This window comes from Vibrio sp. 1978 (assembly GCF_033344345.1).
Genome location: NZ_JAWPOP010000007.1, coordinates 57,088 through 172,430 on the forward strand (window position 1 = coordinate 57,088; position 115,343 = coordinate 172,430).

Sequence of the window (115,343 nt, forward strand, 5' to 3'; positions counted from 1 at the left end):
CAGTCTTTGCTCATTGGTGAGATCTTTGTCCTCGTAACGAGGAGGGAGATCAGAATGCTTGCGTTGTACTGCCATCACTTCCTCCCTGGTCGATGGGTACATTTTTATTAAGTATATACCCAAATAACCAAAAAGATGCGTTATAAGTGAAGCACATAGACGAAAAAACCACCCGAAGGTGGTTTTATGACGAGCAACAAATGAACGCTAGAAGTACTCACATAAATACGCAGTCGCTTCTTTCACTTGAAGCTCAAATGAAGAATTACCTTCCACTTCAAAAAACTCACCACTTTGATAAGTCGTCCAATCGCTCTCGCCAACACGCTTGACCACAAGCGCACCTTTTACAACCGTCATACGCTCTGGTGCTTGAGTACCAAACGTGTACTCACCAGGAAGCATCACACCAACGCTAACATCCTGATCTTTCTGGTTAAAGCCTAGTGATTTTACACTACCAGCAAAATAGCTATTTTCCTTAATATTCATTATTGGTTTCCTTATCAAAAGTCCGCTCTTTTTTACCTTGTTTCTTTCCGTTACTCAAGCTTTGAAAGCCATTAAACTCAACGTAATAACGCACATCCTTTGCTACTGAGCGAGAACCTCTTTTCGCGAGGATTAATCAGGCGACCTAAACCGAGCAAGAAAACCTGCGAAGTAATGAATGTGAGCAAACAACAAAACCATCAATAAGATGTGTATCTGAATGTAAAAGTGGACATTAGATCATAGTTTCGTCGTCTCAATGGCGGGATTGTTTGTTTTTAAAAAGGAAGGTTTCCACCATGTTAGAAAAGTGGAGAAAATTAGATCTATGACGGACTCGACTCGCCGAAGGCGAAAAGCACGACAAGAACCAAAACTTTCATTTTTGGCTCGCCACCAATCCAAAATCCTCAAGAGTACATTTGTCTGCTTCGGGATGGGTCTGTTGACGTTTTTTGGCTATCAAATCCACCTCTCCTATCAAGACCACATTGATCCGGAAAAGGTGTACGGCGAATGGATTGAGATTGGCGCGCCACCCTACCAAACAGAACGTCTCGTTTTCACTGAAGATGGGGTATACCGAAACCATCGACTTATTACGACGGAATTTGAATTCGATGGCAAGGTCATCACGTTGAATACCGGATTAGGAAAGACATCGTATCAGATCTCGGGCTCTCATCTTTCACCTCAAATACGCCGTATTGAGCCTCTTATTCCAGATCAGCGATTCATTCGTAAAGGATTTGAGCATACCGTTCAGGGCTCTGAAACCGGTGCAGCCTCTAAACGTCGCGCCGCGTTGAGTGAACACTTCAGCCGTGACTAATACGTCTTCACGGCTATTTTTCCTTTCAATTCTCTTTCTATATCAATGAAACAAAACCTTAATAAACAACAAAATAAGGCCTTCATCGCATTTAACTAACTCGTTACTGAGTAAACAATAATTTTAGTTTCTGCTGAGATTTTATAAATTATTGACTCAGTCTGACACTTTCTGTGTAACAGAGTGCGAGTTTTAGTTAAGTTCTCTCAAGTGCCTCGAAAACCGTCTTAATTTTTTTGACGAAAAAAAACTCTCTGAAATGCTGAGTGTGATGCTTTTGCACGTGGAGTAAATCCAATCATCTTATCTGGTGCAAGAGCAGCCTATGTTCTAGGTAGAACATGAATCCAAGGATTGAGAGAGAAGTTATGATTCGATTTAACCTATGTGCAGCTGGAGTTGCTTTAGCGCTATCAGGCGCTGCAGTTGCGGCTCCAACCGCACCAAGTATCGATATGTACGGTTCCAACAACCTTCAGTTTTCTAAAATTGAACTCGCGATGGAAACCACGTCAGGCTACTACGACATGGTGAAATACCATGAGCAAGCGAAGATTACTGTTAAATTTAACCAGTGGAGTGGCACACCTGGTGACACTTACAACGTCTATTTTGATGGTGTAAAAGTAGCAAGCGGCCCTATCACTGGTAGCCAAACGACAGCTTCGTTTGAATACGGCCAAGGTGGCTTATACCAAATGGAAATCGAAGCATGTGATGCGACAGGTTGTGCGAAAAGCGCACCAGCTGAAATCACAATTGCAGATACCGATGGTTCTCACCTGAAGCCACTAACGATGAATGTTGATCCAAACAACAAAACCTACAATACCGATCCAAGCGTCGTGATGGGTACGTATTTTGTTGAATGGGGCATCTATGGCCGTGACTACACAGTCGATAATATGCCGGTCGACAACTTGACTCACATCCTTTACGGTTTTATCCCAATTTGTGGCCCAAATGAGTCTGTGAAGTCTGTTGGCGGCAACAGTTTCAATGCGCTACAAACTGCTTGTACAGGTGTGCCTGATTATGAAGTCGTTATCCATGACCCTTGGGCTGCTTATCAGAAGAGCTTCCCACAAGCTGGTCATGAATACAGCACGCCTATCAAGGGTAACTACGCAATGCTAATGGCATTGAAACAACGTAACCCTGATCTAAAAATCATCCCATCGATCGGTGGTTGGACACTGTCTGACCCATTCTTCGATTTCGTGGACAAGAAAAACCGAGACACATTCGTCGCATCAGTTAAGAAGTTCCTGAAAACTTGGAAATTCTACGACGGTGTTGATATCGACTGGGAATTCCCTGGCGGCGGCGGTGCAGCAGCCGATAAGGGCGACCCTGTAAACGATGGCCCAGCATACATCGCACTGATGCGTGAACTGCGCGTAATGCTTGATGAATTAGAAGCTGAGACAGGCCGTACTTACGAGCTAACGTCCGCTATCGGTGTCGGTTACGACAAGATTGAAGACGTAGACTACGCAGATGCGGTGCAGTACATGGATTACATCTTCGCAATGACTTACGACTTCTACGGCGGTTGGAACAACGTTCCTGGTCACCAGACTGCGCTTTACTGTGGTTCATTCATGCGTCCTGGTCAGTGTGACGGTAGTGGCGTTGATGAAAGCGGCGAACCGTACAAAGGTCCTGCTTACACAGCAGATAACGGCATCCAACTTCTTCTTGCTCAAGGCGTTCCTGCGAACAAGCTAGTACTTGGTACAGCAATGTACGGTCGTGGCTGGGAAGGCGTAACTCCAGATACGCTAACCGATCCAAACGACCCAATGACAGGTACTGCTTCAGGTAAACTGAAGGGCAGCACAGCACAAGGTGTTTGGGAAGATGGCGTAATTGACTACAAAGGCATTAAGTCATTCATGTTAGGTGCAAACAACACTGGCATTAACGGCTTCGAGTACGGCTACGATGCACAAGCAGAAGCACCATGGGTATGGAACCGTACTACGGGCGAGTTGATCACATTTGATGACCACCGTTCAGTGCTAGCAAAAGGTAGCTACGCGAAGTCTCTTGGTCTTGCTGGTCTATTCTCTTGGGAAATTGACGCGGATAACGGTGACATTCTAAACGCGATGCACGAAGGTATGGCTGGTGGTGTGATACCTCAACCAAACCGTAAACCAACCGCAGCCGCTGGCGCAGATCAATCGGTAACAGGTCCTGCAAATGTGGTTCTAGATGGCAGCCTGTCAAACGACTCTGACGGCACCATCGCAAGCTACGCTTGGGAACAAGTATCTGGCACCGCAGTGGTACTAACAGGTGCAAACTCAGCGAAAGCAAGCTTTGATGCAGCAGAAGTTACTGTTGAAGAGCAATTAACTTTCAAGCTGACGGTGTCTGATAACGAAGGTGCAACGGCATCTGACCTCGTTGTAGTAACAGTGAAACCAGCAGGTGTTGTTGACCCAGTGAACAACGCACCAGTAGCGCAAGTTGTTGCTCCAGCAACAGCAAACGCTGGTGACGTTGTGGTTGTAGATGCATCTGCGTCTAGCGATGCAGACAACGATACCCTGACATTCAACTGGACTCTACCTCAAGGTCTGAATGCAACGGTTGAAGGCTCTAAAGTCACGTTCACTGCTGCGGAATACCCGCAAGACACAAGCTTAAGCTTCACTGTAAGTGTGAGCGACGGTAAAGCGTCTTCATCGGCAAGCGCGACAGTGGTTGTTGCACAGCACACAACCGATCCGAACCCTGGTACTTGTGACAACGCATGGGATGCGAGCGCAGTGTACACAGGTGGTAACCAAGTGACTCACGCAGGTAAAACGTGGGAAGCGAAATGGTGGACTCAGGGTGACGATCCTAGCCAATCTGGCGAATGGGGCGTTTGGAAAGAAGTTGGCGTAGCTAACTGTAACTAATTTCAGCCTTGCAGACTTTCTGCTAAATAAACAAAGGACAGCTTCGGCTGTCCTTTTTTTGGATTTAACCTCTTAACGAGGAGAGCAACACCAGAGACGAAAAAATCTGAGGTGTTACTTTCAAATCGAATTAGCGCAAAACGGAGCGAGTCAATCAGTAAAAGTAAGGGTTACCAAGCACTATCGAGCAAACGGTCAAAACTACTGAAGACTTGCTCACACTTCATCACTCGACCATGCCCCTGACCTTGTGTTGTCACTAACTCAACATTTTTAATCTCTTCAGCCGCTTTTGCCGAGACACTGTATTTGGTGAACTTGTCTTGCTCATCATGAATAATAATGGTGTGAGACGGACGCTCAGACAAACGCTTCATCGGATCAATGGACTGTAACGGATAACCAAATTGGTCTTCAACTTCTGAAACCACAGCGTTAAAAAGCTTCATCGAGTAACCGGAACGTGCAATGCTACCGAATAAGTTCTCTACGTAATTTAATACCGGAGCAATAAGCAGCAAAGGCTTGTTTTCTAACTTACTGTGCCTACACTCAAGAGCAGAAGCGGTGCCCATGCTGTGCCCAACTAGGCCAACAATATCCTCGACCGTATCCAACACATCTTCTAATCCTCTGACAAACCCCGGAATGTGCCCATACTGCCCCTCACTCTCACCATGTGCCGGATGATCGTACGCCAAAGCAGTAAACCCTTTCGACGCAATATGTTCCATCAGTGGATAAAACTGACTTGCCGTTCCAGACCAACCATGAGTTAGCACCCAAATAGGTCCAGATCCCAAAGTATAGGTTTTGATGATGCCTGCATGCCCTTTAATTTCACCTTTGATAAGCCCTTGAGGTTCAATATTTTTAGGTTGCGTACGAGCAGGTGTCAGAAGAAGCTTGCGCGCGGTCTTCTTTGCATGTGACGGGGCCAGTGTATGGTGTAACCGAGTACTAATGTTCACCAAACTGCGCTTAATACTGAAACGTTGCGATGTATTAAAGTAAATTTTTTCACTCATAATCATGTCCTTAACTATCAGCTTTGCACAAAATAGAACGGTCGTGCTTTTTACGCTAATAAGAAAGAGCGAACTCAGCCGCTCTTTGTGATTTTATGTCTACGAATCTGGGAAGCGAATAACCGATATTAGCCTTTCCAGCGAGAAAATAAGTTGTCGATCCCTTGCCAAAACAGACGCAAGCTTTCTTGCTCACCTTTAATTGAGTAAAAAACATGCGCACTCAAATAGAGACCGTACAAATCAAACGTTGCTTGGCGTGTATCTAAGTCTGCTGCAAATTCTTGCTTCTCTTTGCCTTTCGCTATTTGGATCTCCAAATAACTCAGCCAAGTGTCTATGGATTTACGCAGTCCGGCCTGAAGCGGGCAATCTTTATCTGCCGTATCATTCCAAGCGTCAAGAAACATACAACTTCCTTGGAATGCGTGATTCCAAGTCATCCAAGAGTCGAGCAACCCTCGAATTTTACGCTCGATATTGCCATCCCCGAGTTCTCGAGCAGGCTCAATAACCCGATCAGCGAACACTTTATTGGCGTGATCAAGCACCGATAGCTGTAAATTCAACTTCGAATTAAAGTGGGCAAACAGACCACTTTTCGACATACCGCATTGCTTGGCTAACTCTCCAATCGTAAGACTTTCTAATCCGTCTTCGCTGGCGATCTCAAAAGCCCGCTGCAGAATAAACTCTTTTGTCACTTTTCCTTTTTGCATAGTCTTATTTTTAGCACGATCGTTCTTTTTTGCAATCTCGAGTTAACTGGTCTAACCATTATTCAGTGCTATTTTCGACTCACGAATCAGGTATTGATTGCGTTAATAGGTTAATAATTAAGAAGTTTGAAGTAAGTCTTAATTTTCAAAACAGCTTCAATGTAAGCGCAAGTCTGTTGACTTTTTCACGTATTACTTCAGTAACAACCTGCTATTTTCACCTAAGTTTTTTATTTAGGTAAACAATGTAATGGCAAAGAAACAAAAAATAGCCAGCTTAGAGTTTGCACGTATCATTGCGATGCTTGCGATTGTGGGTTTGCATTGTCAGATGGCACTGACGTACTGGCAGTGGAATGGGATACCATGGGTTGGCTATATGCTCAACCAACTGGCTCGTTTTGCTGTTCCGCTGTTCTTTCTCATCTCGGGTTATCTAATCCAGCCGAAGTTGAGTCATTCACCTATCGATACTCTTAAGAACTACGCCAAACCGTTAATGAAGGTTTGGCTCATTTGGAGCATGATCAGTTTACTGATGCCATTCCAATGGCAGACGGTCGCTGAGGCTGGGTATCTCGCCGAAAGGCAAGGTTATTGGGGGTACCTAATGTCAACCCCGATCAATTCACTCATCGAAGGCGGACTCGTTCATCTGTGGTTTATTCCGGCTCTGGTCATTGCCGTAGCGTTAATTGCCTTTCTCGTGCATATCAATATGGCGCAACTGATACTGCCAACCGCAGTATTGCTATACATATACGGTGCCTTTGCTGGCAGTTACGCGACCATTACCGACCTGCCAGCGCCTTTCTTTACTCGTAACGGGCCTTTTTTCAGCACGTTGCTAGTTGCTCTAGGTTATTTCGCACGAGAAGTGCAGTGGCGGTGGTCGCGAAACAATACGGTTCGATGCATTATTCTTGGCATGGCACTGCATTTTGGTGAAGCTTACTGGCTGATGCAACATGACATCGCTTTCAACTCGCACGACTTCCTATTCGGTACCGTTATCTGGGCTGTAGGTGTCTTTATGTGGCTTTTGGCTCACCCTCATTTTGGCGACATGCCTTGGGTCTTCAAACTATCTCCTTGCGTGTTAGGAATATATGTTAGCCATCTGCTTATCATAATTGTCATGATGAATGTCGCTGAATTTATCGGGCTGCAACACCTCGCGAAAGATGTGTTTATTTATCCTGCAACGATTGTTGCAACCATACTGCTTGTGAAAGCAATTGACGCTTCACCGTTGAAAAAATGGCTCCTACGCTAAATGCATTCAGCTCTAGATATAGCTAGCTTTAACTCAAAAGGGTTAGAGCTAGCCAGTTAAAAATGAGATTTCTCTCTCACTGACCAATTTTTGACTTTCTAATCCTTCAGAATTTGCTTTCACTCACAAAAAACATTGTTCATTTCCTTTAAATTGGCTCGACTATTACAACATTGCTCATTAAACGGAGGCTGTATGTGGGCAGGTCAAGGACTCGTTCCTTTTTTAGAGATTAGTCACTGGTTAACTTACGGTTTATATGCCGCTGCGGTTTTATTCGGCGCAGCAAGCATTGCGTCACTCAGAAAATAGTGGCGCACACTATCATTTCCTAACTCCTACTGTTAATTCGAGCTCTCTCACAACTAACTCATTCATTTGTGGCTAATATTTCTCCAACCAGACAAAGGAGAAATGTCTATGCCAATCTATCCAATTGTGGCTTTCTGCTGTTTGTTGTTCTCTAGCGCCACCTTTGCTGCATCAACCAATGAACTGAACCTTGTTAATTCTGGTGTCGGTTACGCGGCTCTGATTATCTTTTCGATCGCTTACATACTGGTTATGTTGGAAGAGTATCTGAAAATGAGAAAATCCAAGCCAGTGCTGCTCGCTGCAGGATTAATTTGGATTCTGATTGGCTACACCTTTGCTCAACACAATCAGCCTGAAATCGCCAAATCCGCACTAGAACACAACTTGTTGGAATATGCCGAGTTGCTGCTGTTTTTGCTCGTGGCGATGACTTACATCAACGCAATGGAAGAACGCAAACTCTTCGATGCCTTACAGGCGTGGATGGTTGGTAAAGGTTTTGGATTCAAAAAGTTGTTCTGGCTGACGGGGTTTCTCGCTTTTGTCATTTCACCGATTGCCGATAACTTAACTACGGCCCTTTTGATGTGCGCTGTAGTGATGAAAGTCTCTGGTGATAATCCTAAGTTCGTCAATCTTGCTTGTATCAACATTGTTATCGCAGCCAACGCTGGCGGTGCATTCAGCCCATTTGGTGATATTACAACCCTGATGGTGTGGCAGGCCGGTCATGTCAGCTTTGCTGAGTTCATTCCGTTGTTTGTACCGTCATTGGTGAACTACTTGGTTCCCGCATTTTTGATGTCACTTTTTGTTCCAAACACAAAACCGAATACGATTCACCAACACGTTGAGCTAAAACGCGGGGCAAGGCGTATTGTCGCGTTGTTCATTTTGACGATTGCCACCGCAGTCTCTTTCCATGCTGTGCTGCACTTCCCACCCGTTATGGGCATGATGATGGGCTTGGCGTACTTACAGTTTTTCGGATATTTTTTGCGCCAAACTCTCAAACACTCACTCGCAAAAAAAGCAGCTATGGCAATTGCCAATGGCGATGATCAGGCATTGAAGCGCTTAGGCTCAGTGGTTCCGTTTGATGTGTTTCATCGTGTGTCTCGAGCCGAATGGGACACCTTGTTGTTCTTCTACGGTGTTGTAATGTGTGTTGGCGGTTTAAGTTTACTTGGCTACCTCGAACTGGTTTCAAACGTCATGTACACGCAATGGAACCCAGTCTGGGCAAACGTAATGGTTGGTGTCCTATCTGCAATCGTCGATAACATTCCGGTTATGTTTGCTGTACTGACCATGGAACCAAGCATGTCGATGGGCAACTGGCTACTGGTCACATTAACCGCAGGTGTCGGTGGCAGTTTGCTTTCCATTGGCTCCGCGGCAGGCGTCGCTTTAATGGGAGCCGCGCGTGGACAATACACCTTCTTTGGCCACCTAAAGTGGGCTCCCGTCATCGCCTTGGGTTATGCCGCCAGTATTGCGGTACACTTGTGGATGAATAGCGGTTTATTTACTTAAAAGCACCGACAATCAGGTGCTTAACTTGCAACACAACCTAGCGGTCGGATGGATGGTTAACGCCATCCATCACTTCAATCGCTCCCAACTCATATGGGTTGACGCCCTCTAAGCAGCCGACATTATAGCCATACTCACTCGGGTCAGAACGACGCTGATGGTGCGTATAAATACCGCACTCGCCACAGAAAAAGTGCTTCGCAGTGTGTGTATTAAATTGATACTGCTTCAAGACGTCTTCGCCTTGCATAATACGAATACCGTTCAAAGGTACAGATGCGACAATCGCGCCACGACGTCGACACATAGAACAGTCACACCGTCTCGGTTTCTCAATACCATTGGGTAACGCCAGTTCCAGCTCAACTTTTCCACAGTGGCAACTCAGTCGATGTAATGTGTTGATTTGGGTGTTGCCAACTTTCTTAATCATAACTTTTCCTTGTTGTTTTTCTATCTGTGTACATTATGTTAAACAGGTTAATATCATCATAATCTCGTCCAAAAACTCGACATCCATCACTTTTCGCGACATTTTATTGGCCGATTTGTTAGTTGCTATTTTGGCGACTGTCTATCGCGTCCGTGAGACGTGTTATCTCCGGCGCGGTTTTTAAACCAAGGAAATTAATTTATGGACAAAGATCATAGCCTAAGAGAGAACCTCTTGGCTCTGACGCTCGGCAGTGCGTTAGTGTCACTTGGGGTGATATTTTTTAGCAAAGTAGGATTGCTCACTGGCGGTACGGCTGGCTTGGCGATCTTCCTAACCAAAGTGAGTGACTTCAGTTTTGGTCAGATATTTTTCGCTCTTAACCTCCCTTTTTATATTTTATCTGTGATGCGCATGGGTTGGCGCTTCACTATCAATACCTTTATTGCGGTTTCGATTGTCTCTTTTGCGGTCGATCATCTGCATCATGTGATTGAGATTTCACGAATCGAACCTTTCTATGCGGCACTTTTGGGTGGTGGGCTGATTGGAATCGGTATGTTGGTAATTTTCCGTCACAAAATGAGTTTGGGTGGCTTTAACATTCTAGCGTTGTACCTTCAGGAACGTTTTGGAGTTCGAGCGGGTAAAGTTCAAATGGCGTTAGATTGTGCCATCGTGGTGATGTCACTGTTCATTGTAGATGTGCACCTTATCGCTCTATCTGTTCTAGGTGCCATCGCAACGAACTTGATTTTGGCGATGAACCATAAACCAGGACGATACCAAGCAAAAGCGCAAGCAGCATAATCATCGCTGCATAGTCAACAACCCTAAAGCCCCCAGCCAGTCGCTCGGGGCTTTTTTCATTCAACGCTAAGATCACGTCAACGAGCTCGTTTTGCAGTGCTGCTGCATCTCTTCATCCAATTTAGCTTTATATTTCTGACTAAGATGGAAGTGTACTTGCATCAACAAGTCATGTGCGTGGAACAGCTCAAACGCGTCGCTACCATTTTGCTGACAAATAACCTCACAGCGCTCAGCATGCACTTTGGCTTCTTGCGGTTTATCTGCTTTAAGCAAGCTCATCGCTAAGCGATACTCTGCGCGCTCTTCTTGCATCCAACCCCCTGCCACTTTCCAATAGTCTAGCGCGAGTGTCGCTGCTTCTAGCATCTTCGATTTTTCCATGCACGTGCGCTCAGCCAGCGCTTCGTACTGACATGCTAAGTTGTTCGCAGTGATCGCGATAGCGCGCGCTAATGGCCCTTCTGCATCGTTCGGCGTCATTCCTAACGCTGCCTTCACCAACCATTGACTCGCCAGTTCAAGCTGAACAAGTGCAGAAAGTTCATTCGAAATCAAAGCGTAAACTCGGCGTTGTTCTTGCTCTTCCAATAATTCCATATTGTCAGTGCCATCTACGAAATAGCGCGCAACGGCAATACTGCGTTGAAATGCCAAACTCTCGGCAACCTTGCGTTCATCAAAGTGCTCTAAACAAGTAAGAAACTTTTCTGGGCACTGGAGATGCCCAATAGCGGTATGCAGCATCAATGCGAATATTCGCTCGATTTGGGTAACGTCTTCCACCTAGCTCAGAGCCGTTTCTAGCTTAGCATAAACTTGTTCGGGATTTTCCTCGTGATGCTGCCAACACTCACTCATGAAGGCATCAAAATCCGTTTTGAAAGGCATGTCCTTATTGTCCTTCTTCTATTCGTATAACGATTATGAAACTCTACACTATCGTTACCCCTGTGTAGCACGCTTAATCCCAATACGAGAATCGCCTCACTTAAAGCGGTGTACCTTGCTCCAGCGCGAGCAAACGTTGCTTGCGCTCCACTCCACCTGCATACCCAGTCAGTTTTCCGCTTTTGCCAATAACGCGATGACAAGGTACCACGATAGAAATCGGATTCTTCCCGTTTGCTAACCCAACAGCACGCACAGCTTTAGGGTTACCTATCGCATTCGCGAGATCTTGATAGCTCCACGTTTCCCCATATGGAATGGTCGTTAGTGCCTGCCAAACTTGATTTTGAAAATCAGTGCCTGTCGCTGCAAGGGGTAAGTCGAATTCGTTGCGCAGACCAGCAAAGTATTCATCCAGTTGGGTGACAGCTTGGCGCAAAACCGGATGCTGCTCGTCTCGCACCCCCAGCTCACTCGGCTTAGTGGTGCATGTTTCAAACCAAATGCCAAGTAAGCCCTCAGCGTTCGATTGGATAGTCACCGTTCCTAGTGGACTCGGCATTTCGGTATAAAATGTTTTCATGATTGATTCCATAAGTGAAACGTCGCGTAGCTTCCCCAAGGGGCCGCAGTGTGCGTATTCAGTGATGGGTAACGCTGCATCGCCTTTTTCACCACTAAGTCTTTATCTAGAAAGCAATCGGGTTGAGATTGCCCTCGCAGTTGAGCATAACTGACGGTCCAAGGTCCAATGCCTTTCAAAGCTAGCCAGTGCTGGGGGTCAGCTTCTGAGTTGTCCTGCATAAACTGGGCGAAGCGCACTAGCGTCTCTTTACGGCTTTGCGGCATGCGCAAAAAGCTCACGTCGGCGTTCGCAATATCACTGGGAGTCGGGAAAAAACGTTTTTCTGACTCTCCACTAAGTGTGGCCACCAATAAGTTAAGTTGACCAATCGCAGCTTTAACCGACACCTGCTGGCCTAAAATCGCTCTAACCCCTGCTTCCCATGCATTCCATACACCAGGAATACGAATACCTTTACTCGACACGAGCCCAGGCGCGACATACTCCAAATGCTGCTCAACAGTACAAATATCAGCGTCAAGATCGAACATACGACGAATGTCAGACACCAAATTTTGCAGCTTCGTTACGTCTTCAATTTCAAACGCCAGTTCTAAGTATCCTTCACCTTTTGTCGCTTTAAACCAGGCTTTGCTGTTATCCAAAAAAACGTTGCGCTGATAACTCTCATCACTCACTAGCTCAACCCCCTCAACCGCTCGCAAACGATAGAAGTCCAACATGTGCGACCAATTCAACTCACCTCGATAAGGTAAGGCAATTCGATTGCAACCCGCACCATCAAACTCTTTACGGCGTACTTGAGAAGGCGTTAGTTTGAGAAACTTTTGAAAAGCATCGTTAAAGCGGCGCGTACTGTTAAAACCTGATGCAAACCCCACGTCGGTGACCGACATAGAGCTGGAGTGAAGCAACTGTTTGGCGAACATTAGTTGCTGATATTGCGCATACTGCTTGGGTGACATACCTAGATACTGCTCAAACAACATACGTAAGTAACGGTCAGAAATCCCAACACGCTCAGCCAACTCAGACACCGAATGGTGATGCAACTCCCCTCTATCAATTAACGAAATCGCTCGTTGAAAGGTCGTCTCGACACCTTTCCATGCCCAAGATCCAGGCGCGCTGTCAGGTCGACAACGTAAACACGGACGGTACCCTGCTTGAAGGGCTTGCGTCTTATCAGCGAAATACTCAACATTTTCTTCTTTAGGCAAATTTGCCGGGCAAATCGGACGACAAAAGATTCCCGTTGTTTTTACCGCCACATAAAATCGCCCATCAAAACGACTGTCTCGCGCGACTCGCGCCTTGTGACACTGCTCGAAGGTCAGTGAGGTATGGGGGTGAATAAACATAGTGCTTTCCTTGCTCATGCCTTTTGTCATTTATTGTTCATAGGCATCGTTCAATATAGTGTTATTGTAGCTTGCTTAAGCGCCCACAATTAGCCATTTTCGGAACTCAATATTGAGATTTATTGGCATTAGCGTTTTTGTACACTAAAGTTAGATCCAGAACATCACAACAACGTCGGCTAAAGGGAATTGGCATGGACTTACATACTTGCGTAATTGTATTAAGAAACCAAAAGGTTATTACCAGTAAATCCGTAGATCATTCTATTGGAATTATCGAACGAGACTCAGATAACGAGATCTCAGAAATTCAGATTAATGCGACGGATGGACGTAATATTCGAACTTATCACTACAACAATGTAGAGGAGTCATTAGAGAGCTTAATGAACCTCTGACGGTTTTCTTTAACGCACCTTTCTCCCTTGTTAAAAGCGAAAGCAATAGAGCACAGTACATGTGCTCTTTTTTTGTTTAACAGCAAAAATGTTTATCGAAAATAATGACAGACCTTGATTTAAAACAGACAATAATCGGCAAATAAACACTCGAATATAAAAATCAAGACATTGATTTAAATAAATAAAAACCAAATATTCAATTTTTTAGAACGAGTTTATCAAAATCCTCCCGTTATTTTTATATTCGCCTCTACCTAAACTGTTCTCAACAGCACGGGAGCACACGCTTCCCACTCATTGAAAAGAGTCAGAGGACAGAATCATGAAAGCACTATTACAGAAAATTACCACATCAAACGCAGGTTACAGCGCACTATCACTTCGCGTTCCAATCGGCATTATCTTTATGGCGCACGGCGCACAAAAACTATTTGGCTGGTTTGGTGGCTACGGGCTAGAAGGCACAGGTCAGTGGATGGCATCTATCGGTTTAGGTCCTGGCGTGCTCATGGCGTTACTTGCGGGCAGCGCAGAGTTCTTTGGCGGCTTGTTCATTTTACTTGGTCTGCTAACTCGACCAGCAGCGGTTGCTTTGGCGTTCACGATGGTGGTAGCGATATTCTCTGTCCACTTTGAAAATGGCCTGTTCATGGCAAACAACGGTTACGAGTTTGGCTTAGCATTACTGGCAGCAAGCGTTTCTCTGGCGTTCTCTGGCGCAGGTAAAGCAGCGTTAGATAACTTCTTAAACAAAAAGCTCTCTTAAGGAGGCCTTATGATTACGGTAAGACATGCGGCAGACCGAGGTCGAGCAAACTTTGGCTGGCTTGATAGCAAACATACGTTTTCTTTTGGTAGCTACTACGATCCTCAACATATGGGCTTTTCTGAGCTGAGAGTCATTAATGACGATGTAGTCAAGCCTGGCGCGGGTTTTGATACACATGGCCACCGTGATATGGAGATCATCAGCTATGTGTTGGAAGGTGTTATCGCACACAAAGACAGTGAAGGTAACGTCAAAACACTACCTGCAGGTGAATTCCAACTCATGTCGGCAGGGAAAGGGATTTACCACAGTGAGTACAATGCATCGAACCAAGATACGCTGCGGTTTCTACAGATTTGGATTCAACCGAACACATTTGGAACCAAACCAGGTTATCAGCAAAAAGATTTTGGTCGCAATCCTGGGTTAACGACTATCGCAACTCCAACTGGAGAAAACGGCACGCTACTTATTAAGCAAGATGCGACTTTGCATCAGTTAATTCTTGAGCCAAGTAGCGAACTAAACTTTGAGATTGAGTCGGGCCGAAATCTATTCATCCATCAAGTGACTGGGAGCCTTAGTGTCGACAATACCACTTTGACGGCTGGCGACGGCGCGAAGGTTGAACACCAGAGTAAGGTTGTTTTGCGCAATACATCAAACGAAAGCACAACAGCCCTGTTGTTTGACTTACCATAACTATCGATTCATCGAGATAAAAACAAAGCCGCCTTGATTTCTCAAGGCGGCTTTTTCGTTTTTCTGACTTTTCATTCAACGCTATTCGTCGGAAGTGCCAGAACCAATTTGCTGAAAACTGTAAGCGGTCAGTGGATCGATCTCTTTGACAATTTCTTCCACTTGCTTAATCGCGTCTACAGACGAGCTAGCTTTACGATAGCTCAAATAGATAGGGCGACACCAATCTTCTACTCCAGACACCTTGTGAAGCTGCCCATTAGCGATAAATGGCTCCACGAGAGAGATTGGTAAGTACGCGGCTCCACCCTTCTCTAAAATAAAGTCCAATGCGATACGCGCTGTTGAAGTGCGTAAATATGGAGCCGGAATCTTAGGGTGACGTTCAGAATGCTCTGAGGAGAAACGCGTCCCCCAGTCAACGTACACATATTTGTTTTCGAAAACGGTGTCTAAAGAATCTTTCTCAGTTGATACCAGAACGAGAACAACATCTGCCACTTTTTTACAGTTAAGCTCATCAGCTTTGATCTGATCGAACGCAAATGCCATATCTAACGTGCGCTCTAGCAAGCTACGACTGAGCATCTCACGTCCCATCACTTCTGCCATGAAGCCATAACCACCAAACGAATCTGTGACGACACTTAAACAATTCTGTAAATAAGCGTCCCAAATGTTTGGCGTGCCACCTAACGTTAGTTGCAGCGCTTTGCCATCTTCAAGCGATAATTCTAGCTTCGCTTGTTGCAATGTAGTGACCATTACCTCGGCATAGCTGATTAAGCGCTCACCTGCAGAGGTCAACTTTATGTTATTTCGATCACGAATAAACAATTGCGTATCGAAGTAACTTTCCAATTGTTTGATACGTGCGCTCACAGCGGCTTGGGTAATATAAAGGTTCTCAGCAGCACGTCCGAAGTGACGAACTCTTGCCAGCTCTAAAAATGTTCGAAAGACTTTTACATCCATAAACCATCTCCTGGTTAATATAAAACCAGATTAACAACTAATTAAAATCATGACGACAAAAAAGTTTTGTTTTTCTTTTGTTAGATTTAAGCCTAATTTTCGCCGTAAGTTCACTACATTCATCAATAACGGTTACAGAGGCTGTTGACATGTCTGACACTGAATTCCGTCATGGCAAAAAACGTTTTTACGATAACGTAAAATTCCCACGCGGCTTTGCAAAGTCTGGCGATTTTACTCTTTCAGAAGAGGAAATCCTAACAATTTATGGGGATACAATGCTTGGCTTAGAGTCAGGCGAATTAACACCTGAAAACAGCGAAGAGAAACACTTCATCAAGGTGTTAGAAAACCCGGGCAAAGCAAAAACAAAACTTGAGCGTACGTGGCTAAAGTACACCCAACTTGCTCGTGGTCGCAAGCGCTTCCATACGCTAAATGGTCGTAACAAGCCTGACGCCACAGAAGAATACATTGAAGAGAGTTTGGTTGAAGACGATTAATAACCAATAACCTAGTTCTCGCCTTTTTCTAGCAGTAGGCGAAAGCTCGTTTGACTTTACTGAGCGAGCAAGACAAGCTCATTTCTTCTCCTAAAGCCCAAGGGGGCATTCTCCCAAGGGCTTTTTTAATATTTGGGTGATGACCGTTTACTTGGCGAGCGTCGCAATCTTTTTCAGAAAGCTCTCTTTCAAATGCTCTTGGTCATATTCCAAGTGATAGGTGTTGTGGAAGCCAATTTTTAGCTCAACACCATTCCCTCTTAAGAAAACGTTGTACCCATCGTAGTCAGAAAACGCTTCTACACCTTCATACATTTTACCAAATTCGGTTGGCGTACCGTTGTTCATCACACATTCGTAAGCCTGTAGTACTTTGCTCGGATCTAACTCATTTTTCATACCGAATTCCTCACTGGTTTACACATTTCAATTATGGTTAAAGAATGAGCGCCATGCCATATCTAACCCATAATATTTGAAGTTCGTGTGCGATTTCGCACTCTGTAGGTTGTTAAAAAACAAGGTTAAGTGCGAAGGCAGAACTTAATTTAGATCATAAATTTTATCTATTGATTCGTCAGTTTCATAATGCAATTTCTTTGTAAAAAATCGTCTTATAAAAGCATTTAGATATAAAAATCGTCGACAAAACCAACATTGGTTAAAGAAAAAGCAAAATTTTGACCTAAAACAATAGCAGTTCGCCATTACTTATTTTATAATGCGAATTAATGTTTCAGTACATCGTCAATTCCAATAACTAGGGGCACAAAATGAGACTTATCCCGTTAACTCGAGCAGCACAAGTAGGTAAGTGGGCAGCTGCGCATATCGCTAAGCGTATCAACGACTTTAAACCTACTGCTGAGCGTCCATTCGTTCTGGGTCTACCAACTGGTGGCACTCCTCTAGCAACCTACAAAGCCCTAATCGAGCTTTACCAAGCCGGCGAAGTCAGCTTCAAAAACGTCGTGACTTTTAACATGGATGAGTACATTGGCATCCCTGCGGATCACCCAGAATCTTACCGTTCGTTCATGTACAACAACTTCTTTAATCACATTGATATTCAAGAAGAAAATATCAACCTACTGAACGGTAACACAGACGATCACGACGCAGAATGTAAGCGTTACGAAGACAAAATTAAGTCTTACGGCAAGATCAACCTGTTCATGGGCGGCGTGGGTAACGACGGTCACATCGCGTTCAACGAGCCAGCGTCATCTCTTTCTTCTCGTACTCGCATCAAGACCCTCACTGAAGACACTCGCATTGCGAACTCTCGCTTCTTTGACGGCGATATCAACCAAGTGCCTAAATACGCGCTGACTATCGGTGTTGGTACGCTTCTAGACTCAGAAGAAGTGATGATCTTGGTCACTGGTCATAACAAAGCTCAGGCACTTGAAGCAGCCGTGGAAGGTTGTGTAAACCACCTATGGACAGTTTCTGCTCTTCAACTTCACCCTAAAGCGGTGATCGTATGCGACGAACCAGCTCAACAAGAACTGAAAGTGAAGACAGTGAAGTACTTCTCTGAGCTAGAAGCAGAAAACATCAAAGGCTTTTAACCCATAGGATGGCAGCCTAGAAACACACTAAAAATACAAAACCCGTGTTGAACACGGGTTTTTTCTTATCTGAACAGCGGGCTTAAGTCGTCAATAAGCTTTAATACCAAACTGACGAAGACGCTTAGGAAGCACTTCATCCAACTTGTCTAGTTCACTCGGTTCGACTTCGATAAGATTGAAATGATGCTGCTCATAAACAGTACGAATGGTCTCACGGTCGGCCTGAGCCATCTCCCCATCGTCACTTCCCCAAAATTGCAAATAGACTTTGCCACCTGGCAAGTAAAAATCGCTAGTGACATCTTGGTCAATCGGCAACTGACGCTCATAAGCGTGCACAACACCAGCCAAGTACAGCCAGTTGTCGATGAGCAACTCCCCCTTAGAGCGCACGTAATGCCCATCTAATGTTCGGTGCTTGGCTTCAAATTTTTGGCGAAAGCTTGAGTACGATTTATCCGTAGAATGTGACTCCGCGTCTTGCCCTAAAAACTCAATGACAGACTGCTTAAGACGCTTGTTACGCAGCACCACATCGTGCCATACGACAAAGGTATTTTGTGTTTCTTTATCGGTTCTTTGCTGCCCACCAGCGCGCACACCAGCTTCTGTGACACTCCATCCCTCTTCGGATTTGGTCAACCAACCCAGTTCACTCAAAAGCTGGTTCATGCGCTTCGCATTCAATTTCAGCTTTTCACCCAGTTGTGTCGCGCTCAATGTTTTCCCTGAGCTGGGAGTCAGCTCAATATGTAAGTTGGTCGGCCAAACGATGAACTGGCCAAATTTAGGGTGATCCACATACTCACCGCCAAACTTTGCCCCTTCTTCGGTCAAAATCCACTTTTCATCTTGGCGAACGATGTAGCCTGCACGTTTGAGATCGGCAAACAGCAGCTTAGCTTCTACCTTGCGCATTTTCGCTAATGCCGACGTCGATATTTTTTCAGACATGTGGGTACCTCATGCTGCTGCAAAATTGAACACTATGTCGTCATAGTAACGCATTGATTTCACGGCTTGAAGTCAGGCAAACAAGATTTCGTGTTACAAATAGCAAAGCCAGCGTATAGGTGCTGGCTTTGTTATTTCGGTAAAAAAGCGAATGTTATTTAATAAAAGCGATGCATCCTTGCAAAATCACTAAATTCACAATGTCGATGAAGAATGCACCGACAATTGGAACCACCATAAATGCTTGTGGTGATGGACCATATCGACTCACGATGGAGCCCATATTCATGACCGCAGTCGGTGTAGCACCTAACCCAAAACCGCAGTGTCCGCTAGCGATCACCGCCGCATCGTAGTTGCCTCCCATCATGCGGAATGTTACGTAGTAAGTGAACATCGCCAACACTGCCGACTGAATAGCAAGAATAATAAGGAATGGGATCGCAAGATCGAAAATATTCCACAATTTCAAACTCATCAAGGCCATGGCAAGAAATAGAGATAGTGCAACCGTGCCAAGAATATCAACGGTTTCTAAATCAGCCTTGCGCGCCTTCGTCACTTCCATGATGTTAGTGATAACAACACCAATAAACAGCGCATAAACAAAATCGGGAATCATTAACCACTTGATGTCAAAACTGCTTACCCAACTCTCGAGATACTTCGCGCCTGTCACGCAAAGTAGAATGATGGACAAGCTTTCAACGACTCTTTTCGCTGTGACACGATCTTCCTCATGTTCGTTGTACGTCACCAGTTCAGGGAAACTCTGATGACTTTGATTGGTGCGTCCGTATTCCGATTCCAAGTTGTGTTTGTTTAGTAGCTTTTGTGCAACAGGGCTGCCAATAATCCCGCCCATCACCAAGCCAAATGTAGCAGAAGCCATTGCCACCTCTAGAACATTATGCAAACCATACATTTCTTGAAAAGTTTGCGACCACGCAGCTCCAGTTCCATGTCCGCCAGAAAGCGTAATGGATCCGGCGATCAACCCCATGAGTGGATCTAACCCCAACGCTGTTGCTAAGGACACGCCGACCGCATTTTGGATAAGAATGTAGACCGATGCCACAACTAGGAAGATGAAAACCTTCGCACCGCCTTTAATCAGTTGGGTGTAATTTGCCGCTAAGCCAACGGTTGCAAAAAACATCAGCATAAAGACGTTTTGCAGTGGTAAATCAAAGGAGACATCCACACCATTTAAGTGCATCGTCGTGATTACGCAAGCGACCACTAGACCACCAACAATTGGCTCTGGAATATTAAATTTTTTTAAGGTTGGTAACTTGGTATTGATGAACTGCCCTAAAAACAACACGCAAATTGCGACGAGGAACGACTCCTGTGGGCCGATAGATATTACCTGATTCATGAGACCTCTTTACTCTACTCTTTCTCATTCATTGAGCACGAGCTCAACGTGAGATAGGTGCCTAAGCCAGTCAGATTGCCTCTCGAAACTTTTGTTTTCTAGGCCTCTTTGACCATCAATTCTCATCAAGTAAGAAATAAGCAGACCTAAAATTATGTTAATTATCATTCAGTGAGAATATTCATTTAAAACAGGCGATAAGTGTATTGATGGGAAGAGAAAAACAACACTTCTCAACTTATGAGAAGCAATTAATTTCCATATAAAACAAAACCTCAAAACAACGACCACATAGGTGGATATTTAGAGCGAATGAGACAGGCGGATACACTAGGTTTTAAATTATTACTTTCTCTCTAATGCACTAGGTGTTATACATATATATAACACCATCTCAACCAAGAGATTCACTCATGACTAATTGGCATGATCGCCAACCGATATTTCGACAGTTGGCAGACCAGATCACACAGCAAATACTGCAAGGTGTCTGGCAAGAAGGCGATGCTCTGCCCTCCGTCCGTAGCATCTCTGCAGATATGAAAATTAACCACCTCACCGTTATGAAAGGCTATCAATTGCTTGTTGATGACGGGCTAGTGGAGAAAAAACGCGGTCAAGGTATGTTTGTCGCTTCAGGAGCAAAGCTCAAATTACTCACAGACGAGAAGGCACGTTTTCTTCAGCAACAAATTCCGCAGATAGCCGACACAATACAGCGTCTGGATATGTCACTCGACGAATTCATTCAACAACTAAAACCACACTTGAAAGGTGACCAATGAGCGCATTAGTCAGTGTAAACAACGTCTCCAAGCAATATCAGCAACAAGGAGAAGCACTGCATGAAGTGAGTTTCGACCTACATGCAGGACAAGTACTTGGCTTACTCGGCCATAATGGCGCAGGTAAATCAACGCTTATTAATGCCCTACTCGGTGCACATGAATATCAGGGCACTATTCGTATCAACGGATTTGAACCTATTATGCAACGCGACAAGATAATGCAGAGCTTATCCTACATCTCGGATGTCAACGTTCTGCCAGATTGGATGACCGTTGCTCAACTGCTTAACTATACCGAGGGCGTGCATCCAGGGTTCAATCGCGCCCAAGCAGATACGCTACTTCGTCAAACGGACATCAAACCTCGTGCGCGTATCAAATCTTTATCCAAAGGGATGAAGGTGCAATTACACCTCGCGATTGTGATCGCGACCAACACCCAAATCCTCATATTGGATGAACCGACACTCGGGTTAGATCTCGTGTATCGCGAGACGTTTTATCGTCACTTATTGGAATGGTTTCACGACGGCGAGCGCGTGTTGATCATCGCCAGTCATGAAGTATCAGAGATTGAGCACTTGCTGACAGATGTTCTGATTCTTAAGCATGGTCGCCCCGTTCTGCAAACCTCGATGGACAGTATCAGTGAAGACTATTTCATTCTTGAAGCCAACGACGAGCACCGCACACAAATTGAAGCGATGAACCCACTCTCGTCACAAAAAGGCCTCGGTTCAACGAAATGGTTACTCAAAGCCCAGTATGCCCAACAAGCAGAAACAATGGGCTCCATCCATGGGGTGAAGTTAGCGGATTTATTTTTAGCATTGCAGAAGGAGGCAGCGTAATGCGTTCAGTTGTCGCGATGTTGCAAAAAGAGTGGTTAGAAAACCCTCTTGTTTTACGTATTCCACTGTTTGTGTTGGCGTGTGGAGTTATTCTCTTTGTGAGTTTAATGAGTAACGACACTCTACAACACAATATGTTTTTCCAAATGAGCTTTGGTGGCGATGTCAGTGACATTCACAAAGAGCTTGGTGATGATGTCAATACGTTGATAACCGGAGGAGCAGGGCTGCTGTCTATCTTGTTAGCCGTTCAGTACTTCCCAAGAACGCTACGCAAAGAACGGGCGGAAGGCAGCATTATGTTTTGGCGCAGTATGCCTGTCAGTGACATAAAAACCCATTTAGTGAAGCTAGGATTTGGCTTATTGGTGATTCCGCTCGTCTGCTCGGTGCTCGTACTCGCTGCAAATTTAATGTTGTGGTTGCTGAACATCTCTACTGATCACCAATTGGCTTTATTGTACCGCCAAGTCTCGTTAGGTTACGTGCTGCTGCATTGGGGAGAGTTTTTAATCAGAATGTTTTTCGCCGGTATTCTGCTGTTACCGCTGGCATTAACTGCGATGGCTATTTCACAAAAAGTGAACTCACCACTGGTCATTTTGTTTATCGCCATTTATGCGCTGCGTTGGATGCCTATCGCACTTTTTGGTTTCTACGGGCTAGATCAGTTTTTCTCCGAAGTGCTTTACCTTCCGCTGCACGCCATTATTACACCAAACCCATTCAATGCCATTCCTCAAGCGGGTTGGTTAAACGTTGGCATTTACGCCTTCATTGGTATTCTTGGTTGGACAGCTAGCCTCAAGTTCAGCCGAACTATCCAATAATGCTTCGTTCAATAAACGACCAAACCAAGTCATAAAAAAACGGTCACAACCAGTGTTGTGACCGTTTTTATTTCGCCTCTAGGAGCTCATCCACTTAACTTTAACCAAGGAATGAAATGTAGCCTTGCAAGATAATTAAGTTGACGATGTCGATAAAGAAAGCGCCCACAATTGGCACCACCATAAATGCTTGTGGCGACGGGCCAAATCGGTTAACGATTGAACCCATGTTCATTACGGCTGTTGGGGTTGCACCCAAGCCAAAACCGCAGTGCCCCCCTGCAATAACCGCAGCATCGTAGTTGCTTCCCATCACTTTGAACGTAACATAGTACGTAAAGATAGCTAAGACGACAGACTGCACAGCTAAAATAACCAAGAATGGAATCGCTAGATCAAAGATATTCCATAACTTCAAGCTCATCAGAGCCATCGCTAGGAACAGAGATAGCGATACCGTACCTAACATATCGACCGTTTCGGCATCTAACTTACGAATCTTGGTCACTTCCAAGAAATTCGTAATGATCACACCAATGAATAGCGCATATACGAAGTCTGGAATCATCAGCCATGAGATTTCATACGTGCTTACCCATTGCTCGACATACTTGGCCCCAGTAACACAGATCAGTAGGAAGAAGAGTTTCTCCACAACTTTTTTCGCCGTTACTTTATCTTCTTCGTATTCATTGTAAGTCACCAACTCCGGGAATTTCTCGTGAGTTTTGGCATCTCGACCACCACGACCATACTCAGACTCTATGCTGTTCTTTTCCACCAGACGCTGCGCTACAGGGCTACCAATGATACCGCCGATGATCAAACCAAAAGTCGCTGATGCCATTGCAATTTCTAAGACGTTATCCAATCCATACACGTCTTGAAAGGTTTGTGACCACGCAGCACCTGTACCATGACCACCTGACAGAGTAATCGAGCCAGCAATTAACCCCATCAAAGGATCTAAACCGAGCGCCGCCGCAAGTGAAACGCCAACGCCGTTTTGTATGATGATGTAAAACGATGCGACAGCTAAGAAGATAAAAACCTTCGCACCTCCTTTCATCAACTGAGTGTAATTTGCGGCCAAACCAACTGTCGCAAAAAACATTAACATAAACGTATTTTGTAATGGCAAGTCGAACTCTAAATCGATGCCGTTGAAATGAAGAGCAGTAATCATGCAGGCTACAATAAGACCACCTACAATCGGCTCAGGTATGTTGAATTTCTTTAAAATCGGTAGCTTAGCATTAATAAAATGCCCCAGGAAAAGCACACTGATTGCGACCAAGAAGGACTCCAGTGCACCTACAGATATTAAATGATTCATATCGCCTCTTATTATTGTTCTCTTCATTCTCCGTAATGAATGAGTGTTAGTTTAACCTTCGTTCAATAGCAAATTTTCTCGCTTTATTGTTTCGAAAATACTCAAAAAGTTGGTGTAGATGCGCCTTAGGCTAGTTTAAGGGGCGCTCCTTAAGCGATGTGTCAGTTTTTACGCTGTTAGCAAGCCCTTAAATGTGAAAGGAGCTGATACAGCTCCTTCAAATGGCCCCTCGCAATACCTGTGCGTTATCGCTTGGGGTGTTGTGTTGTGAGTAAATTCTGGGTGACACTTTCTGAACCACTTCGGGCTCCCTTACTTAAACAGAATGTGTCAATTACTATCAAACAAAGTTCCTTCCCGTTGTAACCGCTAAACGCCGAGAGCGCGTTCAAAACAATTGGGTTTGCCTGTTCCTGTCGTAGCTTTTCAACTCTGGCTCATGGTGTATAAACGAGCCGAATCCAAGGAAACTCTCAGGCTGCAACAAACGTTTTCGTCACAACGGAGCAGGATTATAACATATCGCTGATAATTTTCTTCAATTCAGTGACATTCACCAACCCCATGGTTAAACATTGCAATGATTAACTGCCTATTATCATTTTCACAGATAAAGATCGAAGCACAGTTACTCAGTAAGCTTCTTAGAAAACGATGCATAGCTAATAACTTCACCGCCGTTCTTATCCAAGAGGTCTTGATAAACGCCCTAGAGAACCAAGCAGCCGAAATATGCGATGTTATCATGATTGCTTTTCGAGACCGACGTCCCGACTTTGGCTATGAGTACAACCCCAACTATGCATCAGACAAAAACATGTATAATTTTTTATACAAGTTATTCAATAACAAGAGTCCCACATGAACATTCATTCGCTTTGCCCTGCGCTATTACTCAGCGTCGTCTCATCAGCTACAGCATCTGAAAACATTCGTATTCAATATTCTCCCATAGAAACAACTCATGAAAAAATCGCCCAACAATCGATTCAAAGCAGCGATGTAAACACCATCTTTGTTGAGCTGTCTCAGGCCTACTTTCCATTTGATAAAGCTCTCACGCTGGTTTACGGCGGAGAAGATGGTCCAATGTATGATCCTGATACACACACAATATACGTTCCTTACACTTTTTATTTGGAGTCGCTCAATTACTTCTCCAATAATCAGTATGAAGAACGCTTCGGAAAATCCCCAAAAACAGGGGCGCTAGATACGTTATTGCACACTTTACTTCATGAAGCTGGACATGCTTACATCGAAGATCAAAGCATCCCTGTTCTCGGAAAAGAAGAAGATGCGGTCGATAATTTTGCCACTATTTTAATGATTGACTTCCTAGAAGATGGCGCAGATATGGCCATTAGCGCCGCCGACATGTTCGCATTCGAATCCGACGACAGACCGGACTACTACGATTTTGGCGAGTACATTGACGAACACAGCTTTGATTTGCAGCGTTACTTTTCAACGTTATGTCTGGTGTACGGTAGTGATCCTGAGCAATACAAAGCCTTACTCGATGAAGTAGAAAAAGACTACCTGCGTGATCGCAAAGAGTTCTGCCAATTCAATTACGGCAACATTCGCGACAATTGGCTGCATTACTTGCAAAACAATGAACCAAAAGAAAATTCGCCACGTAAAAGCGATTAGAAAATCTCAAATAAGAAAACCGCAATGACAAAACTCACCATATTTTATGACGGAACCTGCCCGCTTTGTGCCAAAGAGATGAAGGCGCTAAAACAACGCGATTCCAAGCAGCACATCAAAACCGTCGATATCTATAGTGATGCATTCGCAGATTATCCGCAGATCGATCCTGAACAAGCCAACACCATTTTGCACGCCCTCAACGAAAAGGGGGAGCTTCTGCTTGGGTTGGACGTGACTCATCGTGCGTGGCAATTAGTTGGTCGCGGTTGGCTCTACGCTCCACTGCGTTGGCGCCTCGTTAAACCTGTTGCTGACTGGCTTTACCTCAAATTCGCAAAGAATAGGTATCGCGTCTCATATTGGTTAACAGGGACTTCTCGTTGCAATAGTGGGTCGTGTTCACGTTAATTGTGATCCCGCTTAAAAATGCTACGACCTTCGTCTAGATTTACAAATTTCCAGTACTTCTGATTGAGTAACTCGGTTAATCTCTAAGCATTACAACAATAAGTATTAACACTTTTATCAGGCAAGCTTATTCAGCTTGTCACTTGTAACGCTGCGCCGAGAGAAGGACGTCTCTATGAATCTGACGATCAGAAAACGACTATATATCCTTTCAATAATTCCAATTCTAACTATGGCAATAGGCATGATGTGGTTCACCTACGTACAAACCACGGCCTACAACGAGCACGAGATTGAGCAAACTCGAAGTCGAATGATGGAGATGAAAAAAGCCGAACTCAAAAGCTACGTACAAATGGCGCGTTCCGCTGTCGAGCCGCTACTCGCACAAAATGCCCCACTGGAAGAGGCTCTGCCTATCTTGAAACAACTAGAGTTTGGTCAATCCGGCTACATCTTTGGTTATGATTCAAAAGGCGTTCGTGTCGTGGTGGGTAAAAACACCAAAGGCATCGGGGAAAACTTCTATAACTTGCAGGACAAGAAAGGCAATTACCTGATTCAGGATTTGATCAAAAATTCCAAAACTGGTGAGTTCACGACTTATTACTTCCCGAAACTCGGTCAGAACGAAGCACTACCGAAATTGAGCTACTCGGTCTTTATTCCTGAATGGGATTTAATGTTGGGTACAGGCTTCTACACTGATGATATCGACGCCATTGTGGCAAACATGGAAGAAGCCGCGCATCAGGCCCTCAACACCACACTGACGGCTATTGCTCTGTTCTGTGTTTCGATTGCAGCCATCGTAGCGGTCTTCGCGGTGTTTGTTAACCGCAGCATCATGAAGCCTATCGAGCAGTTTGATGCTTCAATTCACTCTTTCGCGCAAGGCGATGCAGACTTAACCGCGCGCATGGAAGAATCAAGCGTGCCGGAATTCACTCAGTTGAGCCGTAACTTCAATATCTTTGTTGAAAGCCTGCAAGGCATCATCAAGAGCGTGAGCCACGTAGGGCAAGAAGTGGTTTCAGAAACCAACGACATGTCACAGCGAGCATCGCAAGTGGACGAATTGGCTTCTGGTCAGCGTGAAGAGACCGAACAAGTCGCAGCGGCAATGACCGAGATGACAGCAACGGCGCACGAGATTTCCAGCAACGCTAACCAAGCGGCGCAATCCGCCAAAGACGCCGATGAAAATTCACAGCAAGCGAAACACATTGTTGATTCCGCAGCAAACTCTGTCGAAGCGCTCGCTCTAGAAGTATCGGAAGCCAGCACAGTGATTTCTCGTTTAGAGAGCGATGTACAAAACATCTCTTCTTCGCTAGAAGTGATTCAAGACATCGCCGAGCAAACCAACCTATTGGCACTAAACGCAGCCATTGAAGCAGCCCGTGCAGGCGAACAAGGTCGCGGCTTCGCAGTCGTTGCCGATGAGGTCCGTAAACTGGCGAGTCGCACTCAAGACAGCACAGGCGAAATTCACCAAATGATTGAGCAGTTGAAGTCTGGCTCGGATGCAGCAGTGAAAGCCATGGGTTCAAGCCAAGCGCGTGGTGAAGCAACCGTTGAGGAAGCACGAGCAGCCTCTGCCGCACTGCAAGAAATCCAAGCCGCGATTGCTAACATCATGGACATGAACACCCTGATCGCAACGGCAACTGAAGAGCAAAGCCAAGTTGGGCAAGAGATTTCACAACGCATCGAAGTCATCTCTCAACAAAGCAGCCAATCGGCGCACCTTGCCAACCAAAACCGAGCAGGCAGTGGCAACCTTAACCACAAAGCTAACGAGCTGTACGACTTGGTCGGCCGCTTTACGGTTTAAAGCTTTCCTCACCCATTCACCATGCAAACAGCGACGCCAAAACGTCGCTGTTTTTATTTCTGCTATCCTCATACGACTTAGCTATAATGCCGCCAACTTAGCACCTACAAGGGCAAAACCAGATGATTATTATGACCACCAATTTCGGTGACATCGAGATTGAACTGAACCTAGAACGAGCGCCAGTTAGCTCAAAGAACTTCAAAAAATACTGTGAAGATGGCTTCTACAACGGCACCATTTTCCACCGCGTTATCGATGGCTTTATGATTCAAGGTGGCGGTCACACCGAAGACATGGCAGAAAAGCCAACGCGCGCACCAATCGCGAACGAAGCAAACCGTGGTCTTAAGAACCTTGTTGGCACTATCGCAATGGCACGAACCGATGCACCGCACTCTGCAACAGCACAATTCTTCATTAACTTGGAAGACAATGATTTCCTAGACCACACCGCTACTACCAACCTAGGCTGGGGCTACGCCGTGTTTGGTAAAGTGACCGCGGGTATGGATGTCGTAAACCGCATCGCGAAAGTGAAAACGACCTCTAAACTTGGTCACGATGATGTGCCATGCGATCCAATCATTATTGAGAAAGTGACAGTCAGCGAATAAGCCCATTCGCCTCTTCGGAGAAACCGTCGCTATAAAACGAAGAAAGCGCCTAACGTCTGATGACTTAGGCGCTTTTTGTTTTTATGACTCAGCCGATTAGTTTGGCTTGTGCCAGAGTTATTGATAGAAAAGCTCGGCTTTTGCTCCGACTAAATCAAGCTCGGAGCCTTGAAAATCAGCCAGATATTCAACAACAAGGTTGTACCCAACCCAATACCCCATGTATTTCGGCCAGCGGCTTTCATCGCTGCCAAGAAAGTAAGCATCGAAGTTGTAATCTAGGCTGGTCAGCTTGTCTTTCATTTCAGCGTAGAAAGGGCGCCAATCTTGATCTTTGATTTGCTCAAACAAACTCGGAGTGACGCCGCCATTCACCTTACGTTCGAAGTGACAAGCTAACCCTTCCATAATTAGTACATCACCAAGTGCAACGCCACTTTCTCCCGCTCGCATACGGAACAGGTGATGCAACTCATGCGCTAACACCGCAGCTAGTTCTTTCTCAATAACGTTTTTAATATCAGTACGTTGAGTATCAAGCAGAATCTCTACACGATAGGCACTTAAGCAATAGCCACCAATCCCCGTCTGCGGTACGTCATTGCGATCAAACGGGCTAATGGTGAGGTCAATGTTACTCAAATCAAAGTAACTAGAAAGTTGTGAGCTCAGATCATCAAGTTTCTGATGCAAATACTCAGAGATTGGAGACAGTTCTCCCGTCGCATTTAACAGGGTTACGCGATAACTCATTTATCTTCCTTGATAATGTGGGTTAAGAGCAGCGAGTTTACAGTGTAAAGAGTGAGCAGTTCTAGCGATTACATCCCTTTGAACAAACTTTGAGATGCACGACTCACCGGAAGCTTAGTTTCTCCAACGTGAACAAACATTCTTCCAGCAAAGTCTTTGTTTACTTTGCTAATTTTGCACACTTGCACAACGCTTGAACGGTGTACTTGCCAGAACTGTTCTGGGTTAAGCTGCCCTATCAACTCTTTCAACGATGTGCGAATCAAATACTCCTGCACTTTGCCTTGTCCTTGTTGGGCATACACAGAAACGTATTTTTCTTCCGCTTTGAAATACAACACATCAGACGTGGCGATCAGATGAATGTCTTCCCCTTGCGTCGCTTTGATCCACTGAAGATATTGCGGCGTTTGTGGCGCGGATAATTGCTGCAACTGCTCTAACAGGCTGCTCATCTGCACATTACTGCTTTCTTGCTCTCGCTTAGCAAGGCGTGCTTTCACTCTTTCACACGTCGTCAGGAGGCGCTCATCCGAGATAGGCTTGAGCAAATAATCGGCGGCATTTTGCTCAAAAGCTTTGATGGCGTAATCATCGTACGCTGTGACAAACACAATCAAAGGTGGATTGGCGAGTTGATTGAGTTTTTGCGCTAATGTCATACCATCCAAAACTGGCATACGAATATCGAGAAACGCAATATCAGGTTGACTTTGCTCAATGGCTTGCAACGCTTGTTCACCATCGGCGACTTTGGCTATCACCTCTAGCTCTGGCCACACTTCAGCTAGGCTTTTATCAAGATGACGCCTCAATAACGGTTCATCATCAGCAATAATGGCAGTAAACCCTGTATTCATTCCTTTCTTCCTTGATTACGATTCCATTGGCCAGCGCAAGCGAACACAAACGCCACCCTGAGCAGACTCACTGATAGAAACCTCTCCTTGACCTGCGAACAAAGCTTCAACTCGCTGCTTGAGATTACTTAGACCCACGCCAGACCCCATGTGCCCACTCACGTGATTCAAGCCAACACCTGTGTCTCTGACTTCAATCTTCAAGTTCTGTTGTTCGCGCTTAATGAGTAAGCTGACTTCGCCACCTTCTCGCTTCGGTTCAATACCATGGATGATGGCGTTTTCGATTAAAGGTTGGAGCATCATCGGCGGTAACTCGGTTCTGCCTAGTCCCTCTTCAACCTCAATCTTGTAGCTGAGTCGGTCACCCAAACGGGTTTGTTGGATGCTTAAGTAAGCCTCAAGTAACGCCGTTTCATTGTCTATGGTGGTGTGTTCTTCGCGTGAGCTTTTTAGCGTTGCTCGCAGCAGCGCGGTCAACTGTTCTAGCATCAGCTTGGCTTTATCGACATCTTGCGACATGAGCGCGCTGATATTCGCCAAGGTATTGAATAGAAAATGCGGTTCAATCTGGCTTTGCATCTGCTTAAGCTGACTCAGCAAGAGCGCACGATCTTGCTCTGCTTTCTCGCGCTTGATGGCTTCCAACTCTCGTTGAGCAACCGCCTCTTTCTCACGCGAGTAAAAATAGAAATAACACATACCGCTAAACAGTAATCCCATTAAGCCAACAGGGATCATATCGGAGATACCAAAATACTCTCCGAGCCAAAATTGCGCATTAATCACCCCAAACAATAAACAGGCAACAAGCGAACACACCACTTCTATTATACGTGGGATGGTTGGAAATAAACGGTCAATCAACCATGAGAAGAAGATAGCCGAATAGCCAAATCCAAAGCTAACCGCCACATGAATGTAAAATGGACCGCCCCAAACCGAGAGCGTCATTGCTGCGATAAAGAGACAAAATGCCGTGGTCACTAATAAGCTACGCGGCCATCCACTTTTCACCACTGATTTTGCTGAACACATTTAGAATTTCCCTTTGATGTTAAATACAATCATATGCTTATCATTGATTTGTGCGTAAGCAGATTGGTCGTCTCCGGTTAAAAAGCGTGCGGCAACTTCCACTTCTACACTTTGATCACCATTATCAATCCATTGGTAGTTAAGCCACTGCGTGATAATCACACCACCATCTTGTGGCGACAACATCACATCCAACGTAGGGGTTACATCACTTAGCCAGCCCATATCCGCTTTACCGTTCCATGCAGCCCACGCTTCCACATCCCAACTCCAGTGCAGCATTACGTTATGCTGAACGATATTGGCATGCTGAAACCCTTGGGCATAGCTTGTCGCAAGTAGAGCGCTGCTAGCCAACAGAGAGTTGTTAGGTTCAGGGATCTGAGAGAGTAATTCGCCACGCTCTATTGCTTGTTGCCATTCGCTTTTCGACCATGCTCGGCTGTCGTACCAATATTCAGCAATCACGTTGTGTCCGGCTTGGTTTGCCCAGTTCACCCCAACTAAGGCTTGGAATGCGCAGCCCTGCTCCTCAACCGAAACAGGTTGGTAGAGATCATCCTGCTGAAACTGATAGCCGACACTTTGCTTTTGCCACAGCATTGCTCCGTGCATGGCGATGGATTCATCCCACACCGCAATGGCACTGGCGCCAAGCAAACCTCGGCGCACATCATCGTAATAACCAATCAGCTGATATTCTGTGTCACCCACCAGCGCATAACGACGAATACCAATACCTTGTTGCTCTGCGGCTTGATCAAGTGCACTTTGGTTTTGTTGCCCCCAGCTTGAATCGGTCGCAATGACGGTCCACTCGCCGGCCATATCATAGTGTGAAAGTGAAAACACACCCGCCCCCTCTTCTGCGACTAAGCCAACAGGGTTTTGTCGATAAGGCTTAAACAGATCCAAAGGTCGGTAGCCATAACCGACGCCCCAATCCACACGCAACTTACCTAAACTCACATCCAGAGTGGTATCACCGACTTGCCATTCCCCTAGCCAAGCCAGCTCTCTAATCAGCAACTGGTTATCAGCTTCACTCCACCAGTCACTCTCACCTTGTTGATTGAGGTACAAACCTTGGCTATACAGAGCGAACAAACCACTGAAGTTCTGATAATTCACCTGCACATCCAACAGTGCATTAAGTGAATCACGAGAACTGCTCTGCGCCTGCATAAATGCGCTATCACGCTGCTTGACCGTTTCGTAACTGACAGCCCAATCCCACTCAAAACTCAGTTCATCATTGGCAAAAGCAGGGGCTGACGCGCCCACACACAATGAGGCAGCAATCAACAAACTGGTGCTTTTGTTAAGGTTAGGCTGGTGCGATTTCATGTAACTTCCTTGCTCGTTTTCATGGTTCTATTTACGGAGTTCAGGCTAAAGCTGAGTCGTATTGGCTTTAGGCAGATAGCTTGGGTTGTAGAACTTGTTATCCAGTTGCCAAGGCACGATTTCTTGATACTCGATAACGGTCTTTTTGCTCGGCTGAATGCTATCGAGCAAGGTCATCTCACTGACGTAGTCTTCACCGTTGTCAGTTGCACGTCCGTATTGCGCTTGCTTGGCGAGTTTGCCAGAGCGCAAGTAAAGATCAGCTTTAATTGGAAACGCATCTTGCTCAGACAACCACAAGTCGATCTTCTGATAGCTCGCCCCTTTGGTTTTCGCGGTTAAAGCAAGGTGATAAGCCGCGACACTTTCCCCGTTTACCGAAACGGTTTCTGTCGCTTTCCATTCACCTTGATAATCTTGGCTCCACGTCAGCGTTGAGATGTCGCCGATAGACGCTTCACCAAGCAGCTTTTGCATTGGCGTAATGCGAATCGGACGGCGGCTCTTCGGCATTTGTAGCCAATAGTTGTCGCCCATCATCAACATCTTTTGCCCTGCTTCAACCGCCGATTTGAATACCACCAGCGATTCACGATTTGGACGCGTGTACACGTGGTAAAGGCGAGTTTTATCTAATTCTTGGTCTTGATATAAGCGCACCAGTGACACCACTTTGGAGGAATCATCTTGCAAGCGGTAGCTGTCGGCTTTTTCAATCAATTGCGCGACTTGCTGTGCATCTAACGCTGTTTCATTCGCACTGGCATTCATGCTTACAACGCCGCTTGCCGTCAGCAATGCAATTGGTAATAGTGATTTGAAATTAAACATAAATCAGTGCCTCCGTAATTGGCTTGTTCACCCCTTTGCGCGCCGAGAAAAACGCCGCAACCAAACAAATCATCAATACTGCGAATCCTGCGACAGCCACCAGCTCCCAAGAGAAGTAAATCGTTAATGGGTAACCTTCTGTGCGTCCTGGCGGTGGCGGCATTTGCACATCCACGACCATCAGTAAGACGGTAACTAACCCAGTAAACAAAGCGCCAATTAAGCTGCCAATAACCGCAAGCAACCCTGCTTCGCGCAAGAACCCAGCAATGATTTCGCGAGGGTAGCTACCAAGTGCTGACAAGGTGCCGATTTCACGGGTGCGTTCCGTGACCGACATGGTCATGGTGTTAAACAGCGCGACAAATACCACCAGTGCCATTACTGCGCCCATGATGCCGAAGATACGGTCGTACAAATCTTTCACTTTGAGATAGAAGAACGCACGTTCTTGCCAAGGCGTGATCTCAATATCTTGCTCGCCAAAGTTCTGCTTTTGCTTACTCAGAACCGAAGCCACTTGTTGCTCGACTTGGCTCGTTAAACTGGTGTCGAACAGGAAGACCGATAACGCGCTGACTTTGTCTGAGCCCAACAACGATTGTGCGCTGTTGATGTGCACGTAAAGCTGGCGTTTATCAAGCTCAGGCACGCCTGTTGAATAGATGCCACGAACTTTGAAGTCATACGCGTTCAATGCGCCGTCGGTAGTGGTCGCCAGCAAGGTAATCCAGTCGCCAACGTGCACGCTTAGGTTGTTCGCCAAATCAACACCGAGCATCACTTCTGGCTCCGCTGGGTCATAACGCGATGCATGAATGTTGGACAGCGTCTGCCCTTCGCGCACATCCAAAAACGGTCCTTTCATATCGAATTCACGTTCGTTCACGCCAATGCCAATAAAGATAGATGATTTGTTACCGTTGGAAATCAAACCACTGAACTCAACTCGTGGTTGCACACCTCGCACTTCATTCAACCCAATCAATTGCTTGGTAATGTCGTCTGCATGAGTTAAACCGTTACTCAGTGGCATCTCTTCTTCTTTGGCGAAGTAACCCGGTGTGGTTAACGTCAGATGCCCCGTGTCACGCGCTGTCGACTCTTTCAAACTGTCGTAGGTGTACAGACCAAAACCGCCCGCACTGGTTAACGCAAACACGGCAATGGCAATGATCAACATCGACAACAAACTGCGACGGCGATTGCGTTGCAGGTTCAACCAAGCAAGGCGAACCGAAACGGGAATTAGCTTGCCCATGAAACCTCCTCCACACTTGCGTGCGTTTGGGTGATTTTGCCATCCACCAACTCAATGGTTCGATCGCAGCGAGATGCCATACGAGGGTCGTGTGTGGCGACGATAAAAGTGGTGCCAAGCTCGTGTCCGAGCCCTTTCATGATATCGATGACCTTATTGGCAGTTTGGCTATCAAGGCTTGCAGTGGGTTCATCGGCAATCACCAACGCCGGTTTGTGTACTAACGCACGAGCAATTGCCACACGCTGCTGCTGACCTCCCGACAAGTTATCGGGCATGTGATGAATAAACTCGCCCAAGCCAACGTGTTCTAGCATTTGTGTGGCGAGCTCGGTTTGTTCTGCTTTTGAAAAGCCGTTGAGATGCAGCGGATACGCCACGTTCTCTAGCGCCGTCATCACGGGCACAAGATTGAATTTTTGGAACACAAAGCCAAGCTTTTCGCGGCGCATTTTCGCCGCTTGCATTTGTCCGGTTGGGTATGGGCTGCCTGCAAATGTCACCTGACCTTGGTATTGAGTATCCAGCATGCCAAGCACGTTAAGTAAGGTGCTTTTGCCTGAGCCAGACGGTCCGCATAATGCCACCATTTCGCCGGAAAACACTTCACCAGACACGTCTCGCAATGCACGTACCGTTTGGCTACCAAGGGCGTAATCACGGCTAAGTTGATTAAATACGATCATGGCGCCTCCCTAATATTTCGCTAACAACGCTTTTGCGGTTTGCGTTTCTAGATTGCTATCACCTAACTGCTCCATTTGCGCCAACCATGTTTTGGCTTGTTGAACATCTTCAGCTCTTAGTGCTGCTTCAATGGCGTAGCGATAAATCCAAGACGTTGCGGCGAAAGGTTGCTGACTAAAACTCGGTTCATCGAGCAGAGAAAGGTACAGCTCGTAGCCACGCTCAAAGTGATTGAACATGTCTGGCAGAGAGGTAAACGTAGTAGCTGCCATGGCGGTGGCTAATTGGTATTCCGGCAAGCCTTGTAAGCGCTGTTGCTCTTGCAGTGGAACTGGCTGATTCGCCATTAAATCCAAACCTTTTTGGATAGTGGCAAGACCGCGCTCGGTGAACTTCATCTTGTTCCAAGGCATAAACGCCTCACGACCTTGCAACGTCTCCGCACTGCCCAAGTAAACCAAGGTCACCGGCGTTGCGCCTTGCTCTTCGAGTTGTTTGGATAATTCGCCGTAAACGGTATCAACTAAGCCAGAGTCACCTTGCGCTGCTTGGTTGAATTGACTGAGTGTGCGCTCACTTGGATTAGCCAGAGCCAGATTGCTGCTAAGTGCAAATGCGGCGATAAACGTACTTGCCAGTTTAAGAGCTTTGATTGAGCGAGATTGAGAAACCATCATGTACTGTCCTTAGTTGAACGTGATTTGATGGTTTCAGATTAAGGGAGAAGGTCGCACGCTGCTTTTGCATGCGACCAATGGCAGTTATGCAGAGTGAATGGTATTGAGAGAGGATGAATGACATTCACTTAAACAGAAAATACAATTCCGCTCATTCGTAACGCTACATTTTTACGGCAGTCACAATAAAAACACTAGCTTAAAATCTGAGGCTAGTGTATTTATCCATCTCACAACTACCCATAACAGACAGTGTCGCACTCTCCTTTCTTACACACCTTTGCATGGTGTCTGTTGTTTCCGAATCGAGATTCTTAGCATCGGAATAGTTTGAACTCTTCGAGTTTTAGTTGTTTTCGCACTCAAAATAGGTGCGTTATTAGGTCGTTGAAAATGAATAAGCGTTATTTCCCAAGAGTTGATTTGCCACTGCTAATGGCGATCATTCCGATCATGCTGTTAAGTTCGCTCACTCTCTGGAGTGCCAGTAGCTTTAATGAGGCGATGCTCTTCAAACATTTGGCGCGCTGCGGACTGACATTAGTTTGTATCTTGGTCATGTCCTCGATTCCAGCGTCCAGCTATCAGCGCTCAGCTCCATATCTCTACATTATTGCGGTTGCTCTGCTACTTGCTGTCGCTTTATTTGGTGATAGCACCAATGGCTCTCAACGTTGGCTCGATATCGGCTTCTTCCGCTTTCAACCGTCTGAGCTAATCAAACTTTCCATTCCAATCATGATCGCCTGGATGCTGCATATTGAAGGAGGTCGACCAGACAGTCGGAAAATTGCGTTTTGCTTACTTATTACAATGATTCCTGCTGGGTTAATCGCGCTACAACCGGACTTAGACGGTGCAGTTTTTACCATCATTTATGCATTGTTCGTTTTGTTTTTGGCTGGCATGAGCTGGAAAATAATCTGCGGGTTTATTGCGAGCATTTTAACGTTAACACCTATTTTATGGTTCTTCGTTATGGAAACCTATCAAAAGAGCCGTGTAACACAGTTCTTGCACCCTGAGTCCGATCCACTGGGTTCGGGCTACCAAATCATCCAATCTTTGATTGCGATTGGCTCAGGCGGTATGAAAGGCAAAGGTTGGATGAATGCAACGCAGGGAACACTTGGCTTTATTCCAGAAAGTCATACGGACTTTATTTTTTCGACCTATGCGGAAGAATGGGGCTTTGTTGGCAGTTTAGTCTTACTCGCATTGTACTTGTTTATTACTGCACGCGTTATGTTGCTTGCATGTCAGTCTGACCACTTTTTTAGTCGGCTGGTAAGTGGCGCATTAGCGATGAGCTTTTTTCTGTATGCTTTTATCAATACGGGCATGGTGAGTGGCTTGTTGCCAGTAATGGGTAGCCCACTTCCCTTCTTTAGCTATGGCGGCACGGCGATGCTAACTCAAGGTATCTGTTTTGGTGTAATCATGTCGCTGTGTTATTCCAAATATCGTAACGCATAGCTCTGCTTGAGAAAAAGCGATCAAAAAAAGGCTTCCCTGAGGAAGCCTTTTTACAACGATATGAGCGAATTAATTACAGCTCTGCGTTGTGGTAAACCTGCTGAACATCATCACAGTCATCTAGAAGATCTAGGAATTTCTGGAACTTCTCAGCATCTTCACCCGATACAGGCGTATGAGTTTGCGGAACGAATGTGATTTCTTCAACATCGATCGTTAGATCTGGGAATGCACCGTTAAGCGCAGTTTTTGTTTTGAAGAATTCAGTGTGAGGTGCGAATACAGTGATAACACCGTCTTCTAGCTCAACGTCAGTAACGTCTACGTCTTCCATCATTAGCGTTTCTAGGATGATTTCATCATCGTCGCCTTTGAACTGGAATACCGCTTGGTGGTCGAACATGTGAGAAACCGAGCCCTCAACACCAATTTTCGCACCGACTTTCACAAAGCATTGGCGTACATCTTGGAAAGTACGGTTGCCGTTGTCTGTTAGACAGTCAACGATAACGCTAGTACCGCCAGGGCCGAAGCCTTCGTAACGTGCAGGAGTGTAGTCTTCACCACCGCCACCGTTCGCTTTGTCGATCGCTTTATCGATAACGTGCGCAGGAACTTGGTCTTTTTTCGCTTTTGCGATCAGGTGTTTCAAAGACAAGTTCATGTCTGGATCACCACCACCGTTTTTCGCGCACATGTAAATTTCTTTACCGTATTTGGAATAAACTTTAATTTTCGCGCCTGCAGTTTTCGCCATAGAGGCTTTGCGCACTTCAAAACTTCTTCCCATCGGGATGTCTCTCTAAATTCAAATTTAATGCGAAGGATTTTAGCAAAAAGCGAAACCTTTTCAATTTCGCTTAGCAAAGGAATAGGGAGGTTACCTCATTCGTCACATTGGATTGAACCATTGCCACGGTTCGCGTTAAGCGACACCCATTACTCGTTTGTACTTTTCGACCGATTGCTGAAAAAACGCCTTTTCATCAGCATCGTTAATCTTGGACAACTGTTCTTCTATTGCTTCAGGACCAGATTTGGCCTCTCTGAGCTTCCAAACCAAAAACGACGCCTGCTTATCCAGTTCGATTTTGTTTTTTTCGTCAGGCGGCAATAGGGATAGATTAAACGACATTCACAGCCTCAAGGTACTTTAAATACTAGCCGGGCACTATATCACACAGAGTTACAATTACAGAATAGAAACGCACTTAACTTGATCGATTTCAAGTTAACTATTTAGGCACAGCGCTGATTTTCAGTGCTTTTGGCAAATGCTGTTCGAATATTTGTTGTAATCGAGTCTTGGTAACGGGTTTAGCCACGAACTCGTTCATCCCAACATCGAAGCAATGTTGCTGATCCTCTTTAATGACATTGGCACTTAGCGCAATAATTGGAACGTGTTTCCCCCACTCTCCCATTTTTCGAATTCGCTCCGTAGCAATAAACCCATCCATCACAGGCATTTGGCAGTCCATAAAAATCAAATCGAAAGGCTGCTGATCACACAGCTGCAATGCTTCTTCGCCATGGTTGGCAACACTCACTCGCACACCCAGTTTTTCTAACATGATGCGAACTACCTTCTGATTGACGATGGTATCTTCAACAACCAATACCCAAGGTTTATCATTATCTTGAGGGCTGATTTCGTTGTCTTCCGCTTTCGGGAAATCTAATACATTAAGTTGGTCGGTATAGGTCGATTGCGCATTTATTACAGCAACAGGAATCGAAAATTCAAAACAGCTTCCCAGCCCAAGCTCACTTGTTAGTTGTATTTCCCCTCCCATCAAGTTAACCAACTGTGCAGCTATCGCCAAACCAAGCCCTGTCCCACCATACTTTCTGGTGGTACTACCATCAGCTTGTTGGAAGCGTTCGAAGATTGCTTGTTGGTGCTCTTTCGCAATACCAATACCAGAATCCACAACCCGAAACCGGATATGAGCGGTCTCTCCATCAAGTCGAGATAACGCTACAAGAAGCTTCACATGGCCGCGCTCGGTAAATTTAATCGCGTTGCTCAACAAATTGTTCAGAACTTGTTTCAATCGTGTGGCATCACCTTGCACTTCCATTGGCAAGTGAGGATCAATATCGCTGAGCAGCTGTAAGTTTTTCTGCTTGGCTTTGACACTATGTAAACTGATGACATCGTCAAGTAGCTCGCGAAGATCATAGCTCGTGTATTCCAGCTCTACTTTGCCAGCTTCAACTTTAGAGAAGTCCAAAATGTCGTCGATGATCGTCATTAGTGAGTGAGAAGAACTGTCAATGATCTCTACAAACTCTTTTTGCTGGGGATCGAGGTCGGTGTCATTGAGCAACGACGACACACCAATAATGCCATTCATCGGTGTGCGGATCTCATGACTCATAGTGGCAAGAAACTCACTTTTCTTACGATTAGCGACTTCTGCCCTATCGCGTTCAGCCTCTAACTCAGTCTGGTGCTCTTTCACTTTCTCAACACTTCGGTTGTATTTCTCTGCCAAAACACTCACTTCATCAAAGCACCATCGTTTAGGGAGAGTCACTTTACTCGGCACTGTACCGCCACGAAAATCGCTCACCGCACCAGACAGCAATTGTAACGGATTGACCAACAAGCGAAACGCCACCCAAAGAACACCAATGATGAGAACAAGAATTTTGATCGCTTCTGTCGTAAGTAGAAAAAAGAACTGCTGCCAAAGATCTTCATATATCGCGCTAAGATCCGATTGAACCGTTAATATCGCGAGATCATACGTTTTATCGCCGACCCGATACTGCATCGGCCAGCTTCTCTCGACAACATCCTCAGAAAGCGCCGAACCTAATTCAATGATAACTTCGTCTTCACTAGCAATACGTAAGTAGTCCACCGAGGGCATACGCATTGCACCTTGAGCTTGTGTCAGCAACAGCTCCCTATCCTCTACCCACAAACTCGCAGAAAAGCTCGATAAATAGCTAGACTCAACCTGCTTTAATTCAACATCTAAATGGGCTAAATCTTCGTGAAAAACTCGATATAAGCTCACTGTAGAAATGATGACCGTAAAGATTAAACTCAACGTTAATACCGCCAACATAAGTTGGTTGCCGATACTAAAACGACGTTGAGATCGCTCTTTTTCATCCATATGAAACCGCTCCGATAAACTTGCGCTACTCTAAATATAGCTACGCACAAATAATAATCGAGGATACGATGAAAAGACTTCTACTTAGATTGGCTTTTAGCTTAATTGTTGTAAGTTCTCATGTGACCGCAAATCAAGTGAACTATTACGTCATTGCTGAACAAGCTCGACCATTTCAAATTGAACAACAGGGACAAATGCACTCCGGAATTGTGACCGATATCGTCAGCGCTATCTTCGCGGAGTCGGATTACCAAGTGAATTATCACACTTATCCATTTAAGCGCATGATTTCCATATTGGAAGAAGGCGCTGAGCCAAACTGGTTAACTTATGGCAGCCCGAACTGGGGCAAGGTGCAATCGGAAAATTTATCTGAGGAGCCCATTTACACTGTAAAACATGTACTGGTGTCGAGTAGCGAGAAGCCTTTAGAATTCAAAAATATGGATACGATGCATGGTCGTTCTATTGTATTACTGCTGGGGTTTGATTATCCAAATTTAACACCGTTCTTTGAAAATGGCAGTGTCAATGAAATGCGTGTGAAAGACTACAACGCCGCATACCGAGTGATAAGCCGAACCCCTGGAGATACAGCTTTTGTCGAGATGGAATCCCGAGTCCTTTACAACTTAAAGCGACTCAATTTGCCGTTAGAGAATTTTCAGATACAGCCTTTCAGCTCGGTTATTCCTGACTACTCAATCTACCTGGCTTTTTCACCTCAAATGCAACCAGAAACTCAAAATTACATCAATACACGACTCGTTGAATTAAAAGCCTCAGGGGAAATTGATGAAATCATTCAAAAGTATCAATGAATCAACTCATTAACAAAAACGCCAACGATGATACGTTGGCGTTTTTGTTTCTGGGAAATCTGTAGCACTTACTTAGTGTGGTTAACAAACTTAGGATCAAACATGTGCCCCAATTTACTCGCCTTGGTTTGCAGGTAATGTTGATTACTTGGGTTATTCCCTTCTTGTAATGGCACTCGTTCAATGACGTTAATATCAACCGCTTTTAAGGCGGCGAGCTTGCGTGGGTTATTCGTCATTAGACGCACAGCGTCAATCCCCAAATGCTCTAGCATTCCTTTACAGAACGCGTAATCACGCATATCAGCGGCAAAACCTAAACGCTCATTTGCTTCCACGGTATCTGCGCCATCATCTTGTAGGTGATAGGCACGAATTTTATTAATCAAGCCGATTCCACGCCCTTCTTGACGTAAATAAAGCAGCACGCCACATCCCTCTTTGACGATGTTTTGTAGCGCTCTATTAAGCTGAAAACCACAGTCACAACGCGTGCTAAATAGAGCATCTCCGGTAAGACACTCCGAATGCAACCGAATAAGTGGTGCTGCACTTTTTGTTGGCTCGCCATAGACCAGAGCAAGATGCTCTTTATTTGTCGCGGCTTCAATAAAGCCGTACATCATAAATGTGCCCCACTGGGTGGGCAATTTGGCTTTATCGATAAACTTCACGAGATTGTAAGGCTCAACATGTCTCAGCTCTGCTCGAACATTCATCAGAATCTCTCCTAGATGATTTTCTCCTTTACCATCTCCCCCGTCTCCCCAAAAGGCATCTTTATGAGAATGCTCTGTTAGGCAAGCATTACCCGTTCTCATTAATTGCTGCGCTAATGGTGGATTTTGTAGAAACTTTTCCCTAACGATGAAAGCCATAACAGCCAACTTTATATCGTCCCAATCGCTTCTGACAAAGTGTTCGTATTTACGGCTTAAAGCAAACGCTTCATCAGGGGTGCTTGCGTGCTGAATTTTACTTTGCAACTGAGCATCGAGAAACTTTTGGGCTTGGTAATAATGTTCGCTGGTGGGCCAAGTTTGGGAGGAGATATTGACTGGGGCATGGCAAAAATTTGAGAGAAAACCGTGGGGTTCATCGGGCTCATAAAAAAGGATTTGATCAACCATACTTGCGCTCCTTGCTTTGTGGTTGCGATAATCAACAAAAAGCATATCGCTACTGATATATCTAGTAACACAAGGTCAGATTGTCAAACTTCTTCGGGACGGGACGTGAGTGTGAAACTCGTGCTTTTGAGGCGCAAGACAGATAAATGGAGGGTTTGAATAAGAGAGTAATAGAGTGAAAAAATAAAAAGGGCAGTCCGTCGACTACCCTATGGGTTGCTAAACCAACCTGAGGCGATCAGTGTATCAAGCCAAGCTCCCTTGCTTCTTCAATGGTCAACCCACTTTCACGGATCTCACGTAACGCTTCAATGCGTCTTCTGGCTTCTGCTGATTTCACTGTTTTCTCTGGCTTCACAACGGTTTCCTCATCAGGTAATTCCCATTTGTGAGCGATGTTGGTCATCTCGTCATGGTCGATAGAATTAATGGACATATTTCCTCCGAACACACCATGTTTTCGATGCGTAATCTATAGCAAAACCGGAACAAGGTGGTAAGAAAAACTGTAGGGAAATGTGACCCCTCCCGCCCTTTCGTTAACTCCTTAATAGATTCATCATTTAAGTTTTGCCAAGGGACAAATTTACGATTAAATTTGAGTAATTCCCCCTACGAAAAGTGTGCTGATCTAGCTCTCAATTCTGCTCTTCTTTAGTTTTATCAACGACGCATTACACCACTTCCTGTTTCACCTAACTTTCGAGTCACTTCACTGATTCATAGTTTGATACTTTCTAAAAACCGCCACACCTGATAATGATAATAATTATCTTTTAGATTGGTAAGGTGTTTATATGGATGGTATTAACTTAAGTCATGCATACCACAATGACCCGGTCATCCAGATCCGAGATTTGTGCGTCGATTACATCACTGATAATGGTGATTTTAATGCGGTAAAGTCCGTCAGCTTTGATATCGGCAAAGGCGAAGTATTTGGTCTTGCCGGTGAATCTGGATGTGGTAAAAGCACAATCGCATTCTCAATAAATCGTCTTCATAAGCCGCCAGCGTTCATTTCTGGCGGTAAAATATGGTTTGATGGCAAAGATATCCTTAGTATCTCAGACTCTGAACTGACCGCTCTAAGGTGGAGTGAAATCGCCATGGTGTTCCAGAGCGCGATGAACTCACTCAACCCTGTCTTAACGATACAAGAGCAATTTGCAGATGTGTTACGACACCATCAAGGCCTCACTAACGCTCAAGCAAAAGATAGAGCAGAAAAGTTGTTGGACTTGGTCAATATTCCTCGAGAACGCTTAGCAGAATATCCTCATCAATTTTCAGGAGGAATGCGTCAGCGGTTGGTGATAGCCATTGCTTTGTCTCTAAATCCAAAACTGATCATTATGGATGAACCCACAACAGCATTAGATGTAGTGGTACAGAGAGAAATTTTACAGCAAATTTATCAGCTTAGAGATGAGTTCGGTTTTTCAGTCCTCTTTATCACTCATGACCTGGCACTCATGAGCCAACTATGTGATCGAATTGCAATCATGCGTCACGGAGAAATCGTCGAAGTCAATCGAGCATACGATATACGCAATCAGCCTCAACACCCCTACACGCAAAAGCTATGGGCTTCTTTCCCAAACATCCATGACGTCCAAAAACAACCAGAGTTACAAGGAGCGTAACCATGAGCCAGCCTATCATCCAAATGAAAAATGTGATTAAAGAATTCAAAGTGGGCGGTGGTTTAGCGACAGAGGAAACCTTTCGTGCGCTTCAAGGAGTGACTTTTGATCTGTACGCAGGAAAAACCTTGGCTTTGGTTGGAGAGTCAGGCTGCGGTAAGAGTACTTGCGCTCGTTTAATAACCAAAGTCTATCCAGCAACGCAAGGCGAGATCCTTTTCAATGGCACTGACATAAATGAGATCACGTCACGATCGGCTCTACAAGAATATCGCAGTAAAGTACAAATGGTGTTTCAAGATCCGTTTGGCTCTCTCAATCCAACTCATACCATTCGCCATCACCTAACACGTCCTTTAAAAATTCATAAACAAGTCAAAAACGAGCGCGACATCCCAGCCCGCTTGGAAGAGCTTCTAAAGCTGGTGGAACTACCTGAAGAGACATTGAGTAAGTTCCCTCACGAACTCAGTGGTGGGCAACGTCAGCGAGTAAACTTAGCAAGGGCTCTAGCGGTAGGTTCGCAAATCATTCTTGCGGATGAGCCTACGTCTATGCTGGATGTTTCTATTCGCTTGGGAGTGTTGAATTTAATGCAACGAATGAAGCAAGAACTGGGAATTGGTTTTTTATACATCACTCATGATCTGGCGACTGCGCACTACATAGCGGAAGAAACCGCAGTAATGTACAAAGGGCAAATCGTTGAATGGGGCGACACTCATTCAATACTTAAGAATCCGCAGCATCCTTATACTAAGCTGTTGATTTCTGCTGTTCCTGATCCTGACTTACCTTTTGGTAACTTAGTGAAAAATGAGCCAAACTATTCGATAGATTCCGATGAAATTCGTCAACGTAGCAGCATAATTGTCGACGAATTTGATCAAATAGGGCCAAATCACTATGTAAAACAATGGACTGAGGCAGCGTAATGGATTTGAGTACTTGGCAAGATCAAATCGCCATGTGGTACGAACAGCGGAAACATGATCAAGTAGAAAAATTAGAAACGATCTTATATCAGGTGCCTGATGACGTGTTTGGACCCGAATTGAGTGATCTTCAAAGTAAAGCGATTGCTTGCTGGTTGGATGGATGTTTACGCGTGTTTCAACATGCAAGCTACCAAGACCCTCAGAAAGCATATCAAACCTTGCTTTATACGAGTGCAAAGCTTGAACAAGCAGCATGCCAAGTCTCGACTGATATTCTGATCAAAGATTGGTGTTTGAGACGACTTCAGCATCTCACCGTTGTGGCGTTAGAGTTTTGTAATCGGCAGTGTGATCAAAACAAGTGGCAGGAACAAGCCCATAGCTTAATCGAATCACATGTTGCGTTGATGCGTTCATTACACTGGAATGAATCCAAGAAGCATGATCAAGGTTTACCTCATTAGTCCGGAAAAATGATCAAGGCTTAATTAGCGGAATTTTAGGCAAAAAAAAGCGAGTTTCCTGAGGAGAAACTCGCGAAGTCTATTCAGAATGAATGTAACAATATGAGCCAATCTATTAATCATCAGAAAGGACAAAAGGTTGTCTATTCGGGATAAATAGTAGTATTAGGCTTGGCTTCTAATGTCAGTGGTTTGTAAGAGTTAAGTCTGTTTTTTATCATCGAAAGACATTGTTACATTTCAAACCGATACATCACACCTATAGCTTGATACACATCAAGCGACACTTTTAAATCGCCATTTCATCCAAGGCACGAAATACCATTTCATCCATGTGACCATCGAAGATTTGACGACAAACTTTCCGACGCACCGCTAACCCCGCAATCAAGCGCTCGATGGTAAGATGCTTAACATCGTTCTGGGTGTTAAACAGCTCGACGGTTTTACTTAATGTCTCATAAGGAATCGGCTCATCCCCTACCCTTAGCCAATCGAGCTTCTCTATGTAATCTGAGCACTCTTCTTTGATTGAGGCATACGAGTGCCCTGTCATCGCAGACAAAGCCGTTATACTGCGTTCTAGAGCCTCTGGTGAGGTATATTTAGATAGAGTAATGGTGATCTCATCAGCATTGATCTCTACCAAATGTTTTCTTTGCTTCACGCGTCGCCCTAAATTTCCTCTTGGAGACGGTGCTTTGCGTTGAATGGGCTCAAATTCGCCGTCTATGATGCCTGAGAGCTCCTCAAGCTGTTGTCGGGTTACCATCTCATTACGAAGTGGGTTTGGCAGCGTAGGCGCCATGTTACGCTTTCCTGCGTTGGTTGTACGAGCACGTGAGTAACGCAACACCTCTTCGACGTCACATTTGATGTCGATCTGGTAATCCATCACTTTATCATTCTCGATCATAGTTTCGATCGTTAAGTGATAGCCCCATAAGTTCACCACAAAAAGATCGTCTGTCCCTTTGCCGTCTGACAAGCGTTTCAGCTCACGGATCAGATCCATGGAGAACCGACGCCATTCAATGTTACGTGCAAGCTTCTGATTTAACTCACTCAGTAGCATGCAATCCGTGTGACGACGAACCATGCGACTACGGAAGAAAGAGTACAGTTGAAACACCAAAGTATGTTGTTTCAAGATCTCTGGCGGAAACAAGAAGAAATAATCGCGCGTTAACAGCTCTTCATAAAACGAAGGTTCCCAAACTAAAATATATAAGTTTGGCTTGATACGAATTTCACCATCGCTTCCCTCCACAGGTGCCTCTTCAGAGGCCGTGATGGTTCGAGCAAGAAAACGAAAACGATCACTTTTGAAGCCCTCTGGCATGTTTTCACTTAGCCAACGTCCCGTAAGTTCATGGAGCTGAAAATCAGTGAATTCAATGCGATCAATGCTATCGCGAATGGAATCACGAGCTGGGCCACTGTCTTTTTTGCCTCTGAGCGACAAAATATCAGTGATGTATAGCGGCGTTTTGTTTGGTACGTGAGCAGCATCAAGCTGATACTGATCTTTGTGATGATCATGATACTGAACCGTTAACGTGAAGAGAGCGAACAGGGTCATGAGATCATCCACAGTCATGATATTTTTGGATGATCGCGTCTCAATAACGGCTTTAGTGCCAGAGATCGACACCATGGATTTCTGATAACTTTTTCGAGTTCTTGGTGGCGCAAGTGCTTGGTCAATGATCCCAGCCCAATTTGTTGGAGATACAACAAATTGATCGGCTTCATCTTTCATCGTGGGAGGTGTGTTTAACCCGTGCTCATTCAACAAACGTTTGTTTACTTGAGTCTGAGCCAATGCTTTCGAACGTTTTTGTTTTTCGTTCTGACGAACTTTGTCGGTAACGAGACTTGTTGCTCCCAACACAGATATAAGCTGATTGGGATTCACAAATTTATGTAGCATCGTTTTACCAGCAAGTCCCTCTTCAAAACGCACTGGAGTTTGAGTAAATAAACCAATATTTACTGCCGCGCGCAAACGTTGTTGCAGGGCTGCACGTGTGAGTTGCCCATCTGTTGCTTCCACAATCTCTGTGGTTGAAACCAAACCATCCTTGCTGCTGAAGCCTCGTAATGAGATCAGATTAAGCAACTCTAAGATGCTTTTGGTCACCCCTTTGAAATGTTGGTACTGCTCTACCCAATCCGCAGAGGATTCATGTACCTCAAAAAGATGGCCATCTTTGTGGCTTCTCGGTGCTTTAATCAGAATTTTTTCATCAGCCGTCATTTTAGATCCAGATCACACTAGCCGTAGTTGTGCTATGGTTCCGAAGAATAAAGAAAAACAGATCATAAATAAAGAAAAAAGATTGTTTTTAAATAACTGATCTTTTTGATTAATCTGATCTTAATTGATTATATGATCTAATGATCTGGCTTGAAATTTCTCGCTAAGCTTTTGTTCTATAAGACTATTATTTCCATGTGTTTCGGAACTATGATCATAAGAAGTCTGAAAGTATGATCAACAATAACCTGAAAGCATGATCATATTTATTCGTAAGCATGATCATTAAGGTTATGAAAAGATGATCAAAAGAGTCTTGAAACGATGATCATGATGTTTTTACAGGTTATCCACAGATGCAGTATTTAATAATGATCTTCACGATGATTATATTGTGCATTGGTGATGTTATTTATACTCGGATCGATGATCAAGAGCCAATATATCTATCGTTCTGGCGCCCATATTGATGAGATATCACTCATCTGATTAAAATACATTCAAGTCGCTCATATTTAGAAGTAAATCCTAGTCTCTGCTTATTTACAGGAAGCATGATCATGAGAGCGTGATTTATCATAGCAACTTGAGCAATTTCATTGTTCCGGCTTCTATAACGTCAATTTCTGCTCAATCCCCCGTTCTGTCTGCACTCAACCGTAAATCAGAGAAGAAAACTCATGCTTCCGAGAGATTCTAAGGCTTGATCATATTTCCGATTAATGGATCTTATTTTATTTGCGTGTTTACACCGTACTCTGCTCTATTTTTCCATGATCATGCTTTCGGATTTGCTTATTAACACGGAAGCATGATCATAAGCATGCCTTGATCATACTTCCATAGATGTTTCGCTGGAACTGCCCTATTTTGCTCGGAGACATGATCAAGGTGTTCAGGTCTTTATTGTTCCGATATTACTTACTATTTATCGTTTAAATTAGGTTGGTCTAACATAACCCGTAATTTAGCTTAAGATTATAATCGTTCCGGTAGAAAATTGATTTACATTGTAAATGAGTGACGCTGTAACACTTTTTATTTTTAAGTTTAGGTGTCCACTTATGAGAAGATTATTTGATTAAAAATAGTTATCTTTTTGACCATAAATCATAAAAGCGTCGATTTGGGTGTTTTTTTATGTGATGGTAATTCAAAATGTTCGTGCACCTTTTTGTTGTTTTTGGTCTTTACTGCTGTACAATTGCAATTATAAATCCTTCCAACGGAATTTGGCATGAAAAGAGAAAAAACGATTGAAAACCTTCTTGAGTTAGCGGAGCTGACTCAGCAGGTTCAAGCTGACCGTATTGAAATTGTTTTAGAAGAGCGAAGCGATAACTACTTCCCACCAATGTCGAAAGCGATGATGGAAACCCGTTCTGGTCTAACTCGCCGTAAGCTCGACGACGCGATTGGTAAAATGGAAGCCGCTGGGCATCAATTTACTAAAAACAACGCGAATCATTATTCAATTACGTTAGAAGAAGCACACATGCTCATGGATGCGGCTGAAGTGCCTAAATTTCATGAGCGTAAAAAGAATTCAGGTAACAAACCTTGGATTATTAATGTGCAGAACCAAAAGGGCGGTACAGGTAAATCAATGACCGCGGTTCATTTAGCGGCATGTTTAGCGCTAAATTTGGATAAACGATACCGTATTTGTTTAATCGACTTAGACCCACAAGGCTCGCTACGTTTATTCCTCAACCCGCAAATCAGCATGGCAGAGCATGATAATATCTATTCTGCGGTAGACATTATGTTGGGTAACGTGCCTGATGGTGTGGAAATTGACAGTGAATTTTTACGTAAAAACGTATTGCTGCCAACGCAATATCCGAACTTAAAGTCGATTTCAGCGTTTCCAGAAGACGCGATGTTTAATGCGGAAGCATGGCAAACGCTATCTGAAGACCCATCACTCGATATCGTCCGTCTGCTGAAAGAGCAACTGATTGATAAAATTGCTGATGACTTCGATATCATTATGATTGATACCGGTCCACACGTTGACCCATTAGTATGGAATGCTATGTATGCATCAAATGCCTTGCTAATTCCTTGTGCGGCTAAGCGTCTGGATTGGGCTTCAACAGTAAACTTCTTCCAGCATTTGCCTACGGTATATGAAATGTTCCCGGAGGACTGGAATGGTCTTGAGTTTGTTCGCTTGATGCCAACCATGTTTGAGGACGACAATAAGAAGCAAGTTTCTGTTTTAACTGAAATGAACTATCTTCTAGGTGACCAAGTTATGATGGCTACTATTCCTCGTAGCCGTGCGTTTGAAACCTGTGCCGATACCTACAGCACAGTATTTGATCTGACAGTAAGCGATTTTGAAGGCGGTAAGAAGACACTAGCTACCGCGCAAGACGCTGTTCATAAAAGCGCACTGGAATTAGAGCGTGTGCTGCACTCTAATTGGCCGTCATTGAATCAGGGGTAATAAGTAAATGGCTTTGAAAACGTCTGAATTAAACGCGAAATTATTTGGCAAAACGAATAAGCGTCGTGTTGTGACTCCGCAAGAGGCGCAAACTGCGGCAAAAGAGAAAGCTCAAACGATTGAACTAGCAGTTGCAGGTGAAAATATTGTTCAGTTTGAACTTGTGCGTATTCCTGCAAATAAAGTTGCGACAGAAACAACAGTATTTGTTGATAACGCTCGTGAGCAATCGTTCTTAAACGAACATGCTTTATCTGATGTTTTAGTCACACTCAAAGAGCGTGGCCAACAATATCCAGCTGTGGGTCGTAGAACTGAAGATGGCAAGATCGAAGTTTTAGATGGTAGCCGTCGTCGCATGTCTTGTATCCTCGCTGAACAAGACTTTTTGGTTTATGTTGCTGACAACATTAATACTGACCATGCTAAGTTTTTGTCTGATGTGGCAAATGCTCACAAGCCGCTCTCTTTATATGAAAAAGGGAAAGAGATGCAGGCTAAGCTTGATAGTGGTGAAGCTGAAGATCAGAAAGCATTGGCAAAAATGTTCCAGTGCAGTGAAGCGTTGGTAAGTGGCGCTTTAAAAGCCGCAGCATTACCGTTAGAACTGCTTCAAGCGTATCCGAATGTTGGCGATCTCGGTCGTCCAACTATCGTGAAACTGCACAAACAGTTTTCAACGCTGACGCCAGAGCAGCAGCAAGAGCTGTTAGATAAATGTCGCTCTAGCGAAGGGTTTTTATGGCAGCGAAGCACAGCTCAAGGCGTTGCTCGTCTGACAAAAGAAGTCACGGAAAGCATCGAAAATTGGATTACTGAACTTGCACCAGCAAAACCTGGTAAGAAGACGGAAAAAGTCGACTTAGTTAAAGGTCGAGCAAGCTATAGCCGAAAAGGTAGCAGCCTGGCGTTGAACTTGAAGAAAGTTGACGACAGCTTAATGGAAGAGATTCTTGCGTTTGTACAAACCAAACTGCAATAACAAATGATGATTGAATCAACCGCCTCCGGGCGGTTTTTTTATATCTGAGAAGCGTCAAATTAAAGATGTGATACCATTGCGTCAGTTCAACGTTGGATAGACAAAATGCAGACACAATCTGATTTCCTTTCATCACTTCAACATCAAGCTCACCAATCTTTCCAAAGGATTGGTATTGTCATTCAAGGCGAGGCTTCTTGGCAAAATGCGTTGATGTCAGAGTTCCATAAAACGCAGCGCCATCAACGTTGGTTTTCTGTTGGTGATTTTGGTTTGAAAAACGTATCCAGTGTTTCGTCTAAACAAGGGCACATGTTGCTAGGCAGAGAGTGTGACGTTCTATTGTTTGATGCTCGAAATGGCTTTGACGCCAATAGTTTTACCGCCGCGCTTGGCTCATTGGTTGGCGGCGGTTTTCTTATTGTCATTACTGAGCTGCGACAAAATGCGAATTTTGCTCAGCAATGGATGCACAAACAATGGGAGAAGCTCGTTGTTATTGAGCAAGACAAACCATTGCCAACGGCTCCAGACATCAAGCAAGCAGAAAAAGAAAGCCACTACACGGAACAAGAACATGCCATTTCTCTAATTGAAAAGGTGGTGACAGGACATCGAAAGCGACCATTAATTTTGACCGCTGATCGTGGACGTGGAAAAACAAGTGCCCTCGGCATTGCGTGTGCGAGCTTATTACAGCAGAAGCCACTTAGAATCTTAATTACCGCACCATCTATAAAAGCCGTTGAGCCTGTTTACCAACATGCTTTGCGGCTACTTCCAAATGCGCAGCGTATTAGGAAGGACAGATTAGAATCAGGGCAGGGAGCCATTCAATTCATTGCTCCTGACGAACTTCTATCGAGCAGACCTGAATGTGATTTGTTATTTGTCGATGAAGCGGCTGCAATTCCAGTTCCTATGCTCAAAAGCATTACCGAACATTATCATCGACTCGTTTTTTCTACGACTGTTCATGGTTATGAAGGTTGTGGCCGGGGCTTTACGATTAAATTTGTTGATTGGCTTCAGAAACAGCGTTCGGGAATGAAAACATGGCACATGACACAGCCCATCCGCTGGAGCATGAATGATGCGCTTGAATCATGGCTCTATGACGCGTTTTTGTTGGATGCGGAGTTAACGCACCATCAACTTAAACAGGTCGACTCAATTTCCCTTTCTAAAGCCGATAAGAACCATTTGATATCGCAGCCTAGTTTGCTGCGTGAGTGCTTCGCTCTTTTGGTGAATGCTCATTATCAGACCTCGCCGAATGATTTGATTCACCTTTTGCAAGACGACAACAGTCAGCTCTATTTTGCTAAGCAAGATAATGCGGTTGTGGGGGTGATATTAGCGGTCGAAGAGGGGGGCCTTGACGATGAATTGATTGAAGAAATCCAGCTTGGTAAGCGTCGTCCTAAAGGACACTTAGCCCCAATTACGATTGCAAACCACCTAGGATTCCCGAATGTCGCGAATCTATCGACGCTGCGAGTCATGAGAATTGCGGTTCATCCAGCATTGCAAGGCAAAGGCATTGGTCAAAAAATTCTGCAGCAACTTGAGCAAATGGCTGCTAAACACATTGCCTACTTATCCACGAGTTTTGGTGCGACGGAAGAGTTGCTCTATTTCTGGCGACAATCGAACTTCCGTACAATTCGCTTAGGGTCAATGCGCGATGCTGCTAGCGGTTGTTATTCAGTCTTGATGGTCAAACCTTGTGATTCCCAACAGACGGCTTGGGTCGACCAATCTCAGGCGCTATTTGAAGAAATGTTGTCTAACAATGTGGCTGACGTCTATCCAAAATTAGAAGCCCCTATTTTTCGAGCTCTATTGTCGCAACCTTTGGGAATGAGTCCACTTCATCCCGCTAAGTTATTACTAATTGAATGTTATGCTGATGGTGGTAACAGTTATGAGTCTGTGTCTGTGTGGCTTCAACAGTGGTTACTTAATTTAGGTTTGAACTCTGCTTCCGACTTGATGATTAGTAAGCTTTTTCTTAACCGTAGTTGGACTGAATGTGCTCAGCAATTTGGTTTACCTGGAAGAAGGCAAGTTGAGCAGCAGTTAAGGGACGAAGTAAGACACATTTGGAGCGATTTACACTGTAAACAATAAAGGGAAATTTACACTGTAAATGAAATTATTGGGAGCTGATTTTACACTGTAAATCCAGCTCCTTTTTGTTTCAGCGTGTATCTTGATTGAGCTTTAGGTTAAATCGAGTTTTCTCTTAATATGCTGTTTAACCGTTATTGATGGATTACTTTCTTTAGTGACGTGAGCCCTATAATAAGAAATGCGAGGTTTGTTCAGAAAACGGATTTGGTTAGACTGAAAGTGTTGATGGGAAGCAAAGTGGTAAGGGTATGTGGAAGCTGTGTCTTGAGTTATCTGAAGATAAGACCAAGGTGATAGCCCGTCTTCCGGGAGAAGTGGACCTCGGTGGTGAGCTAAATCAAAATGAATTAAACGAGCTGCTCGTCGCAATGAACGCTGAAAGGATGTTTGTTGTTGAGGGGGAAGTCGTGAGATTCATTAACTGCGCCAAAGAACGTAAAGACGAAGCTTACGAAGGCATCGTCATTGCGGAAAAACGCAACGCGCAAGTTGAGGTCGAATTATCGAATAATGACATGCTCGCCAGTATGAACGTTGTCGGTGCGTACGGAGGCCGAGGTTTACGTGGCCCCGAGATTGTTCAAGCCCTTGCTCAAGCGCGAGTTTCGAAAGGCATCAACAAACTGGCTTTGAAGAAAGTGTTGGTTGTCAGCACTCAGCTCAAACCCGGCGAAACTTTTTCTCAACCTGTAGCGGTTGGTAAGCAACCTATCAAAGGCAAAGACGCTCTTTTTACTCCTCTCGTTAAAGACATCACCAAACGCATCCTCAAACCCAAAGACGGCCAATCTGCTAGCGACAAAATTGATTTACGTAACCTCGGTGAAACTATCGCGGTTGACGTAGGCGATGAGGTGATGCGCCGCACGCCTGCGACCAAAGGTACGCCTGGTTTTACTGTTCAAGGGCGAGTGATTCCTCCACAAGCCGGAAAAGACAGCCCAATGAAGCCAGGCAAGGGCACCGAGATAAGCAAGCAAGACCCAAACCTATTGATTGCATCGGTATCCGGTACGCCTCTGATTAAAGACAAAACCATCGAAGTTGATAACGCACTCTGCCTCAATAGCGTTGGCGTGAATACAGGCCACGTGAAATTCAAAGGGAATGTGATTATCGGTGGCAACATTGAATCTGGCATGATTGTTAAAGCGACGGGTTCTATTACTGTAGGCGGCTTCATTGAATCGGCTGACGTACAAGCGCAAGACGACATCCAAGTTGGTAAAGGGATCATTGGCCATACCGTGAGTGATGGCCAGCCAAAGAGTTGTCACGTCAAAGCCAAAGGTTCGATTCGTGCCAGCTACGCCCAATATTGTGATTTGCAAGCCGGCGAAGATATTGAGTTGGCGGTGCACAGCATGAATAACGATATTGTTTGTGGGCGCAATCTGACGGTGCTAGACGCGAACGGTAGGAACGGCACGCTCAGCGGCGGAGATGCAAAAGTCGGTGGCAAAGTGGTGTGCTTACAATTGGGCGTAGAAGGCGACACCGCCACTAAGGTAGAAGCGTTCGCACGCTATTCTGCATTTAAGGAACGATTAGCAGAGCTTAAAGAACAATACAAACGCGCTCAAGAAGGCACGATGGATGTGATTCGTAAAGAGCTCGAATTTAAGAAACGTCCTAAAGCCGAACGTACCGACGAAGAACAAGCTCAGATTGACGTGATGAAAACACAAAACAACGAGCAGCTTGAAGCGATAAAGCAAAAGCTAGAACAAACGGAACACGACTTTGAAGTCGCGTTAGAAGAAAATATTGTCGAAGCCAAAGAGCGTGTCTTCACACGCGTGACGGTGCAGTTTGGCGACGAGCAGGTAACGACAAAGCGCACTCATGGCGGTTGTTCGTTCCGTTTCAATCAATACGAAATTAAAGTCTCGGCGAACTTGGAAGAAGAGGACGTCGCTGCGGTTTAAGCTTTCTTACTCACTGAGCCCACACGTCGCAACAAGATGTGTGGGCTTTTGTTTATCTACAAATCGACAATGTGCTCTTGATAGTAGTCCGCAAGCGCACCGACTTGGCTGCTACACATTACTTTCATTGCTTGTTTAATGTGTTCTATTGGCCAGTTCCACCATTGGATATTGAGTAGAGTTTCAATCTCTTTATCGCTGAATCGTTGACGTACGACTTGGTTGTTTCCAACCACCACCGAATAAGGTTGGACGTCTCTCGTCACTACTGCGCGTGCTCCGATGACGGCTCCATCGCCGATGTTTACTCCGGGCATGATCATCGCCTCGCTGCCAATCCAAACATCATTCCCCACCACTGTATCTCCGGCACGCTCGAAACCGTCTTGTACGCCTTCTCCAAAGTCTTCAGGAGAGAAGGGGAAGGTCGAAATCCAGTCAATGCGATGACCTTGGTTTCCTGCCATCATGAAGGTGGCTCCAGAAGCGATGGAACAAAACTTGCCAATGATTAATTTGTCGATGCTATCGGGTTCTCTACTTTGCCATTCTTGAAGTGTGACGGGGTCACCCAACAAGTAGCGTACCGCTTGCTCTTCGAAGCTTTTTTGATGATAGAAGCCCGAGTAATAGCTGTAATCGCCAACGATGATATTGGGATTAGTGATGTGATCTTTAATGACTTGACCTTTTAACCACGTGTCGAAAACACTCATAACTCATCCTTTCAAATTTAGGTTGTACAGAGTTTAGAGGCTTTCTATTATTTCCAGTAGTTTGATTTTAGAGATTCAGAATTACTGTATGGAAATAAAATGGCTCAGCTACGTACCACTTTACGTCGCTTTGTGTGAGGAACGAAGTATTGCTGGTGCAGCAAAGCGACTGAATTGTTCGAATGCGCATGTAAGTCGGCAACTTAAACAGCTTGAAGACATATTGTCGGTGCAGCTTATTCAGCGAACTACGCGCCAGTTTAATTTGACCTACGATGGTTTGCGGTTTTATCAGCAGGTAAAGCAACTGCTCGAAGGCGCTGAGCAGATCAATGAGCAAGTCATGGCAAACGAGATCGTATCGGGAAAATTGAGAATAGCGGCGTCCGCTTCTTTCGGAGCTGCGTTACTCAGCCAAACATTGATCGAGTTTCGATTGCAACATCCACAAGTGAGTGTTGAAGTGATCTTCACAGAGACACCTCTCGACTTGATTGAGGCTGGGTTTGATATCGCATTCTACTTTACCGATACTCCCCCAGAGGGATACGTCGGCCATCAGCTACGCACTTTACACTGTAAACCGATCGCTCATCGCTCGTATTTAGCTGATAAACCAAATGTAAGTACGCCAGAGGAGCTTGGTGACTTAGAGCACATCCTTTATAAAAGTCGTGACTTGGTGTTAGACAAGTGGACGTTTACGCATAAGCAAACTCAACAGCAGTGCAGCATTGAGTTAGAAAGTACGCTGAGTTTTAATCTTGTCCAGTCCATGTTGGATGCTACTTTGGCTGGCTGTGGTGTAGCCATGTTAGATGAATTTGCATTGGCTAAACTCGAACCTGCACAAAAAGAACAACTCGTGAGTTTGCTTCCAGAATGGCAAACGGATGCGATTTTGCCGCTTTATCTGCTTTACCCAAAACGTGAGCACTTACCAAGAAGAACGCGAGCGTTCATTGATCACTTTAGGAACATATATTCTGTCGGCGAATAGCGACAACAAACTCAGCAACAATTGTGGAAGCAAAGGAATGCGAAAACACTGTCACCAGCTTCCCTGATGCAGGCGTGTTTGTTAAAACAGGTAACGAAGAAAACATATGGCGAGGGTGAGCTTCTTCAAATCAGCATTAAAGGCAATAACTACTGATCGGACACAGAAGAAGCTCATGGATTCAGCTAACTTACATTAAGTATCGTGCTTACAGCTCGTAACGTAGACCTAAGTGGTAGTAGCTTTCGTCTGCGTGCGCACCGCCAAACGAGACTTCTTGTCCATTGCTGTAGCCACGCGAGCCGTTACGATCAACGTAGTTTGTGTAGATAGAAGAACGAGGCGTCAGTTTGTATTGCACTTCTAGCGTTGTATCTTTCAGCTCTAGCTCGTCACCATCACTGTTTTCTAAAGAACGATAACCAGCACGCAGTACCCATTTGTCATTTACACTGTAAACCGCCGTTAATTCCATCACTTTGTCGGTACTGGTTTGTGAGTAATAGCCCTCTAGTTCATCTTCCGAGTACAACGCACCCAACATCAAATCACCTAGGTAGTAACGCGTACCTGCGCCCCAGAATGTGTAATCGGTGTCGTTGCTTTCACGTGCATCACCTTTATTCTTCTGCATCGCCACCACTGGTGCCAAGGTACCCAAATTTCCCATGTCTAGCGTATAACGCAGTGCAGTGTTGTAACCGTAGTCGAGCTCAGAAGTGTTGTTTCCTAAAATGTACGCGACAGAAAAATCGAAATTACCTAGGTTGTTTTGGTATTGCAGCGTGCCATCTTGACGGAAAACTTGCGTCGCGGTTTTGTCGACTTTATTCGCTTGGCGCGCCATAGAAACATCGGAAGAGGCGAACACATCACCAATGTCGGTAAACATAATCAACCCAGATGCCACGCGACCACCAGTAATGCGACCATAATCTTTCGCATCAATACCCGCCCATACATAACGTGCGGTCAGAGACGGTTTGTCGTTTACTTGGTTTGCGTATTCAGCGGCACCCACTTGGTATTGCGCTTGGCCGATGATCGACGCGTACTCGTTGATGGTTTGTGAACCGTTTAAACCAATACGGCCATCAAACTCGCCATTTGCATCGCCGTGCTCATCATTTTTACTGGTGACATTGAAACCAAGACGAGAGTAAATATTTAAAACTGACCCATCTTCCGCTTGATACAGCTGCGCTGCCATTGCGTTTGATACCATCAATGTTGGGAGAAGTAGAGCCAAAATGTGCTTTTTCATGATTAACGACCTTTCATTTCTATTGTTTTAGGTACGACAAAGCCCCTTCCGAGTAACGGAATAAGAAAAATTGTCGTGAAGTAGAGAGAGGGTGCGCCCTTGTTTGCCAAGGGCGCGAGCTAGTCCATTCCTATAGGGGAAGAATGATTTAGCTTAAATCGACGTCTTTGCAGCCAAAGAAGTAAGTCGCGAGGAAGCCGACGATGTAAGAGATAAGCAGGCCGGCAACAAACACCATCATGCCCGGGAAGATGCCATTTTCAGATGTCATGAGAGGAATCGCCACGATGCCGGACGGGCCAAACACCGTATTAAGACCAACTGGTAAGCCAAGGTAAGAAACTAAACCGATAAAGAAGCCGCCCGCAGCACCACCAATACAAGCGGTAACGAATGGTTTTACGCGTGGTAATGTCACGCCGTAAATCAATGGTTCGCCAATGCCTAGAAGACCCGGAATAATAGCGCCTTTAACTTGAGTGCGCAGTAGAGCGTCTTTTTTGGCTTTGAAATACAGCGCCATTGACGCGCCAACCTGACCGCCACCAGCCATTGCCAGGATAGGGAATAGCGAGTTAAAGCCCTGTGCTTCCATCAATGCGAAGTACACTGGAACAAAACCCTGGTGGATGCCAAATACCACCGAAATTAAGAACAAACCTGCCAAGATTGCAGCGCCTAATGGGTTATCGTTTAAGTTGAGGAACAACCAAGACATCCCTTTAAATAACTCGCCGCCGATCGGCATGATGAGCAAGAAGGTTACCGCACCCATGATCAATAGAGTGATAACGGACGTTAAGATCATGTCCAGATCATCAGGCATGTATTGACGAACCTTACGCTCGACTTGTGCACCGATGATCGCTGCCAAAAGTACGCCGATAATGTTGCCGCGCGGATCAATCGCAAAGCCGAAAAACTCGTTCATGCCAGAGTAAATGCCGGATGTCGCCTCTGGGTTGTAACCCAGCACAAACAAAGAGGCGAGAATGGCACCATTAACACCAGAGCCGCCAAACGCTTGCTGCGCGTTGTAACCAATCAGAATACTTAGGAAAGCAAACAGACCCTTACCAAAGACTTTCATGTAGGCGATCAAATCCAACATAAACTGGCTTGGTGTCTGGTCGAGAACAAACATTTGTTCCAATAACGTCGCAAAACCTAGCAACAAACCAGCGGCAATAAAACCAGGGATCAACGGCGTAAAGATAGTGGCAAACTTGCTTAAAAAACGCTGAACTGCACTGGTTTGTTTGCTCTTCATCTGCTTTTTCTGCTCGGCTGCGACGGCAGAAAGATCTTGTTGCGGCATATCTGCTTCTTCACTGTCACCAGAGGTTAAGCTGTCGATCAGTTGATTCATCATCTCAGCCGCTTGTTGAGCTTTTCCGGGACCGAGAATGATCTGAAACTGCTCATCGCTTTCCACCACACCCATTACGCCGGGAATTTGCTTGATAACTGATTGATCAGCCAAGCCATTGTTGGCGAGCGATAAACGCAAACGCGTCATACAGTTACCACATTTGCTTACGTTGCTACTGCCACCCACTGCGGACAGCAACTGCGATACTGTGTTTGAAGTTATTTTTGCCATAGGGTCTATCCTTCAGAACTCGGATTATTTAGTTATTATTTAGTGCTGCGCGAATAAAGCCGTTGTGCGCGGCGAGGCGTGATTTGGCTTGTTCGGCATCCAATTCGGCCAAAATCATTAAGATGGCGGTTTTGCAGTGGCGACCGCAGGCATTTAATGCTCGCTCTGCTTCTTCTTTTGATGCGTCGGTTGCTTCCACAACAATGTTGGTTTGGCGTTGTATGAGCTTGGCGTTAGTGGCTTCTACATCCACCATTAAGTTGCCAAATACCTTACCACTACGAATCATTGCGCCTGTCGTGAGCATGTTTAGCACCAGTTTTTGTGCGGTGCCGGCTTTCATGCGAGAAGATCCAGTGACAACCTCTGCGCCAACTATCGGCAGAATCGCGATGTCGGCCGCTTCTGCCATGGCACATTCTGGATTACAGGCGATAGATGCGGTCGTGGCTCCGATGGATTTAGCGTAGTCCAAACCACCTAGTACATAAGGTGTACGGCCACTCGCTGCAATGCCTACAACCACGTCATGCTTGGTGAGGTGAAGTGCTTTTAAGTCGTCTTGACCCATTTTCGCGTTGTCTTCTGCGTTTTCTACCGCTTTTAAAATTGCTTGATGTCCACCAGCAATTAAGCCAATCACCATATCTGGATGCGTGCCGTAGGTAGGAGGACACTCGCTTGCATCAAGAATGCCTAAGCGACCTGACGTACCAGCTCCCATGTAAATTAAACGGCCACCATTTGCAAAAGCTTGGGTAATTGCGTCAACTGTCTCTGCAATTTGTGGTAGCACCGCTTTTACCGCGAGCGGGACTTTTTGATCCTCTTCATTAATGACTTGCAGCATCTCGATAGTCGAAAGCGTATCGATCTCGGCACTGGCTGGGTTACGGCTTTCTGTCACCAATCTGCTTAAATCAATTTTCATGTTTTGCACTCTTCGTAATGTTCAATCTGAGGGCGATTTTATGGAATAAAATATTCAGGTTTGGTGATAAAAATCACACTTGAGGTTATTCTTTATGCAGGAGAAATTTGGAATAATGAGAGAAAATATACGTCTATTACGTCCGGGATTAACTGTCTTGGTTAGAATAATCAGGGGGTTAAATCAAACGCCTATTATTTCTGATTTGGAATAATTTATTTAAAATTTTTGAGGTTTTTGTTGTGTCAGTTATCAATAAGATAGTCGCGAGGCGTACTCAGCTTTCGCAAAGTGGTCGTTTGGTTGGCGATTGGATTGTTGAAAACGCAGAAAAGGCGGCGCTGCTCACCAGCCAAGAACTTGCGGCGCAAGTAAAAGTGAGTCAATCGAGCATTGTGAAATTTACTCAGCGTATCGGCTTTAAAGGTTACAGCGAGTTTAAGTTAGCTCTGAATGAAGAGATTGGCCGTAAGCATGCGATGCAGTCGACACCGCTGCACAGTGATATTTTGGCTGACGACCCCATTGCGGTTATTTCACAGAAACTGGTGAAAGCGAAAACCGACGCTATGTTTCAAACCACCAATACGCTGTCTTACGAAGCGTGTCACCAAGCGGTGAAATGGTTGAGTGAAGCGCGTCGAGTGCAAGTGGTCGGGATTGGGGGCTCTGCACTGACCGCGAAGGATTTAAGCTTTAAACTGCTTAAACTTGGTATTACGGCGCTTTCTGAACAAGACAGCCACGTGCAGATTGCTGTTGCCCGCACGCTCTCTCCAGAAGATGTTCAGATCGCAATCTCGTTTTCGGGTGAGCGCAAAGAAATTCTCGTCGCGGCAGAAGCGGCAAAAGAGCAGGGCGCGAAGGTGATTGCGTTATCTGCGCCTGGAAGAAGTCGCTTGCGCGGTATTGCCGATATTACGTTTGATACGATTGCCAATGAAACGGAACATCGCAGCTCATCCATTGCTTCGCGTACCGCGCAAAACGTGATCACCGATTTGCTGTTTATCATCTTGGTTCAGCAAAGAGACGACAGTGCCCGTCAGTTGATCAGCGATATTAGTACCGACATCAAACAGATCCTCACATGATCGCTTGTTTAACAGCGGACTAGAGATCCGGATCGTGCCTCAGCAAAGCAATAAAATCAGAGAGATGTTTTTCAATGGTGAGATCGGCAGAAATCGCGGGTAATTCCAACGTGATGCAAGGTAAATAACGTTCACTACACCAAGTGCCGAATGAGCCGGGTGTTTCGTAGTCGACATCGTCAACGATTGGCAGTTGAAACTGCTCGCCGAGCCATTTGGCGAGGTTGGAATGTTTGGGATCATCCACAAACGCAAGCGGTTCATGAAACGACACCACAAACTTTGGCTTGCGCAGTTCAATCAAGTTAATTAATGCGCTAACTTCAGGCTCTAGTTGGTTTTTAGTGCCAGTTTTCACCTGTACGTCTCGAACGGGTGTGTGAGAGCTCCATCGATACACTGTGCCATGCTCAGTCCAATTTTGGGTTGGAAACGCGCGATTGAGATCCACTTGGTTTGCATTTGCGCGTGTGCCTAGTTGGTTGCCGTCAGGATTCATTGACAGAATCACATCATGTCGTAAGTTTTCAGCAGGCAAGCTTCTTAGCGCGCAGGACAAACCTGCAATCGAGGCCGTCTCGTCCCCGTGAGTGCCTGCCAAAATCAAACCTCGCGAAGCACTTTCGACTTGAGCCGGAAAATACAGTAATGGCGCACCAAGCACGGATTGACCGTATGATGTTGGCCGAATTAAAAATGCCGCTCTTTCCGTTCTTGGAATTAGACTCACCGTAATCTCCTGATTGATGAAGTAGTATCAATATCTAAGCTAATTACACCTAGCTAAACTGAACCGTTTAAACTCGTCAACGGTTGAAATGTTAATTGTGGCACTTGCTTCACAAGACGCGTTAGGAGAACGAAAAACGATATGGATTTTAAAAAACATTCAACGGCGTTGCTGATTTCCTCTTTATTCACCCCTTTTCTTGCTACATCAGTTGCTGCGGAGACCTTACCTAAAGGCATTCAACTTGCCGCAGAACAGCATGTAGTACGTGCGAATGACGCAGAGGCGGCGACGCTTGACCCAGCGAAAGCCGAAGGTCTGCCAGAAATGCATGTGATTCGTGACTTATTTGAAGGGCTTGTGATTCAAGATCGTGACGGAAACATTATTCCCGGTGTGGCAGAATCATGGGAAACCAACGACAACCAAACCTTTACTTTTCACTTGCGCAAAGACGCGAAATGGTCGAATGGCGAGCCTGTGACAGCGGATGATTTTGTCTATTCACTGCGCCGAGCGGTAGATCCGAAAACCGCTTCTCCAAATGTTTGGTATCTCAAACTCACCAAGATCAAAAACATCACCGATGTAGCAGAGGGCAAAAAGCCTTTGGACGATCTCGGTATCAAGGCAGTGGATAAATACACCCTACGTTTTGAGTTGGACAGTCAAGTGCCGTACTTTGTTGCTATGACTGGGCACACGTCCATGATGCCAGTGCATCAAGCGACAGTGGAAAACCGCGACAAGCCGTGGAGCGAACCAGACCAATTTGTTAGTAACGGTGCATTCACATTGGATAAGTGGGCCGTGAATGAGCGCATTGAACTGGTTAAGAGTCCAAGTTACTGGGACAGCGCAGATACGCATCTAAACAGAGTGACTTACATTCCGTTTGAAAACCAAAACGCGTCGATCAATCGTTATGCGGCAGGAGAGCTGGATATCACGTCAGATGTGCCGACTCATATGGCGCAGAAACTTAAACAAGATTACAAGCAGGCTTACACGGTGGTGCCATTATTGTGCACGTATTACTACGCGTTCAATACCACTCGTCCGCCATTTGATGATGTGCGAGTGCGTCAAGCGGTGTCGTACTCCATCATGCGCGATGTGATTACGAATGGTGTCACGCAAGTGGGCAACCTTCCTGCTTATACTTTTGCGCATCAGTACACCGCAGGGTTTGATGCGACGCCGCCTGAATACAGTAAGTGGAGTCAGCAACAACGTGACGAGAAAGCGCGTCAGTTGTTAAAAGAAGCGGGTTACAGCCAAGACAAGCCGCTCGATTTTAAATTGTTGTACAACACCAGTGAGGCAAACAAATCGATCGCGGTTGCGATAGCGTCGATGCTACAAAAAAATCTCGGTGCAAACGTGGAGTTAGAAAACCAAGAGTGGAAGTCGTACTTAGTGGCGCGTAAACAAGGCAATTTCGATGTGATGCGCGCTTCCTGGTGTGGTGATTACAATGAAGCGTCTACTTTCCTGAGCTTACTTCGCTCAGGTTCTTCGGGTAACTTTGCACGTTACAGCAATGAAGCGTACGACAACGCGATGAACAGTGCATTGGCCGCAACCGATGAGAAAGCGCGCCAAGGTTTCTATGAGCAAGCCGAGCAATTGTTGGCGGCGGATATGCCAATCGCACCGATTTACTACTACATGCAAGCGCGTTTGGTTCGTCCTACGGTTGGCGGTTTTGCCAAGAGCAACGTAGAAGGTCGTATCTACTCGAAAGACCTCTACATCAAGAAGTAGCGCTCAAAACAAGCGATAAATATGAAGCCCCGAAGATGTATCTTACGGGGCTTCTTTTTATTGTTAGCGAGTGGAGAGCTTGTTCACGAGCATAGCGACTCGTTTGCCAAGATACTCTGCTGTTGCAACATCAGAAGCATGCAACTGACCATCTTCACCACCTTGTGCAACAATACCACCTTGTACACCATAACGATTCAGGTTTTGCTCCCCAGAATTGCTGATCTTATCCAATCCGACCCACATCATACCGTGCTGGTAAGCGAAGGTTTGAAGGTATTGCAGTGAGCAAGATTGGTCGCCATTCATTGCCCCACCACTGGTAAAGCCAGCCGCGATTTTGCCCGCCCATTTTTGGTAATACCAAGATTCACTGCTTGCATCTGCAAATGCTTTAAACTGCGCTGCTACACCGCCCATATAGGTCGGTGAGCCAAAGATAATCGCATCACACTCAGCAAGTTCATCCATTAGTTTAGAGTTCACAAAACGTCCCTCAATAATCTCACTGCCTTCAATTCGGTGAGAGAGGATTTCACATTCATCTTGCTGCTTAATGCCTTGTTGTTCAAGGCCTGCGGCAATCGCGCGAGCAAGCTGACCAGTAACGTCGGTTTTAGAGAAATAAATAATCGCAATTTTGGACACAATGGTTCCTTTTTTCATTGTTGATTTTTAATCGTGCGACTAAGGCTAAAACCTCAAGCTAAGTTGAGGTCAAGAAGAGATTTGAGATAGATAAAGTACGAATTGGTATCTAAAGAGCTTTCTTATAGGGTAAGTCGACGGCATAACTACAGTGAATGCAACGACGATGAATATCGTGTATAAAAGCGTTAAAGGAAGATCTTAAAGATGTAGAAAACTCTCTTGGAAACAATGATAAAGGTACCGATACTAGTGATGAGTAATAGGCGGAAAAATAGATTAAAATATGTAAACTCAGACCTGATCCAAGGCGGGAAAAGTACATTTCATCGTTTCTTAAGGCGAGGGATTATTATCATTATGGTAGGAGGCCTTTCTACAGCCTCTTCCACGGTATTTGCACACTTTATAGCGGGTGTGTTTGATGTGGATATGAATGTTCATCCAGAGAGCTTAGAAGAAAAAGTGCATGCACTACTTTTTGTTTCGGTCAGTCTTGTTTTTTACCTCTTTTATGCCCTTATCTCGCTAAATATTAGTGGGTGGCTCATAATGAAGCTAAAAATATAAGCTTAACTAAAACCATGTCCTTGTATTTTAAGGAAGATGGAACTAGTGACGATTTTTTCTTTGCTTGCACCATCTCTATTTTTTGTATTTATTTAAGGTTCGTAAATAAGAAGCTTCCTTTGGTTGAAGTGGCGCTTTTGGTTTCGGCGATGTGTCATGCTTTTATCATGAAAGAATACAGTGGTGACCTTCAGCTTATACGTTTTGTCTCTTCACTGTTTTTCGCCATTAACTTTGGGTTATTTGTGACCACCAAGTGATACTAAAAAGCCGATGTAGATACATCGGCTTTTTAGTGGGTTATTTCTTTCTGCGAGTATAAATCCGAGATTTGGCTTTACTTGGCTCTGGCTTGTTTTTTGCCAGCTTTAGCACTGCTTTTTGCAAAATCTGGTTGTTTGGGTAAGTGATTAAGTTACCGTTGTCGTGCTTAATTAACACGTGAAACATGCTGATTTCTTGAATCTCACCGCAGATGTCTTCATCTTTGTCTACGACTTTAATTCGGTCACCCACTCGGTACGGGAAGACAAAAAAGATCAAAAAGCTGGCAGTGATGTTGCTCAGAATTGACCACTGCGCAATAAACGCCACACCTAATACGGCAAAAATGGACGATAGGAACAAAGACACATCGCCATAGCCAATACCTGTGATAATGGCAAAAATAGAGGCGGTCAAAAATAGCAGCGCGACATTGAAACAGCGCTGAATAAAACTCAAACGAGCCTTTTTTACACCTTTCGTTGTTGCCAAATTTAGGATGGCTCTATTTACAATCCTCTTCAGGATGCGATACGCGATCAGGACAAAAATGCCCATCAATAGTTTGTAACCGAGGGAGCCCGTAGTGAAATACTGGCTCACTTGCTCTAATTGGATCCAATCATTCATTTCTTCATCTCGACGATATCTAGAAAGCGGCTTTTATAGCTGATTTTTTGCTGTAAGTAATCACAATTTTTCTTTACACCATTTGTCTCTGTGTTGAGGTTCCACAGAGTACTATATAAGTTAATCAAAGACTTAGTGAGTATTACGAACTCTTTGGCTTCATTACTTATATTCAATCAAAGCTGACGTGATTTTGAAGAGAGCAATCTTTGAGCTGTATCCCATATCCGACATTCTATGACGCTAGTTCCGTATAAACGAGCTGAATATGACTTTTGTCCTGATAACCTAAGATGTATTAATTGAAATAGCTTTTAGGGCGTTGAAAAATGGAAGAAGATGAAAAGGCGATTATGATTTTATTCGTGATTGTTGGCCTTGTACTCGTTTGGGTCGCGCTTGAAGAACTTAATTATCTCGGACTCCCAATAAAATAAGCCCCGTTAAACACAAGTTAAACGGGGCCTTTGTCTTTTATCAATGTGAATTCAGGCTAGCTAACCGCACGCACTTTGCCTTGTTTCAAATCGTTCAGCACTTGCGCTTTAGGGCCATCTGCGATGATGCTGCCTTTCTCCATCACAATTACGCGATCAACGATGTCGAGCATAGACGTTTTATGCGTAATCAGAATCAGCGTTTCACTAGGTTTCAACTGTGCTAATTGATGCTTAATGTGCATCTCTGAGCGGTTATCCATTGCACTGGTTGGTTCATCCATGAGTAGAACAGGAGGACGACCCAAAAATGCACGAGCGATCGTGACTGCTTGACGTTGACCACCCGAAAGCATTGCACCACCTTCACCAACTTGGCGTTCTAAGCCCGCAGGGTCAGATTGCGTAAACGCAGTAACACCGGCACGATTCGCTGCGTCTAGTACGTCACGGTCATCGGTTAATGGGCGACCTAGCGTAATGTTGTCGCGGATAGAACCAAAGAACAGATTCGAATCTTGCGGCACACAACCAATATTACGGCGAATGTCGACATGATGCAGCTGTGCGATGTCGGTATCATCAATGCGAACATGACCTTCCGTCGGCTGATACAAGCCCATGATGAGACGTTCTAACGTGGTTTTACCCGAACCGATACGGCCTATGATCGCTACTTTTTCGCCTGGGTTAATGGTCAAGCTCAAATCTCGAATCGACGCCACCGGTGAATCTGGGTAGTGGAAGGTCACGCGTTCAAGTTCAATTTTGCCTTGTACTATTGGGCGGTGAATGTAACGTTTACCTTCTTCTTGTTCATCCGGCATTTCCATGACTTGATTGATAATTGTCATAGAAGACTTCGCTTGGTTGTAGCGCGTAGAGAGTAAGGATAACTGAACCAAAGGACCAATCGCGCGGCCGCTAAGCATGGTTGCGGCAATCAAACCACCCATGGTTAAGTCGCCTTCTGCAATTAAGTAAACGCCTAGGATGATCATCCCTACGTTACTACTTTGCTGGACAAAACCTGCCGCGTTTTGAATGCTATCCGTAATTCGGCGGCTTTTTATATTCCAGTTCGCCATGTGCGCAACTGCCTCTTCCCAGCGGTATTGGAATTGGCTTTGCGCACTGAGCATTTTTACGGTTTCTAACCCAGCCAAGCTCTCTATCAAATTGGCATATTTTTGCGATGCTAGGCGTGAACCCTCCTCAATGGAGCGGCGCAGCGGCCCTTGTATCAGTAGCGAGTGAATAATCAAAATGACCACGCCCACCATCGGTACATACACAAGATCGCCAGCCATTAGCCATATAATCACTAAGAACAAAATGGCAAAAGGCAAATCAATGAGAGCACTGACGGTCGCTGAAGTAAAAAACTCTCGAATAGATTCGAATTCTTGTAAATGGCGAGCGAAGGCACCGACCGAAGGCGGCTTTGATTCCATTCTAATCCCCATCACTTTGCTGAACAGTTTGGATGAAATCAGAATGTCAGACTTCTTGCCCGCCACATCAATGAAGTAATTTCTCAGCGACTTGAGAATGAAGTCGAACAGGAACACGACAAAGATGCCGCTTGCTAGTACCCATAGGGTTTCAAACGCAAGATTCGGAACCACTTTGTCGTACACCAAGCGAGTGAATAGCGGAGCGGCAACCGCAAAGAGGTTGATGAGAAGTGATGCGATTAAAACATCACGGTAGATGCGTTTTGACTGCCACAAGGTGGACCAGAACCAGTGGCCTTCGTTGGTTTTGAGCACTTCGGGAGAGCGCTCATCGAAACGGAATTGCTTTTTAACTAAAAAGTACCGACCAGTGTATTGCTCAAGTAGGTCTTCTAATGGAATAGAGATCGGCACCATTCCACTTTCTAGGGTGGTGACTTCGGCCTCGCGTTTCTCCATATTGATGCTGTTGAGAACGCAAGAGTCACCGCCTTTAAGAACTAAGATTGCCGGCAGAATTAGGCTGGAGATGCTCTCCAGCTCTGCGCGGTTTTCCTTGGCAACCAATCCGGCCCTTTCCGCTGCTCTTGGTAGCAAAAATGGGGTCAGTTTACCGTCAGATAGCGGTAGTCCGTTGACTAGCGCTTCTGGCGAGTTAGCTAACCCATAGTAACGGCTAACGTAGATGAGCGAATTCAGTAAAGGGTCTTTCATCGTTGATAAACCTTTTTATTCCTTGTCGACGATGAATCCTTGGAATACCTCAACAAAATGTTCAGTGAGGAAATCCAACTGGATTTGAGTTTCGATACGCGATGCGATAGTCGTAATACCAAGGTTGTGGGCAGTACGAGAGATCGACGTTAGCGTGAATTTCTGTTTTTCGTCGTGCAAGTTGTGTGTGAATAGGTAATCGAGCTTCACATAGTTCGGGCGGAACTCTTGGATGTATTCCAAAGATTGGAAGTTACGTCCGTAGTTATCTACGCCGAACTCAGCACCTGATTGGCGAATGGCATTACATAACAGTGCTGTGTGGTGAGGCTGATCGATAAAGCATTCCTCTGGAATTTCAAAATGTAGCTTAGAGGCCACTTTGGCGTGTTTCTCTAGCATGCTCGTTGTCCAGCGAATAAACGATGGTTGAGACAAGCTGCTTTGCGCGATGTTAATCGCGACTGGGTCATTAAGTTCACCATTTTCTAGCATCTTAATCATTGATTCAATGACATACTGGTCAAAGATGTTGGTGGCGTCTAACTGTTCTAGTGCGAATAGGTATTGATTCGCACGATACGTTTCACCATCTTTTTCGATGCTTGAAAATACTTCGTTGTGGAATACTTTACCCCATGTGTTTTTCGCAGCTTGGAAACGGAATTTAACCCAATCACTATGAATGGCTTCTTCAACCAACGCTTTCCATTGCTGTTTACCCATCAAACTAGAAGGTGTATCACTGCCAATGAAGCCGTATGGCTTGTCTGGTTGCGCTTTGGCTTTCGATAGTGCGTTGTCCACCATCGAGAGGATTTCAGAGCGCGTTTTCTGATCTTTGCTGTGTGCAACCCCTAGTGACGCTTTAGGTTTTGCTAAGCCTGTTGGGTCAGTATTTAGGCCGTTCACACAATTGACGATGCTGTCCGATAAAATGCGTAACTCGCTCTCATCCATATGAGGGAAAAGCAAGCCGAACTCATCACTAGACAAGCGAGCAATAGTGGCACCCGGTACATCAATGGTGTTTTTCAAACGTTGAGACAGTTCTTTAACGTGGGCATCTGCGCGTTGGTAATCTTTGGTCTCGTAAATGTCCCCAATGTATTCAGCATGGAGTAGCGCGATACCCCCTTGCGTTTGCTCTGCAAGCCATTGGTCAATTTGGTTGATGTAGAATGAGCGGTTACCCAATTTAGATATAGGATCGAGGTAAGCTTGAGCACGCAGACGTTGCGCCTCTTTGGCTTGCTCTTTGAATGATAGCTCGATTTGAGCAGACATCATGTTAATGCCATCTACCACCGCGATAAGATCTTTGGTTCTTGGACGAGCAAGCGGTTCACCAAATTGGTTATTCGCGATTTCATGCATTTTATTCACGATGGCCGTTAATGGTTTTAGCGAGCGACGTAGGATGTATGAAATTGCCACTAAACCAGCTAGAAAAATGACACTGAATACAGACAGCAAGCCAATAAAACCTTGCCAGAGCTGCTCGTAAGCTGCGCCTGGGTGGCTAATGATTTCTACTTCGGCGAGCTGCATCCAACCACTGGTCACAACACGCTTATCGTGAATCGCTTTAAATAGATTCATGTCGATAAACCATTGTGGCACCGTACTTGGTTTAACTGGGTAAGTACGCACGATCTGGTAGTCAGAATCTAATGCTGTAAGACGAACAACGGAGTAGGTGCTGCCGTCAAACAGAGCATTAATCACGGACTCAACCGCGACTTTATCTTTGTCCTTTAGGTAAGGAGCCAATGCCAAACCTACGGTGTTAATAGTGTTGTTGACCTCTGAACGTTGCTGTTGCTCCAAGCTGTCTCGAGTCGTGTTGAATTGGATTACGAATACTGATGCCAACAAGAGTATAAAGACCGTAACCATCCCCACCACAAGCTTCTTATATAGGGTCATGTTTCTCACTCGTCATAGTTAATTTTAGGTTTATTTAACTGCAACTTACGTTCGCGCGAGCGTAAGTCATTCCAAAGGCTCAACCGTGATGCTTTCCCTGCCAGCTCTCCAGTGCTAGCAGATGACTTCATCAACCACAGGTTTGTACCATTAAAACTGTATATCGGTAGCAAGTCGCTACGCTTAGAGGCTCGGACAATGTCAGGATTGATATTATCGAGAATGAGCGGCTCAGAACTTGGGGTAGGGTAGTAAGCTAATACCATGTGAAACTGATTCAGTTCGATGGCTTTTACGTATATTAACCGCATCTTTGAATCTGGTATTCCTAGCTCGAGTAAAGAGAAGTACTTAGCAATAGTGAAATCTTCACAGTCTCCTGCGTTACTCCCTAAAAATTCGAGTGGCGTAGCCCAATAATCTGTCTTTCCCCACAGTTTTATGTCGTCAACGAAATACAGCTGATTAAAAAAGTCGTTAACGCCAGCGAGCTGTTCATGAGTCTCTAATTGTTTAAATAAGTCGAGGTTCTTTCGCCATGTATTTACGCGCAATCCCGCACGTTCGCCGTACACCGCTGTGACCGTATTGACCCATCGTTGTTCTTTACTGTTCAGCGCACCAAGTTGGAACGACAAACAACTTAAGCTGATTAATAATGTAACTTTACGCTGCAAATTGGATCGCATATTCGACTCGTATCACAAGTATACTCTTCTAGAGAGTTCGTCAGTGAGAAATAAGTGCTTTTTATTTAATCGCTTATCGCTCAATACTCCCTATCGCGAGTATCTTAATGTGGTTTACTCCTTCAAGGCGTTCGTTTTGGCACTTAAAATCGGTTTAAGTAGATATTCCAAAACGGTTCGCTTCCCTGTGATGATATCGACCGATGCTGTCATTCCTGGAATGATTGGTAAATCTGCATCTTGACCAAAGTTTGTTTTTTCGGTGCGTACACGAACAATGTAGAAGCTGTTGCCTTCTTCATCTTGAGTGGTATCCGCGCTGATATGTTCCAACTCTCCCTCTAAACCGCCGTACTTTGTGAAGTCGTAAGCTGTAAACTTCACGATAGCATGAAGATCTGGGCGTAAAAATGCGATGTCTTTTGGCGCAATTTTCGCCTCTACCAATAGTGTGTCTTCTGTTGGTACGATCTCGACGATATCCATACCAGGTTGGATAACACCACCGACAGTATTGATGTTCAGTGTTTTGATTTTGCCTGTTACTGGCGAATTCACAACCGTTCGGTTTACTCTATCTTCCAAGCCCACCGCTGATTCAACCAAAGCAGATAACTGGTCTTGGGCGCTGTTGAGTTTCTCTTGCTGTTCAGAGCGGAATTTGAGTGCAACATCAATACGGTTGAGCATGGATTCTCGAATCGCTGATTGCAATACGGGAATTTTGAGCTCACTGGACGTCATTTCACGACGGGTATCGTTGACTTGGCGCTGTAATTTGAGCAGTTCAATACGAGGAACAACGCCCTCGTCTGCCAAAGGTTTGGTGATATCGAGTTCTTTTTTCGCGTATTGGTAGCTTTGACGCAAGTTCCTTACTCGTGCTTGGATCTCTACCAAGTCCTGCTGCTTTTGCTGCACTTGTTGGTCAATAACAGAAAGTTGGTTGCGTAAATTATCTAGATCTTCGCGATATTCTGCTTTTTGACGCTGTGTGAGTTGAGGTCGAGTCTCTTCCAAGGTTGGTGGGAAGGTCAGTTTACCGTAATCAAGTAGTACACTTTGACGCCAGTTTTCCGTTTCAAAATCACGATTAACGGCAACACTGTTAATAGAAGCGGATAGTTGCAGCACAGATGCGGTAAGGTTGGCAACTTGTTGCTCACGTTCACGAAAATCTGAGCGAAAGCGGGTGTCATCGATAAGCAGTAACTGTTGGCCTTTTTCAACCAACTGACCTTCTTTGACTAAGATTTCTTTGACTAAGCCACCTTCTAAGTTTTGGACTACTTGTATCTGTGAGGAGGGAATCACTTTGCCTTGACCAACCGTGACTTTGTCGATTTCAGCCCAAGATGCCCAACCTATTGCTGCAATGAAAAATAGCACCATAACCCAGAGCATAAAACGCGCGCTGTTGGGGGTATTGAGGAGCAATGCTGCAGTTTTGTCATCAACAAAATCCAACTCTTCATCGTTGAGTTTGTTGTAGTTATCTCGGCTCATCACAGTCCCTGCTTATATAATTACGGATTATCTTTTTGATCTTATTATTATTAACCGATCATGTCAGCATGCTCGGCTAATAAAATATGAGAAGAGGGTTATTCTCTCTTCAAATGAGCTTTCTTACACTTTCTAAATCAAACAAAAGCATAATTAGCGCCGGAGTATAGCTATTACGCCTTGAACTTGGCTTTATCCAACTGATGTTTTTTTAGTTTGTCGTACAAGGTTTTGCGTGATACCTGTAATTCTAGTTGAACCTCTTTGAGTCTGCCGCGATGTCTTTGCAATGCATCGAATAACAAGCAATATTCAAAGTATTCTGTGCGCTGAGTCATACTCTGAATTTCAAGACTTTTCTCACTATTCCAATCTTCCATTCTAAAAGTATCTGGCTTGAGGGCACGAAGTTCAGCAAATTGGCGTAGCTGCTTAACGTTTTCTGGCCATTCGAGACTGGTGAGGTGTTTGACTTCTTCTAGGCTGATATGTGGTGGCTGTAACTGATATCGGCTCGCGGTGTGGCGCACAAAGTGCTTGTATAAAGGCCCTATATCTTCCTTTCTTTCATCGAGCGTTGGTAAGTGAATTAGAGTCGCCAGGGATTTTAGAGGCGGCTCGGCTTGGGTGGTCGCGCCAAAAACACGTTCAAGTTTTGGGTGCTTGAACAAGTATTCCCATTGCTCAAATGATACATGCTCTGCGCTATGTAAGTACAAACTGCAGTGGCGTTTTCCTTCACTTAAGCGGTGTATGGCTTTGTCGAGCGCTTCTAATGAAAGCTCATAGAGGTCTTCACCAGAAGCGGCGATTAGCTCACTATCCGGTGTTGCATGTATGTCGTGGGCAAATTGTGCGGCGAGACGGCGACCTGTACCATCTTGACCTACAAAAATGAGCGGCTGGCTTGTAGGCGCACTGATCAAGGCGCGACGAATGCTCACCATGGCCTTACTGTGACCAATCATTTTCGGACCAACATGAGTTTGCATGTCGAGCTCTTTCTTAAGCCAGATGTTTTCTTGCAACAAGTTCAGTTTATCGCTGGCATTGTTGAGCGATTTCATGAGCTGTTCCGTTGAAAACGGTTTTTCTAGAAAGTCGTACGCGCCGCTTTTCATCGCATCTACCGCGGTTTTCACATCTCCATGTCCAGTAAGTACGATGAATTGAAAGTGATCGTTTTTGCTTCGCAAAGTTCGCATAAACTCCAAGCCATCCATCACGGGCATATGGATATCGGTAATGATAATCGCAGGCGTATTTGAGTCGATTACGCGTAAGGCTTCTACTGCGTTTGGTAAGCAGGTGACGTCTATCCCTTCAATCAGCAGGGCTTGAGACACGGCATCACGAATGTGTGGTTCGTCATCAACAAAGAAAACTGGGTTATTCATGGTCGTTTTCCACTTCTGGGGTACGTTTATTCTGATTGACTATTGGTAGCGTCACGATAAAGGTCATCCCTCCTGCTTGTTGTTCTGTGTTCTGATGTTTATAGGCACAGAGGGAGCCGTGATAGCTCTCTATAATCCGCTTGGAGATGGTCAAACCTAATCCAAGACCCTCCGGCTTAGTCGTAAAAAATGGGTCGAACACTTTTGCTAGGGCTTCGTCTGACATCCCTGGTCCGTTATCGGAAACAAGAATGTCGCAACTGTCATCATGACACTGAACAGCAATGGATATTTGCGGATCGATACAGTGGTTTTCCATCGCTTGTGCGGCGTTGTGGAAGAGGTTTATCAGCACTTGTTCTAATTCAACGCTGTGAATGGCCAGCTTCACATCATAGTCGATGGCCGGAACTTTTAGTGTTACTCCTTGCTTAATAAGCTTGTTGCTCAAAATGCTGGTGGCAGTATGTACCGCGTCGTGCAGTACTGAGATTTCATTGTGTGAATCGTGCGTGGCTTTCCGAGTAAAGACTTTTAAGCGGGCAATGACTTCCGAAATGGTGTCATTGAGTGTCAGCATTTTGCCCAAATTGTCGGCGACCATTGGGTATTTTTCCATTGCCAACAAACGCTGCGAGTTTTCGGTATAGGTTCTTAGTGCGGAAAGTGGCTGATTTATCTCATGGTTAATACTGGCTGATAGCTCGCCCAACAGTGCCAATTTCGCGGCTTGTGTCAGTTCTTGTTGTGTTTGTTTAAGCTCTTGTTGGCTTTGCTCATATTGGCGGATGGTCTGTTGTAGTTTTTGGTTGGCTTCACTCAGAACTAGTGTCCGTTGCACTACTTTTTCTTCTAGGCTCACATTGAGATGGGCAAGGCGTGCTTTGTTAACTAGGGTTTGGAACCACGCTAACGCAATTAGAGCAATGAGCGCATATAAGATCAGGAAGACGATATCGGCCTGTAAAACGGCGGCAAGAACGCTGTTGTGGTTAATTAAGGCAACGACGCGAAACCCTTTATCCAATAAGTGTGTTGCGTATGCGAGGTAATTCGGTGATAGAAGCAATTGATTGTCATCAAACTCTGTGACACCACTGTGTGCCGTTAACTCACCAAAATATTCGGGTAAGGTATCGCCATATTGACGCGTTTCGGTAAGTTCATTTATTGCACTCGATGACAGTGGGAAAAGTGCACGATAGCGCCAGTCTGGTAAATTGCTCATAAACACGACATTGTGTTTATCTGTAATGAGTACGTCAGTCGTGGTTTGCGAAAGGCGCTGTTCTAATTGCTCCAAATTCACTTTTACTGTGATCACGCCAACGACTTCCTCATTTACCCACAGCGGAGATGAGAAGAAGTACCCACGTTTATTCGAGCGTACGCCTAATCCAACGTATTGAGCGGGCTCACCGCGTCGCGCATTTTTAAAATAGGGGCGATAGCTAAAGCTAGAGCCAACAAACGTATCTTCTTGCTGAAAGTTACTTGAGGCTATGACTAACCCGGTACGGTCATGAACGTAAATCGTATCGGCCAAACTTTGCTTCAACCAATCTGATAACAGTAGGTTGAGCTCTTGAGAGGGCGTTCCGCGCTCGACTGCTTTGAGTAGTCTTGGGTCGTGACTTAATAGGTTTGGTATCTGTTCAAACTTTGCCAGTTCGTAGTCCACTTCTTGTGATACTTGCGCGGCTTGTCTCTCTAGCTTTTGTTGCCATTGATCATGTTGGTATTGAGTTGCGTAATGATGAGTAAGCGCAAGCCCTGAAATGCCAACGGCACACAGTAGCAGTAAAAAATGACGTAGGGCTTTGGGGTTGAGTAAGTTCACGATCGGCTCACTGGTTTTTTGTGTCATGGTATCAAATGACGCACTGTGATGCTGTGAGCGGCAACGATAACAAGCACAATGATGTCCTTGTATTTCCTCAGTATCGGGAGCACAATCGACAAAAACGAGTGAAGGAGTAAAGATGGAACTTGCTGATATTCGTCGTGAGTACACCAAAGGTGGGCTGCGTCGTAAAGATTTGAAAGCTGATCCTATTGATCAATTTAATCTGTGGCTAGAGCAAGCAGTTGAAGCGGGTTTAACGGACCCGACTGCGATGACAGTTGCAACGGTTGATGAAAATGGCATGCCGTTTCAACGCATTGTTCTATTGAAAAACGTCGACAAAGATGGTTTTGTGTTTTACACCAACCTAGGCAGTCGCAAGGCCCAGCAGCTAGAGCATAACAGCAATATTAGTTTGCACTTCCCTTGGCATCCGTTAGAGCGCCAAGTTCATATTACTGGTGTGGCTGAAAAGCTTACCGCCGTAGAGAATATGAAATACTTTACTTCTCGTCCTAAAGAGAGCCAGTTGGCCGCAATCGCGAGCAAACAAAGTAGCCGTATTTCTGCCAGAGGTGTGTTGGAAGGTAAGTTTTTAGAGCTAAAACAAAAGTTTGCTAAGGGTGAAATACCAGTACCAACCTTTTGGGGTGGCTTTCGCGTAAAACCAAAGAGCATCGAATTTTGGCAAGGTGGCGAACATCGCCTTCACGATCGTTTTCTTTTCTCCCAGCATGATGGAAGTTGGGACATTGATCGTTTAGCGCCATAGGCTTATGGTCCCTCATGAATAAACAAACACCGCCGAATTGGGGCGGTGTTTTTGTAGGTAGAAGCGATGCGAATTATCGCTCTCCATTCAACACAACCGATAATTGATGCTTAAGCAGCGTTTTGGGTACAACAGAGCCGTAGCCTGCTTCCATTGCTTTATCTATTAGTTCGTTCTTGCTGTTCGCTGCAAACTTATTACGTAAGCGTGCGACGTGACCTTCAACGGTTTTTGTTGATATGCCCATGACCTGAGAGATAAATTGAGGCTTTTTGCCATAGAGCAAGAGGAAAAGCGTTTCTTGCTCGCGGCATGTGAGCTTCTCTGGTTTTGGTTGTAAGTCAGAAAAACGAAAGATGGATTGTTGATTTGGGTTGGTACTGATTGCACGACAAACCCAATACCCGACTTCAATCACGGCGGTGTCGGTGAGTTCCCTTCCGTAGAAAATGGTGCCTACGATGTCGCCTTTGTCATCTCGCCACGGTGTTTTAGTAAATATATGTGCTCGCCAGCGGCCATCTGGATAAGGGTGGATATCCAGAATTTTTAGTGACTCGCCAGTTTCGAGAACGTGTTTATCTTGGCGTTGAAATTCTTGCGCGCATTCAGTGGTTGGGCTGGCCATATCAAAATCAGTTTTACCCAAGCACTCCTCGGGCGACGTGTGCCCTAACAGTTCTGCGTATTCCTGGTTTACGTATAGGAATACCGAATCTTTATCTTTGCATCCCCAACAACCTGGTAGCTGTTTAAGGAGGGATTGTTCTATGGTATCGACTGAAATATTCACAAAAGGACTCACTACATACTGCTTTTACCAATACAGAGACGTCCGTGTTACATGGCTCGTATTGATGTTGCCAAGTAGGCAGTTACGTTGCTAGAACACGTTCGTTGATTGGCGCTCAATCCAATTAAATTCGTGGTGTTCGATGTTTTCGTCAGGTAGTCATAGACAACGACGAAATGGAACGAAGAGTTTAATTGGGAAAATGGTCTGTTTCATTACAGATATGTGCGCTCACGGATGTCCGCCAATGTTCGGCTTACAACTCGTATCGTCCTTGATCATGCTTCCTACAACTCAGTTGTAATGTGGTTGACGTTCATATCACTTGTGAGCGAAAGAGCAGCACCTAAGCATATGAGAGGGACAGTGAGACAAACGCTATGATATCAGCTTATGCCATTGTTTTCATTGTTGAGAAGCGAAAAAAAAAGCCAGCCTGAAGACGGGCTGGCAACACAAGATATAATCTTGTCGACGTGTAGAAGAGGTTCTAAATTACCTAGCGAGGGTCTGCTAAGTAAGTTAGAGGTATCAATGAGATACCGAGAGCTTTAGATCGTATGCATCTTAAAGCTCGATAACTAATGTATTGAATCAGAAGCATATTAGTAAGGGGGGAAATCCCTCTATGTTGAGTTTAAGAGTGGGTTTCGATCCGTTTCAGGGACGAGTTATCTAATATGGAGCACGGTGTTTTACAAAATAACAGATTGTTCGGTAATAAGGATCTTTACATTGATTGATTATGTATACGTAAGGTGTTGCCTATCTATCCGTTTTTGTTAATAAAATTGGTTGCTCACTGACCGTAAATTAACCTCGCATGATCATCGTTCCGGAACTATGATCATGTAAATGAAATTGATCATGCTGATTTGATCTTGTCGATTGAGTTGGGTAAAAGTTGCAACCCAACAAAGAAGGTATATGATGCGAAGACGTAAGCTGACCGTGTAAAGACGACTGTTTAAAATGAGTGATTCAGATAACCAAAAAATCCTTTCATATCAAGAGATTATGCTGCCAAAGCCGGCGGAGCTGATCACACTTCCGTCTTATATGGATTGCCACGATCATTCTTATACGCAGATCGTGATTGGTTTAAAAGGGCAAGCCGAATTTGAAGTGCGCGGGCGAGGTAATCTTGTCGGCCCTGGTCAAGGTTGTGTGGTTACCGCATGCTCTGATCATGCTTTCGGTGGCGTCATCAATCAATCGGATATTTTGGTGCTGAATATGCCCAAACCGACAAATGATGATCCCGAAATGCTTCAAAAAATCAATAACCTGGAGAGAGACCATGTCTACTTCCAGTTAGATAGTCAAATTCAGAAGCTGATACAGATGTTGGTTCAGGAAATGCGAAACCATCCGGATGACCTGCTGTTAAGTCGTGCGTGTAACGACACTGTGATTGCGTTAATGCAGCGCCATATCTCGGCATTTGAGACCAGTCGAAAAGAGTCGCGCTTTGATTTGGAGGCGATTGATCGTTACATTGAGCAGCACCTGAGTCATAAGATTAGTGTGGCTCAATTGGCCGGGCGAGTGTTTCTTGGGGAAAGTCAGTTCCATTGCTTGTTTAAAGAGCAGATGGGGATTACACCTCATCAATATGTTCTCGGAAAGCGAATCGACATGGCTCGTGAATTAATCGAGCAAGGGCACCTTTCTTTAGGGCAAATTGCCGAGTTTACTGGCTTCTCAAGCCAGAGTACTTTTACTCATACTTTTACTCGCTTACAGGGAATATCACCTTCCCGTTATAAAAAACAAGTTGGATAACAACGCGTTTTTTTAGGTCAAATAATCATCAATCAGAATGAAGCCATGCACTATGCATGGTTTTTTTATGTTTTATTCACGTGACCTATCTCTCGTTTTTTTAAATTCTCTGTTCTTTGCAGTGGTTGATATGCCACTTGATCCTACATTTTCTCTTAGAACGAGCTCTTCACAAAAATCTTATTGATATTCTTGATATTTTGTTGTGAATGCAATGAAAAAATTAAAATTTACAACACAAAATATTACCTATTTGAATGTGACTATGTGGATGTTTTGTTATAAAAGCGAGTTTTTGGCAAAAATGTCGTAGTTTTTGACAAGTATTCTTATCGGCCTCAAAATACACTGCCAGCCATTGATAATCCTCGAAGCGGTTTTCGAGGAGTGAGATTGAGGAACACACATGTTTACAGCTACGAACGTGTTGACACCGGAATTTATCGGGCAGCCGCTTGATAAGTTGTGGTCACTGATCTCGCCATTATATATGGTGGACGAGTCTCAATGGCTAGAGCAACTATTGCCACTAGCGACGCCGACAGAGGATGAAAAATCGGCGATCACTACCCAAACGACCCACCTTATCGAAGCCATTCGTGCCGATAAGAAGTCAATCCAGATGATTGATGCTTTATTGCTGGAATACAGCTTAGATACTCAAGAAGGTATCTTGCTGATGTGTCTTGCAGAAGCATTAATGCGCATCCCAGATGCCGCGACAGCAGATTCTTTGATTAAAGATAAGTTGAGTGTCGCAGACTGGAAATCTCACCTGAAGAACTCTGACTCTGTGTTTGTTAACGCATCAACATGGGGCCTCATGCTAACAGGTAAAGTGGTTGGTCTTGGTGAGCAAGGCACCCAGAGCCCAGGTCAGGCTGTAAACCGTCTGGTAAATAAATTCTCTGAGCCTGTGATTCGTAAAGCCATGTATCAGGCAATGAAGATCATGGGTCACCAGTTTGTTCGTGGTCGTACGATAGAAGAAGCGCAGAAGAACGGTCGCCCAATGCGCGACAAAGGTTTCACCTACTCGTTTGATATGTTGGGTGAGGCGGCGTTAACGACAGCGGACGCGAACAAGTACTTCAAAGATTACCTAATGGCGATCGAAGCGGTGGGTCGCGAGACTTACGGTAACGACACCAGCCCTGCGCCTTCGATTTCCATCAAGCTTTCTGCATTACACCCGCGCTACGAAGTCGCAAATGAAGAACGTGTAATGACAGAGTTGTATGACTCACTAATGCAACTACTAAAACGTGCTATTGAAGTCGACGTTGCAATCACAATCGATGCAGAAGAAGCGGATCGCCTTGAGCTTTCCCTGAAGCTATTTGAGAAAGTATACCGTAGCGATCTTGTGAAGGGTTGGGGCAAGTTTGGTTTGGTTATTCAAGCCTACTCAAAACGTGCGCTACCAGTCTTGGTGTGGCTAAATGCACTCGCAAAAGAACAAGGTGACGTTATTCCTCTGCGTTTGGTTAAAGGCGCGTACTGGGACAGCGAAATCAAGTGGTCTCAACAAGCGGGTTATGCAAATTACCCAGTATACACTCGCAAAGAAGCGACGGACGTTGCATACCTAGCTTGTGCTCGTTTCCTACTTAGCGAAGGTGTTCGCGGTAATATCTACCCACAATTTGCAAGCCACAATGCTCACACGGTGACGGCAATTGCTGTCATGGCGGAGCACAAAGAATACGAGTTCCAGCGCCTGCATGGTATGGGTGATTCACTGTATAACCATGTTATGAAAATGTACGGTCAGCCAGTACGTATTTATGCACCTGTCGGTAGTCATGCTGATCTTCTTCCGTACTTGGTTCGTCGTCTGCTTGAAAATGGTGCGAACAGCTCGTTTGTACACCGTCTAGTTGATGCGCGTTGTCCAATTTACGAGTTGACCCATCACCCTGTGGATGTGTTGACGGGTTTTGACACGCTACACAACGACAAGATCCCATTACCTGCCGACATTTTCCCTGAGCGTAAGAACTCATATGGCGTCAACATCGACATCGACAGTGAAGCGAAGCCATTTGAAGCTCAGGTCGAAAGCTTCATGGACAACCAGTGGGTTGCAGGCCCGATGATCAATGGTGAACGCTTTGCCGAAAGCATGATCAAGGAAAATGCGGCTGAGATCATCACCGCACCATACGATCGCCGAATTGAAGTCGGCAAAGTGGCATTTGCAACTCTTGATCACGTTTCCGCTGCAATTGATGCGGCGCAAACTGCTTTCTCTGATTGGAAAACCGTTCCTGTTGAGCAAAAAGCGGCTTGTTTAGAAAAGCTTGCTGACTTAATGGAAGAAAACCTGGCTGAGCTGGTGGCGATTTGTCACAAAGAAGCGGGTAAAACGATTCACGATAGCATTGATGAAGTTCGTGAAGCGGTGGATTTCTGTCGTTATTACGCGAAACAAGCGCAAAACCTACAGCCATTTGAGCTAGAAGGCTTTGATGGTGTGAAACGCATTTCTAGCCGTGAAGGTCTTGGTGTGTTTGTGTGTATTAGCCCTTGGAACTTCCCGTTGGCTATCTTCCTTGGTCAGGTGACGGCAGCACTGATTGCGGGTAACACAGTGGTTGCAAAACCTGCTGAGCAAACAAGCTTAATTGCCGCTCGCGCTATTGAACTAATGCTTGATGCTGGCTTCCCTGCAGGTGTGATTCAGTTACTTACTGGTCGCGGCGCTGAGATCGGTCATGCACTGACTTCTCATGATGCTATTGCTGGTGTGGCATTCACTGGCTCAACGGCAACGGCGCAACGCATTAACGTTACGCTCGCGGAGCGCAGCGCGAAACCAGTTCCGTTTATTGCGGAAACAGGTGGCCAAAACGCAATGATTGTGGACAGTACTGCATTGCCAGAGCAAGTGGTGCGTGATGTGATTCGTTCGGCGTTTGCATCTGCTGGTCAGCGTTGTTCTGCCCTTCGTGTTCTATTTGTACAAGAAGATGTAGCAGACCGTATGATCAACCTGATTCAGGGTGCGATGAATGAACTGCATGTTGGTTTACCTTACCTACACAAAACAGATGTTGGTCCGGTTATCGACAGCAATGCAAAACAAAAACTCCTCGCTCACCTTGAGCAAATGAGCAAAACACAGACTAAAGTCGCTCAGCTACAGCTGGATGAATCGTGCCAGCATGGTGACTTTGTCTCACCAAGTGCGTTTGAAATCTCGGGCATCGATGTGCTGAAAGAAGAACAATTTGGTCCAATCTTGCACATTGTTCGCTTTAAAGCGTCTGAATTACCGAACGTGGTTGCGCAGATCAACAAAACGGGTTTTGGATTGACGATGGGTATCCATAGCCGTAACGAAACCACGTACCGTTGGATTGAGAAACATGCTCGAGTAGGTAACTGCTACATCAACCGAGACCAAGTTGGCGCTGTGGTTGGTGTACAGCCGTTTGGTGGTCAAGGCTTGTCGGGTACTGGCCCGAAAGCTGGTGGTCCACACTACCTATTCCGCTTTACTCAACATCTTCTTGCTCAAGCAGAAAACGCATAAGGAGTCGCATTATGGTTCATCAGATCACCTATTTTAAAGATGCATTCTCTGCGTGGGAGCAGTGGAATCTGACTGATTTTGATTACAAATGCGAGCATGTTCTGGCATTTAAATCTGCACTAGAAGGGCAGCAGTCTACCGTTGCCAAGGTGGTTTCTTACCACTTGCAACAAGCATCAGCTCTTCTTGCAAAAACTCACCAGTTAGTTGGCCCTACAGGGGAAACTAACGAACTGTATGCCGCAGGACGCGGTGTGGCTTTGGTGATTTGTGAAAACAACATCGAGCCTGCTGATAATGCGTTATACAGTGCTTTTGCGATGATCACCTGTGCCTTAATTGCAGGCAACAGTGTGGTCGTTTGCAGTGACAATGCAGAGCTAAACCAATTGGTTAAGCAAGCTGTAGCGTTGGCAAACTTCCCATCTAACTTAGTCCAGGTTGTTGCGTACGATGCGTCTGCCCCGTTGCTTGAGAGCGATGTACGTAGTGTGGGTTATGTTGGGCGTTCACAGATTGAGCATGCGCTCAATCTTCAACTAGCTAAGCGTGACGGTGCAATCGTCGGCTTAGTTTCTGAAACGGATTTAGAGTCACCGAAATTGGCTCATGATCCTCATCTCTCGTTGCGCTTCATTACTGAGCGCACTCGAACGATAAATATTACCGCGGTGGGTGGTAACGCAACTCTACTCGAGTTGGGGAACGAAACTCACTAACCTGACTTGTAATGCCAATCTGGAGTAACTGGACTGAGAGCCGGTCCAGATTGGTTTTTTATACTCTGATGTATTGCTGAGACGGTAAAATATCAGGGCAGGCAAGGAAGGAAATAATTATAACGAGGACTATCTAATGATAGAAAATAGCTTTGCTATCACGTCCACTTTTGTGGCGTATTTACTGATTATGGTTGCTATTGGCGTTTACGCGTATAAGAGGACTTCCAATTCATCTGACTACTTCCTAGGTGGCCGTAGCCTAGGTCCGTGGCCTGCTGCATTATCTGCAGGTGCTTCAGACATGAGTGGTTGGCTGCTGCTAGGCTTGCCTGGCTATGCGTACGCTGCGGGTATCGAGGCCTTCTGGTTAGCCGGCGGTCTACTTCTTGGTACATGGGCAAACTGGCTCATCAGTGCAAAACGCCTTCGTACCTACAGTATCCAAACTGACGCGCTAACGTTGCCAGAGTTCCTGTCACGTCGCTTCAACGATAAGTCGAAACTGATTCAGACAATCTCTGCGTTTTTCATTCTTCTATTTTTCCTTTTCTACACCAGCTCAGGTTTGGTCGCAGGGGGCAAACTGTTTGAGACGGTATTCGGTCTAGATTATACCTACGCTGTTATCATCGGCACGGTGTGTGTCGTTTCTTACACACTATTCGGTGGTTTCCTAGCGGTATCTTGGACTGACTTAGTGCAAGGTCTTCTAATGGCGGCTGCGCTAATGATTGTTCCTATAGCGGTAATGGACGGTGGTTTAGGTCAGCTAAGTTCTGATCTACATGACATCAACCCAGAACTTGCAACGCTATGGAATGACGCGAAAGGCGAACCATTGTCTGCGATTGCCATTATCTCTCTAGCGGCGTGGGGCCTTGGTTACTTTGGTCAGCCACACATCCTAGCGCGTTTTAAAGCGTCTCGTTCAAACAAAGATCTAACGACTGCACGTCGTATCGCAGTGATTTGGACGGCACTATCTATGGTTGGTGCAATGCTTGTTGGTCTTGTTGGTCTGGTTTGGGTTACGGGTCATCCGGGTACTCAACTAGAAGACGGCGAGAAGATCTTCATGCTATTGGTTAACGCAGTATTCCACCCTGTCGTTGCGGGTATGTTATTAGCAGCAATCCTAGCGGCGGTAATGAGTACCGCTGACTCACAGCTCCTTGTTTCATCTTCAGCGCTTGCAGAAGATTTCTACAAGCAAGTATTCAAGCCAGAAGCGTCTTCTGAAGAAATCGTAATGATTGGTCGTATCGGTGTTATCGTTATTTCGCTTGTTGCGCTATTCCTAGCGATGACGCCTGATAGCTCAGTACTTGGTCTTGTATCTTACGCTTGGGCTGGTTTTGGTGCGGCATTTGGTCCTGCGGTTGTACTTAGCCTTTACTGGAGCGGTATGAACCGTAACGGCGCGTTAGCAGGTATTCTTGTTGGTGGTATCACTATCGTAGTTTGGAAGCAGCTAACTGGCGGTTGGTTTGATGTGTACGAAATCGTACCGGGCATCATCTTCTCTACGCTTGCCATCATTGTGGTAAGTAAAGCAACGGGTGGTGCTGCGCAAGACGTGTTAGACCAACACCAGTCGTTCGAGAAAAAACTGGTTGAACTAGACTAGTAACTTCCCGTATATGAACACAAAGCCCGCTATTTTAGCGGGCTTTGTTTTATCTGAAACTTAATTAACGTTAATGGTGGTAGCTTGAGATCAAAGCTTAGCATTGCTCGGTTAGATTGGAGTGTTAGTCGCGACGAATTTTGGCGTAAATAACGGTGTTACTCAGCTCTCCCGATGTGGTAAGACGTTCGTTTCTGAGCTCTCCTTCGAACTCATAACCACAGCGCTCGGCTACAGCCCGGCTCTTTTGGTTGGTGCTATCAGCATGAATTGCGATTCTCTTGGCACCCAAGTCATCAAACGCATAGCGCTCAACTTCGAGCACAGCCTCGGCAACATAACCATTGCCAACGGCAGCATCATCTAACCAATAACCTATCTCAAAGGATGGTACGTCGGGATCTCGAATCATCAAGCCGACCGCACCCAGTAAGCGATCGCTTTCCTTTTTCAATGATGTAGTAACGCAGCTCTTCTTCGAAGTTTTCAAAGTTTGCGATGGCTTTCTCTGTCCCTTCTATCATCGCTTCTAATGTCAGCACATGAGGCACCCACGGCAGATAGACTTCGAGAGTCTTTTGGCTGCGAACGACAGCTTGATGCGCCTCTTCGGCTCGTTCTAAACAAGCAGGGATGAGTTTGAGACGTTTCGTTTCCATGCCGACTCTCCTATGGGTGAAAAATGAACGGAAAATCATTTAAACAGATGTACTTAGAATGATCTAGTCAACGCCGTCATATTATTCACTTGGTTTGCCAGAGAGAAACTGAGAGAATCGAACCGTTATCAAACCAACTAGGTTCATTATGAAACTTTTAGTAAGAAACTTGGCTCGTCACATGACCGAGCAAGATATCCGCAAATTATTCTCAGCGTACGGCAAAGTAGAACTGTGTTCGCTAGTGCTTGATCAAGACACGGGTTTGTCGAAAGGCTTCGGTTTTGTCATCATGCCGGACGAAGCAGAAGCCATTTCTGCTCTTGAAGCACTGAATTTGACGAACGTAGAAAAAAGCAAAATTCGCGTGAAAGTCGCACAAGACTAATACAGAGAAAAGCCAGCGTTATTGCTGGCTTTTTTGTCTTTCTATTTAGAGACCAAATTGGCAACATTCTAGAATGTCTTCTCTTTTCGTTTTAGCGAGATTGATCATCAATTCTCTCTTCAAGTTGTTTCATTAAATCCTTTAACTGTAGAGAATCGAAATTGTCTGAATTCGGCACTTGGTAAGCGTCGTTGACTGTGTAGAGCATCAAACTTTTGCTAGAGAGGAGCTCTTTCTGTATTTGGACTTTGACAATGTCATCAAGAGGTAGACGGAAGTAAACCGTTGAGCCCTGGCGGTACTTCAAGGTGTTGGTGCTTGCATCGATATCTAGCGTTTTAGGATTGAACGCGCGGCGCGTGAAGTACGTTGAGAGCAGTTTCAATCCTATTATTGTGAGTGCTACGAGTCCAAACTCGACGATCTTGTCTGCTAGGTAGGAAAAATAGAACAGCGACAACAATACAGTTCCTAGCAAGAAAGGGTTGTTCTTGGACAGATTTTGTGAAGTTTCATGGATGATCATCCGACATATTCCTCGACTTTATTCAGAAGCGACGAACGTGAGTTGGTAGACACAAACCTTTCGTTCTTTGCCTTGCATGCGCAATGTTTTGTCACCGATGTAAGGGATATTTAGTTTTTGGATCACCGATTTAGAACGCTGATTGTCCACCAAATGCATCACGGTTATTCCGTTTAACTCAAAGTGCATTCGAGCAAATTCGAGTAAGGCTTTGGAGGCCTCGAATGCATAGCCTTTCCCCCAATGTGGCACGCCAACCCAGTAGCCTAATGTACCGTAGCCCTCTTCGATACGCGGTAAACTCACTGCACCAAGTAACTCCCCAGTGTTTCGCAAGGTAATAGCGTACGCCACGCCTTGATGCTGCTGATACATCGGATCGTGCCTATCTATCCATGCTTGCGCCATCGGTCGCTCATAAGGATGAGGGATGTTTGCTGTCATGTCGGCAATTCGCTTATCTCCAGCGAGTAAAGCCACTTGTTGGCAGTCATCGATATTGAATGGCCGGAGGACGAGTCTTTCGGTAGTGAGAATCGGTTGTATCGTCATGCATTTCTTCCTTGATGAGACGGCTATAGCTGCTAGCAACTGGTTTGCGGGGTAAATCGAGATAACAAGGCGTCTCGAAAGCTCGATCTAGCCAGGCGTGTAGTTGTCATGCGCCTTACTAAATAATAAGCCCGAACAATTGCTTATGTGTAATGTGTCGTATTATTACACACATAAGCACGTTTGCTCATATTGATGGTACAAAAGTTGAGGTCTGACCAATGTCTCAGTTTTTTGATACTTTCGTTCAATTTTTTGAAGATAGGGCACAAAAAATTAAAGGAGCTTTTTAATTGTGGAATTATTTTGAACAAAATATGTCAATTGTCAGTAGGACGAAAAAGTAGGGAGAAGAGAAATGCCGGATATATATTGCGCAGCTTGTAGAAAATCAACGCAACATAAAGTGATTATGAAGCGTTGCGAGCCTCAGTCTGTTGACTCGTTAACAGGCAAAATGGTGAGTTTTACACAGCTGATGGCGAAATTTGTATCAGGTGAACATTATTACGAGATGGAGCCTCAATACTACTGCCGTTGTTGTAATCATCGTGCAATTGGAGAGGTTGTTCCACATCCTACACGGCATACATCGGCCGCACTCTAATTCTGAGTGATAGCCATGATTAATGGCTAAATAGGGCAGTGTTGCCCGAACGACATATCTATACAGGCGTGTCATGCGCTTTCAAATTTGCGACTCCGCGGGAGCCGCTAGGTTGCTTTTTCTCTTCATATCACGGTTACTAAGTGAGCGGCAATAATCATAGCTCTTTCCCTCCTTCGTTGTTTTCTGGTTATTCTCTGCTGAATTTCACATGCTGTGCATTTGATGGTTTGCAATTGTTTGAGCAACGATTAATGTGATGCTTTCTAAGTGGTTACAAGGAAGCGGGTTAATGAGTTATCAATTGGACCGGATTGATTTACATATTTTGAGAGTGCTTCATTCGAGAGGCAGAATTCCGGTTGTAGAACTAGCAAAGCTGATTAACTTAACGACTTCTCCATGTTCTGACCGTGTAAAGCGGCTAGAAAAAGAAGGGTATATCAATGGTTACCATGCAGAGTTGAATGCGGAAAAGTTGGGGCTGGATGTGCAAGTATTCATCCATATTCGTTTAGACCAAACCAGTTTTTCTATTTTTGAAAAGTTTGCGAAAGCGGTGGAATTGATGCCTGAAATTGAAGAGTGCTACTCGCTCTCTGGAGATTTCGATACCATGATAAAAGTTCGTGTTAAGAGCATGAAAGCGTATCAGGAGTTTATGTCGAGTAAGTTAGGCACGCTTCCGGGCGTGATTCAAACTCGTAGTGAAGTGGTCATAGAAGAACATAAAACGGGATTTGGTGTTAATCCCGAGCTCCTTGGTTAGGCGAGGCATGTGTTGAGCCTCCTTATTTAGCGTGGCTTGGTATATTACTTTTTCTCGATTAAAAAAGGAGCCGAAGCTCCTTTTTTAATAAATCGGTGAGCGATTATGCCCCGATAAAGGTACTGATAACGCCAATTAAACCACCAAAAACACCGCCCCAAACGACTAGCCAGCCAAGGTGTTCTTTGATCATCTTTTGCACCATTTCTTTAACTAATGCCGGTGTTAATTCGCTTAAACGTTGATCGATGATACCTTCAATGTTCTGCTTTATCTCATCCATCATTGCAGGAGATTCGAATTGCTCTTTCAGTGCTTCTTTGATGTTATCGCTCTTGCTCAACTCAATGATGGATTCTTGCATCTTTTCGACGAAAGGTTGGCGCATGGGTTGTAGCGCTTCCGAGCCGCCAAACATCGCTAGCATGCCACCAAACTGAGAGCCTTCAATTACTTCCACTAGGGAATCAAATGCTGGATTTAAATCTACTTTCTCAATTACTGGTTGAAGATCGATGTTCACACCGCCCGCCATTTCTTTATTCAAGAATCGGTCAATGTTCGCTTCAGTAAAAAACTGTTCCATCATCAGGTTTTTGATAGCCAGTTTAAACTCTTCAAATCGCGCGGGGATCACGCCAGAACCGTATAATCCAGGCACTTTCTCAAACAGCATATGGATGGCAAGCCAGTTGGTGATGGCGCCTGAGAACGCAAACAGCCCTGCATACCAAAGATAGTCGTTTTGTAATTGATGACCTCCAGCCATCAAAGCGATAGCGAGGACATTCGTTAGCAAACTTTTGTTCATAGTGACCAGTTATATATGAATATCGGAAAGAATAAGTGGGCCTGATTCTATACCTAAGTCACATTAAGATGCTAGGTTTTGCCGTGATGAGTAGTCTTGTAGCGAAGGGAAAAAAATGAATGCTCGGAAAAACAAAACCCGACAATCATTGTCGGGCCACTGCTTTTTCTTAGAAAAACTAAGATTCTATTTTTAATTTTAGATGCGGTAGATCTTACAACAAAGTTGGCATTTCCATCTTTCTGAGTAGCCAAATAGCTTGTCAGCCCAACTTGGTTTGAGTTGTACGATCTGCATTGAACCACATTTACACATAAGCTAATTACCTTATTGTTAATATAATAACTAAGCCATCTATTGAGTATAGCTGTTTCTCAAAAAGTGAAATGACAAATGAAGACGGCTCAATACTCTGTATTGTGTTCATTGCAATGGATACGCAACGAGGCGGTATATTAGCAGAAAAAGTGTGAGCTTTATCATGGAGAGTGTTTCATATATGAGAAACCACAATGGCTATATGAGCATCTAGCCATGGATTTAAATAAAAAACGGCGCTTAAAGCGCCGTTTTTATTGAGCTTATCACTCGTTAAGAAGCGTGTTGATTGTCTAGTTCTTCAGCGATAAATCCGCCAGTTTGATGCGCCCAAAGCTGGGCGTAAATGCCGTTATTCGCAATGAGTTCTTGATGAGAACCTTGTTCAACGATGCTGCCTTTATCTAGCACGATGAGGCGATCCATTTGTGCGATGGTCGATAATCGGTGAGCGATAGCAATAACCGTTTTCCCTTGCATTAATTCATTCAAGCTTTCCTGAATCGCTGCTTCGACTTCTGAATCCAGAGCCGATGTGGCTTCATCCAGTACCAGCAATGGTGCGTCTTTGAGTAGCACACGAGATATTGCGATACGCTGACGTTGGCCGCCAGACAGTTTTACACCACGTTCACCAACTTGCGCATCGTATCCGGCATTACCAAATGGGTCGGTCAGAGTTTCGATAAACTCATGGGCATGCGCTTGCTTAGTGGCTTTCAGCAAATCTTCTTCTGTCGCATCTGGATTGCCATACAAAATATTGTCTCGAATTGAACGGTGTAGCAGAGAAGTATCTTGGGTCACCATACCGATCTTTGAACGCAAAGAGTCTTGTGTGACTTCTGAGATGTTCTGTCCATCGATCTTAATGCTGCCGTCTTCGACATCGTGGAAACGAAGTAACAAGTTCACCAAAGTCGATTTTCCGGCGCCGGAGCGCCCAACCAAGCCTACTTTCTCTCCTGGTTTGATGTTGAGATCGAGATGGCTAATTACGCCTTTGTTCTCACCGTAATGGAAGCTGACGTTATCAAAGTGAATGCCACCTTCAGTGACTACTAAGTCTTTTGCACCTGGTTTATCTTTAATATCAATAGGCTTAGAGAGCGTTTTCATTCCATCGACAACGGTTCCCATGTTTTCAAAGAGGGCGCCAACTTCCCACATTATCCACATCGACATACCGTTTACGCGCAATGCAAGACTAACAGCAATCGCAATCGCGCCAACGCTAATGGCACTATCCAACCACAGGTAAATCGATAAAGCAGCAACGGAAAACACCAAAATATAGTTTGAGATCTCTACAGCGACGTCGAAGCCGGTCACTAGGCGCATTTGACGATAGACCGTATTCAAAAATCCTTTCATGCCTTGCTCGGCATATTGGGTTTCGCGCTGGCTATGAGAAAACAGTTTGACGGTTTGAATATTGGTATAACTGTCGACGATGCGCCCTGTCATTGTCGAACGTGCATCGGCCTGCGCTGAAGCGACGTCTTTGAGCTTAGGGACAAAATAGATTTGGATAGCGATGTAAGCGAGTAACCAGACGATCATTGGGATCATCAAACGCCAGTCTGCCGTCGCTAACATAATGATCATGCTGGTGAAGTAAACCGTAACGTAAACAAATACATCCATAGCTTTCATTACGGTTTCGCGCACAGCTAATGAGGTTTGCATGACTTTCGTTGCGACTCGACCTGCAAAATCATCTTGATAGAAGTTCAAGCTTTGATTGAGCAAATACCGGTGTGCAAGCCAGCGGATAGACATTGGGTAGTTGCCCAATAACGTTTGATGAACGAGCAACGAGTACAAGATCACCAATATAGGCATGACAACCAGCAATAAGGCTCCGTAGAAAATCAAATCCGATTTGTTGTCTTGTAAGAACGTTTCTGGATTGCTGGTAGACAACCAATCAACCAATTGTCCCATCGCGCCAAACAACATTACCTCAACAACAGCCACAATTGTGGCCATCAAAGACATGATGACCAAAGGCTTTTCATAACCACGAGTGTAATAACGCAGAAAAGCGAACATCCCTGAAGGAGGCTGATCCGGTGTAGATTTGGGGAACGGCTCTGTAAAGCCTTCAAATCGTTTAAACATAACTCATCCTAAAGTTAAAACAGTGCCATTTGGGGTGGCTAAATCCATCGATTCACGCTGCTTTGGACGAAACCGCGTGTATGAGAGTTTTTTGCCTGCTCCTCGATAAAGCAGACCGATTGACGAGAGGGGCGAAAAAATAGTCTAACCGATTGTGTCTTAAATGTAACTAGTTGGTTATGAGTGTGATTGTCTATGGTTCTGATTCTTATGATGAATTCTTATCATGTTCATCGTGGTGCCATAAAAGCTTAAACCTGCAAAGTGACAATAAAATTTAAGGAAAAATGAACTTAATGCAGCAAAAATTACTTTTGTGCAATTAAATTAATTGTCAAAACAGCAAAACTGAAGTTAACAATAAATTTACAATCTCCTCATTCTAGTGATAAGGAATGTATTGGATGCTATTACACGAATCAGTGACCCAATTTGCTAATGGGAAAGAAGAAAGCACGCAAAGTGCTCAGCGCCAAACCGCAAACTGCGTAGTGATGGTGCCACCGAAAGAGTTTCGTTTTAATGAAGAAACCGCACAAGATAATGAGTTCCAACATAAAGTGTCACTCAGCCAAGAAGAAGTCTCACGTCGAGTAATGGCCGAGTTCGCGAGTATGGTTGCAACGCTGCGTCAAGAGGGCGTTCAAGTTGTTGAGTTTGATTATCCAACTTCAGATGTTGCGACGCCAGACGCGGTATTTCCAAACAATTGGTTTAGCACTACGCCAGATGGCACGTTGTACACCTTTCCAATGGCCTGTGAAAACCGTCAAAAAGAAGTACGTCCCGATGCGCTTGTGGCAGCACTAGCGCAAGCTGGGCGAGAAGTTCATCGACGCAGCAGTCTAACTGAATATCTTGATGAGCAAGCGTATTTAGAAAGCACGGGTGTGATGGTGTTTGACCACCTAAATAAAACGGTCTACGCCGCACTCTCACAACGTTGTGATCGTCTGGTTTTAGAAGATTACGCCGATCGTATTGGCTATGAACGAGTGATTTCTTTCCAAACTCGTTTGCCGTCTGGTGCGCCGATTTATCACACCAATGTGATGATGGCGGTTGGCGAACAGTTTTGCGTGATTTGTGACGAAGTGATCCCAGAATTTGAGCGTCGTTTTGTAATGAAGTCACTCGCCAAAGACAAGCAAGTCATCTCAATTTCGCTTGATCAGATGAACCAGTTCTGCGGTAACATTCTGCAACTGGAAACGATCAACGGCGACAAGGTGATTGCGATGTCGCAATCGGCGTACGATGCATTCTCACCTGCACAAAGAAAGCAATTGGCAACGCACGGTAAATTGCTGCCATTCGACGTTTCTACCATAGAATCTATTGGTGGTGGCTCGGTTCGTTGTATGTTGGGTGAGGTGTTCTTACCGAATCGTAAAGCTGTGCTTTAATAAACTGCACATTTCTTTTCAGCCGCAGTGAAAGGCTGACGAAGCGTTCTCTTCAAGGGTTTTTAGCCGTTAGCTCTGTGGCAGTACAGACTAACGGCTTTTTTGCGCTTTTTAGTTTTCTGACGATTTGCATAGGCGCCGCTTGGTTTAAGCGCCTAAAATAGGATGGTTCACCTAGCAGATTGTGGTAAAGTCCGCGCCTGCGTTTTACCGCATCTTCATTATTTTTATTGCTTCTTCAACCCAAAGTACAAGGTTTTCGTTAATGCCATTTTCTACTCTCTCATTGAGTTCTGAGCTGATTCACGCACTGCCAAAAGACTTCAAGAGACCGACCGATATTCAAGCGTTGGCCATTCCTGAGCTGTTGGCTGGTCAAGATCTATTGGCTTTGGCAAATACAGGCAGCGGCAAAACCCTTGCTTATGGTTTGCCTTTGTTGGAAAAGCTGAGTGTCAATCCAGAGCAAAAAGCGCTGATTCTTGTGCCAACGCGTGAGCTGGCAATGCAAGTGAGTGAAGCAATTAACCAAGTTGGTCAAGCTCTTGACCTCAACACAGTGTGTTTGTGTGGCGGCGTTGATAAAGAGCAACAACAGCAGGCGCTAGCGACAAATCCTCATATCCTTGTCGCGACGACAGGTCGTTTGGTTGATCTGGCAAACAACGGTTTAGACTTAAGCAATATCCATTACCTAGTGTTGGATGAAGCGGATCGTCTGTTGGATATGGGCTTTTGGCCTGACGTACAAAATATTGCGGGGCTTATTTCAAACCAGCGTCAAACCGCGATGTTCTCGGCAACGTTTTCAGATGAGTTGAAGGGTAAAGCGAAGCTGCTTATGCCGGCACCAAAGCAAGTTGCAGCGCATCAAGAAAACAGCACCAACCAAGATATTGCTGAAACGCTGTACCTCGTTAACAAAGGCAGTAAAACCAAGGCATTGATTGAACTGATTCAAAAAAACGCGTGGACTCAGGCATTAGTCTTTATTGGTGCGAAAGAGAACGCCGATGGCTTAGCGAAGAAGCTGAATAAAGCGGGCATCTCAACCAATGCGCTGCATGGCAATAAGAGTCAAGATGAGCGAGAAGAAGCACTGGCGCAGTTTAAATCTGGGCAAATTCAGGTGTTGATTGCCACCGATCTACTAGCGCGCGGCATTCACATTGAGCAATTGCCTGTAGTGATCAACTTTGAACTGCCAATGCATGCAGAAACCTATGTTCACCGGGTAGGACGCACCGCTCGCGCAGGCGAACAAGGTGTGGCGGTGTCATTGGTTTGTCATGGTGAAATGGACGCACTAAGCGCGATTCGTCACCTGACTCAACGTGCATTACCAGTGCAAGATATGGCAGGTTTTCCAGTAACGGATAAGCCATCAACTGGCGAGAGCAAACGCGCGCCACGTGATAAAAAAGCCAACCGTCGAACTCATGCTAAGAAGAGCATTAAGCAGTTTCAAGGTAAGTCGAAACGCCCAGCCCCGAGTGCGAAGTAAAACAAAAAACACGCTCTTGACGGCATAGTCGGTTCAGAGCGTGGCTTACAAATTTTACTTTTGAGTATTAACGGCAGTTGGGCCAATCAAGCGCATTTCCCAATCTTCGACTTCACCAGTTTCTAGACGGCGCTCGACCAGCTTGCCCCAAGACTCGACTAACGGCAGCTCAGACAGCTTAGTGAGTTCTTTTCTATCTAAACAGCCAGTGAAAACCGCGCCCATGATGCGAGCCAGTGGCCATTCTGGATAAGGTCTTTCGCACAGAATAATCTCGTCACCTGCACCGATATCGCCTTCTTCCAACACTCGGAAATACCAGCCTGTTCGAAGCGTATCTTGCAGTCTTCTCGCCATGTCGTGTTGGTCAAAGCGTACGTTAAGTTTCCAACAAGGCATACGACCTTGCGACACTTCCAGTAGTGTTGAGCCGATGCGAATTTTATCTTTCAAGCAAATCGTGGATTCGGTGACGCCTTCGGAGCTGATGTTTTCGCCAAAGCCGCCGGCGGATTGGAAAATTGGTCTTTCGCCTAATTCTTGTTGCCAGATTGGGTAGTGTTCGCTTGGGTAAATATGAAGCGCTTTTTGAATGCCACCATGAAAGCGCGGATCACCTTGCTCATCACTGATAAAACCGAGCTCTGTTGCATGCTGGCGCTCAGGCAGCACTTGTTTGTTGATTGCGCTTTGCGCACCATGAGCATAAGGGACGGTTTTCCCTGCTAGCACAGCTTTTACGACGCCGATTTTCTTCATGTAACCTCCTTATTATTTGAATGAGAGATAAAGTGTTTACCTTCATTCGCGATGCGGAGCATGATAGCCTAGTAAACTTGTGTCGGTGTAGGGATGAAAAGACAACTAACAATGCTAACTCGCCAAATTGATTCGAAGTCAGGCGTCGTCACCTACAATGAGATGATGGCCGCGAATCCCCATTCTCCTGTTTTAGTGAAAACCATCGACATGCCAAAAGGTTACATTGATGCGCTGCATCAACACACTTGGCATCAAATCATCTTTCCTATCAAAGGGTTATTGCAAACACAAACTGAGCATTATCAGCATTTGGTTCCGCACACCTCTGCGTTATTTGTTCCTGCGGGTGTTCAACACGAGTCGATTGCTCTAAGCAATACGATATTTGTTGGCATTTACCTCAACCCTGAGTTTGGCGCAACGTACGAGCCACAAGTGAGAACCATTGCTTTAACGCCGTTTTTAAATGAGCTTTTACAAGAGATCCGCAGACAGTGTGAAGGTGAGACAAGCCACGAAGAAGTGCTGCATTTGCTGGCGGTGTTGCATGATCAAATTTTGAAAAGCAACGTGCAGACATTTCAGTTATTGCTACCACAAGACAGACGACTAAAACTGATTTTCGAGCAGTTGACCGACGAGCCCGCGTTGAGCTGTTCGCTAAAAGACTGGGGAGAGAAAATTGGGGCGTCTGAGCGCACTTTATCACGGTTGTTCGCCAAGGAATTCAATACTTCATTTCTGCTTTGGCGGCAACAAATTCGGCTAATTTACTCGCTTTCTTTGTTAGATGAATCGTTGCCAATCCAAGCCATTGCAGACCTAGTGGGTTATCAAAACGACTCATCCTACATCAAAGCATTTAAAGCCTATTTTGATATGACGCCACAACAGTTTAGAGTGAACGGCGCATCGCGCAGGTAGAAATACAGAGTTTCGACTTCACTTAATGCTTTTGAGTAGAAGTTACGAAACTTCCTTTTTGAATTTCAATTACATGGTATGAATAACAATGGCACCAACGATAAATACTCGAGTGAATCAATTCTGTTTTGGTCAACCCAAAACGTCGCTGTCGTTGGAAAAAGAGCCCCTCAAACCGCTTGCTCAGGGCAAGGTTCGGGTGAGACTCGAAGCTACAAACATTAACCCAAGTGACTTGCTTTCCATTCATGGTGTTGGGCAATACCGCCGCGTTCACGTACCACCTCGCGTGCCGGGATTTGAAGCGGTTGGGCGTGTGGTGGAAGTCAGTGCAGTCGGTCAAACTGACCTTCAAGTTGGGCAAAAAGTGTTGGTGGCGATGAGTGGTACTTGGCAATACTACATAGATGCTTCGCCTGAGAATCTTTTTCCGCTACCTAAGAGTTTGGAGAACGGCTATGCCTGCCAGTTGTACATCAACGCGCTAACCGCGTGGGTGATCACCACTAAAGTGGCGAAGTTGAACAAAGGCGATGTGGTGATCATCAATGCAGCAGGGTCAGCGATCGGTAAGATATTTGCCCAGCTCGCCCATTCACTGGGTTTTGCACTGATTGCTGTGACCTCAAAGCGAGACGAGTATCCGTACGGTACCATTCCAGTGTTGGACGCGAAGAAAAACTTACAAGTTCAGCTGCAAACGCGCCAACTGCCACAACCAACGGTCGCTCTGGACGCGATAGGTGGTGAGGCTGGCACGGATCTCATTCGTACCTTGAAAGAAAACGGCCAATACATCAACTACGGAACATTGTCGTTAACGCCTTATACGCCTGAGTTTTTTGAATCGATGAAGGCCAACAACATCGACTTTAGTACATTCTTTTTGCGGTATTGGGAAGAATCGGTAGGCAAAGGCGGGAGAAAGACGGTGTTTGCTGAAATGTTAGAACACTTTATTAGCAGCGACATAAAGTTAAACGTTGCATATGATCTGCCGTTAGAGGACTTTCAAACAGCGATTGAAATGGTTGAGCGACGCTCGTCAGCAGTGTCAGGAAAAATCATTTTGACGCTGTGAATTACAGTGAGCCTGTTGAGAAAAGGGAGGATAAAATCCTCCCTTTTTTATGGGTTTACTTGTAATGATTGGGCTATTTTAGATGGAAGATTTGCTCTGTTTCGAGCGATGTCATCGCACGTACTTGACGCCAAATGTAATAAAAAATACCGAACATCATCAACATACTTGGGATGGCAATCATTGGGTAACTGTACAGCGTCATTTTTCCTAACTCTTCGTTAAAGGCAGCAGTACCAGAAGGGCTAGTCACAATCCAAGTCGCAAGGAAGTAGTTCATTGCAGATGAGAACGAAAAAGTACTTGCAAACAGGTAGTTAGAAGACATAAGACAACGTTCGAACGCATCGGTTTTACCATTTTCTTTTAAACGTTGGTTAATCAACGCGAGATTCAACACTGTGTCATTCAGTACTAACTTCTGCATCAGTGGGTAGCGGGTAAACGTTGAACCCAAAACCGCTAAACCGATCAGGCCAGGAATCAGGGCTTCTTTTAGTGCTAACCAGCGTGTATCAAGCTCTAACAAGCCGATGCCACCAGTTAGCAGAACACTGATAAAGCCCAGTGCAGAAATAAAGTTAAATTTCTTGTTACGGACAAGGTCCATACCGCCATAAATGATAGGAAATAGCAAAGCGACAACCAGCGCCATTGCTGTCCCTAGATGCTCATCGCCACTAAACTTCATCAAAATGAAGGAAGGGATAAATACGTTGAAAAGGATTTCAAATAAGGGATTCGGCTTTTTCGCCGTCGTGTTACTCATAATGTTTTACTGACTCTACTCTATGTCGGCTGTTATTGTACTTTGACAAGAAGTGTTCATCTAGTCGCGCTTGATGTAAAGCGTTAAAGCGTCGAGTTGTGTAACGACTTATGAAATAGACCGGAGCATAGCCAGTTAGTTTACATGGTTGACTACTTTTTGTGTCTTAATGACTCTCCTTCTGTGCGATGATCTGATTACGCGCTCTGAATAATCGAGTCGCCACTGTGTTGTGGTTGAGCCTCAAGGCTTGGGCAATTTCATCATGATTCAACCCAGCCACTAAGCTCAAGAGCAACGGCTCTCGGTATTTGGGTTCGAGAATCATCATTTGTTTTTGAAGCCAATCTTGGGCCATGTCGTAGTCACTGCCAGGGTAGGTTTTTGTCTGTATTGCACACTCATCAATGTCGACAAAATCGTACTGTTTTCTATCAAAGCGCCGAGCATTCTCACGACGCAAAATAGCAATGAGCCAAGACTTCGCGGCGTTGGGGTCATTTAATTTATCAAAGAATCGCCACGCTTTCAGAAAGGTTTCTTGCGCTAAATCTTGAGCAAGGTGGTGATCTTTGCATAACCAATATGCGAGACGGTAGATCTCTTGGTATCGCTCTTTCGTCAGTGCTTCGTAACGTTTACGTTTTTCCATAGCATTAAGATAAAAAGTTTGGAGAGCACGTTGTGTCTGCCAGATGAACGATAACCCTTTTTATCGCTTTTACAGTGATAAAAAGGGTTGTTCGATTAGGAAGATAAATTCGAAGAGTTAACCTTCGAAATATCGAAGGGTGACTCTGATTTCTTTCTTACACGCTTAAAATGGTTGGTTGGAAAAACGTGAGTACTGGATGGCATCTGCGACTTCCTGAGCTTTAGACTCTGAAGTCATAAGGTGAAGTAGCTTAAGAGCAGCTTGATAGCTAACTAGGCTACCGTTCGAAGTGATAACGCCATCATCAATGACAAAATTCTGGTCGACTTGTACTTTGACTGCTGGGTAATCTCTTTGAAAGCCGTTTTCACCTCCGGCCCAAGTTGTTGCTTTTTTGCCGTTTAAAAGGCCAGCTTCGGCTAACAAATACGCGCCAGAGCAATTACTTGCCATCCAATCTGCCGCTTTTGAGGTAGTTTTAATAAAGTGAATGAGATCTTTATTTTCGATTAGTGCATCCATGTCATAGCTGGATGTTAAAACCAATACGTCGAGTTCCGGCAGATCACCAATCCAAGCATCCACACCAATTTTTAATCCTTCTTCAGTGGTGATGGTTTTCTGATCGGAGACGGAAATGGTGAGCACGTCATAATCACTAAACCAAGTGAGACGACTTGCGACGCCAAAGACCTCTAAAGGCGCAGTAACATCAGAGGTCAGTACGCCATCGTAAACCAGAATACCAATTCGTTTATCTGCGGCATGTGCTGTTTGAAGCACCCCAAAGAATAGGACTAGTGTCGCTTCAATAGTTGTAGTGCATTCTTCAATCCGTTTTTACCCATGGTTTTTCCTCGCTAACAGAGCATCAAGTTATTGAGGTTCATTATATTTAGGCTAATTAGTGATTGAAGAGCCACTTGGTCTTTACTAAAGTGAATAAAATTCATGAATAGAGTTCATTGGTTATATGGATAAGATACGGTCCCTACGATTTTTTATTGCCACTTTAGATGGCGGTAGTTTTGCTGCGGCTGCCAAAGTGTATGGCACTGACCCTTCGACCGTGAGCAAAGCCATACATCGTCTTGAAAGCGATTTGGGTATACAGCTTTTTCAACGTTCTACGCGACAGAGCCGCCTGACAGAAGCTGGTCGTCGGTACGCAAATACTGCTAGGTTTGTACTGGAAGAGCTGGCGGCATGTGAGGATTCATTAAAAAGTCACAATGATGCGCTTTCAGGGCAGCTTAAGATTAATGTGCCAGTCTCGTACGGTCGCCTCTATATTCGTCCTTTATTAAAAGAGTTTTGCCGCCGCTACCCTAACATCACTATCGATATTCATTACGATGACGCCTACGTTGATATTATTGAGCAAGGTATTGATGTGTCGATTCGCTCTGGTGTCGTTCACGATAGTCAATTGATTGTGCGTCAGCTGAGCCCTATCGATTTTATCATTTGTGCCAGTCAGGATTACTTAGCGCGCCATGGTGTTCCGAGTGGCCCGGATGTATTCAATGACCATTCTTGGGTTCGTTTTCGTTTTAAACAAACGGGGAAACTGTTGCCGATTCGGATGCCAGAACCAGACGGTGCGAGTGAATATGACCCCGAAAGAAACTATATTGTAAATGACGGTGAATCCATGGCAGAGCTTTGCGCAGAAGGCTTAGGATTAACTCAGATTCCTCATTTTATCGCGAGAGACTGGCTTAAAGCGGGGCGTTTAGTGCCGATATTTCCAAGCATGCGCCAAGCAGGAAATGGCGTGTATCTTCTCTATGCCAACCGGGAATATGTGCCTGCCCGAGTGAGGGTGTTCATCGATTTTATCACTCAAGCAATACAGGATATGGATGAAACGCCATTCCATACTTGGGCTGAAACGTTGCCGATTTATCGACCGAACCAAGGCGATTGAAAACTTCATGTGAGTCTTTGGTTAAAAACCCCTAAGCTATATGGTGCTTTTATTGGTTTTTGTTAGTTTATTGGGCGTTATTATCGAAAAGCGCAGTTTGCTCTTCGTCACTCATAAAGGAAAGACAATGCCAACTAAGATCTTAGTGCCTGCTTTGGCCCTACTTCTCAGCGCATGTGGCGGCGATGGGGAGTCGTCAGCCCCAGCAGAAAGCGGCTCACAAAACTCAGGTTCCACATCGTCACAAGGCACATTTGCCGAGCAGATGCTTGCAGCGGTCAACAGCGCCCGCTCTACTACACAACAGTGTGGTGCAACCACCATGCCACCTGTTGGGGCCCTGACTTGGAGCTACGATTTGGAAAGCGCCGCTTATCGACATTCAAGCGACATGGCGAACAGCGATTTCATGAGCCACACAGGCTCTGATGGCAGCAAGATGTCAGATCGAGTTAACGCAACGGGCTATGCTTGGAGCGCCATTGGTGAGAATGTCGCCGTAGGGCAAAGCAGCATTAACGCCGTCGTTAATGCTTGGTTATCGAGTGAAGGTCACTGCCTTAATATTATGAGTGCGGATTTTGATCAGATGGGCGCGTCGCTTGTCGAAAATCACTCTGCACGCTACGGATATTACTGGACTCAGGTTTTTGCCAAACAGCGCTAATGCGATAAAGAAGCCTGATAGATAAAATAAAACGCCAGCAGTCACTATCTGCTGGCGTTTTATTATTTACATCTCTTTTAGCTTGTCAGGTTACGAAGTTTTGGGTCATCCGCCAGGTATTCAACAAATTCAATCTCAAAACCGGCAGGGTCAACAAAATACACATTTTTGCGGTATGGTTCATCAGCACCAGGTTGGGCAATCGGATAACCTGCATCGGTTAGTCTTTTGATGATTGCATCGACGTTGTTGGTCACATAAGCAAAATGCGCTAGCCCAACTTGGTGCCCGCTCAACTCGCGGTTTTCTCCTTCGCCATGGTCACTCATGGCTATGTATTGATACTCGTCGCCAAAATGTAGCCAGTTTCTTGGTTTGCCACTCCATTCGCCTTTACCTTCATCACGCACGTACCAATGTGGAAATGCAGTTTGGTAAAACTTCAGCATTTCAGGGATATCTTTCACGACTAAGTTAATATGTTCTAGTTGGATCATGATGTGCTCCTTTTTGTCATTTTCTAGCCAACGATGAATATGCTAAAACCTCAAGTTAAGTTTAGGTAAAGGGCTTTTTTAAAATTTTTTAGGGTTGATATCTTTGGATCTGGATACATTGAGAGATTCGGTGGGTTTGGTGCTTTGAATCTGAGAGTTGGGTTAGGGGCTTGCAACCTTGTTTCACCTTTTGTTTGTTCGTGCTACTCATTTTCGATCGAGTTTACGGTGAGTAGATTCCGAGTCTCACCTAGGTTCGCGGGAATGACGGGGAGAGAACGCTAAACGAACAGCGTCATTCTGAAGGAGCCTAAGCGAGTATTCAGAATCTATTCGCAGCGCGTTGTGATGCTGGTGGAGTGAACTGAATTATCCGTGATTGTAGAGCCATTCCCTCCAGTTTGAACTCGGAGCGCTGAGAGATTTGCTTACACCTCTCCCCAAACCAAAAAAAGCCAGCAGTTAATATCTGCTGGCAAAGTCTTTGGGCTTCTAGGTTTTTTGATTTTATTTCTTGTTACTCATCGCTGTCACGGTGCCCCGATTGGTTTTCCGGGGAAGAAAACACAGCACCGTGCGCTTTGTGTTCAAGAAATTGGAGATTAACCTTGCTTACGGATTAGGTAGTCAAATGCGCCTAAGCTTGCTTTTGCACCTTCACCCATCGCAATGATGATCTGTTTGTAAGGAACGGTTGTTGCGTCACCTGCTGCGAACACACCTTCTAGGCTAGTATCGCCACGGCTACCGACTTCAATCTCACCGCGCTCAGATAGCGCTACTTCTGAATCTTTTAGCCATTCTGTGTTCGGTACTAGACCGATTTGAACAAAGATACCTGACAGTTCAATCTCTTTGATTTCGTCTGTGTTGCGGTCTTTGTACTTCAAGCTTGTTACGCGAGTACCGTCGCCTACTACTTCTGTTGTTTGCGCCATCGTGATGATGTCTACGTTTGGTAGTGAGTTCGCTTTGTCGATAAGCACTTGGTCTGCGCGAAGTACGTCTGCGAATTCAAGAACCGTTACGTGTTCTACGATACCAGCAAGGTCGATAGCCGCTTCGATGCCTGAGTTACCACCACCAATAACTGCGGTTTTCTTGCCTTTGAACAGTGGGCCGTCACAGTGTGGGCAGTACGCGACGCCTTTGTTGCGGTACTCTTGCTCACCCGGAACGTTCATTTCACGCCAGCGTGCACCAGGGCTAAGGATGACACTCTTACTCTTCAGCGTTGCGCCGCTTTCAAGTTGGATGTGAATCAAACCATCTTCTGTGTGTGCTGCGCCCATTAGCTTCTCAGCTTGTTGCTCAGTCACGACATCTACGTCGTATTCTTTTAGGTGTTCTGCAAGATCAGTCGCCAGTTTTGGACCTTCAGTACGTTTTACCGAAATGAAGTTCTCAATTGCCATGGTGTCCATAACCTGACCACCAAAACGCTTAGCAACAACGCCAGTACGAATACCTTTACGAGCGGCGTACAGAGCAGCTGCGCTACCACCAGGACCACCGCCGACTACAAGCACGTCGTATGGGGCTTTTTCGCTCAGTGCTTTCGCGGCTTTCTCGCTCGCGCCGTCATCCACTTTGTTTAGGATTTCAGTCAGAGACATACGGCCTTGACCGAATAGCTCACCGTTTACGAATACGCTTGGTACTGCCATGATGTCGCGCTGTTTCACTTCATCTTGGAATAAACCACCATCGATCATGGTTGCTTTTACTTTCGGGTTGATCGCCGCCATCATGTTGAACGCTTGAACCACGTCCGGACAGTTTTGACACGACAGTGAAATGAAGATTTCTACGTCTAGATCTTTGTCTAGTGCTGCGATTTGCTCAATCACTTCTGGTTCTAGTTTGATTGGGTGACCGCCGGAATGAAGCAGTGCCAAGACTAGAGAGGTAAATTCGTGACCCATTGGCAAGCCTGCAAAGCGTAGTGCTGTGCCTTTTGCTGGGTTAGTTACCGCCATCACTGGTTTACGTGCGCTTGCGTTGTCGTCACGTTCAACGGTGATTAGGTCGCTCATCTCTGCGATTTGGTTCGCTAGAGACAAAATGTCATTCGATGCTTTGCTTTCATCTAGACTAACCACTAAACGAACTTCTTCTTTTACATTAGCCAGATATTGTTTGAGTTGTTGTTGGATCGCTTGGTCTAACATAGTTGTTACTACCTTAATTAAATAGTTACCAATCAAAACAAGTATTTGTTCATTCTTGCTAGCTAAAATCGTTGATAACTGCGTTATAGATTTTGTAGTTAGAGTAACTAGCTATCGAAAATCTATGCCTGGTTCTAAACGATTTTTTCTACGCAATTACTGCACACCTACTTATTCAGATAGGTAATAAAAAGTGGTTACTGTAGATAAAACCTGAGGGGGAGAGAGCAAATCAGGCAGAAGGTCGTCAAGGTATCTAACCTGAAGTGCTCTCTAATTCAGTTCTAATCAGAAAAAGGAAATCGGGAACTGATTAGAACTTAAATTTCAGTGGCTTAGATTTTGCCAACTAGGTCTAGTGATGGAGCTAGAGTCTCTTCACCTTCTTTCCATTTAGCTGGGCAAACTTCGCCTGGGTGTGCTGCTACGTATTGAGCTGCTTTCACTTTGCGTAGTAGGTCTTCTGCGTCACGACCGATACCTTCAGCAGTGATTTCCATTGCTTGGATAGTACCTTCTGGGTCGATTAGGAACGTTGCACGGTCTGCAAGACCTTGACCTTCACGCATCACACCGAAGTTGTTTGTGATGTTGCCTGTTTGGTCGCCAAGCATGTAGTACTGAATCTTACCGATTGTGTCTGAGCTGTCGTGCCATGCTTTGTGAGTGAAGTGTGTGTCAGTTGATACTGAGTAAACTTCTACGCCACGTTTTTGTAGCTCTTCGTAGTGGTCTGCTAGGTCGCCCAGTTCTGTTGGACATACAAACGTAAAGTCTGCTGGGTAGAAGAAGAATACTGCCCATTTACCTAGAACGTCTTGTTCTGTTACTTCAACGAATTCGCCGTTTTTGTACGCTGTAGCTGCAAATGGTTTGATTTGAGTATTAATCATAATTTACTTTCCTTTGAATGTTTTAAGCTGAGCTGTTGTTGCTTTCGGAAAGTATATTCTCATCGGAGTGTGTTTAAGGAAAATCGCTTGTAACTATCCTATTGATAGCTATTTCCTATTTCACTTGATAGGGAAATCCGATGTAAGTGAGTTTGCTTTGATAGGTTTTATTGAAGATTAAGGCAGAGTAGCAATAGAGAATACCAATGATTACTTTGAGTAGATCTTCTAGCTAAGATCGAAAGAGCCTGCATCTCGGCAGGCTCTTTCTAATAGGAAGTGTGGAAGCGGATGCTTCTATCTTGTTAGCTCAGATTGTCGAGCACTTTGCCACACAACTTCTTCAGCATGATCATTTCATCTAGCTCTAAGGTGATTTTGCACATCATAGCGTTTGGCACTGACTTAGCTTGTTCTTTAAGGTCACGACCTTGCTCGGTGAGGTTGAGTACGCGGACGCGCTCATCGGTTTCACTTCGGCCGCGCTCTACATAGCCTTTTGCTTCTAAGCGTTTAAGCAGCGGCGTGAGTGTGCCTGAGTCCAAATGCAGTTGAGACCCCAACTCTTTCACGCTGGCACCATCTTTCTCCCACAACACCATCATCACTAAGTACTGCGAATAAGTCAGATCAAGCTCGTCCAGCAACGGGCGGTATGCTCGGATCACTGCATTTGCTGCGCTGTAGAGCGGGAAGCAAACTTGGTTTTCGAGTAAGAGTTTATCGTCGTCGGTCATGGTGTTGTCGGTGTAACACTGGCTCATTGGTGTTGCCTACCTGCTTGCAGAGAAAGAGAGTTATAAAATAAATTGTGCACAATATAGTTGCAAACGATCTTTACTTCGATATAAGATTGCAAGCAATTAAATTGCGTACAACTTAAATTAAGAAGGACACTCGCATGACTACTCTATACAAAACTCAAGCTACCGCTTTGGCTGGTCGTAATGGTCAAGTAAAAACTGATGACGGTCTTCTCGATCTAGAGCTGTCATACCCGAAGGAAATGGGCGGCACAGGCGCAGCAACTAACCCAGAACAGCTTTTTGCAGCGGGCTATTCGGCGTGTTTTTCTAACGCGATTTTGCACGTAGCACGTGAAGGTAAAGTAAATCTGAAAAGTGCACCCGTAACAGCGCAAGTGGGCATCGGTCCTAACGATAACGGCAGCTTTGCACTGACAGTGAGCCTAGCGGTAGAGCTAGACATGCCACAAGAGCAAGCGCTAGAGCTAACGCGCATTGCACACCAAGTTTGCCCATACTCAAACGCAGTTCGTGGCAACATTGATGTGGCAGTAACGGTAAACGGCGAAGCGATTTAAGCGGTTCTTATCACTGCACAAAGACAAGAAAGCCTGCAAGTACGCAGGCTTTTTTGATTGGTATGAGTCGAGAATACTTAACGCGACTCTAGCGGGTAAGAGCGGTAGCTCCACATGCCGTAAGTACGCAGTGCATCGCGGTAGATACCAAGCAGTTCGCTATCGCTGGCTTTGGCTAAGTCTTTCAGTGGCTTGTCTGGGTAGCTTACGGTGTCGAAAGTGATGCCTTGCGGACCAGTTTGCCAGCTTGCGATTTCAAACAAGGTTTGACCACGGCGCACATGGCTCGCTGAGCTTATGATGGTTGCGTGCTTGATGTTATGACGCGCCAATGCGTAGCTGCTGAATAGGGCGTTACCTACCGTGCTGGTGGCGTAGTTTTCTTCAATGATGCGATCTTTGCTGATGCCTTTTTCGATCAGCCAATCCGCCATTAATTTGCCTTCAGTTTTGTGGTTCTTCGGTACGCCTCCCGTCAATACGATCAATGCGTCTGGATTTGCTTTCGCCATTGCTAACGTGGTTTCCAAACGCTCAACTAAGATCTGGTGCATAGAACCATCTGGGTTCAGCGCGTATCCCAGCGTGACGATTGCGCCTTTGTCATCCAGTTTGCCTTTGTCGGCTTTCTCTTTTAATGGAGTCGCAAGTACGCGGTCTACGGTGTCGAAGATGCGTTGGATGTCTGCGGCTTTACCTGCATTGAGCTTCGTGAGCGTCGCCATGTGTTTCGCTGATTCCGCTTGGTTGCCCTCAAAGCGTTGCCATACCGCTAAGTAAGCGTGCAAATCCACATCGTCTGGTGCGACAGAAAGGGCTTGTTCAAACAGTTCAATCGCGCGGTCTGCATTCTTGTTGTAGATCTGCGCGTTTGCTGCAGATATCAGTAGGTCAGTGCGGTACGGCTCAAGTTTGTATGCTTCTAGTAAGCGGTCGGTAACAATCTCCATGTTGCTCGGCATTTTGGCGGTAAAACCCGCATGCGAGATACGCGCAGGGGATTTGAATGCTTGTACTGCGTCGTTGAGAAGTTGGTCGACAACCTGGCGTTTAGTGACGATCTGTGAGTAATCGGCGGAAGATTGGACGGCAGCATCGTTAGCCGCGATAGAGTATGGGGCAGCAGTCAGCGCAATCACGCTACCAAGAGCAATGGCAAGTAAGTTCTTCTTCATGGAATGTCCTAGAGGTGCTGTAGTACCTAGTTTTTATTGTGCCTAGCGTTGTAGGTCGAACGGGGTCGATAGAATTTTTTCAGTCTAGGTTCGCTTCATGAATAATCTGTGAAATGAATCCCAACTCAGCCGAGCGAATGAATGCGCGTGGCCAAAACGCGAAGTAGGATCACGAAAATACTGAGGTATTCGTTCGTGTTCTAAGTAATTGGATTAAAAGATAAACAGCGTTTGGAAGAACGAATTTAAGCAACCAGAGTAAGAAATGAAAAAGCCTGCAACGATGCAGGCTTTTGGTTTATTTGATGGCAGTGCAGAAGCTAACGTCTGCATGGTGCGTTTGTGGGTCGAAGCTGTGGTAAAGCTCGAAGCAAGGACGGTCGTCGTTCTCAATACCGGATTCAATCACTTTGCTCATGACATCATCCCACGCTTTTGAGTATTGGCTTGGGTCAGTAATGTGCTGGCGCATCACCGCATATTGACCGCCGGGGAAGTCTTGCAGCTCAATGCCTTTGGGAACTTCGGTATCTTCTGGCACCATCAAGCAGATATCAGTGCGACACTTCTCGTCTGGCGTGATTTCTGGATTGTCATGGTAGATGAAGATGCAGGTATTGCCTGCCAAACCTTTCATTCCTGCCCATTGATACAGGCGACCTGATGGCTCTTCATAGCCTTGGCCGTAAGGGCCGTTTACGCGAATGTAAGCCAGTTTAGCTTTTTCAAAGTTTTGCGTTTCCATTGTCGTGCTCCATTTGGTGAGTTCAGAGCCAGTATATGAATCGCTTGGTGTTACTTCGTTTCCATTCTTGCGCAACGTGTGTCCAATCTTGCTGTTTCGTGCTAATTCAGAAAATTGCTGATAGTTTTCGCAGTCACGAAAGGCCGTAGGTGTAACGCCATAATGTTGTTTGAAGGCTTTGGCTAAGCTCTGTGAGCTAGAAAATCCGTACTCTAGGGCAATGTTCAATACTGGTTGCTTGGATTTGAATAAGTCATCGGCGGCGGCTTCTAAACGTAAACGTCGAATGAAATCGGCCAATGTCTCGCCTTGCACGGCTTTGAAGGTGCGATGAAAGTGATAAGGAGAAAGGTTTGCCAGCGCGGCCACTTCTGGCAGGTTGAGTGGTTCATTAAAGTTTTGTTCTAAATAACGAATCACAGGAACCAGTCGTTGGTGGTAGTCGACGCGCATCGGGGTATTTCCTTGTTCTGTTCAGCTTGTTTTCTCTGCTCAAAGCCTACCGCAATCCAACAAGCTTGCAAGGGAGCAGGGTGAGAAATGCGTGGCGAGATGCGCGTCAATCAGTCACACTCAACTAACAGATGTTTAAGCAAAAACGTTGCGCTTATTATCTTTACTAACCGCTAGGACAATCATGATAGCTTGGAAACACACTCTGCCAGAGTACGAATGGCTCATTCATCAAGTGTGGTACTTGGAAGTGCCTGAGGGTGAAGTCATTGACCCCAAGCCGCACCTTATTCCAAACCCGCGTGCTCATTTACTCTTTACGCCACCAGAGCAAGGCTACAGCTACGACACGGGAGACACTAAGCTTACTGGCAAAGGCTGCCATTTATTAACGGCTAACGAACACTTGCTGCTGTTGGAAGATACGGCTCCCATCAAGCGTATTGGTATCACCTTTCGCCCCGAGGGTTTATATGCCATTGAGTCCTTTTTTAGTGACGCATCCCAAGTTAGTGCAATTAACCAATGCGAATGGTTTGATTGGCTTAACGCGGCGTTTGATGAGCCCTTTCAACAAGGTCTATGGCAGTTAGAGTTGCAGGATTCACCGCAATGTTTGCTGGACTATATCAAGCGACATTTAGATGCGTTAGATATCGAACCTTGCCGTACCAAACCGTTTTTGGCATCGCAAAAAGCAGTGTCCGTGATGGATGCTCAAGCGCTACGTTCACCTGAGTTAGCGATGGATATTGATGAGATAGCCAAACAGTGCGCCTGTTCTCGCAGAACGCTTGAGCGCAGTTTCAAACAAGTGGTGGGGTTGAGCGTTAAGCAGTATCAACAAATGGCGCGTCTGGAGCAGATGATTTTGACCCTCTACAAGCAACAAGAGGCGATTGATTGGGCGAGCTTCTCACAGCAATTTGGTTTCAGTGACCAATCGCATTTGATTCGTACCCTCAAACAGCAGCTAAGAAAAACACCGAGCAAGTACTTGAAAAAGCGCGACTTAACCATCGATATCTATGGCGATTTTGAGTCGTAATACATTGCTAAGCAGCCCGAAAGTTGTCGCAAAAATCCAATTTTTCTCTTATTCGCTGGGCTACTATTTTCAGCAGATAACGAGGTAACAAATGTCATATCAAAAACTAAAACAAGGCGAAGCCATCCCATTTAACGAATCGTTGACTATCCAACTGATTCAAGGCTCTGATCTACAAGATATTATCGAGATGTTGAACGACGATAAGGTCAATCAGTATCTGTTCTTCGCTCCTGCTGACAACAGTCTGTATGAAGGCTTCTTTGGCCCTATTATTGAAAATACGGCACAAGCGATCAAAGACGGTGTTTGGCCAGATAGTCCAACGTTCGTGATTCGCGACCGACAAGGTCAGTACATAGGAATGTGTGCAGTGACCGCAGTGATGTTCTTAACTGGCAACTACGAAGTGGGTTATCAGTTACCTACTTGCGCATGGGGCAAAGGCGTTGCGACTCGCGCTTGCCAAATGATGACCGAGATTGGATTTACTGAGCTAAACGCCCATAAAGTCAGTGCCGATTGCTACGCTTCTAATGCTGGCTCTTACAAGACGTTAGAGAAAAATGGTTTTACTCAAGAAGGCCGTCAGAAAGACTACTACAAACTAGAGCAAGGCTTTGACGATAAACTTTACTACGGTATGACCGCAGATCAATTCGCGTCTTTAAATCGCTGATAATTAGCTGGCAAAAAAGTAGCTAACAACAAATTAGTGAACAAAAAAGGCCGTTAACCCACATGCTCGGGTTAACGGCCTTTTCTATATTCAGCGCTAAATGGTTAAGACTTAGTTGCCTTGGTTTTGGCTTTGAAGCTTCTCTTTTGCTTCTTCAACCTTTGAGAAATCCAATCCCAACTCGTCTACGGCTTCTTTAATTAGCGCAGGGTTTTGCATCACTTGCGCCATCAGCATTTGTAGCTTGTCTTGTGGCAAACCTAGTTGGCTGATTGTTGCCATTGCCGCTAGAGGGTTTTGCGTCAGAGTCTGAAAAATCTCGTTGATTTGCTCATCGCTGATGTTGTTCTCTTTCAGCAAGGCGATAATTGGGTTCATCATATTTCCTTTCAATCAGTGTATGACTTGGTTGCCAGTATTTGTTCTAGTAGAATAATTGGGGCTCCCGCTCAACATTTCAATACCCCGTTAGCTCCATGTAACCAGTCCCAGAATGAGAGCCCTCAATACGTACTGGGCCTTCCCAATAAGGTACCGAAAGCGGCATTTTCGCGTTCGGGTTGAGAGCAGAAACGGTAAGCTCAATTTGCTGATTTGGAATCGACACTTGCCACTGGGTTGGATACTTTCGCCCTTGGATTTCTGTTTGCTTGGTTGCTATTAAGCGAATGTCTTTTTGAGAAATGGCGATGCCAGAGCCATCTTGCTGCATCAGCTTTGCGCTGGCGTAACTAGCTTGTCCGGTTTTGGAATCCCGCAACTGGAACACCACCAAGCTGGTTTTGTCACTCAACCTCAGAGCAAACCAGTCCCAGCCTTGTTGTGAGTCGAGTAAGAATTGCGAGCTCCACTCTCGATCTATCCAGCCTTCACCCGACACTTGATGAGTTTCGCCGTCGATGGTGACTTCACCGGAGACATCAATAAACGGTTGGCTGTAGTAATACGAAGCCACCTGACCATCGGCACTTTTGGTGCTGTAACCTTGCTCGCCTTGCTTTTGATAAGGTGCGCTGCTGGTCAGTTTTAGTGAGTAGCCAAACTGCTCTGAATTGGCATTTAGCGTGGCAGGGAAGAGGTCGTTGGTTGAAGAGGTCCACTGCCAATCATCGAGGTAAACACGAAATGGAGAGCTATCGACGCCGGCTAAGGACGCTTGAGCGCGTGACCATTTTTCATCTGCATAGTGTTTGTCGGTTGTCGTGACTGCGCTGTGCGCCATGTAGATTTGCTGAGTTTGCCACTCGGTTTTCTTCACGTCATCTTCGCCCGTTGGCGGCGCAGCAGCAAAGCGAAATTGTGTCCATTGAACGCCAAGTGGGTTGCCTTCTTCATCAATTAAGTTAGCGGTTAAGTACCACCATTCATGACGAAAGTTTGGGTGCGCTTGATGATCGGTAGGAAAGGTGAGTTCAACCCCTTTTTCTACGGGTGTGAATAGGTTGCTCTCGCTTTGTGTATCTCCACTGCCCAGCAACGTGCCCATATTTTTTTGTTGGGCATCTTCACAACCGAATAGGAATAAGCTGCTTATGAGTAGAGTAAGCTTGCTTGCCAATCGAACCATCACAAGACCTCGCTTTGCAAACTGGAGACGACAGGCTTACTGACCAATCGCCACAGCGGAATCAAGGTTGCGATCACTGCCACCAAGATGGTGATTGCCGCAATGCTCAGCGCATCACTCCAATTCCACAGATAATTTAAGCTCCAACCAAAAGCTCGTAAGGTGACGATGTCTGTCAGTACATAACCCACCATCGCACCGAGGGGCAGGGCAATGACCAGCGTAAAACTGACCAAAGCGACGATCTGCCCGACCACCATGGTCATTAATTTACGACGGCTGACGCCAAGTGCATACAGCCTTGCAATGGCGGCTTTGCGCGCGTCGAGCAACATAAAACAAGCACTGAACAAACCAATCACCGCGACCATCAACGTCACGCCGTTGAGTGCGCGTGTAATGGCGAAGGTCTGCGAGAAAATATCCAACGTGATGGATTTGATTTGCGCCTGATCGTAGAGCTGACTTGGATGCAGATTCAATTGCTCGCGCAGTTGCTCGTATACGATTTGTGGGTCTCCTGATACTTTAATGCCAAGGCTTGTTGGCAGGTCGGTAAAGCCACTCTCTTGCCATAATTTGGGTGCCAATAACACTTCACCGTTGGGTGAGCCGTAATCGTGGAATACCGCACCCACAAGCAGGTTCTTATTTGGAACGGCATCAAGCGTGAGCGCGCTACCCAGTGATAAACCCAGTTTGACCGCGGTTGGTTCACTGATAGCGACCAACTCACCTTGGTAAAAGCGTGACCAGAAGTTCTCCAAATGCGATTTGAACACCATGGTTTGTTCTAAGGTGTCTTTGTCTTTGGTACCAAGCAAAATCGGTAAGCCTTGCAGGTTATCGTCGACGTAGTATTGCTTGTAGACGGTCTCAACATTATTGAACTGCCCTAACGCGCGCTCTACATCAGCGATTTCTCCTTGGGCAGGGCTGACGTAAATATCGGCGTGTAGCCTTTGTTCTAACCACTGTTTTAAGGTGGATTCAAAACTGCCCACTAGCGTATTCATCCCCATATTGGCTGTAACGGCGAGTAGCAGTGCCATCATGGCGAGAGAAAGCGGAGAAATCAGCTCGCGCAACTCAGCAAAAAGATACTGCATCAAACCGGAATTGGTGCGTTTTTCACACCAATTGGCTAAGACGCTGAGTGTTTTGGGTAGATATAAAGGAATCGACACCACAAGCACGCCGAGCCACGCCATGGTGAAGCGGTGATGCTCACTCAACCATAACCCTGCGAGTGCGAGAGCCGTCAACGAAGCACCTATCACGAACAATTGGTTTTCGTTAGAGGCTTCCGGCGCTTGATAAAATCCGCCATGAGAGGAAAGCGGCTGGCGCACTCGCTGTTTAAAGTGCTGCCAACATGCCAACAGGGTGGCGACTAACGTGAGTAGCAATGCTTGTGCCCACCATTGCCACTGCCAAGTTCCGGGCAGCAGTGTCGCGCCATAAAGTTGCTTTAGAGTCAGTGCCACGGTCGGATGTAACCAGTGGCTAAGCTGCATGCCCAATACAAAACCGAGGGAAGCGCCGATGGTAACGAGAAGAGTGAGCTCAACTAACAGCGCAGAGAACACAATGCTCGGCGCAACACCCGCTTGTTGAATTTGCACTAACAGCCGATTGCGTTTCAGCAAGCTGTACTTTACGCCGTTGTAAGCGATGAACAGCCCGACTAAAAACGCGAGTAAGCTCATTGCGGTGAGGTTGAGGTGAAAGCTGTCGGTCAGCGAACCAAGGTCTGTACTTTGGTTATTGGAAATCCATTGCCCTTGATCGCTAATCAGCTTCTGCCAATTTGCCTGCGTGTCTTTATCCCCTTTATCACCCGAATGGAAAACTGCAATGTAACTGAGCTGCCCTTGTTTATTGAGCAGTTGCTGGGCAAAGCCAATGTCCATCAACATTCGGCTACCTAACTGCCATTCGTCTGGTAGCACCACCACTTGGGTTGGAATGTCATCCAGAGTTAGGGTTTCTACTTCCCCTAAGTTTTGATGTTGAGATTGGCTCATCATCACGATCGGCTTACCGGCCAAAAGCTCAGGTAAAGGTAAAGCACTGTCGAACAAAGACACGTTTTGTTGGTTTTCTGACGAATAGCGCGAACGTGAGGAAATTGCGGCAATCAACTCACTACCTTGCACTGACCAGCGACGCCCTTGTTCGTCTCTCACTCGCCCTTCGATTACAGGTAGTGCTGCACTGAGCCCGTTTTGTCTAAGGGTGAAATAAAGAGACTCGGGCAGATAGTTTTGCCCTGCTGGTGGAATAATTAAGTTCTGAGCT

The 115,343-nt window shown here is 45.2% G+C and carries 103 protein-coding genes and 3 pseudogenes (2 of these 106 only partly in view); 47 read left to right on the top strand and 59 right to left on the bottom strand.

The window, feature by feature from the left end; genetic code table 11:
• On the bottom strand, positions 1-75 hold the 5' end (the start) of the coding sequence (locus tag R8N49_RS09145) for a hypothetical protein (RefSeq protein ID WP_258490005.1). It extends 207 nt beyond the left edge of the window; the window shows 75 of its 282 coding nt (coding positions 1-75); it begins with the start codon at positions 73-75; its stop codon lies beyond the left edge, outside the window.
• Positions 76-207: 132 nt separating this feature from the next.
• The gene (locus R8N49_RS09150; protein ID WP_005383244.1) at positions 208-492 is read right to left on the bottom strand and encodes a pyrimidine/purine nucleoside phosphorylase; all 285 of its coding nucleotides are present in this window, start codon (positions 490-492) and stop codon (positions 208-210) included.
• Between the two features lie 328 nt (positions 493-820).
• On the opposite strand from R8N49_RS09150, the gene R8N49_RS09155 reads away from it, so the two are divergent.
• Both R8N49_RS09155 and R8N49_RS09160 read left to right on the top strand, forming a co-directional pair.
• Positions 821-1,324 (top strand): DUF2850 domain-containing protein, encoded by a 504-nt coding sequence (locus tag R8N49_RS09155; RefSeq protein ID WP_053304032.1) that lies wholly within the window; start codon positions 821-823, stop codon positions 1,322-1,324.
• A gap of 368 nt (positions 1,325-1,692) precedes the next feature.
• Positions 1,693-4,239 (top strand): glycosyl hydrolase family 18 protein, encoded by a 2,547-nt coding sequence (locus tag R8N49_RS09160; RefSeq protein ID WP_258490006.1) that lies wholly within the window; start codon positions 1,693-1,695, stop codon positions 4,237-4,239.
• A gap of 170 nt (positions 4,240-4,409) precedes the next feature.
• On the opposite strand, the gene R8N49_RS09165 is transcribed toward R8N49_RS09160, so the two are convergent.
• Positions 4,410-5,267 carry an alpha/beta hydrolase gene (locus tag R8N49_RS09165; protein WP_017633823.1) on the bottom strand — a complete coding sequence of 286 codons (858 nt, stop codon included), beginning with the start codon at positions 5,265-5,267 and terminating at the stop codon, positions 4,410-4,412.
• A 128-nt stretch (positions 5,268-5,395) separates the two neighbouring features.
• Complete coding sequence (locus tag R8N49_RS09170) at positions 5,396-5,986, bottom strand: TetR/AcrR family transcriptional regulator (RefSeq protein ID WP_005374416.1); 591 nt, start codon at positions 5,984-5,986, stop codon at positions 5,396-5,398.
• Positions 5,987-6,236: 250 nt separating this feature from the next.
• Here R8N49_RS09170 and R8N49_RS09175 point away from each other — a divergent pair, with 250 nt between their 5' ends.
• Positions 6,237-7,262 carry an acyltransferase gene (locus tag R8N49_RS09175; RefSeq protein WP_158173319.1) on the top strand — a complete coding sequence of 342 codons (1,026 nt, stop codon included), beginning with the start codon at positions 6,237-6,239 and terminating at the stop codon, positions 7,260-7,262.
• Positions 7,263-7,682: 420 nt separating this feature from the next.
• Entirely contained in the window at positions 7,683-9,113 is a 1,431-nt protein-coding gene (nhaD, locus tag R8N49_RS09180) for a sodium:proton antiporter NhaD (protein WP_005374422.1), read from the top strand.
• Between the two features lie 37 nt (positions 9,114-9,150).
• On the opposite strand, the gene R8N49_RS09185 is transcribed toward nhaD, so the two are convergent.
• Positions 9,151-9,546 (bottom strand): GFA family protein, encoded by a 396-nt coding sequence (locus R8N49_RS09185; RefSeq protein WP_053308033.1) that lies wholly within the window; start codon positions 9,544-9,546, stop codon positions 9,151-9,153.
• A 201-nt stretch (positions 9,547-9,747) separates the two neighbouring features.
• Between R8N49_RS09185 and R8N49_RS09190 the strand changes: the two genes are divergently transcribed.
• Entirely contained in the window at positions 9,748-10,356 is a 609-nt protein-coding gene (locus tag R8N49_RS09190) for a YitT family protein (RefSeq protein ID WP_005374427.1), read from the top strand.
• A gap of 72 nt (positions 10,357-10,428) precedes the next feature.
• On the opposite strand, the pseudogene R8N49_RS09195 reads toward R8N49_RS09190, so the two are convergent.
• The 3 genes and pseudogenes from R8N49_RS09195 to R8N49_RS09205 all read right to left on the bottom strand — a co-directional run bounded on the left by R8N49_RS09195 (position 10,429) and on the right by R8N49_RS09205 (position 13,194).
• Positions 10,429-11,247 (bottom strand): annotated as a pseudogene (locus R8N49_RS09195) (hypothetical protein).
• A gap of 100 nt (positions 11,248-11,347) precedes the next feature.
• Positions 11,348-11,830 (bottom strand): methylated-DNA--[protein]-cysteine S-methyltransferase, encoded by a 483-nt coding sequence (locus tag R8N49_RS09200; protein WP_005374431.1) that lies wholly within the window; start codon positions 11,828-11,830, stop codon positions 11,348-11,350.
• Positions 11,827-13,194, bottom strand: a complete 1,368-nt coding sequence (locus R8N49_RS09205; protein ID WP_085569478.1) for an AlkA N-terminal domain-containing protein — start codon at positions 13,192-13,194, stop codon at positions 11,827-11,829. The genes R8N49_RS09200 and R8N49_RS09205 overlap by 4 nt, the downstream gene beginning before the upstream one ends.
• 194 nt (positions 13,195-13,388) lie before the next feature.
• On the opposite strand from R8N49_RS09205, the gene R8N49_RS09210 reads away from it, so the two are divergent.
• From R8N49_RS09210 to R8N49_RS09220, 3 genes are all read left to right on the top strand, one after another.
• A complete protein-coding gene (locus R8N49_RS09210; protein WP_017633816.1) occupies positions 13,389-13,592 on the top strand; it encodes a hypothetical protein in 204 nt (67 codons plus the stop codon).
• A 325-nt stretch (positions 13,593-13,917) separates the two neighbouring features.
• Positions 13,918-14,361: a DoxX family protein gene (locus tag R8N49_RS09215; protein ID WP_005374434.1), complete on the top strand. Its 444-nt coding sequence runs from the start codon at positions 13,918-13,920 to the stop codon at positions 14,359-14,361.
• 9 nt (positions 14,362-14,370) lie between these two features.
• Positions 14,371-15,066: a pirin family protein gene (locus tag R8N49_RS09220; RefSeq protein ID WP_017821043.1), complete on the top strand. Its 696-nt coding sequence runs from the start codon at positions 14,371-14,373 to the stop codon at positions 15,064-15,066.
• Between the two features lie 81 nt (positions 15,067-15,147).
• Here the strand turns inward: R8N49_RS09220 and R8N49_RS09225 are convergent, their stop codons facing one another.
• Positions 15,148-16,041: a LysR family transcriptional regulator gene (locus R8N49_RS09225; RefSeq protein ID WP_005374436.1), complete on the bottom strand. Its 894-nt coding sequence runs from the start codon at positions 16,039-16,041 to the stop codon at positions 15,148-15,150.
• A gap of 149 nt (positions 16,042-16,190) precedes the next feature.
• On the opposite strand from R8N49_RS09225, the gene R8N49_RS09230 reads away from it, so the two are divergent.
• Complete coding sequence (locus R8N49_RS09230) at positions 16,191-16,544, top strand: DUF413 domain-containing protein (RefSeq protein WP_005374439.1); 354 nt, start codon at positions 16,191-16,193, stop codon at positions 16,542-16,544.
• A 147-nt stretch (positions 16,545-16,691) separates the two neighbouring features.
• Here the strand turns inward: R8N49_RS09230 and R8N49_RS09235 are convergent, their stop codons facing one another.
• Positions 16,692-16,943 carry a DUF3081 domain-containing protein gene (locus R8N49_RS09235; RefSeq protein WP_005374440.1) on the bottom strand — a complete coding sequence of 84 codons (252 nt, stop codon included), beginning with the start codon at positions 16,941-16,943 and terminating at the stop codon, positions 16,692-16,694.
• 374 nt (positions 16,944-17,317) lie between these two features.
• On the opposite strand from R8N49_RS09235, the gene nagB reads away from it, so the two are divergent.
• Positions 17,318-18,118 carry a glucosamine-6-phosphate deaminase gene (gene nagB, locus R8N49_RS09240; RefSeq protein WP_005374441.1) on the top strand — a complete coding sequence of 267 codons (801 nt, stop codon included), beginning with the start codon at positions 17,318-17,320 and terminating at the stop codon, positions 18,116-18,118.
• A 90-nt stretch (positions 18,119-18,208) separates the two neighbouring features.
• Here nagB and R8N49_RS09245 read toward each other — a convergent pair whose 3' ends face one another.
• Positions 18,209-19,075 carry a hypothetical protein gene (locus R8N49_RS09245; protein WP_005374442.1) on the bottom strand — a complete coding sequence of 289 codons (867 nt, stop codon included), beginning with the start codon at positions 19,073-19,075 and terminating at the stop codon, positions 18,209-18,211.
• A gap of 154 nt (positions 19,076-19,229) precedes the next feature.
• Positions 19,230-20,456 carry a sodium/glutamate symporter gene (gltS, locus tag R8N49_RS09250; RefSeq protein ID WP_017821044.1) on the bottom strand — a complete coding sequence of 409 codons (1,227 nt, stop codon included), beginning with the start codon at positions 20,454-20,456 and terminating at the stop codon, positions 19,230-19,232.
• A gap of 413 nt (positions 20,457-20,869) precedes the next feature.
• On the opposite strand from gltS (R8N49_RS09250), the gene R8N49_RS09255 reads away from it, so the two are divergent.
• Genes R8N49_RS09255 through R8N49_RS09265 form a run of 3 tightly spaced genes read left to right on the top strand, consistent with a single transcriptional unit; the run spans position 20,870 to position 22,925 of the window.
• On the top strand, positions 20,870-21,241 hold the full coding sequence (locus R8N49_RS09255) for a GntR family transcriptional regulator (protein WP_318189923.1): 372 nt from the start codon (positions 20,870-20,872) through the stop codon (positions 21,239-21,241).
• Positions 21,238-22,095, top strand: coding sequence for an ABC transporter ATP-binding protein (locus R8N49_RS09260; protein ID WP_005383221.1), 858 nt, complete (start codon positions 21,238-21,240; stop codon positions 22,093-22,095). The genes R8N49_RS09255 and R8N49_RS09260 overlap by 4 nt, the downstream gene beginning before the upstream one ends.
• On the top strand, positions 22,095-22,925 hold the full coding sequence (locus R8N49_RS09265; RefSeq protein WP_047102488.1) for a membrane protein: 831 nt from the start codon (positions 22,095-22,097) through the stop codon (positions 22,923-22,925). Before R8N49_RS09260 ends, R8N49_RS09265 begins: the two co-directional genes overlap by 1 nt.
• Positions 22,926-23,025: 100 nt before the next feature.
• On the opposite strand, the gene gltS (R8N49_RS09270) is transcribed toward R8N49_RS09265, so the two are convergent.
• The gene (gene gltS / locus R8N49_RS09270; protein WP_005374448.1) at positions 23,026-24,261 is read right to left on the bottom strand and encodes a sodium/glutamate symporter; all 1,236 of its coding nucleotides are present in this window, start codon (positions 24,259-24,261) and stop codon (positions 23,026-23,028) included.
• 861 nt (positions 24,262-25,122) lie between these two features.
• On the opposite strand from gltS (R8N49_RS09270), the gene R8N49_RS09275 reads away from it, so the two are divergent.
• The 4 genes from R8N49_RS09275 to R8N49_RS09290 all read left to right on the top strand — a co-directional run bounded on the left by R8N49_RS09275 (position 25,123) and on the right by R8N49_RS09290 (position 28,782).
• Entirely contained in the window at positions 25,123-25,917 is a 795-nt protein-coding gene (locus R8N49_RS09275; protein WP_132936200.1) for a DUF4344 domain-containing metallopeptidase, read from the top strand.
• A 24-nt stretch (positions 25,918-25,941) separates the two neighbouring features.
• The gene (locus R8N49_RS09280; protein WP_054576513.1) at positions 25,942-26,328 is read left to right on the top strand and encodes a thiol-disulfide oxidoreductase DCC family protein; all 387 of its coding nucleotides are present in this window, start codon (positions 25,942-25,944) and stop codon (positions 26,326-26,328) included.
• Positions 26,329-26,503: 175 nt separating this feature from the next.
• On the top strand, positions 26,504-28,165 hold the full coding sequence (locus R8N49_RS09285; RefSeq protein WP_258490008.1) for a methyl-accepting chemotaxis protein: 1,662 nt from the start codon (positions 26,504-26,506) through the stop codon (positions 28,163-28,165).
• Between the two features lie 122 nt (positions 28,166-28,287).
• A complete protein-coding gene (locus R8N49_RS09290) occupies positions 28,288-28,782 on the top strand; it encodes a peptidylprolyl isomerase (RefSeq protein WP_005448882.1) in 495 nt (164 codons plus the stop codon).
• Positions 28,783-28,899: 117 nt separating this feature from the next.
• On the opposite strand, the gene R8N49_RS09295 is transcribed toward R8N49_RS09290, so the two are convergent.
• From R8N49_RS09295 to R8N49_RS09330, 8 genes are all read right to left on the bottom strand, one after another.
• The gene (locus tag R8N49_RS09295; RefSeq protein ID WP_115386890.1) at positions 28,900-29,535 is read right to left on the bottom strand and encodes a DUF2268 domain-containing putative Zn-dependent protease; all 636 of its coding nucleotides are present in this window, start codon (positions 29,533-29,535) and stop codon (positions 28,900-28,902) included.
• 68 nt (positions 29,536-29,603) lie between these two features.
• A complete protein-coding gene (locus R8N49_RS09300) occupies positions 29,604-30,395 on the bottom strand; it encodes a LytR/AlgR family response regulator transcription factor (RefSeq protein WP_053303980.1) in 792 nt (263 codons plus the stop codon).
• Between the two features lie 15 nt (positions 30,396-30,410).
• Entirely contained in the window at positions 30,411-31,433 is a 1,023-nt protein-coding gene (locus R8N49_RS09305) for a sensor histidine kinase (protein WP_258490009.1), read from the bottom strand.
• Entirely contained in the window at positions 31,434-32,780 is a 1,347-nt protein-coding gene (locus R8N49_RS09310) for a hypothetical protein (protein ID WP_258490010.1), read from the bottom strand.
• A gap of 45 nt (positions 32,781-32,825) precedes the next feature.
• Positions 32,826-33,611: an outer membrane lipoprotein-sorting protein gene (locus R8N49_RS09315; RefSeq protein ID WP_191116174.1), complete on the bottom strand. Its 786-nt coding sequence runs from the start codon at positions 33,609-33,611 to the stop codon at positions 32,826-32,828.
• Positions 33,604-34,872, bottom strand: a complete 1,269-nt coding sequence (locus R8N49_RS09320; RefSeq protein WP_258490011.1) for an ABC transporter permease — start codon at positions 34,870-34,872, stop codon at positions 33,604-33,606. Before R8N49_RS09320 ends, R8N49_RS09315 begins: the two co-directional genes overlap by 8 nt.
• Positions 34,860-35,558, bottom strand: a complete 699-nt coding sequence (locus tag R8N49_RS09325) for an ABC transporter ATP-binding protein (RefSeq protein WP_005383201.1) — start codon at positions 35,556-35,558, stop codon at positions 34,860-34,862. The genes R8N49_RS09320 and R8N49_RS09325 overlap by 13 nt, the downstream gene beginning before the upstream one ends.
• A gap of 9 nt (positions 35,559-35,567) precedes the next feature.
• Positions 35,568-36,236 carry a hypothetical protein gene (locus R8N49_RS09330; RefSeq protein ID WP_017189795.1) on the bottom strand — a complete coding sequence of 223 codons (669 nt, stop codon included), beginning with the start codon at positions 36,234-36,236 and terminating at the stop codon, positions 35,568-35,570.
• A 393-nt stretch (positions 36,237-36,629) separates the two neighbouring features.
• Between R8N49_RS09330 and rodA the strand changes: the two genes are divergently transcribed.
• Positions 36,630-37,712 (top strand): rod shape-determining protein RodA, encoded by a 1,083-nt coding sequence (rodA, locus tag R8N49_RS09335; RefSeq protein ID WP_186585557.1) that lies wholly within the window; start codon positions 36,630-36,632, stop codon positions 37,710-37,712.
• 73 nt (positions 37,713-37,785) lie between these two features.
• Here the strand turns inward: rodA and R8N49_RS09340 are convergent, their stop codons facing one another.
• The 3 genes from R8N49_RS09340 to R8N49_RS09350 form a co-directional block, all read right to left on the bottom strand.
• Entirely contained in the window at positions 37,786-38,502 is a 717-nt protein-coding gene (locus R8N49_RS09340) for a YebC/PmpR family DNA-binding transcriptional regulator (RefSeq protein WP_005374482.1), read from the bottom strand.
• 135 nt (positions 38,503-38,637) lie between these two features.
• Entirely contained in the window at positions 38,638-38,847 is a 210-nt protein-coding gene (locus R8N49_RS09345) for a DUF3283 family protein (protein ID WP_005374484.1), read from the bottom strand.
• A 100-nt stretch (positions 38,848-38,947) separates the two neighbouring features.
• Positions 38,948-40,846, bottom strand: a complete 1,899-nt coding sequence (locus R8N49_RS09350; RefSeq protein WP_017633805.1) for an ATP-binding protein — start codon at positions 40,844-40,846, stop codon at positions 38,948-38,950.
• A 68-nt stretch (positions 40,847-40,914) separates the two neighbouring features.
• Here R8N49_RS09350 and R8N49_RS09355 point away from each other — a divergent pair, with 68 nt between their 5' ends.
• The gene (locus R8N49_RS09355) at positions 40,915-41,670 is read left to right on the top strand and encodes a substrate-binding periplasmic protein (RefSeq protein ID WP_005374490.1); all 756 of its coding nucleotides are present in this window, start codon (positions 40,915-40,917) and stop codon (positions 41,668-41,670) included.
• Positions 41,671-41,738: 68 nt separating this feature from the next.
• On the opposite strand, the gene ribA is transcribed toward R8N49_RS09355, so the two are convergent.
• Together ribA and R8N49_RS09365 are read right to left on the bottom strand one after the other, a co-directional pair.
• A complete protein-coding gene (gene ribA / locus R8N49_RS09360; RefSeq protein WP_017635221.1) occupies positions 41,739-42,800 on the bottom strand; it encodes a GTP cyclohydrolase II in 1,062 nt (353 codons plus the stop codon).
• Positions 42,801-43,038: 238 nt separating this feature from the next.
• Positions 43,039-43,236, bottom strand: coding sequence for a PA3496 family putative envelope integrity protein (locus tag R8N49_RS09365; RefSeq protein WP_005374493.1), 198 nt, complete (start codon positions 43,234-43,236; stop codon positions 43,039-43,041).
• Between the two features lie 361 nt (positions 43,237-43,597).
• Here R8N49_RS09365 and R8N49_RS09370 point away from each other — a divergent pair, with 361 nt between their 5' ends.
• From R8N49_RS09370 to R8N49_RS09380, 3 genes are read left to right on the top strand one after another with little or no spacing between them, the layout of a single operon-like run.
• The gene (locus tag R8N49_RS09370) at positions 43,598-44,446 is read left to right on the top strand and encodes an ABC transporter ATP-binding protein (RefSeq protein WP_186585558.1); all 849 of its coding nucleotides are present in this window, start codon (positions 43,598-43,600) and stop codon (positions 44,444-44,446) included.
• 2 nt (positions 44,447-44,448) lie between these two features.
• A complete protein-coding gene (locus R8N49_RS09375) occupies positions 44,449-45,381 on the top strand; it encodes an ATP-binding cassette domain-containing protein (RefSeq protein WP_186585559.1) in 933 nt (310 codons plus the stop codon).
• Positions 45,381-45,848: a transcriptional regulator gene (locus R8N49_RS09380; RefSeq protein ID WP_186585560.1), complete on the top strand. Its 468-nt coding sequence runs from the start codon at positions 45,381-45,383 to the stop codon at positions 45,846-45,848. Before R8N49_RS09375 ends, R8N49_RS09380 begins: the two co-directional genes overlap by 1 nt.
• A 289-nt stretch (positions 45,849-46,137) precedes the next feature.
• Here the strand turns inward: R8N49_RS09380 and R8N49_RS09385 are convergent, their stop codons facing one another.
• The gene (locus R8N49_RS09385; RefSeq protein ID WP_005374502.1) at positions 46,138-48,108 is read right to left on the bottom strand and encodes a replication initiator protein RctB domain-containing protein; all 1,971 of its coding nucleotides are present in this window, start codon (positions 48,106-48,108) and stop codon (positions 46,138-46,140) included.
• A gap of 1,237 nt (positions 48,109-49,345) precedes the next feature.
• Between R8N49_RS09385 and R8N49_RS09390 the strand changes: the two genes are divergently transcribed.
• The 4 genes from R8N49_RS09390 to R8N49_RS09405 all read left to right on the top strand — a co-directional run bounded on the left by R8N49_RS09390 (position 49,346) and on the right by R8N49_RS09405 (position 55,609).
• On the top strand, positions 49,346-50,563 hold the full coding sequence (locus R8N49_RS09390; RefSeq protein ID WP_005374503.1) for an AAA family ATPase: 1,218 nt from the start codon (positions 49,346-49,348) through the stop codon (positions 50,561-50,563).
• 7 nt (positions 50,564-50,570) lie between these two features.
• Entirely contained in the window at positions 50,571-51,545 is a 975-nt protein-coding gene (locus tag R8N49_RS09395) for a ParB/RepB/Spo0J family partition protein (protein ID WP_005374504.1), read from the top strand.
• Positions 51,546-51,650: 105 nt separating this feature from the next.
• On the top strand, positions 51,651-53,678 hold the full coding sequence (locus R8N49_RS09400; RefSeq protein WP_318189924.1) for a tRNA(Met) cytidine acetyltransferase TmcA: 2,028 nt from the start codon (positions 51,651-51,653) through the stop codon (positions 53,676-53,678).
• Positions 53,679-53,929: 251 nt separating this feature from the next.
• Entirely contained in the window at positions 53,930-55,609 is a 1,680-nt protein-coding gene (locus tag R8N49_RS09405; RefSeq protein WP_186585562.1) for a DUF342 domain-containing protein, read from the top strand.
• 56 nt (positions 55,610-55,665) lie between these two features.
• Here the strand turns inward: R8N49_RS09405 and catC are convergent, their stop codons facing one another.
• Entirely contained in the window at positions 55,666-56,325 is a 660-nt protein-coding gene (gene catC, locus R8N49_RS09410) for a type C chloramphenicol O-acetyltransferase (RefSeq protein ID WP_042522290.1), read from the bottom strand.
• An 88-nt stretch (positions 56,326-56,413) separates the two neighbouring features.
• Here catC and R8N49_RS09415 point away from each other — a divergent pair, with 88 nt between their 5' ends.
• The gene (locus tag R8N49_RS09415) at positions 56,414-57,325 is read left to right on the top strand and encodes a LysR family transcriptional regulator (protein ID WP_054700560.1); all 912 of its coding nucleotides are present in this window, start codon (positions 56,414-56,416) and stop codon (positions 57,323-57,325) included.
• Positions 57,326-57,533: 208 nt separating this feature from the next.
• Here R8N49_RS09415 and R8N49_RS09420 read toward each other — a convergent pair whose 3' ends face one another.
• From R8N49_RS09420 to murQ, 3 genes are all read right to left on the bottom strand, one after another.
• On the bottom strand, positions 57,534-58,589 hold the full coding sequence (locus R8N49_RS09420) for a porin (RefSeq protein ID WP_186585564.1): 1,056 nt from the start codon (positions 58,587-58,589) through the stop codon (positions 57,534-57,536).
• A gap of 148 nt (positions 58,590-58,737) precedes the next feature.
• Entirely contained in the window at positions 58,738-60,192 is a 1,455-nt protein-coding gene (gene murP, locus R8N49_RS09425) for a PTS N-acetylmuramic acid transporter subunit IIBC (protein WP_054578581.1), read from the bottom strand.
• Positions 60,193-60,220: 28 nt separating this feature from the next.
• Positions 60,221-61,123 carry an N-acetylmuramic acid 6-phosphate etherase gene (murQ, locus tag R8N49_RS09430; RefSeq protein ID WP_186585565.1) on the bottom strand — a complete coding sequence of 301 codons (903 nt, stop codon included), beginning with the start codon at positions 61,121-61,123 and terminating at the stop codon, positions 60,221-60,223.
• A gap of 242 nt (positions 61,124-61,365) precedes the next feature.
• On the opposite strand from murQ, the gene R8N49_RS09435 reads away from it, so the two are divergent.
• On the top strand, positions 61,366-62,217 hold the full coding sequence (locus R8N49_RS09435; protein ID WP_033907250.1) for a MurR/RpiR family transcriptional regulator: 852 nt from the start codon (positions 61,366-61,368) through the stop codon (positions 62,215-62,217).
• Between the two features lie 19 nt (positions 62,218-62,236).
• On the opposite strand, the gene mpaA is transcribed toward R8N49_RS09435, so the two are convergent.
• Positions 62,237-62,947, bottom strand: a complete 711-nt coding sequence (mpaA, locus tag R8N49_RS09440) for a murein tripeptide amidase MpaA (RefSeq protein ID WP_318189925.1) — start codon at positions 62,945-62,947, stop codon at positions 62,237-62,239.
• Positions 62,948-63,088: 141 nt separating this feature from the next.
• Here mpaA and R8N49_RS09445 point away from each other — a divergent pair, with 141 nt between their 5' ends.
• Positions 63,089-64,714: an ABC transporter substrate-binding protein gene (locus R8N49_RS09445; RefSeq protein ID WP_186585567.1), complete on the top strand. Its 1,626-nt coding sequence runs from the start codon at positions 63,089-63,091 to the stop codon at positions 64,712-64,714.
• A gap of 63 nt (positions 64,715-64,777) precedes the next feature.
• On the opposite strand, the gene R8N49_RS09450 is transcribed toward R8N49_RS09445, so the two are convergent.
• Positions 64,778-65,362 carry a flavodoxin family protein gene (locus R8N49_RS09450; RefSeq protein ID WP_186585568.1) on the bottom strand — a complete coding sequence of 195 codons (585 nt, stop codon included), beginning with the start codon at positions 65,360-65,362 and terminating at the stop codon, positions 64,778-64,780.
• A 231-nt stretch (positions 65,363-65,593) separates the two neighbouring features.
• Between R8N49_RS09450 and R8N49_RS09455 the strand changes: the two genes are divergently transcribed.
• Entirely contained in the window at positions 65,594-65,932 is a 339-nt protein-coding gene (locus R8N49_RS09455) for a hypothetical protein (protein ID WP_025500824.1), read from the top strand.
• 300 nt (positions 65,933-66,232) lie between these two features.
• Here the strand turns inward: R8N49_RS09455 and R8N49_RS09460 are convergent, their stop codons facing one another.
• The 7 genes from R8N49_RS09460 to R8N49_RS09490 form a co-directional block, all read right to left on the bottom strand.
• The gene (locus R8N49_RS09460) at positions 66,233-66,826 is read right to left on the bottom strand and encodes a mechanosensitive ion channel family protein (RefSeq protein WP_017820061.1); all 594 of its coding nucleotides are present in this window, start codon (positions 66,824-66,826) and stop codon (positions 66,233-66,235) included.
• A gap of 493 nt (positions 66,827-67,319) precedes the next feature.
• The gene (locus R8N49_RS09465; RefSeq protein ID WP_005374556.1) at positions 67,320-69,434 is read right to left on the bottom strand and encodes a type I secretion system permease/ATPase; all 2,115 of its coding nucleotides are present in this window, start codon (positions 69,432-69,434) and stop codon (positions 67,320-67,322) included.
• Between the two features lie 15 nt (positions 69,435-69,449).
• The gene (locus R8N49_RS09470) at positions 69,450-71,363 is read right to left on the bottom strand and encodes an EAL domain-containing protein (RefSeq protein WP_005374560.1); all 1,914 of its coding nucleotides are present in this window, start codon (positions 71,361-71,363) and stop codon (positions 69,450-69,452) included.
• Between the two features lie 5 nt (positions 71,364-71,368).
• Positions 71,369-72,052 (bottom strand): transglutaminase-like cysteine peptidase, encoded by a 684-nt coding sequence (locus R8N49_RS09475; RefSeq protein WP_005374561.1) that lies wholly within the window; start codon positions 72,050-72,052, stop codon positions 71,369-71,371.
• A 114-nt stretch (positions 72,053-72,166) separates the two neighbouring features.
• On the bottom strand, positions 72,167-73,558 hold the full coding sequence (locus R8N49_RS09480) for an HlyD family type I secretion periplasmic adaptor subunit (protein WP_005374562.1): 1,392 nt from the start codon (positions 73,556-73,558) through the stop codon (positions 72,167-72,169).
• A 173-nt stretch (positions 73,559-73,731) separates the two neighbouring features.
• Positions 73,732-74,955: a sigma-54-dependent transcriptional regulator gene (locus tag R8N49_RS09485; RefSeq protein WP_005383565.1), complete on the bottom strand. Its 1,224-nt coding sequence runs from the start codon at positions 74,953-74,955 to the stop codon at positions 73,732-73,734.
• On the bottom strand, positions 74,948-76,822 hold the full coding sequence (locus R8N49_RS09490) for a sensor histidine kinase (RefSeq protein WP_017634535.1): 1,875 nt from the start codon (positions 76,820-76,822) through the stop codon (positions 74,948-74,950). Before R8N49_RS09490 ends, R8N49_RS09485 begins: the two co-directional genes overlap by 8 nt.
• Before the next feature lie 115 nt (positions 76,823-76,937).
• Between R8N49_RS09490 and pdxH the strand changes: the two genes are divergently transcribed.
• Positions 76,938-77,573: a pyridoxamine 5'-phosphate oxidase gene (gene pdxH / locus R8N49_RS09495; protein ID WP_005374570.1), complete on the top strand. Its 636-nt coding sequence runs from the start codon at positions 76,938-76,940 to the stop codon at positions 77,571-77,573.
• 73 nt (positions 77,574-77,646) lie between these two features.
• Here pdxH and R8N49_RS09500 read toward each other — a convergent pair whose 3' ends face one another.
• Complete coding sequence (locus R8N49_RS09500) at positions 77,647-78,366, bottom strand: PAS domain-containing protein (RefSeq protein ID WP_017820063.1); 720 nt, start codon at positions 78,364-78,366, stop codon at positions 77,647-77,649.
• A 972-nt stretch (positions 78,367-79,338) separates the two neighbouring features.
• Between R8N49_RS09500 and R8N49_RS09505 the strand changes: the two genes are divergently transcribed.
• The 4 genes from R8N49_RS09505 to putP all read left to right on the top strand — a co-directional run bounded on the left by R8N49_RS09505 (position 79,339) and on the right by putP (position 86,038).
• Positions 79,339-80,151 carry an AraC family transcriptional regulator gene (locus tag R8N49_RS09505; RefSeq protein ID WP_025768702.1) on the top strand — a complete coding sequence of 271 codons (813 nt, stop codon included), beginning with the start codon at positions 79,339-79,341 and terminating at the stop codon, positions 80,149-80,151.
• A gap of 406 nt (positions 80,152-80,557) precedes the next feature.
• A complete protein-coding gene (gene putA, locus R8N49_RS09510) occupies positions 80,558-83,689 on the top strand; it encodes a bifunctional proline dehydrogenase/L-glutamate gamma-semialdehyde dehydrogenase PutA (RefSeq protein ID WP_158173300.1) in 3,132 nt (1,043 codons plus the stop codon).
• Between the two features lie 11 nt (positions 83,690-83,700).
• On the top strand, positions 83,701-84,408 hold the full coding sequence (locus tag R8N49_RS09515) for a 1-pyrroline-5-carboxylate dehydrogenase (protein WP_186585569.1): 708 nt from the start codon (positions 83,701-83,703) through the stop codon (positions 84,406-84,408).
• A gap of 136 nt (positions 84,409-84,544) precedes the next feature.
• Positions 84,545-86,038, top strand: a complete 1,494-nt coding sequence (gene putP / locus R8N49_RS09520) for a sodium/proline symporter PutP (RefSeq protein ID WP_005374582.1) — start codon at positions 84,545-84,547, stop codon at positions 86,036-86,038.
• A gap of 124 nt (positions 86,039-86,162) precedes the next feature.
• Here putP and R8N49_RS09525 read toward each other — a convergent pair.
• Positions 86,163-86,697, bottom strand: a pseudogene (locus R8N49_RS09525) (GNAT family N-acetyltransferase).
• A 148-nt stretch (positions 86,698-86,845) separates the two neighbouring features.
• Here R8N49_RS09525 and R8N49_RS09530 point away from each other — a divergent pair.
• Positions 86,846-87,085 carry an RNA recognition motif domain-containing protein gene (locus R8N49_RS09530; RefSeq protein ID WP_005374587.1) on the top strand — a complete coding sequence of 80 codons (240 nt, stop codon included), beginning with the start codon at positions 86,846-86,848 and terminating at the stop codon, positions 87,083-87,085.
• Positions 87,086-87,176: 91 nt separating this feature from the next.
• Here the strand turns inward: R8N49_RS09530 and R8N49_RS09535 are convergent, their stop codons facing one another.
• Both R8N49_RS09535 and R8N49_RS09540 read right to left on the bottom strand, forming a co-directional pair.
• Positions 87,177-87,611, bottom strand: coding sequence for a hypothetical protein (locus R8N49_RS09535; protein WP_186585570.1), 435 nt, complete (start codon positions 87,609-87,611; stop codon positions 87,177-87,179).
• A gap of 18 nt (positions 87,612-87,629) precedes the next feature.
• Positions 87,630-88,163 (bottom strand): GNAT family N-acetyltransferase, encoded by a 534-nt coding sequence (locus R8N49_RS09540; RefSeq protein ID WP_085569453.1) that lies wholly within the window; start codon positions 88,161-88,163, stop codon positions 87,630-87,632.
• Between the two features lie 358 nt (positions 88,164-88,521).
• On the opposite strand from R8N49_RS09540, the gene R8N49_RS09545 reads away from it, so the two are divergent.
• Together R8N49_RS09545 and R8N49_RS09550 are read left to right on the top strand one after the other, a co-directional pair.
• Complete coding sequence (locus R8N49_RS09545) at positions 88,522-88,770, top strand: hypothetical protein (RefSeq protein ID WP_005374593.1); 249 nt, start codon at positions 88,522-88,524, stop codon at positions 88,768-88,770.
• A 292-nt stretch (positions 88,771-89,062) separates the two neighbouring features.
• A complete protein-coding gene (locus R8N49_RS09550; RefSeq protein ID WP_005374595.1) occupies positions 89,063-89,539 on the top strand; it encodes an Lrp/AsnC family transcriptional regulator in 477 nt (158 codons plus the stop codon).
• A 103-nt stretch (positions 89,540-89,642) separates the two neighbouring features.
• Here the strand turns inward: R8N49_RS09550 and R8N49_RS09555 are convergent, their stop codons facing one another.
• Positions 89,643-90,350: a DUF445 domain-containing protein gene (locus R8N49_RS09555; protein WP_005374596.1), complete on the bottom strand. Its 708-nt coding sequence runs from the start codon at positions 90,348-90,350 to the stop codon at positions 89,643-89,645.
• A 591-nt stretch (positions 90,351-90,941) separates the two neighbouring features.
• Complete coding sequence (locus R8N49_RS09560; protein ID WP_258490019.1) at positions 90,942-92,792, bottom strand: ABC transporter ATP-binding protein; 1,851 nt, start codon at positions 92,790-92,792, stop codon at positions 90,942-90,944.
• A 404-nt stretch (positions 92,793-93,196) separates the two neighbouring features.
• Here R8N49_RS09560 and R8N49_RS09565 point away from each other — a divergent pair, with 404 nt between their 5' ends.
• A complete protein-coding gene (locus R8N49_RS09565; protein WP_033906610.1) occupies positions 93,197-94,198 on the top strand; it encodes an arginine deiminase-related protein in 1,002 nt (333 codons plus the stop codon).
• A 265-nt stretch (positions 94,199-94,463) separates the two neighbouring features.
• Entirely contained in the window at positions 94,464-95,702 is a 1,239-nt protein-coding gene (locus R8N49_RS09570; protein WP_064355017.1) for a DEAD/DEAH box helicase, read from the top strand.
• 54 nt (positions 95,703-95,756) lie between these two features.
• Here the strand turns inward: R8N49_RS09570 and R8N49_RS09575 are convergent, their stop codons facing one another.
• The gene (locus R8N49_RS09575) at positions 95,757-96,461 is read right to left on the bottom strand and encodes an MOSC domain-containing protein (protein WP_054578589.1); all 705 of its coding nucleotides are present in this window, start codon (positions 96,459-96,461) and stop codon (positions 95,757-95,759) included.
• Between the two features lie 111 nt (positions 96,462-96,572).
• Here R8N49_RS09575 and R8N49_RS09580 point away from each other — a divergent pair, with 111 nt between their 5' ends.
• Both R8N49_RS09580 and R8N49_RS09585 read left to right on the top strand, forming a co-directional pair.
• Entirely contained in the window at positions 96,573-97,388 is an 816-nt protein-coding gene (locus R8N49_RS09580; protein ID WP_258490034.1) for an AraC family transcriptional regulator, read from the top strand.
• Between the two features lie 88 nt (positions 97,389-97,476).
• The gene (locus R8N49_RS09585) at positions 97,477-98,469 is read left to right on the top strand and encodes a zinc-dependent alcohol dehydrogenase family protein (protein WP_318189926.1); all 993 of its coding nucleotides are present in this window, start codon (positions 97,477-97,479) and stop codon (positions 98,467-98,469) included.
• Positions 98,470-98,542: 73 nt separating this feature from the next.
• Here R8N49_RS09585 and R8N49_RS09590 read toward each other — a convergent pair whose 3' ends face one another.
• The 3 genes and pseudogenes from R8N49_RS09590 to R8N49_RS09600 all read right to left on the bottom strand — a co-directional run bounded on the left by R8N49_RS09590 (position 98,543) and on the right by R8N49_RS09600 (position 100,741).
• Positions 98,543-99,238: a VC0807 family protein gene (locus R8N49_RS09590; protein WP_318189927.1), complete on the bottom strand. Its 696-nt coding sequence runs from the start codon at positions 99,236-99,238 to the stop codon at positions 98,543-98,545.
• Positions 99,239-99,404: 166 nt separating this feature from the next.
• On the bottom strand, positions 99,405-99,935 hold the full coding sequence (locus R8N49_RS09595; protein ID WP_258490035.1) for a sigma-70 family RNA polymerase sigma factor: 531 nt from the start codon (positions 99,933-99,935) through the stop codon (positions 99,405-99,407).
• A gap of 120 nt (positions 99,936-100,055) precedes the next feature.
• Positions 100,056-100,741: pseudogene (locus tag R8N49_RS09600) on the bottom strand (DJ-1/PfpI family protein).
• A 125-nt stretch (positions 100,742-100,866) separates the two neighbouring features.
• On the opposite strand from R8N49_RS09600, the gene R8N49_RS09605 reads away from it, so the two are divergent.
• Positions 100,867-101,823, top strand: coding sequence for a LysR family transcriptional regulator (locus tag R8N49_RS09605; RefSeq protein ID WP_017820076.1), 957 nt, complete (start codon positions 100,867-100,869; stop codon positions 101,821-101,823).
• 127 nt (positions 101,824-101,950) lie between these two features.
• Positions 101,951-102,490 (top strand): CAP domain-containing protein, encoded by a 540-nt coding sequence (locus tag R8N49_RS09610; RefSeq protein ID WP_025768695.1) that lies wholly within the window; start codon positions 101,951-101,953, stop codon positions 102,488-102,490.
• A gap of 77 nt (positions 102,491-102,567) precedes the next feature.
• Here the strand turns inward: R8N49_RS09610 and R8N49_RS09615 are convergent, their stop codons facing one another.
• The 4 genes from R8N49_RS09615 to R8N49_RS09630 form a co-directional block, all read right to left on the bottom strand.
• Entirely contained in the window at positions 102,568-102,987 is a 420-nt protein-coding gene (locus R8N49_RS09615; protein WP_005374615.1) for a VOC family protein, read from the bottom strand.
• Between the two features lie 602 nt (positions 102,988-103,589).
• Entirely contained in the window at positions 103,590-105,158 is a 1,569-nt protein-coding gene (gene ahpF, locus R8N49_RS09620; protein WP_186585578.1) for an alkyl hydroperoxide reductase subunit F, read from the bottom strand.
• Between the two features lie 335 nt (positions 105,159-105,493).
• A complete protein-coding gene (gene ahpC / locus R8N49_RS09625; protein ID WP_005374632.1) occupies positions 105,494-106,051 on the bottom strand; it encodes an alkyl hydroperoxide reductase subunit C in 558 nt (185 codons plus the stop codon).
• 305 nt (positions 106,052-106,356) lie between these two features.
• Positions 106,357-106,815 carry a MarR family winged helix-turn-helix transcriptional regulator gene (locus R8N49_RS09630; protein WP_005383518.1) on the bottom strand — a complete coding sequence of 153 codons (459 nt, stop codon included), beginning with the start codon at positions 106,813-106,815 and terminating at the stop codon, positions 106,357-106,359.
• Positions 106,816-106,952: 137 nt separating this feature from the next.
• On the opposite strand from R8N49_RS09630, the gene R8N49_RS09635 reads away from it, so the two are divergent.
• Positions 106,953-107,375, top strand: a complete 423-nt coding sequence (locus R8N49_RS09635) for an organic hydroperoxide resistance protein (RefSeq protein ID WP_258490020.1) — start codon at positions 106,953-106,955, stop codon at positions 107,373-107,375.
• Positions 107,376-107,452: 77 nt separating this feature from the next.
• Here R8N49_RS09635 and R8N49_RS09640 read toward each other — a convergent pair whose 3' ends face one another.
• Positions 107,453-108,550 carry a YdcF family protein gene (locus R8N49_RS09640; RefSeq protein ID WP_042600224.1) on the bottom strand — a complete coding sequence of 366 codons (1,098 nt, stop codon included), beginning with the start codon at positions 108,548-108,550 and terminating at the stop codon, positions 107,453-107,455.
• Between the two features lie 298 nt (positions 108,551-108,848).
• Positions 108,849-109,748, bottom strand: a complete 900-nt coding sequence (locus tag R8N49_RS09645) for an AraC family transcriptional regulator (RefSeq protein WP_258490021.1) — start codon at positions 109,746-109,748, stop codon at positions 108,849-108,851.
• 184 nt (positions 109,749-109,932) lie between these two features.
• On the opposite strand from R8N49_RS09645, the gene R8N49_RS09650 reads away from it, so the two are divergent.
• Together R8N49_RS09650 and R8N49_RS09655 are read left to right on the top strand one after the other, a co-directional pair.
• Positions 109,933-110,796: a helix-turn-helix domain-containing protein gene (locus R8N49_RS09650; RefSeq protein WP_258490022.1), complete on the top strand. Its 864-nt coding sequence runs from the start codon at positions 109,933-109,935 to the stop codon at positions 110,794-110,796.
• Positions 110,797-110,887: 91 nt separating this feature from the next.
• Complete coding sequence (locus R8N49_RS09655) at positions 110,888-111,475, top strand: GNAT family N-acetyltransferase (RefSeq protein ID WP_258490024.1); 588 nt, start codon at positions 110,888-110,890, stop codon at positions 111,473-111,475.
• A gap of 111 nt (positions 111,476-111,586) precedes the next feature.
• On the opposite strand, the gene R8N49_RS09660 is transcribed toward R8N49_RS09655, so the two are convergent.
• The 3 genes from R8N49_RS09660 to R8N49_RS09670 all read right to left on the bottom strand — a co-directional run.
• Positions 111,587-111,853 carry a DUF2999 family protein gene (locus tag R8N49_RS09660; protein ID WP_004746427.1) on the bottom strand — a complete coding sequence of 89 codons (267 nt, stop codon included), beginning with the start codon at positions 111,851-111,853 and terminating at the stop codon, positions 111,587-111,589.
• A gap of 79 nt (positions 111,854-111,932) precedes the next feature.
• Positions 111,933-113,042, bottom strand: a complete 1,110-nt coding sequence (locus R8N49_RS09665; RefSeq protein ID WP_258490026.1) for a lipocalin-like domain-containing protein — start codon at positions 113,040-113,042, stop codon at positions 111,933-111,935.
• Positions 113,042-115,343, bottom strand: partial view of an ABC transporter permease gene (locus tag R8N49_RS09670; RefSeq protein WP_258490028.1) — the 3' portion only. The gene runs 209 nt beyond the window's last position; only the last 2,302 of its 2,511 coding nucleotides appear in the window; its start codon lies off the right edge, out of view; it ends in the stop codon at positions 113,042-113,044. The genes R8N49_RS09665 and R8N49_RS09670 overlap by 1 nt, the downstream gene beginning before the upstream one ends.

Coding starts and splice junctions, on each gene's coding strand:
- R8N49_RS09575 (WP_054578589.1), bottom strand. CDS start 96,461: ATGAAGAAAATCGGCGTCGTAAAAGCTGTGCTAGCAGGGAAAACCGTC.
- murP (WP_054578581.1), bottom strand. CDS start 60,192: ATGGCAAAAATAACTTCAAACACAGTATCGCAGTTGCTGTCCGCAGTG.
- R8N49_RS09565 (WP_033906610.1), top strand. CDS start 93,197: ATGCTATTACACGAATCAGTGACCCAATTTGCTAATGGGAAAGAAGAA.
- R8N49_RS09550 (WP_005374595.1), top strand. CDS start 89,063: ATGAGTTATCAATTGGACCGGATTGATTTACATATTTTGAGAGTGCTT.
- R8N49_RS09370 (WP_186585558.1), top strand. CDS start 43,598: ATGGATGGTATTAACTTAAGTCATGCATACCACAATGACCCGGTCATC.
- R8N49_RS09175 (WP_158173319.1), top strand. CDS start 6,237: ATGGCAAAGAAACAAAAAATAGCCAGCTTAGAGTTTGCACGTATCATT.
- rodA (WP_186585557.1), top strand. CDS start 36,630: ATGAATAAGCGTTATTTCCCAAGAGTTGATTTGCCACTGCTAATGGCG.
- R8N49_RS09350 (WP_017633805.1), bottom strand. CDS start 40,846: ATGGATGAAAAAGAGCGATCTCAACGTCGTTTTAGTATCGGCAACCAA.
- R8N49_RS09395 (WP_005374504.1), top strand. CDS start 50,571: ATGGCTTTGAAAACGTCTGAATTAAACGCGAAATTATTTGGCAAAACG.
- R8N49_RS09485 (WP_005383565.1), bottom strand. CDS start 74,955: ATGAATAACCCAGTTTTCTTTGTTGATGACGAACCACACATTCGTGAT.
- R8N49_RS09655 (WP_258490024.1), top strand. CDS start 110,888: ATGTCATATCAAAAACTAAAACAAGGCGAAGCCATCCCATTTAACGAA.
- R8N49_RS09325 (WP_005383201.1), bottom strand. CDS start 35,558: ATGATCGTATTTAATCAACTTAGCCGTGATTACGCCCTTGGTAGCCAA.
- R8N49_RS09535 (WP_186585570.1), bottom strand. CDS start 87,611: ATGATCATCCATGAAACTTCACAAAATCTGTCCAAGAACAACCCTTTC.
- R8N49_RS09215 (WP_005374434.1), top strand. CDS start 13,918: ATGAAAGCACTATTACAGAAAATTACCACATCAAACGCAGGTTACAGC.
- R8N49_RS09530 (WP_005374587.1), top strand. CDS start 86,846: ATGAAACTTTTAGTAAGAAACTTGGCTCGTCACATGACCGAGCAAGAT.
- R8N49_RS09590 (WP_318189927.1), bottom strand. CDS start 99,238: ATGAGTAACACGACGGCGAAAAAGCCGAATCCCTTATTTGAAATCCTT.
- R8N49_RS09460 (WP_017820061.1), bottom strand. CDS start 66,826: ATGAATGATTGGATCCAATTAGAGCAAGTGAGCCAGTATTTCACTACG.
- ahpF (WP_186585578.1), bottom strand. CDS start 105,158: ATGTTAGACCAAGCGATCCAACAACAACTCAAACAATATCTGGCTAAT.
- R8N49_RS09470 (WP_005374560.1), bottom strand. CDS start 71,363: ATGACCCTATATAAGAAGCTTGTGGTGGGGATGGTTACGGTCTTTATA.
- R8N49_RS09630 (WP_005383518.1), bottom strand. CDS start 106,815: ATGAGCCAGTGTTACACCGACAACACCATGACCGACGACGATAAACTC.
- R8N49_RS09505 (WP_025768702.1), top strand. CDS start 79,339: ATGAGTGATTCAGATAACCAAAAAATCCTTTCATATCAAGAGATTATG.
- R8N49_RS09445 (WP_186585567.1), top strand. CDS start 63,089: ATGGATTTTAAAAAACATTCAACGGCGTTGCTGATTTCCTCTTTATTC.
- nhaD (WP_005374422.1), top strand. CDS start 7,683: ATGCCAATCTATCCAATTGTGGCTTTCTGCTGTTTGTTGTTCTCTAGC.
- putP (WP_005374582.1), top strand. CDS start 84,545: ATGATAGAAAATAGCTTTGCTATCACGTCCACTTTTGTGGCGTATTTA.
- R8N49_RS09570 (WP_064355017.1), top strand. CDS start 94,464: ATGCCATTTTCTACTCTCTCATTGAGTTCTGAGCTGATTCACGCACTG.
- R8N49_RS09365 (WP_005374493.1), bottom strand. CDS start 43,236: ATGTCCATTAATTCTATCGACCATGACGAGATGACCAACATCGCTCAC.
- putA (WP_158173300.1), top strand. CDS start 80,558: ATGTTTACAGCTACGAACGTGTTGACACCGGAATTTATCGGGCAGCCG.
- R8N49_RS09475 (WP_005374561.1), bottom strand. CDS start 72,052: ATGCGATCCAATTTGCAGCGTAAAGTTACATTATTAATCAGCTTAAGT.
- R8N49_RS09170 (WP_005374416.1), bottom strand. CDS start 5,986: ATGCAAAAAGGAAAAGTGACAAAAGAGTTTATTCTGCAGCGGGCTTTT.
- gltS (WP_005374448.1), bottom strand. CDS start 24,261: ATGAATCATTTAATATCTGTAGGTGCACTGGAGTCCTTCTTGGTCGCA.
- R8N49_RS09265 (WP_047102488.1), top strand. CDS start 22,095: ATGCGTTCAGTTGTCGCGATGTTGCAAAAAGAGTGGTTAGAAAACCCT.
- R8N49_RS09515 (WP_186585569.1), top strand. CDS start 83,701: ATGGTTCATCAGATCACCTATTTTAAAGATGCATTCTCTGCGTGGGAG.
- R8N49_RS09345 (WP_005374484.1), bottom strand. CDS start 38,847: ATGTCGTTTAATCTATCCCTATTGCCGCCTGACGAAAAAAACAAAATC.
- R8N49_RS09235 (WP_005374440.1), bottom strand. CDS start 16,943: ATGAAAAATGAGTTAGATCCGAGCAAAGTACTACAGGCTTACGAATGT.
- R8N49_RS09330 (WP_017189795.1), bottom strand. CDS start 36,236: ATGATGGTTTCTCAATCTCGCTCAATCAAAGCTCTTAAACTGGCAAGT.
- R8N49_RS09560 (WP_258490019.1), bottom strand. CDS start 92,792: ATGTTTAAACGATTTGAAGGCTTTACAGAGCCGTTCCCCAAATCTACA.
- R8N49_RS09640 (WP_042600224.1), bottom strand. CDS start 108,550: ATGAAGAAGAACTTACTTGCCATTGCTCTTGGTAGCGTGATTGCGCTG.
- R8N49_RS09205 (WP_085569478.1), bottom strand. CDS start 13,194: ATGTTTATTCACCCCCATACCTCACTGACCTTCGAGCAGTGTCACAAG.
- R8N49_RS09290 (WP_005448882.1), top strand. CDS start 28,288: ATGATTATTATGACCACCAATTTCGGTGACATCGAGATTGAACTGAAC.
- R8N49_RS09420 (WP_186585564.1), bottom strand. CDS start 58,589: ATGAAAAAGCACATTTTGGCTCTACTTCTCCCAACATTGATGGTATCA.
- R8N49_RS09650 (WP_258490022.1), top strand. CDS start 109,933: ATGATAGCTTGGAAACACACTCTGCCAGAGTACGAATGGCTCATTCAT.
- R8N49_RS09165 (WP_017633823.1), bottom strand. CDS start 5,267: ATGAGTGAAAAAATTTACTTTAATACATCGCAACGTTTCAGTATTAAG.
- R8N49_RS09185 (WP_053308033.1), bottom strand. CDS start 9,546: ATGATTAAGAAAGTTGGCAACACCCAAATCAACACATTACATCGACTG.
- R8N49_RS09645 (WP_258490021.1), bottom strand. CDS start 109,748: ATGCGCGTCGACTACCACCAACGACTGGTTCCTGTGATTCGTTATTTA.
- R8N49_RS09555 (WP_005374596.1), bottom strand. CDS start 90,350: ATGAACAAAAGTTTGCTAACGAATGTCCTCGCTATCGCTTTGATGGCT.
- R8N49_RS09285 (WP_258490008.1), top strand. CDS start 26,504: ATGAATCTGACGATCAGAAAACGACTATATATCCTTTCAATAATTCCA.
- nagB (WP_005374441.1), top strand. CDS start 17,318: ATGAGACTTATCCCGTTAACTCGAGCAGCACAAGTAGGTAAGTGGGCA.
- R8N49_RS09275 (WP_132936200.1), top strand. CDS start 25,123: ATGAACATTCATTCGCTTTGCCCTGCGCTATTACTCAGCGTCGTCTCA.
- R8N49_RS09160 (WP_258490006.1), top strand. CDS start 1,693: ATGATTCGATTTAACCTATGTGCAGCTGGAGTTGCTTTAGCGCTATCA.
- R8N49_RS09300 (WP_053303980.1), bottom strand. CDS start 30,395: ATGAATACAGGGTTTACTGCCATTATTGCTGATGATGAACCGTTATTG.
- R8N49_RS09295 (WP_115386890.1), bottom strand. CDS start 29,535: ATGAGTTATCGCGTAACCCTGTTAAATGCGACGGGAGAACTGTCTCCA.
- R8N49_RS09585 (WP_318189926.1), top strand. CDS start 97,477: ATGGCACCAACGATAAATACTCGAGTGAATCAATTCTGTTTTGGTCAA.
- R8N49_RS09150 (WP_005383244.1), bottom strand. CDS start 492: ATGAATATTAAGGAAAATAGCTATTTTGCTGGTAGTGTAAAATCACTA.
- R8N49_RS09415 (WP_054700560.1), top strand. CDS start 56,414: ATGGAAATAAAATGGCTCAGCTACGTACCACTTTACGTCGCTTTGTGT.
- R8N49_RS09580 (WP_258490034.1), top strand. CDS start 96,573: ATGCTAACTCGCCAAATTGATTCGAAGTCAGGCGTCGTCACCTACAAT.
- pdxH (WP_005374570.1), top strand. CDS start 76,938: ATGGAACTTGCTGATATTCGTCGTGAGTACACCAAAGGTGGGCTGCGT.
- R8N49_RS09340 (WP_005374482.1), bottom strand. CDS start 38,502: ATGGGAAGAAGTTTTGAAGTGCGCAAAGCCTCTATGGCGAAAACTGCA.
- R8N49_RS09605 (WP_017820076.1), top strand. CDS start 100,867: ATGGATAAGATACGGTCCCTACGATTTTTTATTGCCACTTTAGATGGC.
- R8N49_RS09280 (WP_054576513.1), top strand. CDS start 25,942: ATGACAAAACTCACCATATTTTATGACGGAACCTGCCCGCTTTGTGCC.
- R8N49_RS09400 (WP_318189924.1), top strand. CDS start 51,651: ATGCAGACACAATCTGATTTCCTTTCATCACTTCAACATCAAGCTCAC.
- R8N49_RS09210 (WP_017633816.1), top strand. CDS start 13,389: ATGGACTTACATACTTGCGTAATTGTATTAAGAAACCAAAAGGTTATT.
- R8N49_RS09465 (WP_005374556.1), bottom strand. CDS start 69,434: ATGAAAGACCCTTTACTGAATTCGCTCATCTACGTTAGCCGTTACTAT.
- R8N49_RS09390 (WP_005374503.1), top strand. CDS start 49,346: ATGAAAAGAGAAAAAACGATTGAAAACCTTCTTGAGTTAGCGGAGCTG.
- R8N49_RS09385 (WP_005374502.1), bottom strand. CDS start 48,108: ATGACGGCTGATGAAAAAATTCTGATTAAAGCACCGAGAAGCCACAAA.
- R8N49_RS09375 (WP_186585559.1), top strand. CDS start 44,449: ATGAGCCAGCCTATCATCCAAATGAAAAATGTGATTAAAGAATTCAAA.
- R8N49_RS09305 (WP_258490009.1), bottom strand. CDS start 31,433: ATGTGTTCAGCAAAATCAGTGGTGAAAAGTGGATGGCCGCGTAGCTTA.
- R8N49_RS09260 (WP_005383221.1), top strand. CDS start 21,238: ATGAGCGCATTAGTCAGTGTAAACAACGTCTCCAAGCAATATCAGCAA.
- R8N49_RS09315 (WP_191116174.1), bottom strand. CDS start 33,611: ATGTTTAATTTCAAATCACTATTACCAATTGCATTGCTGACGGCAAGC.
- R8N49_RS09615 (WP_005374615.1), bottom strand. CDS start 102,987: ATGATCCAACTAGAACATATTAACTTAGTCGTGAAAGATATCCCTGAA.
- gltS (WP_017821044.1), bottom strand. CDS start 20,456: ATGAATCAGGTAATATCTATCGGCCCACAGGAGTCGTTCCTCGTCGCA.
- ribA (WP_017635221.1), bottom strand. CDS start 42,800: ATGGTTGATCAAATCCTTTTTTATGAGCCCGATGAACCCCACGGTTTT.
- R8N49_RS09665 (WP_258490026.1), bottom strand. CDS start 113,042: ATGGTTCGATTGGCAAGCAAGCTTACTCTACTCATAAGCAGCTTATTC.
- R8N49_RS09540 (WP_085569453.1), bottom strand. CDS start 88,163: ATGACGATACAACCGATTCTCACTACCGAAAGACTCGTCCTCCGGCCA.
- R8N49_RS09455 (WP_025500824.1), top strand. CDS start 65,594: ATGATAAAGGTACCGATACTAGTGATGAGTAATAGGCGGAAAAATAGA.
- R8N49_RS09480 (WP_005374562.1), bottom strand. CDS start 73,558: ATGAGCCGAGATAACTACAACAAACTCAACGATGAAGAGTTGGATTTT.
- R8N49_RS09320 (WP_258490011.1), bottom strand. CDS start 34,872: ATGGGCAAGCTAATTCCCGTTTCGGTTCGCCTTGCTTGGTTGAACCTG.
- ahpC (WP_005374632.1), bottom strand. CDS start 106,051: ATGATTAATACTCAAATCAAACCATTTGCAGCTACAGCGTACAAAAAC.
- R8N49_RS09490 (WP_017634535.1), bottom strand. CDS start 76,822: ATGACACAAAAAACCAGTGAGCCGATCGTGAACTTACTCAACCCCAAA.
- catC (WP_042522290.1), bottom strand. CDS start 56,325: ATGAGTGTTTTCGACACGTGGTTAAAAGGTCAAGTCATTAAAGATCAC.
- R8N49_RS09155 (WP_053304032.1), top strand. CDS start 821: ATGACGGACTCGACTCGCCGAAGGCGAAAAGCACGACAAGAACCAAAA.
- R8N49_RS09355 (WP_005374490.1), top strand. CDS start 40,915: ATGAAAAGACTTCTACTTAGATTGGCTTTTAGCTTAATTGTTGTAAGT.
- R8N49_RS09310 (WP_258490010.1), bottom strand. CDS start 32,780: ATGAAATCGCACCAGCCTAACCTTAACAAAAGCACCAGTTTGTTGATT.
- R8N49_RS09405 (WP_186585562.1), top strand. CDS start 53,930: ATGTGGAAGCTGTGTCTTGAGTTATCTGAAGATAAGACCAAGGTGATA.
- R8N49_RS09225 (WP_005374436.1), bottom strand. CDS start 16,041: ATGGATGTAAAAGTCTTTCGAACATTTTTAGAGCTGGCAAGAGTTCGT.
- R8N49_RS09635 (WP_258490020.1), top strand. CDS start 106,953: ATGACTACTCTATACAAAACTCAAGCTACCGCTTTGGCTGGTCGTAAT.
- R8N49_RS09230 (WP_005374439.1), top strand. CDS start 16,191: ATGTCTGACACTGAATTCCGTCATGGCAAAAAACGTTTTTACGATAAC.
- R8N49_RS09545 (WP_005374593.1), top strand. CDS start 88,522: ATGCCGGATATATATTGCGCAGCTTGTAGAAAATCAACGCAACATAAA.
- R8N49_RS09380 (WP_186585560.1), top strand. CDS start 45,381: ATGGATTTGAGTACTTGGCAAGATCAAATCGCCATGTGGTACGAACAG.
- R8N49_RS09245 (WP_005374442.1), bottom strand. CDS start 19,075: ATGTCTGAAAAAATATCGACGTCGGCATTAGCGAAAATGCGCAAGGTA.
- murQ (WP_186585565.1), bottom strand. CDS start 61,123: ATGAAAATTGATTTAAGCAGATTGGTGACAGAAAGCCGTAACCCAGCC.
- R8N49_RS09220 (WP_017821043.1), top strand. CDS start 14,371: ATGATTACGGTAAGACATGCGGCAGACCGAGGTCGAGCAAACTTTGGC.
- R8N49_RS09200 (WP_005374431.1), bottom strand. CDS start 11,830: ATGAAAACATTTTATACCGAAATGCCGAGTCCACTAGGAACGGTGACT.
- R8N49_RS09255 (WP_318189923.1), top strand. CDS start 20,870: ATGACTAATTGGCATGATCGCCAACCGATATTTCGACAGTTGGCAGAC.
- R8N49_RS09610 (WP_025768695.1), top strand. CDS start 101,951: ATGCCAACTAAGATCTTAGTGCCTGCTTTGGCCCTACTTCTCAGCGCA.
- R8N49_RS09190 (WP_005374427.1), top strand. CDS start 9,748: ATGGACAAAGATCATAGCCTAAGAGAGAACCTCTTGGCTCTGACGCTC.
- R8N49_RS09660 (WP_004746427.1), bottom strand. CDS start 111,853: ATGAACCCAATTATCGCCTTGCTGAAAGAGAACAACATCAGCGATGAG.